Origin of the sequence: Arachnia propionica (genome assembly GCF_037055325.1) — a bacterium.
GTDB lineage: Bacteria > Actinomycetota > Actinomycetes > Propionibacteriales > Propionibacteriaceae > Arachnia.
Map to the genome: position 1 here is coordinate 461372 of NZ_CP146373.1, position 115343 is coordinate 576714.

105 protein-coding genes, 7 tRNA genes and 1 other RNA gene (2 of these 113 running past the window's edge) are annotated in these 115343 nt (G+C 61.5%); 38 read left to right on the plus strand and 75 right to left on the minus strand.

Annotated elements, in window-relative coordinates:
- The 18 genes from V7R84_RS02065 to V7R84_RS02150 form a co-directional block, all read right to left on the minus strand.
- On the minus strand, positions 1–105 hold the start of the coding sequence (locus V7R84_RS02065) for a YihY/virulence factor BrkB family protein (RefSeq protein WP_338571547.1). The gene continues 933 nt to the left of window position 1, outside the view; 105 of the gene's 1038 nt are visible here — the first part of the coding sequence; it begins with the start codon at positions 103–105; its stop codon lies beyond the left edge, outside the window.
- Positions 102–662, minus strand: a complete 561-nt coding sequence (locus V7R84_RS02070) for a MerR family transcriptional regulator (protein WP_338571549.1) — start codon at positions 660–662, stop codon at positions 102–104. The genes V7R84_RS02065 and V7R84_RS02070 overlap by 4 nt, the downstream gene beginning before the upstream one ends.
- 171 nt (positions 663–833) lie before the next feature.
- Positions 834–1286: a bifunctional nuclease family protein gene (locus V7R84_RS02075; protein ID WP_338571550.1), complete on the minus strand. Its 453-nt coding sequence runs from the start codon at positions 1284–1286 to the stop codon at positions 834–836.
- Between the two features lie 21 nt (positions 1287–1307).
- A complete protein-coding gene (locus V7R84_RS02080; protein ID WP_338571554.1) occupies positions 1308–2000 on the minus strand; it encodes a MerR family transcriptional regulator in 693 nt (230 codons plus the stop codon).
- Positions 2000–2413: an FHA domain-containing protein gene (locus V7R84_RS02085; protein ID WP_412728075.1), complete on the minus strand. Its 414-nt coding sequence runs from the start codon at positions 2411–2413 to the stop codon at positions 2000–2002. Before V7R84_RS02085 ends, V7R84_RS02080 begins: the two co-directional genes overlap by 1 nt.
- 117 nt (positions 2414–2530) lie before the next feature.
- Entirely contained in the window at positions 2531–3292 is a 762-nt protein-coding gene (locus V7R84_RS02090; protein WP_338571556.1) for a DUF881 domain-containing protein, read from the minus strand.
- Positions 3285–3617 (minus strand): small basic family protein, encoded by a 333-nt coding sequence (locus V7R84_RS02095; protein WP_338571559.1) that lies wholly within the window; start codon positions 3615–3617, stop codon positions 3285–3287. Before V7R84_RS02095 ends, V7R84_RS02090 begins: the two co-directional genes overlap by 8 nt.
- A 19-nt stretch (positions 3618–3636) precedes the next feature.
- Positions 3637–4221 carry a DUF881 domain-containing protein gene (locus V7R84_RS02100; RefSeq protein ID WP_338571561.1) on the minus strand — a complete coding sequence of 195 codons (585 nt, stop codon included), beginning with the start codon at positions 4219–4221 and terminating at the stop codon, positions 3637–3639.
- 166 nt (positions 4222–4387) lie between these two features.
- Positions 4388–4990, minus strand: a complete 603-nt coding sequence (locus tag V7R84_RS02105) for a CDP-alcohol phosphatidyltransferase family protein (RefSeq protein WP_338571564.1) — start codon at positions 4988–4990, stop codon at positions 4388–4390.
- Between the two features lie 10 nt (positions 4991–5000).
- Positions 5001–5534, minus strand: a complete 534-nt coding sequence (locus tag V7R84_RS02110) for an HIT domain-containing protein (protein WP_338571567.1) — start codon at positions 5532–5534, stop codon at positions 5001–5003.
- Positions 5531–7543 (minus strand): threonine--tRNA ligase, encoded by a 2013-nt coding sequence (gene thrS, locus V7R84_RS02115; protein WP_338571569.1) that lies wholly within the window; start codon positions 7541–7543, stop codon positions 5531–5533. The genes V7R84_RS02110 and thrS overlap by 4 nt, the downstream gene beginning before the upstream one ends.
- A 37-nt stretch (positions 7544–7580) precedes the next feature.
- Positions 7581–7757: a hypothetical protein gene (locus V7R84_RS02120; protein WP_338571571.1), complete on the minus strand. Its 177-nt coding sequence runs from the start codon at positions 7755–7757 to the stop codon at positions 7581–7583.
- 35 nt (positions 7758–7792) lie between these two features.
- The gene (locus tag V7R84_RS02125; protein WP_338571573.1) at positions 7793–7954 is read right to left on the minus strand and encodes a hypothetical protein; all 162 of its coding nucleotides are present in this window, start codon (positions 7952–7954) and stop codon (positions 7793–7795) included.
- A gap of 84 nt (positions 7955–8038) precedes the next feature.
- A complete protein-coding gene (locus V7R84_RS02130) occupies positions 8039–8323 on the minus strand; it encodes a GNAT family N-acetyltransferase (RefSeq protein ID WP_338571575.1) in 285 nt (94 codons plus the stop codon).
- A gap of 55 nt (positions 8324–8378) precedes the next feature.
- Positions 8379–8453: transfer RNA gene (locus V7R84_RS02135), tRNA-Val, on the minus strand.
- A 1-nt stretch (position 8454) separates the two neighbouring features.
- Positions 8455–8525 (minus strand) — tRNA-Cys (locus V7R84_RS02140).
- 18 nt (positions 8526–8543) lie between these two features.
- A tRNA-Gly gene (locus V7R84_RS02145) sits at positions 8544–8616 on the minus strand.
- A 141-nt stretch (positions 8617–8757) separates the two neighbouring features.
- A complete protein-coding gene (locus V7R84_RS02150) occupies positions 8758–10236 on the minus strand; it encodes an NAD-dependent succinate-semialdehyde dehydrogenase (RefSeq protein WP_338571577.1) in 1479 nt (492 codons plus the stop codon).
- 198 nt (positions 10237–10434) lie between these two features.
- Here V7R84_RS02150 and V7R84_RS02155 point away from each other — a divergent pair.
- The 5 genes from V7R84_RS02155 (at position 10435) to V7R84_RS02175 (ending at position 13546) form a co-directional block, all read left to right on the plus strand.
- A tRNA-Val gene (locus tag V7R84_RS02155) sits at positions 10435–10506 on the plus strand.
- A 44-nt stretch (positions 10507–10550) separates the two neighbouring features.
- Positions 10551–11315 carry a sirohydrochlorin chelatase gene (locus V7R84_RS02160; protein WP_338571579.1) on the plus strand — a complete coding sequence of 255 codons (765 nt, stop codon included), beginning with the start codon at positions 10551–10553 and terminating at the stop codon, positions 11313–11315.
- Positions 11312–11752, plus strand: coding sequence for a peptide-methionine (R)-S-oxide reductase MsrB (gene msrB / locus V7R84_RS02165; RefSeq protein WP_338571582.1), 441 nt, complete (start codon positions 11312–11314; stop codon positions 11750–11752). The genes V7R84_RS02160 and msrB overlap by 4 nt, the downstream gene beginning before the upstream one ends.
- Positions 11753–11762: 10 nt before the next feature.
- Positions 11763–12335, plus strand: coding sequence for a DUF3000 domain-containing protein (locus tag V7R84_RS02170; protein WP_338571585.1), 573 nt, complete (start codon positions 11763–11765; stop codon positions 12333–12335).
- A complete protein-coding gene (locus V7R84_RS02175) occupies positions 12332–13546 on the plus strand; it encodes an HRDC domain-containing protein (RefSeq protein ID WP_338571588.1) in 1215 nt (404 codons plus the stop codon). Before V7R84_RS02170 ends, V7R84_RS02175 begins: the two co-directional genes overlap by 4 nt.
- Positions 13547–13585: 39 nt before the next feature.
- Here V7R84_RS02175 and dxs read toward each other — a convergent pair whose 3' ends face one another.
- From dxs to V7R84_RS02205, 6 genes are all read right to left on the minus strand, one after another.
- Positions 13586–15487, minus strand: coding sequence for a 1-deoxy-D-xylulose-5-phosphate synthase (gene dxs, locus V7R84_RS02180; protein WP_338571590.1), 1902 nt, complete (start codon positions 15485–15487; stop codon positions 13586–13588).
- Positions 15488–15800: 313 nt separating this feature from the next.
- Complete coding sequence (locus tag V7R84_RS02185) at positions 15801–17219, minus strand: amino acid permease (RefSeq protein ID WP_338571592.1); 1419 nt, start codon at positions 17217–17219, stop codon at positions 15801–15803.
- Entirely contained in the window at positions 17209–18333 is a 1125-nt protein-coding gene (gene ald / locus V7R84_RS02190) for an alanine dehydrogenase (protein WP_338571593.1), read from the minus strand. The genes V7R84_RS02185 and ald overlap by 11 nt, the downstream gene beginning before the upstream one ends.
- A gap of 205 nt (positions 18334–18538) precedes the next feature.
- Positions 18539–21214, minus strand: a complete 2676-nt coding sequence (gene acnA / locus V7R84_RS02195; RefSeq protein WP_338571595.1) for an aconitate hydratase AcnA — start codon at positions 21212–21214, stop codon at positions 18539–18541.
- Between the two features lie 87 nt (positions 21215–21301).
- Positions 21302–22435, minus strand: a complete 1134-nt coding sequence (locus tag V7R84_RS02200; protein WP_338571598.1) for a class I SAM-dependent RNA methyltransferase — start codon at positions 22433–22435, stop codon at positions 21302–21304.
- Positions 22432–24405 (minus strand): APC family permease, encoded by a 1974-nt coding sequence (locus V7R84_RS02205; RefSeq protein WP_338571601.1) that lies wholly within the window; start codon positions 24403–24405, stop codon positions 22432–22434. Before V7R84_RS02205 ends, V7R84_RS02200 begins: the two co-directional genes overlap by 4 nt.
- Positions 24406–24492: 87 nt before the next feature.
- Here V7R84_RS02205 and V7R84_RS02210 point away from each other — a divergent pair, with 87 nt between their 5' ends.
- Complete coding sequence (locus V7R84_RS02210) at positions 24493–25155, plus strand: TrkA family potassium uptake protein (RefSeq protein WP_338571604.1); 663 nt, start codon at positions 24493–24495, stop codon at positions 25153–25155.
- An 18-nt stretch (positions 25156–25173) separates the two neighbouring features.
- A complete protein-coding gene (locus V7R84_RS02215; protein WP_338571606.1) occupies positions 25174–25836 on the plus strand; it encodes a TrkA family potassium uptake protein in 663 nt (220 codons plus the stop codon).
- A gap of 19 nt (positions 25837–25855) precedes the next feature.
- Here the strand turns inward: V7R84_RS02215 and V7R84_RS02220 are convergent, their stop codons facing one another.
- Genes V7R84_RS02220 through dut form a run of 3 tightly spaced genes read right to left on the minus strand, consistent with a single transcriptional unit; the run spans position 25856 to position 27329 of the window.
- Complete coding sequence (locus V7R84_RS02220; protein ID WP_338571609.1) at positions 25856–26215, minus strand: OB-fold nucleic acid binding domain-containing protein; 360 nt, start codon at positions 26213–26215, stop codon at positions 25856–25858.
- Complete coding sequence (locus tag V7R84_RS02225) at positions 26212–26877, minus strand: DUF3710 domain-containing protein (RefSeq protein WP_338571612.1); 666 nt, start codon at positions 26875–26877, stop codon at positions 26212–26214. Before V7R84_RS02225 ends, V7R84_RS02220 begins: the two co-directional genes overlap by 4 nt.
- 17 nt (positions 26878–26894) lie before the next feature.
- Positions 26895–27329, minus strand: coding sequence for a dUTP diphosphatase (dut, locus tag V7R84_RS02230; protein WP_338571615.1), 435 nt, complete (start codon positions 27327–27329; stop codon positions 26895–26897).
- An 81-nt stretch (positions 27330–27410) separates the two neighbouring features.
- On the opposite strand from dut, the gene V7R84_RS02235 reads away from it, so the two are divergent.
- Positions 27411–27704, plus strand: a complete 294-nt coding sequence (locus V7R84_RS02235) for a DUF4235 domain-containing protein (protein WP_338571617.1) — start codon at positions 27411–27413, stop codon at positions 27702–27704.
- Positions 27705–27710: 6 nt separating this feature from the next.
- On the opposite strand, the gene V7R84_RS02240 is transcribed toward V7R84_RS02235, so the two are convergent.
- Positions 27711–28007, minus strand: coding sequence for a DUF4193 domain-containing protein (locus tag V7R84_RS02240; protein ID WP_338571620.1), 297 nt, complete (start codon positions 28005–28007; stop codon positions 27711–27713).
- Positions 28008–28106: 99 nt separating this feature from the next.
- Here V7R84_RS02240 and sepH point away from each other — a divergent pair, with 99 nt between their 5' ends.
- Entirely contained in the window at positions 28107–29051 is a 945-nt protein-coding gene (sepH, locus tag V7R84_RS02245) for a septation protein SepH (RefSeq protein ID WP_338571621.1), read from the plus strand.
- A gap of 123 nt (positions 29052–29174) precedes the next feature.
- Here sepH and V7R84_RS02250 read toward each other — a convergent pair whose 3' ends face one another.
- Genes V7R84_RS02250 through V7R84_RS02265 form a run of 4 tightly spaced genes read right to left on the minus strand, consistent with a single transcriptional unit; the run spans position 29175 to position 32722 of the window.
- A complete protein-coding gene (locus tag V7R84_RS02250) occupies positions 29175–29813 on the minus strand; it encodes a thymidine kinase (RefSeq protein ID WP_338571623.1) in 639 nt (212 codons plus the stop codon).
- Positions 29806–31038: a glycosyltransferase gene (locus V7R84_RS02255; RefSeq protein ID WP_338571625.1), complete on the minus strand. Its 1233-nt coding sequence runs from the start codon at positions 31036–31038 to the stop codon at positions 29806–29808. The genes V7R84_RS02250 and V7R84_RS02255 overlap by 8 nt, the downstream gene beginning before the upstream one ends.
- On the minus strand, positions 31035–32147 hold the full coding sequence (locus tag V7R84_RS02260; protein ID WP_338571626.1) for an alkaline phosphatase family protein: 1113 nt from the start codon (positions 32145–32147) through the stop codon (positions 31035–31037). Before V7R84_RS02260 ends, V7R84_RS02255 begins: the two co-directional genes overlap by 4 nt.
- Complete coding sequence (locus tag V7R84_RS02265) at positions 32144–32722, minus strand: DUF5998 family protein (protein ID WP_338571627.1); 579 nt, start codon at positions 32720–32722, stop codon at positions 32144–32146. Before V7R84_RS02265 ends, V7R84_RS02260 begins: the two co-directional genes overlap by 4 nt.
- Positions 32723–32752: 30 nt before the next feature.
- Here V7R84_RS02265 and V7R84_RS02270 point away from each other — a divergent pair, with 30 nt between their 5' ends.
- From V7R84_RS02270 to V7R84_RS15385, 4 genes are read left to right on the plus strand one after another with little or no spacing between them, the layout of a single operon-like run.
- A complete protein-coding gene (locus tag V7R84_RS02270; RefSeq protein ID WP_338571629.1) occupies positions 32753–33793 on the plus strand; it encodes an App1 family protein in 1041 nt (346 codons plus the stop codon).
- Positions 33794–33801: 8 nt separating this feature from the next.
- Positions 33802–36237: a DNA topoisomerase IV subunit A gene (locus V7R84_RS02275; RefSeq protein ID WP_338571632.1), complete on the plus strand. Its 2436-nt coding sequence runs from the start codon at positions 33802–33804 to the stop codon at positions 36235–36237.
- Positions 36234–36722: a carbonic anhydrase gene (locus tag V7R84_RS02280; RefSeq protein WP_338571635.1), complete on the plus strand. Its 489-nt coding sequence runs from the start codon at positions 36234–36236 to the stop codon at positions 36720–36722. Before V7R84_RS02275 ends, V7R84_RS02280 begins: the two co-directional genes overlap by 4 nt.
- A gap of 51 nt (positions 36723–36773) precedes the next feature.
- Positions 36774–37082, plus strand: coding sequence for a ClbS/DfsB family four-helix bundle protein (locus V7R84_RS15385; protein WP_412728076.1), 309 nt, complete (start codon positions 36774–36776; stop codon positions 37080–37082).
- Here V7R84_RS15385 and V7R84_RS02285 read toward each other — a convergent pair.
- Positions 37079–38242: an ISAs1 family transposase gene (locus tag V7R84_RS02285; protein ID WP_338571637.1), complete on the minus strand. Its 1164-nt coding sequence runs from the start codon at positions 38240–38242 to the stop codon at positions 37079–37081. The genes V7R84_RS15385 and V7R84_RS02285 overlap by 4 nt on opposite strands.
- Positions 38243–38268: 26 nt before the next feature.
- Here V7R84_RS02285 and V7R84_RS02290 point away from each other — a divergent pair, with 26 nt between their 5' ends.
- Positions 38269–38763: a ClbS/DfsB family four-helix bundle protein gene (locus tag V7R84_RS02290; RefSeq protein ID WP_338571640.1), complete on the plus strand. Its 495-nt coding sequence runs from the start codon at positions 38269–38271 to the stop codon at positions 38761–38763.
- Here V7R84_RS02290 and V7R84_RS02295 read toward each other — a convergent pair.
- The gene (locus V7R84_RS02295; protein ID WP_338571642.1) at positions 38714–40789 is read right to left on the minus strand and encodes a DNA topoisomerase IV subunit B; all 2076 of its coding nucleotides are present in this window, start codon (positions 40787–40789) and stop codon (positions 38714–38716) included. The genes V7R84_RS02290 and V7R84_RS02295 overlap by 50 nt on opposite strands.
- A 135-nt stretch (positions 40790–40924) precedes the next feature.
- On the opposite strand from V7R84_RS02295, the gene V7R84_RS02300 reads away from it, so the two are divergent.
- Positions 40925–41131: a hypothetical protein gene (locus tag V7R84_RS02300; RefSeq protein ID WP_338571643.1), complete on the plus strand. Its 207-nt coding sequence runs from the start codon at positions 40925–40927 to the stop codon at positions 41129–41131.
- Here the strand turns inward: V7R84_RS02300 and V7R84_RS02305 are convergent.
- Entirely contained in the window at positions 41121–44252 is a 3132-nt protein-coding gene (locus tag V7R84_RS02305; RefSeq protein ID WP_338571644.1) for an ATP-dependent DNA helicase, read from the minus strand. The genes V7R84_RS02300 and V7R84_RS02305 overlap by 11 nt on opposite strands.
- The gene (locus V7R84_RS02310) at positions 44249–47308 is read right to left on the minus strand and encodes an ATP-dependent DNA helicase (RefSeq protein WP_338571645.1); all 3060 of its coding nucleotides are present in this window, start codon (positions 47306–47308) and stop codon (positions 44249–44251) included. The genes V7R84_RS02305 and V7R84_RS02310 overlap by 4 nt, the downstream gene beginning before the upstream one ends.
- A 97-nt stretch (positions 47309–47405) precedes the next feature.
- Between V7R84_RS02310 and V7R84_RS02315 the strand changes: the two genes are divergently transcribed.
- The 4 genes from V7R84_RS02315 to V7R84_RS02330 all read left to right on the plus strand — a co-directional run bounded on the left by V7R84_RS02315 (position 47406) and on the right by V7R84_RS02330 (position 50220).
- Positions 47406–47612 (plus strand): cold-shock protein, encoded by a 207-nt coding sequence (locus tag V7R84_RS02315; RefSeq protein WP_338571648.1) that lies wholly within the window; start codon positions 47406–47408, stop codon positions 47610–47612.
- 68 nt (positions 47613–47680) lie between these two features.
- Complete coding sequence (locus V7R84_RS02320) at positions 47681–48484, plus strand: PP2C family serine/threonine-protein phosphatase (RefSeq protein ID WP_338573786.1); 804 nt, start codon at positions 47681–47683, stop codon at positions 48482–48484.
- A gap of 20 nt (positions 48485–48504) precedes the next feature.
- Positions 48505–48729 carry a DUF3107 domain-containing protein gene (locus V7R84_RS02325; protein WP_338571649.1) on the plus strand — a complete coding sequence of 75 codons (225 nt, stop codon included), beginning with the start codon at positions 48505–48507 and terminating at the stop codon, positions 48727–48729.
- 51 nt (positions 48730–48780) lie between these two features.
- Complete coding sequence (locus tag V7R84_RS02330; protein ID WP_338573788.1) at positions 48781–50220, plus strand: DEAD/DEAH box helicase; 1440 nt, start codon at positions 48781–48783, stop codon at positions 50218–50220.
- Positions 50221–50315: 95 nt separating this feature from the next.
- Here the strand turns inward: V7R84_RS02330 and trpS are convergent, their stop codons facing one another.
- On the minus strand, positions 50316–51401 hold the full coding sequence (trpS, locus tag V7R84_RS02335; protein ID WP_338571651.1) for a tryptophan--tRNA ligase: 1086 nt from the start codon (positions 51399–51401) through the stop codon (positions 50316–50318).
- Between the two features lie 33 nt (positions 51402–51434).
- A complete protein-coding gene (locus V7R84_RS02340; protein WP_338571652.1) occupies positions 51435–52286 on the minus strand; it encodes a PHP domain-containing protein in 852 nt (283 codons plus the stop codon).
- A gap of 71 nt (positions 52287–52357) precedes the next feature.
- Here V7R84_RS02340 and V7R84_RS02345 point away from each other — a divergent pair, with 71 nt between their 5' ends.
- On the plus strand, positions 52358–52834 hold the full coding sequence (locus tag V7R84_RS02345; protein WP_338571653.1) for a DUF2505 domain-containing protein: 477 nt from the start codon (positions 52358–52360) through the stop codon (positions 52832–52834).
- A 10-nt stretch (positions 52835–52844) separates the two neighbouring features.
- Here V7R84_RS02345 and V7R84_RS02350 read toward each other — a convergent pair whose 3' ends face one another.
- The gene (locus V7R84_RS02350; protein ID WP_338571655.1) at positions 52845–53318 is read right to left on the minus strand and encodes a DUF6912 family protein; all 474 of its coding nucleotides are present in this window, start codon (positions 53316–53318) and stop codon (positions 52845–52847) included.
- A gap of 175 nt (positions 53319–53493) precedes the next feature.
- Between V7R84_RS02350 and V7R84_RS15390 the strand changes: the two genes are divergently transcribed.
- Positions 53494–53802: an Rv3235 family protein gene (locus tag V7R84_RS15390; protein ID WP_412728077.1), complete on the plus strand. Its 309-nt coding sequence runs from the start codon at positions 53494–53496 to the stop codon at positions 53800–53802.
- A gap of 5 nt (positions 53803–53807) precedes the next feature.
- Here the strand turns inward: V7R84_RS15390 and secA are convergent, their stop codons facing one another.
- The 7 genes from secA to V7R84_RS02385 all read right to left on the minus strand — a co-directional run bounded on the left by secA (position 53808) and on the right by V7R84_RS02385 (position 62848).
- Positions 53808–56567, minus strand: a complete 2760-nt coding sequence (gene secA, locus V7R84_RS02355) for a preprotein translocase subunit SecA (RefSeq protein ID WP_338573791.1) — start codon at positions 56565–56567, stop codon at positions 53808–53810.
- Positions 56568–56840: 273 nt separating this feature from the next.
- A complete protein-coding gene (gene hpf, locus V7R84_RS02360; RefSeq protein WP_338571656.1) occupies positions 56841–57455 on the minus strand; it encodes a ribosome hibernation-promoting factor, HPF/YfiA family in 615 nt (204 codons plus the stop codon).
- Between the two features lie 116 nt (positions 57456–57571).
- Positions 57572–57856 (minus strand): ComF family protein, encoded by a 285-nt coding sequence (locus V7R84_RS02365; RefSeq protein ID WP_338571658.1) that lies wholly within the window; start codon positions 57854–57856, stop codon positions 57572–57574.
- A gap of 406 nt (positions 57857–58262) precedes the next feature.
- Positions 58263–59963: a GerMN domain-containing protein gene (locus tag V7R84_RS02370; protein ID WP_338571660.1), complete on the minus strand. Its 1701-nt coding sequence runs from the start codon at positions 59961–59963 to the stop codon at positions 58263–58265.
- A complete protein-coding gene (mtrB, locus tag V7R84_RS02375) occupies positions 59963–61522 on the minus strand; it encodes an MtrAB system histidine kinase MtrB (RefSeq protein WP_338571662.1) in 1560 nt (519 codons plus the stop codon). The genes V7R84_RS02370 and mtrB overlap by 1 nt, the downstream gene beginning before the upstream one ends.
- Positions 61503–62210 (minus strand): MtrAB system response regulator MtrA, encoded by a 708-nt coding sequence (gene mtrA / locus V7R84_RS02380; protein ID WP_338571663.1) that lies wholly within the window; start codon positions 62208–62210, stop codon positions 61503–61505. Before mtrA ends, mtrB begins: the two co-directional genes overlap by 20 nt.
- A gap of 77 nt (positions 62211–62287) precedes the next feature.
- A complete protein-coding gene (locus tag V7R84_RS02385; RefSeq protein WP_338571665.1) occupies positions 62288–62848 on the minus strand; it encodes a YqgE/AlgH family protein in 561 nt (186 codons plus the stop codon).
- Between the two features lie 34 nt (positions 62849–62882).
- Between V7R84_RS02385 and V7R84_RS02390 the strand changes: the two genes are divergently transcribed.
- Positions 62883–64121: an alpha-amylase family protein gene (locus tag V7R84_RS02390; protein WP_338571666.1), complete on the plus strand. Its 1239-nt coding sequence runs from the start codon at positions 62883–62885 to the stop codon at positions 64119–64121.
- Positions 64122–64175: 54 nt separating this feature from the next.
- Here V7R84_RS02390 and ssrA read toward each other — a convergent pair.
- The 7 genes from ssrA to prfB all read right to left on the minus strand — a co-directional run bounded on the left by ssrA (position 64176) and on the right by prfB (position 70089).
- Positions 64176–64544, minus strand: a transfer-messenger RNA (tmRNA) gene (gene ssrA / locus V7R84_RS02395).
- Positions 64545–64584: 40 nt separating this feature from the next.
- On the minus strand, positions 64585–65154 hold the full coding sequence (locus V7R84_RS02400) for a DUF1707 domain-containing protein (protein WP_338571668.1): 570 nt from the start codon (positions 65152–65154) through the stop codon (positions 64585–64587).
- A gap of 76 nt (positions 65155–65230) precedes the next feature.
- Positions 65231–65716 (minus strand): SsrA-binding protein SmpB, encoded by a 486-nt coding sequence (gene smpB, locus V7R84_RS02405; RefSeq protein WP_338571671.1) that lies wholly within the window; start codon positions 65714–65716, stop codon positions 65231–65233.
- Positions 65717–65740: 24 nt separating this feature from the next.
- Positions 65741–67093: a M23 family metallopeptidase gene (locus tag V7R84_RS02410; protein ID WP_338571673.1), complete on the minus strand. Its 1353-nt coding sequence runs from the start codon at positions 67091–67093 to the stop codon at positions 65741–65743.
- A 14-nt stretch (positions 67094–67107) separates the two neighbouring features.
- Entirely contained in the window at positions 67108–68010 is a 903-nt protein-coding gene (gene ftsX / locus V7R84_RS02415) for a permease-like cell division protein FtsX (RefSeq protein WP_338571674.1), read from the minus strand.
- 17 nt (positions 68011–68027) lie between these two features.
- Positions 68028–68714, minus strand: a complete 687-nt coding sequence (gene ftsE / locus V7R84_RS02420) for a cell division ATP-binding protein FtsE (protein WP_338571677.1) — start codon at positions 68712–68714, stop codon at positions 68028–68030.
- Positions 68715–68973: 259 nt separating this feature from the next.
- A complete protein-coding gene (gene prfB, locus V7R84_RS02425) occupies positions 68974–70089 on the minus strand; it encodes a peptide chain release factor 2 (RefSeq protein WP_412728078.1) in 1116 nt (371 codons plus the stop codon).
- Positions 70090–70162: 73 nt separating this feature from the next.
- Here prfB and V7R84_RS02430 point away from each other — a divergent pair, with 73 nt between their 5' ends.
- From V7R84_RS02430 to V7R84_RS02440, 3 genes are all read left to right on the plus strand, one after another.
- Entirely contained in the window at positions 70163–70630 is a 468-nt protein-coding gene (locus tag V7R84_RS02430; protein WP_338571678.1) for a GatB/YqeY domain-containing protein, read from the plus strand.
- A gap of 41 nt (positions 70631–70671) precedes the next feature.
- Positions 70672–70745, plus strand: a tRNA-Val gene (locus tag V7R84_RS02435).
- A 547-nt stretch (positions 70746–71292) separates the two neighbouring features.
- A complete protein-coding gene (locus tag V7R84_RS02440; RefSeq protein ID WP_338571680.1) occupies positions 71293–72105 on the plus strand; it encodes a hypothetical protein in 813 nt (270 codons plus the stop codon).
- Between the two features lie 15 nt (positions 72106–72120).
- On the opposite strand, the gene V7R84_RS02445 is transcribed toward V7R84_RS02440, so the two are convergent.
- The 3 genes from V7R84_RS02445 to aceE all read right to left on the minus strand — a co-directional run bounded on the left by V7R84_RS02445 (position 72121) and on the right by aceE (position 77631).
- Positions 72121–74337, minus strand: a complete 2217-nt coding sequence (locus V7R84_RS02445; protein ID WP_338571682.1) for a 6-phosphofructokinase — start codon at positions 74335–74337, stop codon at positions 72121–72123.
- Positions 74338–74362: 25 nt separating this feature from the next.
- Positions 74363–74770, minus strand: coding sequence for a DUF3052 domain-containing protein (locus V7R84_RS02450; protein WP_338571684.1), 408 nt, complete (start codon positions 74768–74770; stop codon positions 74363–74365).
- 98 nt (positions 74771–74868) lie between these two features.
- Positions 74869–77631, minus strand: a complete 2763-nt coding sequence (aceE, locus tag V7R84_RS02455; RefSeq protein ID WP_338571686.1) for a pyruvate dehydrogenase (acetyl-transferring), homodimeric type — start codon at positions 77629–77631, stop codon at positions 74869–74871.
- A 171-nt stretch (positions 77632–77802) separates the two neighbouring features.
- Between aceE and V7R84_RS02460 the strand changes: the two genes are divergently transcribed.
- The 6 genes from V7R84_RS02460 (at position 77803) to V7R84_RS02485 (ending at position 84116) form a co-directional block, all read left to right on the plus strand.
- Entirely contained in the window at positions 77803–79176 is a 1374-nt protein-coding gene (locus tag V7R84_RS02460) for an ABC transporter substrate-binding protein (RefSeq protein ID WP_338571687.1), read from the plus strand.
- Between the two features lie 46 nt (positions 79177–79222).
- On the plus strand, positions 79223–80413 hold the full coding sequence (locus V7R84_RS02465; protein WP_412728079.1) for a PucR family transcriptional regulator: 1191 nt from the start codon (positions 79223–79225) through the stop codon (positions 80411–80413).
- A gap of 116 nt (positions 80414–80529) precedes the next feature.
- Positions 80530–81456: an ACP S-malonyltransferase gene (locus V7R84_RS02470; protein ID WP_338571689.1), complete on the plus strand. Its 927-nt coding sequence runs from the start codon at positions 80530–80532 to the stop codon at positions 81454–81456.
- Between the two features lie 45 nt (positions 81457–81501).
- The gene (locus V7R84_RS02475) at positions 81502–82497 is read left to right on the plus strand and encodes a beta-ketoacyl-ACP synthase III (RefSeq protein WP_338571691.1); all 996 of its coding nucleotides are present in this window, start codon (positions 81502–81504) and stop codon (positions 82495–82497) included.
- 35 nt (positions 82498–82532) lie between these two features.
- The gene (locus V7R84_RS02480; protein ID WP_124841575.1) at positions 82533–82778 is read left to right on the plus strand and encodes an acyl carrier protein; all 246 of its coding nucleotides are present in this window, start codon (positions 82533–82535) and stop codon (positions 82776–82778) included.
- Positions 82779–82859: 81 nt separating this feature from the next.
- Positions 82860–84116: a beta-ketoacyl-[acyl-carrier-protein] synthase family protein gene (locus tag V7R84_RS02485; protein ID WP_338571695.1), complete on the plus strand. Its 1257-nt coding sequence runs from the start codon at positions 82860–82862 to the stop codon at positions 84114–84116.
- 45 nt (positions 84117–84161) lie between these two features.
- Here the strand turns inward: V7R84_RS02485 and V7R84_RS02490 are convergent, their stop codons facing one another.
- Positions 84162–84686, minus strand: coding sequence for a DUF3145 domain-containing protein (locus tag V7R84_RS02490; RefSeq protein WP_338571698.1), 525 nt, complete (start codon positions 84684–84686; stop codon positions 84162–84164).
- A 138-nt stretch (positions 84687–84824) separates the two neighbouring features.
- Here V7R84_RS02490 and V7R84_RS02495 point away from each other — a divergent pair, with 138 nt between their 5' ends.
- On the plus strand, positions 84825–86660 hold the full coding sequence (locus V7R84_RS02495; RefSeq protein ID WP_338571699.1) for an alpha/beta hydrolase family protein: 1836 nt from the start codon (positions 84825–84827) through the stop codon (positions 86658–86660).
- A 12-nt stretch (positions 86661–86672) separates the two neighbouring features.
- Here the strand turns inward: V7R84_RS02495 and V7R84_RS02500 are convergent, their stop codons facing one another.
- From V7R84_RS02500 to V7R84_RS02515, 4 genes are read right to left on the minus strand one after another with little or no spacing between them, the layout of a single operon-like run.
- The gene (locus V7R84_RS02500) at positions 86673–87635 is read right to left on the minus strand and encodes a VWA domain-containing protein (protein WP_338571701.1); all 963 of its coding nucleotides are present in this window, start codon (positions 87633–87635) and stop codon (positions 86673–86675) included.
- A complete protein-coding gene (locus V7R84_RS02505; RefSeq protein ID WP_338573795.1) occupies positions 87632–88594 on the minus strand; it encodes a VWA domain-containing protein in 963 nt (320 codons plus the stop codon). Before V7R84_RS02505 ends, V7R84_RS02500 begins: the two co-directional genes overlap by 4 nt.
- Positions 88594–89664 (minus strand): DUF58 domain-containing protein, encoded by a 1071-nt coding sequence (locus tag V7R84_RS02510; protein WP_338571702.1) that lies wholly within the window; start codon positions 89662–89664, stop codon positions 88594–88596. The genes V7R84_RS02505 and V7R84_RS02510 overlap by 1 nt, the downstream gene beginning before the upstream one ends.
- Positions 89657–90718 carry an AAA family ATPase gene (locus V7R84_RS02515; protein ID WP_412728080.1) on the minus strand — a complete coding sequence of 354 codons (1062 nt, stop codon included), beginning with the start codon at positions 90716–90718 and terminating at the stop codon, positions 89657–89659. Before V7R84_RS02515 ends, V7R84_RS02510 begins: the two co-directional genes overlap by 8 nt.
- 113 nt (positions 90719–90831) lie before the next feature.
- On the opposite strand from V7R84_RS02515, the gene V7R84_RS02520 reads away from it, so the two are divergent.
- The 4 genes from V7R84_RS02520 to V7R84_RS02535 all read left to right on the plus strand — a co-directional run bounded on the left by V7R84_RS02520 (position 90832) and on the right by V7R84_RS02535 (position 94115).
- Positions 90832–91668: a hypothetical protein gene (locus V7R84_RS02520; RefSeq protein ID WP_338571703.1), complete on the plus strand. Its 837-nt coding sequence runs from the start codon at positions 90832–90834 to the stop codon at positions 91666–91668.
- Between the two features lie 117 nt (positions 91669–91785).
- Positions 91786–92358, plus strand: a complete 573-nt coding sequence (locus V7R84_RS02525) for a DUF4956 domain-containing protein (RefSeq protein WP_338571705.1) — start codon at positions 91786–91788, stop codon at positions 92356–92358.
- Positions 92355–93092: a polyphosphate polymerase domain-containing protein gene (locus V7R84_RS02530; RefSeq protein WP_338571707.1), complete on the plus strand. Its 738-nt coding sequence runs from the start codon at positions 92355–92357 to the stop codon at positions 93090–93092. The genes V7R84_RS02525 and V7R84_RS02530 overlap by 4 nt, the downstream gene beginning before the upstream one ends.
- Positions 93093–93320: 228 nt before the next feature.
- The gene (locus V7R84_RS02535) at positions 93321–94115 is read left to right on the plus strand and encodes an HAD family hydrolase (protein ID WP_338571709.1); all 795 of its coding nucleotides are present in this window, start codon (positions 93321–93323) and stop codon (positions 94113–94115) included.
- A 77-nt stretch (positions 94116–94192) separates the two neighbouring features.
- Here V7R84_RS02535 and V7R84_RS02540 read toward each other — a convergent pair whose 3' ends face one another.
- The 4 genes from V7R84_RS02540 to V7R84_RS02555 are packed head-to-tail and all read right to left on the minus strand — an operon-like array spanning position 94193 to position 100928.
- The gene (locus V7R84_RS02540; protein ID WP_338573797.1) at positions 94193–97231 is read right to left on the minus strand and encodes a glycine--tRNA ligase; all 3039 of its coding nucleotides are present in this window, start codon (positions 97229–97231) and stop codon (positions 94193–94195) included.
- A gap of 18 nt (positions 97232–97249) precedes the next feature.
- A complete protein-coding gene (locus V7R84_RS02545; RefSeq protein WP_338571711.1) occupies positions 97250–98902 on the minus strand; it encodes a DUF885 domain-containing protein in 1653 nt (550 codons plus the stop codon).
- Positions 98903–98911: 9 nt separating this feature from the next.
- Positions 98912–99952, minus strand: coding sequence for a bifunctional glycosyltransferase family 2/GtrA family protein (locus V7R84_RS02550; protein ID WP_338571714.1), 1041 nt, complete (start codon positions 99950–99952; stop codon positions 98912–98914).
- A 4-nt stretch (positions 99953–99956) separates the two neighbouring features.
- Positions 99957–100928: a phosphodiester glycosidase family protein gene (locus V7R84_RS02555; protein WP_338571716.1), complete on the minus strand. Its 972-nt coding sequence runs from the start codon at positions 100926–100928 to the stop codon at positions 99957–99959.
- A 93-nt stretch (positions 100929–101021) separates the two neighbouring features.
- On the opposite strand from V7R84_RS02555, the gene V7R84_RS02560 reads away from it, so the two are divergent.
- A tRNA-Ile gene (locus V7R84_RS02560) sits at positions 101022–101095 on the plus strand.
- Between the two features lie 57 nt (positions 101096–101152).
- On the opposite strand, the gene V7R84_RS02565 is transcribed toward V7R84_RS02560, so the two are convergent.
- The 8 genes from V7R84_RS02565 to V7R84_RS02600 form a co-directional block, all read right to left on the minus strand.
- Entirely contained in the window at positions 101153–106039 is a 4887-nt protein-coding gene (locus tag V7R84_RS02565) for an SdrD B-like domain-containing protein (RefSeq protein ID WP_338571719.1), read from the minus strand.
- Between the two features lie 612 nt (positions 106040–106651).
- The gene (locus tag V7R84_RS02570; RefSeq protein ID WP_338571721.1) at positions 106652–107893 is read right to left on the minus strand and encodes a sn-glycerol-3-phosphate ABC transporter ATP-binding protein UgpC; all 1242 of its coding nucleotides are present in this window, start codon (positions 107891–107893) and stop codon (positions 106652–106654) included.
- Positions 107894–107915: 22 nt separating this feature from the next.
- Entirely contained in the window at positions 107916–108758 is an 843-nt protein-coding gene (locus V7R84_RS02575; RefSeq protein WP_338571724.1) for a carbohydrate ABC transporter permease, read from the minus strand.
- Between the two features lie 6 nt (positions 108759–108764).
- On the minus strand, positions 108765–109691 hold the full coding sequence (locus V7R84_RS02580; protein WP_338571726.1) for a sugar ABC transporter permease: 927 nt from the start codon (positions 109689–109691) through the stop codon (positions 108765–108767).
- Positions 109688–110989 (minus strand): extracellular solute-binding protein, encoded by a 1302-nt coding sequence (locus tag V7R84_RS02585; protein ID WP_338571727.1) that lies wholly within the window; start codon positions 110987–110989, stop codon positions 109688–109690. Before V7R84_RS02585 ends, V7R84_RS02580 begins: the two co-directional genes overlap by 4 nt.
- Before the next feature lie 197 nt (positions 110990–111186).
- Positions 111187–111259: transfer RNA gene (locus V7R84_RS02590), tRNA-Asn, on the minus strand.
- Between the two features lie 59 nt (positions 111260–111318).
- Positions 111319–112044, minus strand: coding sequence for a histidine phosphatase family protein (locus V7R84_RS02595; protein WP_338571728.1), 726 nt, complete (start codon positions 112042–112044; stop codon positions 111319–111321).
- A gap of 17 nt (positions 112045–112061) precedes the next feature.
- Positions 112062–112550, minus strand: a complete 489-nt coding sequence (locus V7R84_RS02600) for a hypothetical protein (protein ID WP_338571729.1) — start codon at positions 112548–112550, stop codon at positions 112062–112064.
- Between the two features lie 130 nt (positions 112551–112680).
- Here V7R84_RS02600 and V7R84_RS02605 point away from each other — a divergent pair, with 130 nt between their 5' ends.
- Positions 112681–113484, plus strand: a complete 804-nt coding sequence (locus V7R84_RS02605) for a sigma factor (protein WP_338571731.1) — start codon at positions 112681–112683, stop codon at positions 113482–113484.
- Here the strand turns inward: V7R84_RS02605 and dnaG are convergent.
- Entirely contained in the window at positions 113393–115228 is a 1836-nt protein-coding gene (gene dnaG, locus V7R84_RS02610) for a DNA primase (RefSeq protein WP_338571732.1), read from the minus strand. The two genes, V7R84_RS02605 and dnaG, sit on opposite strands and share 92 nt — an antisense overlap.
- 21 nt (positions 115229–115249) lie before the next feature.
- Positions 115250–115343: the 3' end of a response regulator transcription factor gene (locus V7R84_RS02615; protein ID WP_338571734.1), read on the minus strand. It continues 512 nt past the right edge of the window; 94 of the gene's 606 nt are visible here — the last part of the coding sequence; its start codon lies off the right edge, out of view — the gene reads right to left on this strand; it ends in the stop codon at positions 115250–115252.

A 115343-nucleotide genomic window follows, 5' to 3' on the forward strand; every position in this document is an offset into this window, starting at 1 on the left:
AAAGTAGGTGATTGAAGCAGCATGCTGCGGGCCATGCTGCTGGTTGTAGCGCTCATGGATGGTGGCAAATTGTTTAACTACAGGGTTTTTGAGAAACTTTTTCACCCGGTCTTGGCCCTCCTGCGAGATTCGAGCTCGTTCTCAGTGCACATGCTCTGCTGCGCAATTCGTTCGCTTGGGAGGTCGCCGAGTGTTCCTTCGATCTCCTGCCAGACGCTAGAGACCGAGATCAGGAACATGCCCTGCCCTCCCTTAGTGAGATCGAATAGTTCATTCGCGGTTGTGCATTCGTAGACGCTGAACCCGTCGCTGACCAGCGTCAGCTCCGTCAGGTCCTCGACCCCACGGGCTCGGAGATGTTCGATTGCGATGCGGATTTGCTGCAGTGAGATCCCAACATCGAGAAACCGTTTCACGACGCGAAGAAGCAGGATATCCCGGAAAGAATACAGACGTTGTGTTCCCGATCCCGATGCTCCTCGAATCTCCGGCACCACAAGACCAGTTCGGGCCCAATAGTCGAGTTGCCTGTAGGTGATACCCGCCACTCGATGAGCAACAGGGCCACGGAAACCCAGGTCCTTGGGGACAGAGGCGAAATCACCGTCGAACAGTGTGTCCTGCAACGGTGTCTCGTCGCTATGTCTGATGCCATCAGCCACTGGTTCAGCCCCTACTTTTCTCACCGACCACCGGTTCTACGTCACAACTGACGCTAACCGCCAGGTGCCTTGGCAGCGTACGACACGCCCACCGGCACTGCTGTAGATTCTAAACCCTCCAGCAAAGCTCAAGGTTGACGCAGTCCTTCTCCTGAAGTCCAGGATCCGTACTTAGAAATCCTCCGGCTGGACCTGTTCTAGGAACTCTCGGAACCTCTCGACCTCGTCCACATGGACGATTTCTTCGGAGATGCCGACTTTGTCCAACAGCTCGGCCGTGCAGTGCACGGGCCAGCCCCGTCTGATCGCAACGGCCACGACATCGCTAGGTCGCGCATCGAAGGTCAGGTCCCCAGCAAGTATCTCCGCATGAAACACACCGTCCTGCATGGAATTGATCATCAGCTGCGGTTGGGAACCGCCTGCAAGTTGCGCAAGAACCTCTGCTAGCAGGTCCTGAGTGAGCGGCCTGGCGAATTGTTCCTCCTCCAGGGCAACGGCAATGGCGGCAGCGTCGACGGCGGAGATCCAGATCGGTAGCAAGCGTTCTCCATCATTCTCACGTAGCAGGAGGACAGGGCCGTCATCGCCTGCTTGGATCCCAACCACACACAACTCGACCATGTTCACAGCTTACGAGACCGGTCAACCGAACAGTTGCGAGAACATCATGCCGCTGTGCGCATTCACCACCAGTCGGTAGACCTCACGGAGAACCTCCTTTGGTACTCCTTGACGGCCTTGGTATTGGCTGATGGCCTGCTCCACCAGGGCTGCTTCCAGTGATGCGGATTGCTGAAGCACCCTCAGCTGTCGGGGCTCGACTCCATAGTCACCGAGACGCTTCGCGGCCACGGCTAAGGCGAGCATCTCCCTCCCGTATCGTTGAGTACCTTTCCGGTGCGAGATCACCTTCAAGCGCTCCAGTTCGATCAGAGCGGCCTCTCCCAGCCCTGATTCTGAAAGGAGTTCCCTGCGCGTGAAGAGCTGTCGTTGAGTACCTGCCTGTCGGGTCGGTCTACGAGGTGATTCCGAGGTCTGAGGTGCTGTCGCGACAACCGAATCCGTGGTGTCAGGAAGCGCTTCTCCTCTGTCCATGGCGGCGAGTTCCTCACGAATCACCTTGAGAGGAAGATATCTGTCACGTTGAGCACGCAGCACAAAGAGCAGCCGCTCGACATCAGCCGGGTAGAAGCGCCGGTATCCGGAGGGATGGTCCCGCTCCGGTGAGATCAACCCTTCGTTCTCCAGATATCTGACCTTTGAGACCGAGATGTCGGGGAACTCTCCCCGGATCGATTCCAGAACTTGACCGATCGTGCGCGGCGCGGCCGGCATCAGCTCCGCCCGGCCTCGCTCAACAGGATCGTTGCCCGGTACTTGCCGATCTGAATCTCGTCGCCGTGCCGCAGCTGGGCACGACCGTCGATCAGAACCCTGTTGACGTATGTGCCGTTGAGACTTCCCAGATCCTCCAACATCAGCTGACCAGCCGTTCGCACCAGCTTTGCATGATGCCTGGAAACCGTGACGTCGTCCAAGAAGATGTCGGATTCAGGGTGCCGGCCCAGAGTGGTCACATCGGAGTCGATCAGAAACTGCGACTCCTTCACACCACCTCGGGTGACTATCATCAGCGCGTTGCCGGGAGCCAAATCCGCCGCGTTCGCCGATAGACTCCCCCCGATGGCGGACAGATGTTCGTCCGTGAGCGCTGCGAGAACGCTAGTGGTGTCGTTCTTCGAATCCATGAGATCCCCCTGGCGGTGGTTCCTGACCCCCGTCATCGGCGGCCCCCTTTCCGTACTGATCGCCATCCAAGCTGCCCCCAGCCTATCGAGGGACAACGGTTTGACAAGCCTGCCATGCTAATTCGGCTTGGCGAATTCCGGCGCGCGTGGGGAGACGACGGAGTCAACAGAAATCTCTGTCATCTGCTTGATCTCTACCTGCCCCTGCACTCTGCTGCCCTCCACCTCGCTGACCAGACCTCCCCTGAACCGTGCCCCAGCTTCAAGCGTTGCAGGGTCGCCTATGGCCTCGATGACGATTGGCGTGGTCAGCGGAATCCCATCCACAACAATACGCCCCTCCGGGTCACGATCGATCCAGGTGCTCGCCACCACGCGTATCGCATCATTGAACTCGATCACCTCAGAACCTGCATCACGCAGTTCCTCCAACGCGTCCAGTAGCAGCTCCGGAGACATGGCGCCTTGAGGATCTTGAATCGTTATCCGGATCCCCGGTCCGGTCGCCGGAACCGTTCCTGCCACGATCTGCATCTGCTCAATCCGGTGCCTAGTTTCGTCATCGGCCGCCTTGACCCCCGCTGCTCCTGAGACGAGTCCTTCGCGAGTTGTCGTTAGCTCGCGCACCTCGGACTCCAGGCGACGCGTTTCGGCTGAGAGGTTGTCCAACAGCTGAATCAAGTCCGTGCGACGCAGATTGGAGTAATCAGGCTGTGATGCCTGGGAACGCAGTGTCCACACAATGAGAAGGGCGGCCAAGCAGAGCACTGCGCCTACGACCAGCTGACCGCGACCCGGTTTCAGAAAGGCGCGCCACAACGTGTCAGGTTCTGGCGTTTCGAGCTGTTCGGCCGCACGCCGCGGAGTCTTCTCAGGCATGAAGCACCGCCCTACGGATGGCAGCTGCATTGTTGAAGATACGTATCCCGAGCACCACCACGACCCCGGTTGACAGCTGAGATCCGACTCCGATCTGATCGCCTACGAAAACGATCAGCCCGGCGATGAGAACGTTGGACAGAAAGGAGACCGCGAACACCCGATCCGAGAAAGTTCTTTCCAGCCAGGCTCGGGTTCCTCCGAGTATGGCATCCAGCGCCGCCACGATGGCGATGGGTAGATACGGCTGGAGGAACACCGGTAGGACAGGTTCGACCAGCAGCCCGATGATGATTCCAGCTGCAAGTCCGAGCAAAGCCAACATTCTCTCCTCCTCTCCTCCTTCAGCTCTTGGTGTAACGAAGTGTCATCGCGGGGTCGGCCGGTAGATTCAGGTCACTGTTTACCGTTTGCAGTTCGTAGGTAATTCCATAGTTGTCATGCAGATACTGCCACCACGTCGCGGCAGGGGTGCGCGCGAAACGCGCCTGCAGCGTAGCAGGGTCCCCTATTGCCTCCAACACGTAGGGCGGGCTCAACGAGACATAATCCACAGTTATGGCAGACCCAGCAGAGCGGATGGGAGTGAGAGTTGTGATGCGATAGCCGTTTATGGCAACTGCCTCAGCCCCTGCCTGCCACATCCCGTTCACCAAGCGCGTTAGATCAGAATCATAAATCACTCGGTTGCCATCTGGAGTTTTTTCTGCATCATTCACCCGGGCCCGAATACCAGGTCCTGAGACGGAAATTGCCCCAGCGGCCAGCTCAGCTTCCTGTAAATCGGTCCGAACTTTCGGATCTGCCACGGCTTCCTGACGTAGTTGTCTGTTTTCTGTATCCAGTTCACCCGCTTTGGCCGTGAGGTCGTCACGGCGCTGTTGTTCCGCCGCGATTCTCGACAGAAGGTCCTCTTTTTCATCTGCCATTTCGCTACGAGATCGGGTGGTGGATACAGCCGCGAGAGCAAGCAGAGCGGCCACCACGAGGAGTGCAAAGGACATCGCCAAGCGGCTGCGCCGTGGAGATCTCGTGGTCAAGTACTCCGGCTCCATGGCTTCCGAAGCGAGATCACTCAGGAGACTCATACTGGCATCAGGGCGCATCTCTCTCACCTCTCTCACGCGCAAGTTTCATGGTTCCCCGCAGATAGAGGACTCCGGCAGCCCAGTAGGCGACTGCTCCGGAGAGCGCCAGCATCCATCCCACCCATCCCGCTACAACAAGACCGAGTGCGGCGGAGGAGCCGATAAGCATGAGCGGGAAAGCTAGCAACAGAAGCATCGTTCCTGCTTTACCGACAAGATTCACAGGAAGTGCCATTCGTCCACTTCGCCGCAGTGAGGGGAGCAAGCACAACAGCAGCAGGTCACGGGCAGCGAGAACAGCTAGCAGCCACCAGGGCACGATTCCCCTGATGGTCATCACCACGACTGCTGTGAGGATGTAGAGCCGATCGGCAACCGGATCGAGGCGTGCCCCCAGCAGCGAGGTCTGGTGAAGCGTGCGCGCCAAGAAACCGTCAAGCCAGTCTGTTGCTCCTGAAACTGCCAGCAGGATCACCGCTGCTAAGTCATGCCCTGCCAAGATGAGCCAACCAAATACCGGCACTGCCAGCAACCGCAGGAATGAAAGAGCATTCGGTATCGTCAACAGTCGATCGGTGTCCCAGGCCGGGGTTGGTTCGACTGCGTTCACAGCAACCAGCCTAGGCCATGTCCATCCACGCCCTAGCGAGTCGTTCGCGGGCGTCACCGAGTAGCTGGGGAAGGGCACGGGTATGTCCGATGATTGGCATGAAGTTCGTGTCTCCCTCCCAGCGGGGAACGACATGCTGATGCAGGTGGGCGGCTATCCCCGCGCCGGCGGTAGTTCCCTGGTTCATGCCGATGTTGAATCCAGCGGGCTGCGAGACCTTTGTCAGGACCGTGATGGCCCGCTGGGTGAGTTCCGCCATCTCACGGGTCTCCTCTGGCGTGGCGTCGACATATCCGCTGACATGACGGTAGGGGCACACCAGTAGGTGTCCTGGCGAGTAGGGGAAAAGGTTCATCACTACGAAGGCCTGTCCGCCGCGGGCGACGATCAGCCCGTCTTCGTCACGTTTCGTGGGAGAAAGGCAGAACGGGCAGCCAGCCTCATCTTTCGGCTTTTCTCCCTCGATGTAGACCATCCTGTGGGGGGTCCACAATCTCTGGAAGGAGTCGGGGACCCCGCACAGCTCGGAGGATGGCTCTGTCATTGCGCACCTGGATCCGTGTTGCTACGGGATGCAATGTGGGAACGGATCCTCTCCACTGCCCGCTCGACGGGTACCCCGTTCAGCTGGGTGCCGTCCCGGAAACGGAAGCTCACAGCCCCCGCATCGCGGTCTTCTCCACCGGCGATGAGAATGAATGGCGCTTTCGACCTGGATGCGTTTCGGATCTTCTTGCCGAAACGATCATCCGAGAAGTCAAGTTCAACCCGAATTCCGTAGGACCTCAACCGGGCTGCGATATCCGCGAGATGATCGTTGAACTCGTCGGCCACGGGGACGCCGAGCACCTGTACCGGGGCGAGCCAGGCTGGGAAGGCCCCTGCGTAGTGTTCGGTCAGCACCCCGAAGAACCGTTCGATTGAGCCGAACAGGGCGCGGTGAATCATCACCGGACGCTGACGTGTTCCGTCGGCCGCTTGGTATTCCAATCCGAAACGTTCTGGCAGGTTGAAGTCAAGTTGGATCGTGGACATCTGCCAGGTGCGTCCGATGGCATCTTTGGCCTGCACCGAGATCTTCGGTCCGTAGAAGGCTGCGCCCCCCGGATCAGGAACGAGTTCCAGGCCGGAGGCCGTCGCCACTTCGGCTAGGACCTCGGTGGCCTCCTTCCAAGTTTCGTCGTCACCCACAAATTTCTCGGGATTCCTGGTGGACAGCTCCAGATAGAAGTCGTCCAAGCCATAGTCCTTGAGGAGATTGAGCACAAAGGTCAGGAGGCGGGCCAGCTCATCGCGCATCTGTTCGCGGGTGCAGTAGATGTGGGCGTCATCCTGAGTGAATCCCCTGGCTCTGGTCAGGCCGTGCACCACACCAGATTTCTCATTGCGATAGACGGTTCCGAACTCGAACAGCCGCAGCGGTAGTTCCCGGTAGGAGCGCCCCCGCGAACGGAAGATCAGGTTGTGCATGGGGCAGTTCATGGGTTTCAGGTAGTAGTCCTGCCCCTGTCTGCGGATGTTGCCCTGCGCATCGTGTTCCTCGTCCATGTGCATGGGCGGATACATGCCATCGGCGTACCAGTCGAGATGCCCGGAAGTCTGGAACAGGGAGGCCTTCGTCAGGTGCGGAGTGTAGGCGAACTGGTAGCCCTCCTCGACGTGACGGCGTCGGGAATAGTCCTCCATCTCCATGCGCACCACGGCCCCGTTCGGATGGAACACGGCCAGTCCCGACCCGATTTCGTCGGGGAAGGAGAACAGGTCCAATTCGGTACCGAGTTTGCGGTGATCACGTCTGGCGGCTTCAGCCATGCGAGTCTGGTAGTCCTTCAGGTCCTCCCGGGTGGCCCACGCGGTGCCGTAGACGCGTTGCAATCCGGCGTTGCGTTGGTCGCCCCGCCAGTAAGCGGCGCTCGATTTGGTCAGTGCGAACGCCTGGAGGTAGCCGGTGTGGGGTACGTGGGGGCCGCGACACAGGTCGCGCCATGCGACGGAGCCATCACGACGAACGTTGTCGTAGATGGTGAGCTGCCCCTCCCCCACCTCGACGGATGAGCCGTCGGCGGCGGAGGCACCGCCCTTGTCCGCTATCAGCTCCAGCTTGAAGGGTTCTGCGGCCAGCTCCTCGCGGGCTTCCTCGTCGCTGACTTCTCGCCGTACGAAGCGCTGTTTCTCGCGGACTATCTGACCCATTCGTTTCTCAATCGCTTTCAGATCATCCGGGGTCAGCGGTGAAATGGCGAAATCGTAGTAGAAACCATCGGTGATGGGAGGACCGATGCCGAGCTTCGCATCGACGAACAGATGCTGCAGGGCCTGGGCGGTCACGTGCGCCGCGGAGTGGCGGATGATGGCGAGGCCCTCGTCGCTGTTGGCTAGGACAGGTTCCACCTCATCGCCGTCGGTCAGTTCACGCTGGAGGTCCTGAAGATGCCCGTTCACCTTCATCGCAACGATCCCGCGGTCGTTGCCGAACAGGTCCAGCCCCGTGGCGGTCGTCGTCAGCTCCACGCTCTCACGCGATTCAGGATGGATGACGACGATTGTAGACACAGGTCTTCCTTTCGGTAGGGACTGGCCCATTCTGCCATCACCCCGCGAGGAAAGCCCGCTTCTCCACCCCCACTGCCTCAGCAGGGCGGGCGAAGCATCGTCGCTCCGGGAAGAACCGCCATCCGTTGTCGGAGGAGAGCTCCGGCCACTCGTGCCGGACCACACCGTCGAGATCGAAGGCGATACTGTTCTTCGTTGCATCCGTGGCGACCACCAGCCCGAAGGACCCGTCGAAGGCCAGGTCCCCCCTTAAACTTCGCCGTACTGTGGGTCGCGAGACAGAAAATCCGGGCTGAGGAAACGCTCGACGACGAGATAGCTGTCCTCATCCGGTTCCTTCAGGTTCAGCAGCGCGAAAGGCTGACAGGGATCGACGTTGTCGGCACAGTAGGCCTGAGCCTCCCGCGACAAAGGAGGTTCCATCAGGAAGGACCCGGCTGAGCCGGGTGCTCTCGGCAACCAACTAGCCGGGTCCTGATGTGTCGGGGGCAAGGGTCACGGCACGACCCGACCTTCGAAGTCCGTACGGCCTGCAATCCGACCAGCCACGAAGGGGCAGCTTGGACGCACCTGGTTCCCGGTCGGCAGGATGTCGGCCAAGGCGAAATCCACGACTTTCCCGGCCAGACCCTGCCCTTGGAACTCGGGGATCGTTTCGGTGTGGTTGAGGTCGATGACATCACCCTCGATGGCGTAGTCCACGAAGGCTGCCACTTGGCCGCCCTGCTTGAGTTCGTAGCGGAACGCGGTGTCGTTCTTAATCAGTTCGATGTCACTCATGGGTGTCATTTAACCGGATAAGACCGGGCCTTCCGGCCCGGGGCTTCAGGTGTTTTGGTGGGCGATGCCAGGTTTGAACTGGCGACCTCTTCCGTGTCAAGGAAGCGCGCTACCACTGCGCCAACCGCCCGAGGTGGAGACGGGATTCGAACCCGTGTACACGGATTTGCAGTCCGTTGCCTCGCCTCTCGGCCACTCCACCGAGTGGAATATGTCTCCGAGCGGACGACGAGATTCGAACTCGCGACCCTCACCTTGGCAAGGTGATGCTCTACCAACTGAGCCACGTCCGCACGCGCCTTCCCCTGACCTCCCCTTCGGGCTGCCTCGTTCGGCGCGTAGAGAACACTAGCGCAGGGCTTCGAGCGGATGCAAATTGCACCCACCAATCGGTGTTTCAGCCCTACCTGCCAGGGCTGAAACACCCACAGGCGTCACACGGGGATTCCGACGTAGATGGTTTCCAGATATTCGGCGATACCCTCGGAGCCGCCCTCACGACCCAACCCCGAGTGCTTGACCCCACCGAACGGGGCGGCCGGGTTAGAGATCGCGGCGGAGTTGATCCCGGTCATACCGACCTCGAGTCGTTCCGACATCCGCAACGCGCGGTCGATGTCTCTCGTGTGGACATAGGCAGCCAACCCGACCGGCGAGGAGTTCGCCCAGGTAAGCACCTGCTCCTCGGAATCAAAAGGAATCACCGGGGCCACGGGCGCAAACAGTTCTTCGCAGACCACGGGATCCCCGGGATCTGCGACTGTCAGCACAGTCGGGCGATAAAAGTATCCCGGCCCCGCAACGTCCTCACCTCCCGTGAGCACCCGGGCACCGCGTTCACGGGCTCCCTCCACGAGTTTCCGGATACGCTGCCGCTGCTCGGACGTAATAATGGGGCCAATGTCAGTCGCAGGGTCAAGCCCATTGCCCACGATCAGACCCTCGAACCCGGCGGCGAGACGCGCGGCGAACTCATCGGTCAGTTCCCGGGAGACGTAGAACCGGTTCGCGGCATTGCAGGCCTCCCCCATGTTCCGCAGTTTCACGGATTTCGCGGCTGCCACCGCACGGTCCAGGTCCGCGTCCCTGAAGACGATAAACGGGGCACAGCCCCCGAGTTCCATCGAGGTCCGCAATACGTTGTCAGCGGCCTCGCGAAGTAGCCCCTTGCCCACATCGGTGGATCCCGTAAAAGAGAGCTTCCGCAGCCTCGGATCACGAAGCAGAGGCCTGGTCAGGGCTGCCGAGGACGAGGTGGGGACCACGTTGACCACGCCGTCTGGAACGCCTGCCAGTCGACAAGCCTCGGCAAAGGCGAGGGCGGTCAGTGGAGTCAGCTTCGACGGCTTCAGGATGCCGGTGCAACCAGCTGCCAACGCAGGACCGAGCTTGCGGGTGGCCATCGCCAGGGGAAAGTTCCACGGGGTGATAGCCAGGACCGGACCGACGGGCCGGGGCATGGTGATCACCCTCAGGTTGCCCTCCGGGGTCGTGGAGTAGCGACCATTCAGGCGTACCGCTTCCTCGGAGAACCAGCGCAGGAATTCGGCCCCGTATGCCACTTCGCCGTGCGCCTCAGCCACGGGTTTCCCCATCTCAATGGTCATCAGGACCGCGAACTCCTCCGCGCGTTCCACGATGACCTCGAACAGGTTCCGAAGCAGCTCCGCGCGAGCCCGTGGCGCCGTTCGGGCCCAGCTCTCCTGGGCAACAGCCGCAGACTCCAGTGCAGCTAGGCCATCTTCGGCATCCGCATCAGCGACCTGAGCGATCACATTCCCTGTCGCCGGATTGACGACATCAAACCGTCCACCACCTCGAGGTTCGCGCCAGGTGCCGTTGATGAAGACCTCGGTCGGGGCGATGGTGAGCGCCCTGGCCACCACAGAGTTTTCTACGGAAACAGCCTCCATGGCCACACCTCCAAACGTTTCGGTGAACAAATCCACCTTAGAGGTTCCAGGAACGTGCTCTGCCACATATGCCCGGTGGAGGAACACCGAACCGCCTCTGCTTTCCTGACCCCGGCTGCTTTGCCTTGATGCGATGAAGCCGGGGAGTCCTCATTGTTGGCGCCTCCTGGGAAGGTGCGCTAAAGTGGCAGACCGCACGGGCGATTGGCGCAGTGGTAGCGCGCTTCGTTCACACCGAAGAGGTCGGCGGTTCGAAACCGCCATCGCCCACCGATGCTCCTCACTAAAGCCAGTTAGCCGCAAGGAGGAGAGGTATGTCGGCACCAGCCATCGTGCTCGTGGCACGAGGCGACGATGATCCTGCTGTTCGAGCCTCTCTGAACGTTGTGATTGATCACCTTCATCGCCTGCGCCCCGATCTTCACGTTACCCTCGGACTTCTGAACAGCAGCACCCCAACGGTGCACGAGGCAGTTGCTGCCTTGGCTGCCACTGGGGTGGAGGAAATCGCGATGGTCCCGATGGATCTAGTGTCTGCGACCGAACACTCCCCCGTCTTGTCCCATGCCCGCGATGAGGTTGGCGCTGCCAACCCAGATCTGGGCATCGTGATTGCACGCCCCATCGGCCCAGATATCGATCTGCTGAACGTTCTGGACGCCAAACTACGCGGAGCCCTTCACCGCGCAAACGCCGTTGAAGTCGATGCCCTGGTTCTGGCCTGCCCCGACGGCGGGGATCACAGGGGCGCCTCACTGCTAGCCCGACGAGCCAGGCAGTGGGGTGCGCATCACAAACTTCCGGTGCAACTCGCCCAGAATGACATCACTGGTCGCGCAACCGGCCTCGCCATAGGCGCACTACGTGGTCAAGGACGTCGACACATAGCTGTCGGCTCCTTGTTCCTGACGTCCGGCCCCGTTTTTCGCGCCCATCAGCAAGCGGCGATCAGGGCGGGGGCTTTGGCCGTCACCCCTCCAATAACCGAGGATCCACGAGTGACCGAACTGATCCTGGCCCGCTACGCCTTTGCCGCCATGCGACTGCTCGACATCGACCCTCATGAGGATGGAACATGACCGACCGCTTTCCTCTCGACCTCCCCGACCAGGAATGGCGAACCCGTCTCAGCGACCTTGAGTATCACGTGCTGCGAGAATCAGGTACAGAAGCCCCCTTCACGGGTGAATACACGGATACCAGCACCGAGGGAGTGTATGAATGCCGGGCTTGCGGAACCGAACTGTTCCGCAGTGAGGCAAAATTTTCCTCCCACTGCGGTTGGCCGAGCTTCTTCGAACCCCTGGCAGAGGATCGGGTCATCTACGTGGAGGACCGCTCCCTTCCTGGGCCACTCCGTATCGAAGTCCGCTGCTCGGCCTGCAATTCTCACCTGGGGCATGTCTTCCGAGGCGAGGGATACCCCACCCCCACCGATGAGAGATATTGCATAAACTCCATCTGCTTGCGGCTTACTCCGGCGCGCCATCAAACCAGCTCGGGAGAAGCCACATAGGCTCGCTTCCGTGACCCTAGCTCCGCCCACCATGGCCGATCCCGAGTTCCAGCATGCCCTGGAAGAATTTGCCAGCATGCAGTGGCGTTCAGGGATCAGGGCTGAAGAGATCGGGTCCCCCCAACGAATTGCCCCTTTCTCCATCGCCATGGCGCTGGACTTCATGGAGGATGGCGAGGAACTGGGCACCGGACGATTGATACTGCTGCACGATCCCGCCGGCAACGAGAACTGGGAGGGACGCTTCCGCCTGGTCTCCTATGTGCGGGCTGAGGTGGACCAGGAAATGGTCACCGATCCTTTACTGCCTGAGGCAGCATGGTCCTGGTTGTCTGAAGCGCTCTCCAAACACGGGGCTGCTCACCGAGCACTGGCCGGAACAGTGACCGCTTCTTACGGTCGCGGTTTCGGGGAACTCACGACTCACCAGGCCGAGGTAGAGGTCCGCGCTTCCTGGACACCAGTCCTGGACAACCATCACAAGATGACCGTTCATCTCAAAGCGTGGCAAGATCTTCTCGGACACATCTCAGGGCGTCCCCCTCTACCCCGTGGAGTGGTGCAATTCCCGGGGCGCTCATGAGCCAATTCGTCGAGCATCCACGAGAGCCACTGCGCCCCTTAGTTGACACCCCCGAGGCGTTCGATCTCTGTCTCGACTCTCTGACTTCCGGCAACGGTCCTGTTGCGTTCGACGCGGAACGTGCCCATGGTCACCGATACTGGCCTAAAGCTTATCTTTTCCAGATTCGACGTGAAGGATCCGGTACCTGGCTGATAGACCCCATAGCCCTCGAGCAGGACGGGAACACAAACCTCAGCAGGCTCACAGAAGCCTGTGGTGCGGACGCTCCATGGATCATTCACGCAGCCTCGCAGGACCTTCCCTGCATGATGGATGTCGGCATCCGTCCCCCTGCGTTATTCGATACTGAGCTGGCAGGACGCCTTCTCGGAGCTCCGGCGGTTGGCCTCGCCGCTCTCCTCGATGCAAAACTGGGCATCAGACTGCGTAAAGCGCATTCCGCAGACAACTGGGCAATTCGCCCGCTACCGACGTCATGGTTGATCTACGCAGCACTAGATGTCGATTACCTGATCGAACTTGCTGGTCTCCTGCGCGCTGAGCTCGTCGCCAAGAATCGCATGACGTGGGCACAGGAAGAGTTCGTTCACATTCTGCAGAACTTCTCTACGCCGCCCACACCGAGAAAGGAACCATGGCGCCGACTGTCGGGCATTCAGGGCCTGAAACACCCGAAACAGCTGGCCGTGGCACGAGCGCTCTGGCAGGAGCGGGATTACGTGGCACGCAACCGAGACCGCCCTCCTTCCCGGATCCTCACCGACGCGGCGATCATCGAATTCGCATCTGGAATCACCCCCGAATCCCCGATCCCGGATGTTCCCTCACTTTCCAGAATCCCCGGGTTCAACAGTCACAGTGCCGGGCGTTACCGAGCCAACTGGGCCCGTGCACTTCAATCAGTGCTGCAACTGTCCCCCGCCGATTACCCATCACGCCGCCCGGAGCCAAGTGGTATACCACAGCCACGTTCCTGGGAGCGCAACAATCCAGAACGTTGGGAGCTTTGGAGAAAACTCCGAGCAGATGTCGACGCCCTGGCCGGCGAATTCGGTATTCAGCCCAGTCTCATAGCACCTTCTGCCACTCTTCAGGGCTTCATTCACTCATGGGAGGAAGGCAGAGATCCCCGAGTTGTTCTCCAACAAGTTGGTTCCCGAAACTGGCAGGTCGATCTACTTCTTCCGCTCCTCACCACGTACCTTTGACTTTCTCCAGAGGATTGTTTCCCATACGAATACGACCCCTTAGACAGATTGGGTGATTTCTACCTGTCTCTGAAGCATCGCTTCCAGCACATTGCGAGCAATATCCCGCGCAGTCAATCCAAGGTCTTCCAGGACCTCCTCCCGGGTCCCCTGCGCAAGGAACCCGTACCTGACGCCGAAAATGAGGACCTGTGGCCCAGCCCCGGCAAGCCGACCGAGCAATTTTTCCCCCAGCCCTCCGGAAACCAGATTGTCCTCAATACTCACGACCATCTCGTGTTCTTGGGCCAACCGGATCAGCTCGGGGCTGAGTGGAATGCACCAGGTAGGATCCGCCACTGTGCACGGCACCCCCGCTGCGGCAAGTTTCTCTGCCACCCCAAGCCCAATTCCTGCGAACTGCCCATACCCCACGATCAGGATGTTGGCGTCGGTGTCCACACGAAGCAGATCGACCTGATCACGCCCCTCGCCCCGACACGCGACTGCAGGTATGTCACTGGGTAGACGTTCCTTCGAGTATCGCAACACGGTCGGAACATCTTGGACTGTAACTGCCCGTTCCAGCGCTGCGACGAGCCGAGGCTGGTCCCTCGGAGCAGCAATCTCCATCGTTGGTATGAGACCCAGCATCGAGAGATCCCACACGCCATTGTGGCTTGGGCCATCGGTTCCGGTCACCCCGGCCCGGTCGAGCGCAAAAGTGACGCCGGCACCGTGAAGGGCCACATCCATCAGAATCTGGTCGAAGGCCCGATTCAGGAAGGTGGCGTACACAGCAACGACGGGATGCACTCCTGCTCTGGCAAGCCCAGCGGCAGAGACGACGGCGTGTTGCTCAGCGATGCCGACGTCGAAGACCCGATCCGGGAAAGCCGCAGCAAACCTGTTGAGGCCTGTTGGATGCAGCATGGCGGCTGTAATGGCCACCACATCCGTTCTACGCTCCCCGATCCGAAGCATGGCATCCCCAAAGGCATCGGTCCACGTGGCCTGAACGGCGTCGCTGAGCGGCTGCCCGGTGACTTCATCGATCCTTCCGACGGCGTGGAACTGATCTTTCTCGTGTTCCTCGGCAGCCTTGAAACCCTTGCCCTTGCGGGTGATGGCATGGACCAGGACGGGACCCTCGAACTGTCGTGCCTGCTCAAGATGCCCGATGACCGCGCGGATGTCGTGTCCATCTATGGGACCTGTGTATTTCAGACCCAGGTCGGAGAACATTCCTTGTGGTGCAAGAACGTCCTTGACTCCGGTTTTGAAGCCGTGCAGCAGGTCGTAGGCGGGACGCCCCAGCACCGGGGTCCGATGGAGCCAGTTCTTGATAAGACTCAGCGTCCGCTCATACCGTCGATCGGTACGCAAGCCAGCCAGGTGTTTGGCAAGCCCCCCGACCGTCGGGGTGTAGGAGCGACCGTTGTCGTTGACGACGATAACGATTCTCAGGTCAGGTTGAGTCGCTATGTTGTTCAACGCTTCCCAGGCCATTCCACCCGTCAATGCCCCGTCACCGACCACCACGACCACGGTGCGTTTCTCACCACGCAGGCGAAACCCCTTGGCGAGTCCTTCGGCCCAGGACAGGGCTGTTGACGCATGGGAGTTCTCGACCCAGTCGTGCTCGGATTCGGAGCGGGCCGGATAGCCGGACAAGCCTCCCCGCTGCCGGAGATGCTCGAAACCTTCCACCCGACCGGTCAGGATCTTGTGGACATAAGACTGGTGGCCGGTGTCGAAGATGATCGGATCGTGAGGAGAGTTGAAGACTCGGTGAATGCCCAGGGTGAGTTCGACGACACCAAGATTCGGCCCCAGGTGCCCACCGGTGCGACTGACCCGGTTGATGAGGAAGCCGCGGATCTCGGACGCGAGGCTTGTCAGCTGGCGGCGCGAGAGCGTTCGCAGGTCACGCGGGCCACCGATCTTGGTGAGCATGGACATGGCGGACAGTCTAGAGGCTCTCTCAAGGAACGGACACCTTGTAGCGTTACCGCGCCAGACCGTGTTGCGACTTCATCGAGACCACGCTTTGTCCGTGCTCGACTTCAGCGATGAGCATCCCAGATACTGGAGACTTCGTCACTGGCTACCCATCCGGGCCGTCCAAGCGAAGAACTGAGCCAGAGCGCTCACAGGTCCGGGGAAGATATCACGCTGATGTGCAGATCAGCAAGTCAAACCATCAAGCGAGAGTTGGTGGTGCGCAGGTCACCCTGTGCACCACCAACCAGTTTCTTCTCCGGATTAGACACTCTTACCGAGAAATGCCTCCGTGGACTTTCTTCCTGACGAACCATGAAATCGTCAATCCCACGAACCACAGAAGCGTCAGCCCCAAGGCTATTCGGGTGTCGTCATAACGCAACAGCACATAGACCACGAACCCGAAGAAGAGCAGCACTACCCATGGCATGAAGGAGGCGCCCGGCATGCGGAATGCTGCATTCTTGTGGGCCTCGGGATACAACTTCCGATAGCGGATGTAGCACACCAGGACCAGTGACCACATGAACAGCACCAATCCCACCGATACCGAGGAGACCATGGTGAACGCCTCCATCACCGATCCGCCGATGACCAGGATCGGGAAGGCGACACACGTCAGTGCTACTGACAGTATCAGCGCCTTGGCTGGAACCTGGTGCTTCGACAGATGGCCGAAGGACTCGGGTGCCTGCTTCGACTGTGACAACCCGTACAGCATGCGGGAGGTCGAGAAGATCCCCGAGTTTGCGCTGGAGGAGGCAGAGGTCAGGACCACAAAGTTCATGGCCCCGGCCGCAGCCACGAACCCAACCATGCTGAACAGGTTCACAAACGGCGACATGGTCGGATCGATCTTGTCCCACGGAGTGACCGACATGATGACCGCCAAGGCCAGCACGTAGAAGATCACGATCCGAACCGGTATGGCATTGATGGCTTTCGGCAGCGTTTTGTGCGGATCGGAGGTCTCGGCCGCAGCCGTTCCGATCAACTCGATACCGATGAACGCGAACACCGCGATCTGGAAAGCCGCCAAGAAATTATCACCGTCTGCGGGGAAGATCCCCAACGGACCATAGGCACTCCACAGGTGAGTGATCGATGCGGTTGTCGAGCCGTCAGCAGACTGGAAGTTCACGAGGATCATCCCTATGCCGACGACAATCAGGAGCAGGATGGCGATGATCTTGATCAGGGCGAACCAGAACTCGATCTCACCAAACAACTTGACCGTCAACAGGTTACAGCCGAGCAAAGCCATCAGGAGAATGAACGTACAGATCATCGACCAGGTCATGTCCTTGATCCAGAAATCAAAGTAACCGGCGATGACGACAACTTCTGCGCTGGCCGTGACGACCCACAGAATCCAGTACGTCCAGCCCGCGAAATATCCCGCCCATGGCCCGAGCATGTCTCGCGCGAAATCCTGGAAGGACTTGTACTCGAGGTTGTGAAGCAGGAGCTCACCCATCGCCCTCATCACGAAGAAAAGCATCGTTCCGATGAGCAGATAGATCAGCAGCAATGACGGCCCTGCCAAGTGAACAGTCTTGCCTGAGCCCATGAACAGGCCCGTGCCAATGGCGCCGCCGATGGCAATGAGCTGGATGTGGCGGTTCTTCAGATTTCGCTGCAGATGCTCTTGGCCATCAGCGGCCTGCGTTGAGGCAGGTTCATACGACATGATCAAGCGCTTCCGCCAAGGGCATCAGTGGCAGGTCGAACGCCTCGGCCACACCCGCAAAGGTCAGGTTACCCTTAACCGTGTTGAGGCCCTTGGCCAACGCGGGGTTGTCCTTCAGCGCCTGGGCTGCACCCTTGTCGGCGAGCTGAACCGCATAGGGAAGGGTGGCATTGGTGAGCGCCCAGGTGGAGGTGTTCGGCACCGCGCCCGGCATGTTCGCCACGCAGTAGAACTGCGAGTTGTGGACGGGGAAGGTCGGATCGTCATGGGTGGTCGGGTGGGAATCCTCGAAGCAGCCGCCCTGGTCGATGGCGACATCCACCAGCACCGATCCGGGCTTCATCTCGGCAACCATGTCGTTGGTGACGAGTTTCGGGGCCTTCGCGCCGGGGATGAGCACCGTGCCGACCACCAGATCGGCCTGGAGGACGTGCTCACGCACAGTGAGGGCAGAACTCGCAACCCCGTGCACCTGGTTGTGGAACCTCCAGAAGGTGTTGCGCAGCTTGTCGAGGTCGGTGTCGAGCACAGTGACATCCGCACCGAGACCCATGGCGATATTGGCCGCGTTCTGGCCTGCAACACCGCCACCGAGGACTACAACCTTGGCGCTGGGAACGCCACCGATGCAGCCCATAAGGACGCCGCGTCCGCCCTGGGCCTTCATGAGGGCATGGGCACCGACCTGGGGAGCCAAGGAGCCTGCGATCTCGGACATGGGGTAGAGCAGCGGCAACGCACCGGAGGGCAACTGGACTGTCTCGTAGGCGATCGACGTGGTGCCCGCCTTGAGCAGAGCATCGGTCTGGGGACGATCAGCCGCGAGGTGAAGGTAGGTGAACAGGGTCAGGTCCTCACGCAGGTACTGGTACTCGCTGGAGATCGGCTCTTTCACCTTGATCACCATCTCGCCAACCTCCCACGTGTCGGCGGCGTTGCTAACGATCTTCGCACCCTGCGCGACATATTCCTCATCCGAGATCGAGGAACCGACGCCTGCGCCCTTCTGGATGTAAACCTCGTGACCCCTCCTGACGAGCTCGTGGACACCAACGGGGGTGATGGCGACCCGGAACTCGTTGTTCTTGACCTCGGTCGGGACTGCGATACGCATGCGTTACTCCTTCGTAATTGTTTGGCTGCCCCACCTCGGGCATCCATGCGTTTGCCTGAGACCGACAGTAGTACGGCTCAGATCAGCGCGCGCAAGCACCCCCCTGTTTTTCGCTTCGACAAGGCCTTGAACCACTGCGGCCGGGAGCGACAGGACCCCTGCGAGGCCCTTCGGTGAGGGCTCGCAGGGGTCCTTGGACCCGTCGTCAGGCTTTCGCCAGGTTACGCAGTACGTAGGGCATGATGCCGCCGTTGAGATAGTAGGCACGTTCCCCTGGGGTATCGATCCGCACGATGGCGTCGAATCCTGTCGTCACCCCGTCAGACCGGGTGGCGGTGATCCCGACCGTACGAGGGGTGATGCTGGAGTTCAGGGTGGTGATGCCGGAAATGGCGAGGGTCTCCTCTCCCGTCAGGCCGAGGGAGTCGGCCGAGACCCCTTCGGGAAACTGGAGCGGGAGGACTCCCATCCCGATCAAGTTGGAGCGGTGGATCCGTTCGTAACTCTCCGCGATCACGGCCTTCACCCCAAGCAGTGCCGTGCCCTTGGCCGCCCAGTCTCGAGATGATCCAGACCCATACTCCTTACCCGCCAAGACCACCAGCGGAACACCTGCGGTCGCATAGTTCTGGGCTGCGTCATACACGGTTCTCACCGGACCCCCGGGAAGGGTGAAGTCGCGTGTGAAGCCGCCTTCGGTTCCGGGGGCCACCTGGTTTCGAAGTCGGATGTTGGCGAAGGTTCCCCGGATCATGATCTCGTGATTCCCACGCCGGGAACCATACGAGTTGAAATCGCGCTGGCTCACTCCACGGGAAGCAAGATACTCACCTGCCGGGGAATCGGCTTTGATGCTTCCCGCCGGGGAGATGTGATCAGTGGTGACGGAATCCCCCAGCTTCAGCAGTACCCGCGCACCTTCGATGTCCTTGACCGCGATGGGCTTGTCGGGCATTCCATCGAAATAAGGGGCTCTACGAACATAGGTGGATTCCTCGTTCCATGTGAAGACCACCCCGCCCGGGGTGGGCAGCGAACGCCAGCGTTCGTCTCCAGCAAACACATCCGCATAGCGGGATGAGAACATCTCGGAACTGATGGACGAGTTGATCACGTCCTCAATCTCGGCCTGGGTGGGCCACAGGTCCCGCATGAACACGTCGTCCCCATTACGGTCCTGACCGATGGGGTCATTGAACAAGTCGATGTCCATGGTTCCTGCCAAGGCGTAAATGATGACCAGCATCGGACTGGCAAGGTAGTTCATCTTCACATCCGGGCTGATCCGACCTTCGAAGTTCCGGTTACCAGAAAGCACCGCCGCAACGGCTAGGTCGTGCTCATTAACGGCAGCGGAAACCTCGGGAATCAGAGGACCGGTGTTACCGATGCAGGTTACACAACCGTAACCGACAAGGTTGAACCCGATAGCGTCGAGATACTGTCCAAGTCCCGACTTCGCATAGTAGTCGGTGACCACTTGAGACCCAGGCGCCAGCGATGTCTTGACCCAGGGTTTACGGGTCATTCCCCGCTCTACGGCTTTCTTCGCCACCAGGGCCGCCCCAAGCATCACGGACGGGTTGGAGGTATTGGTGCAGGACGTGATGGAGGCAACGGTGACGGCGCCGTTCCTCAGCTCGAAGGACGTGCCGTCCGCTAGTGTCACGGGTACCGCGAGCTCAGGGGTGTTTGTGTAGGCGGGGAGCACATCGCGGAAGCTGTCACGGGCTCGGGCGAGCAGAATGCGATCCTGGGGACGTTTCGGCCCGGCAATGGACGGCGCTACGGTACCGAGGTCAAGTTCGATGTATTCGGAGTAGACAGGTTCGCGGTCATCCTCGTGCCACAGTCCCTGGGCTCTGGCATACGCCTCCACGAGCGCGATCTGGGCTTCGTCTCGCCCGGTCAGGCGCAGGTAGTCGATAGTTTTCCCATCGATCGGGAACACCGCGATCGTGGAACCATACTCGGGGCTCATATTCCCAATGGTGGCGCGATTGGCGAGCGGCACCTGGGACACCCCCTCGCCATAGAATTCAACGAATTTCCCCACCACTTGATGCTGACGCAGCATCTCGGTGATGGTCAGGACCAGATCGGTGGATGTGGTTCCTTCGGGGAGCTTGCCTGTCAACTTGAACCCGACCACCCGTGGGATAAGCATGGAGACGGGCTGCCCCAGCATGGCTGCCTCGGCTTCAATACCGCCGACGCCCCAGCCGACTACGCCCAAGCCGTTGACCATGGTGGTATGGGAGTCAGTGCCTACACACGTGTCGGGATAGGCCTGGAGAACGCCGTCGACAACTCGCGGGAAGACGACCCGGGCTAGATGTTCGATGTTGACCTGATGAACAATTCCGGTTCCCGGGGGAACCACCTTGAAATCATCGAAGGCTGTCTGACCCCAGCGCAGGAACTGATAGCGTTCATGGTTGCGTTGGTACTCTATCTCGGTGTTCCGAGCGAAGGCGTCCGGGGTCCCAAATGCCTCTGCTATGACGGAATGGTCAATGACCATTTCCGCCGGAGCCAGCGGATTCACCTTTGCGGGATTCCCGCCGAGATTCGCAACGGCCTCCCGCATAGTCGCAAGGTCCACCACGCAGGGCACGCCCGTGAAATCCTGCATGACGACACGAGCGGGAGTGAACTGAATCTCGTGATTCGGTTCGGCACCTGCATCCCAGCTGCCGAGCGCACGGATGTCGTCGGCGGTGATGTTCGCCCCGTCCTCCGTGCGCAGCAGGTTCTCGAGCAGGATCTTCAGGCTATAGGGCAGCCTGTCGTGTCCTGTAACCGCATCGATTCGGAAGATCTCATAGGTGGTGCCATCCACGTCGAGGGATGACCTGGCCCCGAAACTGTTGACACTCATCGCTCTCCTTGCGTCACATCACGCCGCTTATCTCGACGTCAAGATATCACGGCGACGCCCTGTACCCAAAAAGCTTTCGTGAACACATTAAGATCTCGTAGAGGGCCGCAGGATGGCGACACACTCCACATGGTGAGTCATAGGAAACAGGTCGAAGGCGCGAATCTGACATGCTTCATAGCCCCGGGCAGCGAAATCCGCTAAATCCCTCGCCAGACTGGCCGGATCGCAGGCCACGTGGGCGATGGCGCGTGGCGCGAGATCCGCTACCCTCGCCACCACGGCGGCCCCGGCACCCCGGCGAGGCGGATCGAGGACGACCAGGTCAACCTCGGGCGGAAGCCGGCGCAGTGCCTTCGCCAGTGGCAACGCCAAGAACCGCCCTCGAGGCACATTGATACGAGCATTTGCAACGGCCTCCCGGTCCACGTCCACCCCAAAAACCTCAGCCCCAGCGTGGTCCAGTCCAGCGGCAAACAATCCGGAACCGCAATAGAGATCGAGCGCCAGATCACCCGATCTCGGCCTGAGTCCTGCCAAGACTGCGTCAAGCAGGGTCTCGGCCGCTTTGGGATGCACCTGCCAGAAACCGGAGACCGTCACATTGAAGGAAAACTTTCCTACTTTCTCGCGGATCTGAGATCGACCGACAAGGACTTTCCCATCGGCAAGCACGCTGACCCCGCTCGCCGAACGAACCACGCTGAGCGACTCGGTGCCTTCCGTGAGTTCGTTCAACTGTGCTGGGAGAGGGCCGGGAGCAGCCGCGAGGCATCCCGTCTCGGGGAGTGGCACCACCTCGTGGGATCGTCGCCCACGTAGCCCAACCCGACCTTTGCTGACCGCGTACCTCATCCGGGTACGCCAGTTGACCATCGGTTGAACAGCCTCCACCCGCCCGGTCCACGTGATCCCCGCCATTCGAGACAGCTGCTCCGCGACGACAGCCGTTTTGAGGTCAAGTTGAAGCTCAGGACTGGCATGCTGCCAATCACAGCCACCGCACTCCCCCGCGACCGGGCACGGAGGCTCAACCCTTCCAGAGGATGCCTCAAGAACTTGAACCACATGTCCTCGATCGAACCGCCTGCCCCTCTCAGTGATCTCGACTATCACTCTTTCTCCTGGCAGTCCGCCCGTGACGAAAATCACCTTGTCGTCGATCCGCCCGATGACAACTCCACCATGGGCGACTCGTCCAAGTTGAACCTCAGCTTTCATCTCGCACTCTGCCTGACCTCACGCTGCCGCGAACTCCTGAGCTGGTAGGGTACGGATATCACCATCACGCCACTCATGTAGTGCAACCTGGTGCGGATCAACAAGGTGGTCTGGTTGTGGAGCAGCCGTTCCCGCCAGTTTCCCACCACGTAGTCGGGAATGTAGACGGCCACGACATCCCGGGGATTCTCGGTACGAAGATCCGCCACATACCGGATGAAAGGTTGAGTGATCTCCCGGTAGGGGGATGCGATCACACGCAGCGGAATCCCAAAATCCTCCTTCCGCCACGCTTTCATGAGCTCGCGCGCCTCCTCGTCGTCAACGGAGATCGTCACTCCCATCAAAGAAGTCGCACGAGATGCCTTTGCGTAGGCGATGGCTTTCGCGGTGGGCAGGTTAACCTGCTGCACCAAAACCACCGCACGGACCCGGCTCGGCAATGCTCGGTCAGATTCAGGCCGGAGTGCCAGCTCATCCCTGACCTGGTCGTAGTGCCTTCGAATCAGAACCATCAGCAGGTACATCACTCCCATGGCAACCAGGGCGAGATAAGCGCCGTGGGCGAACTTGGAGATGAGCACGACAACGAGCACCACAGCAGTCATTCCCGCACCGAGGAGGTTGATCACGCGAGAACGTTTCATACGTCTCCGCTCACCCCGGTCCTTCTCGGCACGAAGCGCACGGTTCCAGTGCAATACCATTCCGATCTGCCCAACCGTGAAGGAAATGAAGACACCGACTACGTAGAGCTGGATCAGGGCAGTCACCGAAGCGTTGAAAACCCACACGAGAAGAATGGCTACCACTGCCAGCAGCACGATCCCGTTGGAATAGGCCAAACGGTCCCCTCGCGTGTGGAGCTGCCGAGGTAGGTAGCCATCCTTAGCAAGGATTGATGCCAGGCTCGGGAAACCATTGAAAGCAGTGTTCGCCGCCAAGAACAGGATCAACAAGGTGGCGATGATGACCACGTAGAACCCAGGAAGGAACCAATCGCCGAAGACTGCACGGGCAAGTTGCCCTGTCACGGTTACTGCAGCGGTATGGATGGTCGAACCATCGGGGGCCAGGTAGTGGGTTCCGGTCAGCTCGTCGATCAGGTGCACGTGGAGCAGGTTGGCCAATAGAACGATCCCGACGAGCATGGTCACCGCGATCAACCCGAGCATCCCGAGTACTGATGCGGCATTGCGGCTCTTGGGAGGGCGAAACGACGGCACACCGTTGGCGACTGCTTCCACACCAGTCAATGCTGCGCAGCCCGAAGAGAAGGCTCGGGTGATGATCGCGACCAGCACCCACCCAAAGGTGTGGTCAGTTCCTTGGGTGCCGATCACAGTCAGATCCGAGGTTTCGCTTCTCAACGGTTGCCCCAGGATCAGGACCCGGAAGAACCCTACAGCGAGCATCACGAGCATAGAGAACATGAAGACATAGGTTGGCCAGGCCAGGATTCCTCCGGAGTCCCTGACTCCCCGCAGATTCATCAGGGTCAGAACAACGATCACCCCGACTGCGATGGGCACCTCATAACCTCGTATCCCGGGAAGCATCGCCTTGGCGTTGAGCACACCGGCGGAAATCGAGACGGCGACCGTCAACACGTAGTCGACCAGCAAAGCCGAAGCAACGGTCAGTCCGGCGTACCTTCCCAGGTTGGCGGCGGCGACCTCGTAGTCTCCCCCACCGGTCGGATAGGCCTGAACGGTCTGCCGGTAGGACATCACAACCACAACGATCACGGCCCCGACCGCGAGCCCGATCTGCCACGAGAAGAGATATCCGGTCATGCCTGCCAAGGACAAGGTGATCAGGATCTCGTCGGGTGCATAGGCAACCGAGCTCAGGGCGTCGGAAGCAAACACGGGCAGCGCAAGACGCTTCGGGAGCAATGTCTCTCCCAGCTGGGCGCTCGCCAGGCGGCGACCGACGAACAAGCGCTTCAACGCCTGATAGATGTTCACGAGGCCCTACGGTAGACCTATCGCAGAGTGATTGCGATACCGTCGGATCGATTATCCGGGAGTCCCTGGAGCGGGAGGTAAACGCAGATGCACATTGTGATCATGGGTTGCGGTCGTGTTGGTTCCATGCTTGCGCGGGGCCTCGAGAAGCGAGGGCATTCGGTTGCGGTGATCGACGTCAACGTGGATTCGTTCCGGCGGCTTGGTTTTGATTTCCAAGGAATTACGGTCAGCGGTATCGGGTTCGACAGGGAGGTCCTGGAAGCTGCCGACATCCGTCATGCCGATGGTTTCGCCGCCGTTTCCAGTGGTGACAACTCGAACATCCTTGCAGCCAGGGTGGTTCGTGAACAGTATGGGGTGGACAATGTGGTGGCCCGCATCTACGACCAAGGCAGGGCCGCCGTCTATGAAAGATTGGGCATCCCCACCGTTGCCACCGTTCGCTGGACCGTGGGTCAAGTGATGCGCAGGTTGCTGCCAGAGGGCAGCGAGCCCGTGTGGCGCGACCCGTCGGGGACGGTTCGCCTGCTTCAGATCTACGTCCATTCGGGCTGGGTGGGTAGGCGTATCAGGGATATGTCTGCAGCGGCTCAGGCACCCATCCCGTTCGTCTCCCGTACGGGGCGCGGCATCGTCCCGGACTCCCAAACAGTATTCCAGGATGGGGATCTGATTTTCGTCGCCTGCGAGACCGAACGAACCGATGCTGTGGAGTCCTTGTTCGCCGCTCCCCCGACCCGCTCCTGAGATCTGTGAGGAATTACCATGCGAGTAGCCATCGCCGGAGCCGGCAACGTCGGCCGATCCATCGCACGTGAGCTGATCAGCAACGGTCATCAGGTTCTCCTGATCGAAAAAGATCCAGCAGCTATAAACCCCGACTCCGTGCCCGGGGCGGAGTGGTTCCAGGCGGACGCCTGTGAGCTCCAGAGTCTGGAGGAGGCGGAGCTGGAGAACTGTGATGTCGCGATCGCCGCCAGCGGTGACGACAAGGTGAATTTGGTACATTCCCTGCTCGCCAAGACAGAGTTCGGGGTGCCTCGGACGGTCGCACGAATCAATCATCCGGGCAACGAGTGGCTCTTCGACGAGGCCTGGGGAGTTGATGTCGCGGTTTCCACTCCGCGCATCATGTCTGCCTTGGTGGAGGAAGCAGTCGCAACCGGTGATTTGGTGAGGCTGTTCACCTTCACCAAGTCCACCACGAACCTTTCTGAGATCCGGTTGCCGCGACACAGTCCTTTCGTCGGTCGCCGAATCCGTGATCTGGAGCTACCCCGCGAGGTAGTCCTGGTGGCCATCATTCGCGACGGTATCCCACTGGTACCCGAACGTGACGGCGCCCTTGAGGCCATGGACGAGATGCTGTTCGTGGCCAGTCAGGACGCAGAGAGCGAACTCAGCTCGCTGTTCGCCCCACTCAACTGATCGGTGGTTTACCGTAGGGTCAGCTGAGGACCTCGAATTCAGGGTTATACATGACGCGCCCATTTTCACCGGGGGAGATCCGGCCCTGCACGACAAGGTTGCACCCGGGAGTGATGCAATCCAGACGACGGCGACCGGTCCAGTTCAATTCGATACTGCCCGTACCATCTGTCAGCAGAGCTTCCACACCGCCCATGTCGAGGCTGGTGACCCACCGGATGGTGCCCCGTATCTTCACCCTTGCGCGGTCACAACATTCGGCCAGTGGGCTGGCGCCACAGTCACGTGAACGCGCTTTGAGGTCCGCTGCCTCCAGCTCCTCAGCCGGGGAGAGGATCCGCCGCAGCCGACCCATGAGGCCGTGCCGCTCACTGGTCATTTCTGCTCCAGGTCCGGGATCGTCAAAGGAATGAGGCTGCCCGGAGCGGCTGGGGAAGTTCCCCTGCAGACCACGAGATTGCCGAAACACTCCAGAAGGGCGATGCTCACGTCCTCATCCTCCGGCTCGAGGGCAGCGCGTCCGAAGACGATCCCGCGGAGCACCCACCCGGGCCCCCCGACCAGCCACGTGCGGGAAACGTGCGTGCCACGCCTGCCTTGGGCATCGGTGACGGGTTGGCGACGGCGCAATTCGACACCGAACGGCCCTTCCAGGAGGGTGACCTCCCCACCCTCCTTCTCTGTGGCCGCCGTGATCTCCTCACGAATTTCCGCGAGCATCGAGGTCCGTCTCGGGCCAGCGAACAGTGCAACCTCCATGGCTGAAACCCCATCTCCTACCAGGAAGGACTGGACCTGTTGCCGAGGTTCATCCACCTGCAGCTGCAGCTGCATCTCCTCGAAGGGGGTGACAATGAGGGCCCCCAGATCTATCCGCTGGACGTCATCGCCCTCCAAATCCACTTCATCGATGTCGAAAGGCCCCTCGTCGCGGTCGAACTTTTCGTCGATCTCGGCCCACTTCTCCTCATCGGTCTTTTCCTCGACGATTTCCTCGTCGTCCTCGATCTCCTCGACCGTCTCCTCGTCAGCGGATCTCATACTGCTCCCTTGTGATTTCACTGTTGTCCGGTTGAACCATAACCGCCTTGACCGCGCTCCGTCGCGTCGAGTTCAGCGACCGGAGTGAACTGGGCGGAGATGAAAGGCACGATGACCAGCTGGGCAACTCGCTCTCCCGCTTGAAGTTCCACGGCCTTCGTCGTGTCAAGGTTGATCAGGCAGATACGGATCTCGCCACGATAACCGGAATCGATGATGCCGGGACTGTTCACGATCCCGAGACCTTGGCGCGCCGCGTGCCCGGAACGGGGCGTCACCATTCCCACTGTGCCCGAAGGAAGGGCGAGGCGCACCCCGGTGCCGACAAGTACTCGTTCTCCCGGCTGTAGAGTGACGGTCTCGGTGATGCGCAGGTCGGCGCCCGCGTCTCCGGCTCTGGCATAACGGGGCAGGAACTCAGCAGCAGCCCCAACCACAGGAATTTCGCACACCCGGCCAATCTAGCGCGGCTGCAGCCCAACCGGGAGCCGCGAGATAATGGGAGCCCTTGGAAACACCGAAAGGACCCTGCCATGGCAGTTGAGGAAAAGATTTTGTGGAAGATCTACGCAGGCGCACTCGGAGCGGCCACGACTCTTCTCACCCAGAAACTGATAACGAAAGCATGGGAAACTGCCACCGGCGACGTCCCTCCGGATCCGAACGACCCCGACACGCCACTGACCCAAGCACTCATCTGGGCCCTGTGCAGCGGGCTGGGAGTGGGCATGGCCCAACTCACGATGAATCGCTACATGCACCGCCGCTGGTTCTCGAACACTGGCCGCAAGAGCCCCGGCCAGCTGCGTAACAAGATGGATCTGTGAACTCGCTCAGACGCAGTCGACGCAATACTTGAGCTCACCCTTAGTCTCCGCCAGCTGGCTCTGAGACTTGACCAAGAAGCACGAAGCACAGGTAAATTCATTCGACTGCCGGGGCAGTACGCGTACCGTGAGCTCTTCATGAGAGAGATCGGCGCCCGGTAGTTCGAATGATTCCGCTGCCTCGACCTCGTCCTCGTCGACCTTGCCGGAATTCTTGTCATTGCGGCGCGTCTTGAGCTCCTCGAGTGAATCCTCACTCATCTCCTCGTCGCTCTTACGCGGTGCGTCGTAGTCGGTGGCCATGTCCGTGATCCCTCCTAGTCTCGCCGTCGGTTCGTCCCGAAATTGATCGGGGCTATGTGTACCACATCCTGAGCGTGGCGCAAGTCCCAGGTTCCGGCGGTGTCGGCTGGTAGGTTGTTCAACCAGACACACAGGGGAGTTTGCATGGACAGCGCACTGAGCCCGCGGGAGATCCAGTCCCGCATCCGTGGAGGGGCCACGCTCACTGAGGTGGCCACGGAAGCCGGAGTGGAACCGGAGCGGATCGAAGGGTTTGCCCTTCCCGTGCTGGCGGAACGCGAGCACATGACGAACACTGCCTTGGAGTGTGCGGTCAGACGCCGCGGAGATGGATCAGGCCATCGACGCCTTCAAGAACTGATCTCAACTCGTCTCCAGGCCCGAGGTATCGATTCGGAAGGCATCTCCTGGGATTCATGGCGGGAGCCCGACCGCAAGTGGAGACTGGTGGGCGTGCTGGCGAGCCACGAGCGCAGAGCAGAGTTCATCTTTGATCCCCGGGGTCGTTTCACCATTGCCGACAACCCGGATGCTCGATGGATGATCGGTGAGGAGATACCAGGCAGCAAGGATCCCGACAACGAGAACACCGTCGACTTCGACGACGAGTTCGCTCTGGTTCGTGCAACCACACAACCCATCTTGCCTCCGGCCCTCCCGGGAGATGATGTTCCCACCGACAGCTTCGATGAGGGACCCGCAACGTCCGAACTCGACGACCTCTATGACATGTTGAGCGGTGTGAGCGAGGACTCAGTACGGATCTACGTCGGTCTCGACGAAGATCCAGCGGAGGAAGCAGCTCAGGAAGGCGCAGAACATACCTCGCTCGAAGAAGACTTCGAGGAGACGGAGGTCATCGATGATTTCGCAGGAATACCTGAGGTAGACATCACCGAAACTGTCGAAACTTCCCTCATCGGGTCACCACAGGACTCACTGATCGATACCGAGGACACCTCTCCGCAACCCAGGTCACGGCATCGACGCAGAGCTCGTGTCCCGAGCTGGGACGAAATTATGTTCGGTGGCCCAGCCCACTGAATTCTTCCTGAGGTCGGGGATCCGTGTGCACTGTCACCAGCCGATCACTCCACTCTCCTAGCCGAAGGGGCCTGCATTGTCTGTCGTCCGCTACGCTTCTCGGCCACGTCGTCAAGGCCCTTTTCAATCCCCAAAAGGAAGAGGATCCTCCCCCAAGGTGGCACGAGCTCTGGTCGCTGTCATGCCTCGCCGGTGATGGGCCCTGCACAACACTTCATAGCGAATCTCTCCCGATCCGGTGTCACCCACCACCACCTGAGAGCCCTCCGTGACCATCAGACCATCAACGGTTCGGGCGTTGTGAGTTCCCTTTTCTCCACACCAGCACAGCGGTCCCATTGGAAGGGTTTCCACGCGGTCGGCCAGTTCTACCAACCGTTGTGATCCGGGAAACAACCTGGTTCTAAAGTCCGCGAGGATCCCGAAGGTATAGACATCGATCTGTAGTTCATCCACGATCCGGGCAAGCTGCTCCACCTGCTCTCCTGTGTAGAACTGCGCTTCGTCGCAGACGAGATAATCCACTCGTTTGCCTGCCACCAGCTGGGATATGACATGGGTCCAGAAGTCGAATCCCTCGTCAACCTCAGTGGCTGGCGCTTCGAGCCCCAGCCGGGAGGAGACACGCGCCGCGCCCGAACGGTCCTGGGACGTGAAGATCCGTCCCTGTCTGCCGTGCGTGGACTGGGTGTGGTCGAACTGCAGGGCAAGGGTCGATTTTCCGCAGTACATAGGGCCAGTGTGAAAAACAAGTTCAGGCACTCATGGCTCCGATCAGTTCCTCGTAAATGGAAACATATGCCTCGGCGGTATGCCGCGGGGTGAGTTCTTCGAGCAGGCCCCGGGAAGCGGAACGCATCGCGGCGCGCCGCCCGGGATCGGCGAGTCTCCTCATCCCGGCTGCCAACGATGTGATGTCCGGTTCGGTCAGGAGCGCAGATTCTGGTGAGGTTGCCACGGTCAGGCGGTCGTCACAGTAGAGGATCGGAAGTCCCGCTGCCACAGCCTCGGAGAGCACTAGCGCCTGGGAGTCGAACCGATGACTCGTCAACACGAACACATCAGAGTTCACCAGTTCGTAGGCAATCGCATCGAGGGAACGCAGATGGCCCCGGAAATCAATGTTTCCGGCGCCCGCAGCCAACATCCTGAGTAGCGGACGCTGGTCACCGTCCCCGACGATCACCAGTTCTGAGTCCGGTATGTCGGCATGCCGGAAGGCCCGGACCAGAACGTCCAAGCGTTTCTCCTTCGCCAGCCGCCCAACGGTCGTGAACCGCACCGTCTCATCAGAGCGTTCCCTGCGGGCGTGGGAGATGGCTTCCAACATGCCACGGCCAACGCCGGTGGGGACCACGTATCCGGGAATCTGGTGGGTGGCGGCGGTCTCGACCAGCTCCTTCATGAAGGGGCTGGGGACGGTCCAAGCATCAACCTTGCCTGCGATATCAGCAAAGGATGCCCAATCCATTCGGGCGGCCAGCCCACCTGGTTCCTGGGCTCGGGACACCAGTCGGGAGCGGCTGGAAGCCCGTCCTGCTGCCCTGGTCAACAACGGGTTGATGAGGAACTGGTAGAGCCAGGTACCAAAGATCGCTGCCTTGACGGTCTGGTGCGTGCCTGCGACGTTGGCATGGAAGGTGTGGAGATGCGGGATGCCCTGGAGCCTCGCGATCCTGGCTCCCAAGATCAAAGCCCCTCGTTCGGTTTGCGTGTGCACCACGTCAAAGCGTGCGCACTTCGTAATCAGCCGGGCGCGGCGTTCCGAGTTGTGCAGGATGCTCAGGTGTGCGGGAAGCCCCTCGACATAGATGGTCGGGCACTCGATAACTCGACAGTTCCGAGGTTTCTCCAGGTGTCGGTCAGGGGCTATGAGGCTCACCCGGTGCCCCAGGTCCGTGAGTTCCTGGATCTGAGTCTCGACAGAACGACCGATCCCGCCGGAAGAGGGAAAAAAATCGTCTATCAGCAGCGCTATGTGCATCATTTCGGTCCGAATGCGAAAAGCGGTACATACATCTCGGCGGCAGTAAGGGAACCATGCTGGCCCCGGAGCCCGAACTCCTTCGGAAGGTTCCGGGTATGAATGGCCCAGTCGTCATGCATGACGACCAGCACATCACCGATTCGAGAACGAACCCGGTCGGTCACATCACCGAGCCAGCCCGCATCGATCGCGTCATCGCGCAGCCACACCTCGGCTCGTTCCCCCAGCTCCGAGGCCCAGATACTGGCAAGCTGCTCGGGTTGCCGGTTGTAGAGCTGTCGGAGCCTAGGTTCACCTCCCACCCGCCAGACCCCCATCAAATCCGGGTGATTCTCGATCGTGATCCGGTGTTGCTCAGGAACGTCAACCATGCCGTGGTCACCCGTGACTAGCAGGCACGTGTCATCCGGGAGGTTTTCCAACAGGCCCGTGACGAGCTCCTCCGCCCGGGCCAGGGAATCCAGCCACTGCCAGCTTCCCACCCCGTGTGCGTGCCCGCTGTGGTCGAGGCCGCGTTCGTAGGCGTAGACCACCTCGTGGTCGCGCAGGGCCCCTATGACCAGCCCGATGAATGCCCGATGGTCGCCTTCCACATCCACCCCGATGTGTTCAGTTCCACCGAAAGCCAACCTCTGGAGTCCGCTGCCCTTGAACCGGGCGAGACTGACGCAGCCACTGGTGAACCCCCAGGAACGCATCCGTTGGTAGAGAGTTGGCGTGCAGACAAAATTCTCGATGTCGACGGGGCCGCCCGCCCACGTCAGGGCGTTCACCACACAGCTGCGATCGGGATCGAGAAAGGAGTAGCCAACCACCCCATGGCTGCCGGGAGCAGAACCGCACCCGAGACTGGTCAGGGATGTTGCGGTGGTCGAGGGCACCGCGCATGTCAGGCGTGTGGCTTCTCCCAATCTCGGGGCGAACAAGCCACTGTCGTGGCTGTGCTCGGCTATGGGGTACCAACCGAGGCCGTCGACCAGCAGAATGACGTATCGCGCTGCCCTCGGCACGTCGAGCAGCGGGGTCTCCCCCAGTAACCGGGACGCGACGCTGGGCAGCAGATTACTCAGGCAGGCCCCCCCGTAGTCGGGCAGCACGAACTCGTTCATCCGACGTGCTCCTGCAGCAGGGAGCCAAATGCCATGAGCTTGTCGACGCTCTGCCATCCGTCACCCGCAGGGCTCATTCGGACGGTCAGATCGTTCGGAACCGACATTCCGGTCCATCCATGGTCGGCCTCACACTGCGGGTCTTCACATGTTGCGGGACCGATGTCAAGGCGAGAAGCAGCTCCCCACGCCAGGGTGAGCCAGGCTTCGACGAGCTGCGATCCGTTGGAAGGGTATTTCTCCGGGTGATGCACGGAGCGGGTCACCACGACAGAGTGGATGGCTCTAAGAGCCACCGCCTCAGCGCTGGTTATGGCGCGATCCGGATAGCCGGCATCCTGTTCATCGGTGTGGCTGATAATCAGCCGCCTGTCCGTGAGCACAAGCGCCGTGAGGTGCCGCTGTAAGTCACCCGTCGCGAAGCTGGCCTCGTGGTGAACGAGATAACCGAGCATGCTCTGCTGTCCCAATGCCCCGGAGATGCTCGCCCAGACAAGTTCGGGGAAGAACCGGCAGTCCTCCACCTCTTTCTTGAGTGCAGCGGCTATGGAGGCCTCGGGGGACAGCTGAATCACCCGGCCATTCTTCCACTAAATTGAGACACCATGAAGTCTCGGCCCTTCTTCGCTGCCCGCATCGAGGATCACCTGAACCGAGTGCTGAATAGTTTCCTGCTACGCCGCGGCTGGCAGGAATGCATCACCTCGTACACCGGTTTCGGCACCACCAAGCAGGTTCGTGTCCTCGCGCGGGTCGTGCTGCGTCCTCCGAAGGATGCAGGGATCGTGCAGGCAGCGACAGACCTGCTGCACCGTCGCGGATGGCGTAATTTCATCGCCGCCGCGAAGGTGACTTCCAGGGCCGAGGTCATCATCGGGGATCTCAGAGTCCCGGTTCAGGCCGACCGGGGTGGCTATATCGACGTCCGGATCCGCGACCACGGTCTACCTGTCGGATGGCATCAGGTACTCATCGAGGGTGCCGGTGGTGCCTCCAACTGGGCCCCAGTCCATGTGATCGACGAGGACCAGACCTTTGGGATCGTCTCGGACATTGACGACACTATCTTGTCCACGTGGCTTCCCCGCCCCATGGTCGCGGCCTGGAATTCCCTGGTGCTGACCGAGCAAGCCAGACAGGCGGTCCCGGGCATGTCGCGTCTGTTCCAACAGCTGATCGCCGCCCACCCGGGGGCGCCGCTCATCTTCGTTTCGACGGGAGCTTGGAACACCTATCCCATGGTCACACGTTTCCTCAAGCGCCACGGTTTCCCACGTGGCGCGCTGCTACTGACCGACTGGGGACCGACCAACACCGGGTGGTTCCGCAGCGGGGCTCATCACAAACGCACCTGTCTGCGGGAACTGGCCCGGGACCTCCCCAACATCCGCTGGCTTCTGGTCGGCGACGACGGTCAGCACGACCCCGACCTGTACGCCGAGTTCGCAAGTCTCCAACCGGACCATGTCGCGGCCCGCGCGATCCGTCAGCTCACCCCCGGAGAACACGCCTTGGCTCACGGAACCCTGACCGAGACCCCCGACATTTGGGAGTGGACCCCGGATCTAGCCCCGGAGGTCCGTGCCTCTGACGGGGATGGACTTGCCGATAAGCTACGCCCGTTGATCCGGCTCGAGGAGATCTGAAGCAGCCCATGACCGATACCACAGAGGAGTTCGAGGAACACATCCTGGACGTCGATGTCACCGAGGAGATGGAGTCCAGTTTCCTCGAGTACGCCTATTCCGTCATCTATGCCCGTGCTTTGCCGGATGCCCGCGATGGCCTGAAACCTGTCCAGCGACGCATCTTGTTCTCGATGGATGAGATGGGTGTCAAACCTGAGAAGGGGCACGTGAAGTGCGCCCGCGTGGTTGGTCAGGTGATGGGCGTGCTGCATCCGCACGGTGACAGTGCCATCTATGACGCTCTGGTGCGCATGGCACAGCCGTGGGCAATGCGACTTCCTCTGGTCGATGGTCACGGAAACTTCGGCTCACTCGATGCAGGACCGGCCGCGATGCGCTACACCGAATGCCGGATGGCCCATCCCGCGGTGGCGATGACTGCGGGCTTGGACGAGGACGTCGTCGATTTCAGGCCGAACTACGATGGCAAGGACACCGAGCCCGATGTGCTGCCTGCCGCTCTGCCGAACCTCCTGGTCAACGGCGCCTCGGGGATCGCGGTGGGAATGGCCACCAACATCGCCCCACACAACCTCCGGGAAGTGGTTTCCGCATTGAAGGCGTTGCTGGGGGACCGGGATATCTCCTTGGAGGAGTTGATGCGGCACCTGCCCGGCCCCGACTTTCCCAGCGGGGGAAGGATAATCGGTCTCGACGGCATCCGTGACGCCTATGCCACCGGGCGTGGCTCCTTCAAGGTTCGCGCCAGGGCCAGCATCGAGCGGGTTTCGGCGCGCCGACGAGGGATCGTCATCACCGAACTGCCCTACCTGGTTGGTCCGGAAAGGATCATCGAGCAGATCAAGAAGGGCATCGATTCGCGAAAGCTGGTCGGCATCGCCGGGGTGAAGGACCTGACTGACCTGGCCAACGGCACCAGGCTGGTGGTGGAGGTCAAGAACGGCATCAATCCCGAGGCCTTGTTGGAGCAGCTCTACCGGGTGACGAAGCTGGAGGACACCTTCGCGATCAACGCGGTGGCGCTGGTGGAGGGCCAGCCACGGACCCTCACCTTGAAGCAAATGTTGGAGGTCTACCTGGAGCACCGGCTCCACGTGACGATCCGCCGCACCCAGCACCGCCTCGGCAAGGCTCAGGAACGGCTGCACCTGGTCGCAGGGTTGCTGCTGGCCATCGTCGACATCGACGAGGTCATAGCAATCGTTCGCTCCAGTGAGAACGCTACCGAAGCCCGCACTCGGTTGATGGGTGCATTCGACCTGGACGAGGTGCAGGCAAACCACATCCTGGATATGCAGCTGCGCCGTCTGACGAAGTACTCCACGCTGGAGTTGAAAGCTGAGGCCGACGAACTGGCTGCCCGCATCGAGGAGTTGCAGCGCATCCTCGACGATGACACAGTCTTGAACACCTTGGTGGCATCGGAGCTGGACGAGATGGCTGAGCGGTTCGGAACCCCCCGCAGGACGGTGTTGCTGGCTTCCGACGGCGTGGTCAGGTCGGCGGCTCCCCTGGAGGTTGCCGACGAGCCATGCTGGGTGCTGTTGTCGACGACGGGACGCGCGGCCCGCACCGACTCTGCCGCTCCCTTGCCCGTGACGGGTCCCAGGGCCGCCCACGACGTGATCGCTGCCGCGATCAAGGTCACCTCTCGCGCCGAGTTCGGGGTGCTTACCAACACGGGACGCCTGCTGCGAGCCAAGGCCATCGAGCTTCCTACCGTGCCGCTGACCGCCACTGCCCCGAACCTGCAAGGCGGTTCCGCCGCGCGGGAGTTGTGGCCTCTGGAGCAGGGGGAACGGGTGGTCGGTCTGACCTCCCTCGACCCCGGGGGGCCTGGACTGGCTCTGGGGACGCTCCGAGGCGTGGTCAAACGGGTCAACCCCGAGGTGATCGGGAAGGATTCGTGGGACGTGATCCGCCTCGAGGACGGCGATGAAGTCGTAGGGGCGGTGGAACTGGCCTCCCCGAACTTGGCGTTCATCACCTCGGATGCGCAGCTGCTGCACTTCTCCGCTGACTTGGTGCGTCCGCAGGGGCGTCTGGGCGGAGGTGTCGCCGGAGTGAAGCTTTCAGCAGAGGCGAAGGTGTTGTTCTTCGGTGGGGTCGATCCCGCAACGGATCTCGTGGTCACAATCGCGGGGGCGCCGGATTCGTTGTTCGGACATACCGCAGGCGGCGCCAAGGTCACCCCGCTGGCCGAGTATCCGACAAAGGGCCGGGCCACCGGTGGAGTCAGGTGCCAACGTTTCCTGAAGGGGGAAACAGCCCTCATCGCCGCTGCCATCGGCGGGTTTGTGACCGCTGCTACCGCAGATGGAACGCCGGTTGCCCTACCGGAGCCCACACCGAAACGTGACGGCTCTGGTGTTCCCTTGAAGGGGGTTGTCGAGATGCTCGGGGCCCGGTGCCTCCCAGAAGTGGTTGAGTTGATCCCATGAGTTTCGACGACCTGCTCTCCGCCAACCGCAGCTACGCAGAGAATTTCTCCCGGCAGGGAGCCGACGGCATCGCCCACGCGGGAGTGGCAATCGTCACCTGCATGGATTCACGCATCGATCCGTTGCCCATGGTCGGTCTCGGTCCTGGTGACGCCAAGATCCTCCGCTCCCCCGGCGGCTGGGTGGCGCCCTGGACCATGACGGGTCTGGTGCTGGCGGTCCAGCTGCTCCACGTCGACCGGATCATGCTCATCCCCCACACCCGCTGCGCCATGGCGGGAACTGACGAGGCGCTGCACCAGTCGATCGCGGAACGCAACGGCATGGACGCCACCTGGTTGAGTTTCGGTGCCAGCCCGGACCAGATGAACCGTTTGAAACAGGACGTCTCCGCCGTGCTGGCTCATCCCCTGATAAAGAACCAGGCCAAGGTCGGGGGATTCATGTACGACGTGGACACTGGTCTGCTGGAGCAGATCCTCTGAAAGCCTCACCGCCCGTTGCGTTGTGACAACCCGAGAAGGGATGTGGGGGCCATGTCGAGACCGACGTCCACAAATGAACTGATTCGCCTCGCTGCCACACGATTCGAAAAACTGTGCACTCTATGCGATTCGATGAGCACACACGAGCGCGCCATTTCGTTCGATTTCAGCAACGAGGCCAACAGGAAAGAGGCTCATTGGCAGCGTGACAAGAACGTTCGAGACGTCCTAGCGCACCTGTACGAATGGCACCAGCTCCTGTTGACCTGGGTGAAAGACAACAGGAGCGGACTGTCACGGCCATTCCTGCCCTCACCTCACACCTGGAGGACGTACAGGGGGTCGGCAAAGTCGGTTTAGGTGGTTGTTTGGGTGAGTAGCTTGATGGCGCGTTTTGGTTGTCGTGATAGGGACCTGGTGGTTGAGGCGATGGCGGCTTGGACGCCGTAGGCCAGTCGGATGAGGCTGATGGCCAGGTTGCGCAGGGCGGCCATGATCTCGGGGCCGTTAGCGGTGCGCAGCTGGTGGTGGTCCTCGTCGAAGACCATGTCTCTGACCCAGTGGAGCCGGTTCTCGATTCCCCAGTGCCCTTGGATCCAGGCGGTGACGGTCTCGGGCTGGGCATCAGTCATGGGTAGAGAGCAGACCAGGTAGACCACCTCCACAGTCGTCGTCTTGGCGCTACCGCTGCTGTTCTTGCCTGTGTTCCTGCGATTCTTGGTGGTTCGGGTGCGCCGGACCTGGATCACCTGAGCCGCCCCGGGGAAGTCCACCCAGGCGGGAGCCTCGACCGCTTTGACGGTACGCCGCACCCGCCGCCCACGCGAAGTGTCAACGCTTGAGATTGACGGAACGTTCTTCCAGGGCAGCTTCTTGAGCGTCCTACGTACACCGGGCTGGTTGTTCTTGACAGTGAGAAGATAGTGACCACCCTGATCGTGGATCCAGTGAGCGGTGTCTACCTGGGTGTGCATGGCGTCGGCGGTGACCACCGCCCCGTCCAGGTCCAACGGTTCGAGAAGCTCCCTGAGCGCCGGGATCTCGTTGGTCTTGTCCGCCACCCGCGCCTGGGTCAGGACCGTGCCGGTGGCGTGATCCAGGGCTGAGAGGAGATGAGGCGCCGGGTCCTTGCTGGTACGGGCCCCACGCATGGTCTTGCCGTCCACCGCGATCACCCTTCGACCGGCGACGGTGCCGGTACGTGTACAGAACCAGGACCTCAAATGGGTGTTGAGGTCTGCGGGGTCCAGGTCCTGGAGCACCCTGCGGATGGTGGACTCCGACGGCAGGGCCTGGCCCGCCTCCAGGCCCAGGGCCTCCAGGTCGGTGGCGGTCAGATCGGTGGTGTGCTCCCATATCGCCGTCAGGCTGCGACACCCGGCCATCACTCCGGTCACGGCCAGTGACAGCACCGTGAACAGGCTGTGGCGTACTCCCCGCCGATCACGCGGGTCGTCCACGTTCTTAAGAACCTCGACCAGGGGCTGGCGTGACAGAACGGTCGTGGTGGAAGATGACATCAGCGCGGGCTCCCAGGACGAAAGGGATGACTAGACACCACTCATCGTCCCTACGGGGCCCGCGCCCCACCTCAACGACACGCCACCCCTGTCAACGCTCAGCCGCCCTCACCCACCCACTTTGCCGACCCCCTGGGAGGACGTACGGCAAGTTGAACGATCAGTTCTGGCGTCAGCACCAGTCAACTGCTCCAGGGGAGGCTGAACGACTCGTGCGTTCCTCCCACGAACAGGTGATGGCCTTGATCAAATCCTTCAGTGATGCCGAACTGTTCGAGAAAGGCCGGTTCGACTGGACGGGAAAGACGACCCTGGGTTCCTACTGCACATCCGCGACATTACGAGTGGGCCATGAAGAAGATCCGCGCGCATCTCAAAAAAATACGCTCCGCGCCTCGACCTTAGGTGTGGCATTGTCCCAGGTGCCATTGAAGCTCGTTTATGGCCGCCTAAGCCCGCGAACAAGCCTTCTCAGACATCTATGCGGTCGGATTCCAGCGCGTAGGCGCCCGCGACGATGAACTCCTTGCGCGGCGCCACGTCGTTTCCCATCAGCATCTCGAAGACAGCTTCTGCGCGTTCTGCGTCATCCACCGTCAGGCGTCTCAGGGTGCGGCGCCTGGGGTCCATGGTGGTCTCCGCCAGCTGGTGGGCATCCATTTCACCCAGCCCTTTGTAGCGCTGCGGTTCCTTGAACCGCACCCCTTTCTTCGTCAGCTCCGCAGCCTTTCGCTGGTATTCCCCGTCGGTGTAGGTGTAGATGTATTTCTCCATTCCCCGCTTCGGGTTGATCAGTTCGAATCGGTGCAGGGGAGGAACCGCTGAGTAGACCCGTCCCGCTTCCACGAGGGGACGCATGTAGCGGAAGAACAGTGTGGCAAGCAGGCAACGGATGTGGGCCCCGTCAGAATCAGCGTCCGCCATGAAGATGATCTTGCCGTAGCGCGCCGCATCCACTTCGAAGGTGCGTCCCGAACCGGCACCGACCACCTGGATGATGGCCGCGCACTCGGCATTCTTGAGCATGTCGCCGACGGATGCCTTCTGCACGTTCAGGATCTTGCCGCGAATCGGCAGCAACGCCTGGAACTCGGAGTTGCGTGCCGTGTTTGCAGTGCCTAGCGCAGAATCGCCCTCGACGATGAACAGCTCGCTTAGCTCGCCGTCGGCGCTGCGGCAGTCCTTCAGTTTCGGCGGCAGCGAGGACGACTCGAGAGCGTTTTTCCGGCGCTGATTCTCGCGGTGTGCCCGGGCCTGGACGCGAGCACGGGAGGCGTTCACCACCTTTTCCATGAGCGTTCGCGCTACCTGCTTGGTCGCGGCCTTGGAGCTGGTCAGGAATTCCGTGAGCTCGCTCTCGACGATGCGCACTACAAGACGCTGCACGGGAGGGGTACCCAGCACCTCCTTGGTCTGTCCCTCGAACTGTGGTTCTGCGAGCCGAACGGTGACCACCGCAGTCAGTCCCTCGAGGCAGTCGTCCTTAACAATCTCATCCCCGTTCTTCAGCAGCCGGGTCCCGTCGAGGGACCTCGTGAACGCCCTGACCACACCCCGTTCAAAGCCGGAGACATGGGTACCGCCCTTGGGAGTAGCGATGATATTGACGAAGGAGCGCACCTGAGTGTCGTACCCGGTACCCCATCGCACCGCGATGTCCACCTCGAGGCTGCGATCCACATCGGTCGCAGTCATCGCTCCAGCCTCGTCGAGCATCGGCACGGTCTCGGTGAACGAGTCGCTGCCAGTCAGACGCAGTACCTCCGTCAAGGGGGCATCCTTGGCCAGGAAATCCACGAACTCCGTGATGCCTCCTTCGTGGAGGAACACCTCTGTTGCGGGTTCTCCCCCACGGATATCGGTCACCTCCAGGCACAGACCCGGGACGAGGAACGAGGTCTGGCGTGCCCGGTCGTGCAGCTGGGGCAGGGAGAGGCCGGCGTCGGCAAGGAAGATCTGTTCGTCGCTCCAGTAGCGAACCCGGGTTCCTGTGCGATTCTTTGGCACCCGCCCGAGTTTCCGCAGGCCCGAGGCCGGAGTGAAGGGGGCTTCCGGTCCTTCTCCATCGAAGATTCCAGGAACTCCGCGTCGGAAACTCATGGCCCACGTAGTCCCCTCACGGTCTACCTCAACATCCAGGCGGGAGCTGAGCGCATTCACCACGGAAGCGCCGACCCCATGGAGCCCACCGGTCGCATTGTAGGAGGAGTTCCCGAACTTCCCACCAGCATGGAGCCGGGTGTAGACCACCTCGACGCCACTGAGGCCTGTGCGTGGTTCCTTGTCGACGGGAATGCCCCGGGCGTGATCCACGACCTCGACGGATCCGTCCTCGTGAAGGGTAACCGCGATGCGGTCGCCAAAACCCGAAAGCGCCTCGTCGACGGCGTTGTCGATAATCTCCCACAGACAGTGCATCAGGCCGCGGGTGTCCGTGGACCCGATGTACATGGCCGGGCGTTTGCGCACCGCCTCGAGACCCTCCAGGACCAGCAGGTTCTTGGCCCCGTAGTCGCGGGGGGTGTGGGTATTGGGGTTCGAGCGCACCGGGACAGGTTACCGGGAAGCGAGCAGCCACGTCAGCAAGAGGTTGGGTGGCTACTGACCCCCGGGAAGGGGAATATTGGAAAAGCGCGCTACGTTAGAAACGGCACAGAGGTAATTCGGGAAGGAAGGGCGAGCATGAATAACACCGCCACTGAACGGGCCACCGGCGGCCTCACCGCCATGGACCGGTGCGACCGCTGCGGCGCCCAGGCTTATCTCCGCGTGGAGTTGAGCAGCGGCGGCGAGTTGCTGTTCTGCGCCCATCACGCGAGCATGCATCGTGAAAAGCTCGCCCAAGTGGCTGCGCGAATCCACGACGAGACGGCACGTCTCAAGGAGTGATTGTCGCCGTGGCTGCCCGGATCAGCTCTGGGCTCGCCACCACTGGTTCCAAACGGTTGGCCAGAACGTGGTAGAAGGCAGTGGCCACCCGTTCCGGTTCCAGACCGCGGGCCTCAGCCCAGGCCTGTCGGTAGATGGCCAGTTGCAACGGGTCCGCGTCCGCGTCACCAATCTTCCAGTCGATCACGAGCGCATCAAAAGCTGGATCATCGCTGGGAAAGACCGCATCGATCCGCCCGCGCAACACCAGCGATTCCCAGCAGAGCAGAAACGGAACCTCGATTCCAAGCGGCGTCCGGTTCGCGAACTGGCTGGCTTCAAAGGCTCGTTTGAGACGTTCAAGCCCAGGTTCCTCGGCATGGACCCGAAAATCGAGTTCATCAAAACCGGGGCTGAGCGAGAACCGCGCCATCACCCATTCGTGAAATCGCTCCCCCAGTCGCGCACTGCGTTTCGGTTCCCGAGGCATTCGGCGCGCCAGGCGCTCAGCGAAACCCGCTGGGTTCTTTCGCAGTTCCATGAGAGCGGTGGCTGTCAAGCCTGCCGGTAAGGTCAGGTTCCGGCTCGTCCTCCGGGTCAGTTGCTCAGCCAGAAAGGCAGCATCCCGGTCCCACGCCGCAATCCTCTCCTGTTCCGCTGCTGAGGCGACGCCAGAGCCCCAGACCCAGCCGGTCTCGTCTTCCCCGGATACGATCACCTCCCGTGCCTGACGGACCAGGGCCGCAGCGTGGGCTGTGGCAGCTGCCCGGTCCGTGATAGGAATGGGCCAGGCCGCGGTCCGGGCTGCAGTGGGCCGAGGATTCTCCTCCGGAGGAGATAGCTTGGGGGATCCCTCGTGGAGTGCCGCCGCATCCTCGAAGTAGCGGGACCGGCCGCGTATCCGTTTCAACCCAGGAGCCCAGGCGTGGGCCGAGACGACGAGCAGTCGTTTCGCCCTGGTGGCGGCAACATAGGCCAGCCGATCTTCTGAGAGCCGGTGTTCCTGTTTCAACTCCTCCCGGTAGGCATCGATGCCCCGTTTGGAGTAGTCGGCCAGCTGGGGGATCGAATCCGCATCTCCTCTGAGCGGCGCGGGCAGCAGACGAGAGTTCGTGCTCCAGTTCCCCGTCCGGTCGGTCCCGGGAAACACCCCCTCCGACAGCGCCGGCAGGTAGACCGTATGCCATTCCAGTCCCTTGGCCCGATGAACGGTGAGCAGTTTCACCGAATCAACCGCGGTCGGTGTGGCGCGTTCCAACGCGTCCCCGTGCTCCTCCTCGGCATCCAGCCATGCCAGTAACCCGGCCAGGCTCCCATCACCATCGATGTCGGGGTAGGTGGAGCAGGCCGCAATGAATCGCGCAAGCTGGGAGGTGTCCCCGCGCACCAGTTGTTCGGCCTCCAGGCCGAGCCGGGAGATCACACGGCGCACCAGCTCAGGGACGGGCTCATCCAGGTGCCTGCGTAGATCGGCGAGTTCCGAGGCAAACCGTTCCAGCCGCGCTCTTCCTTCATCGCTGATGGCGGCTCCCCCAGGATCGTTCACGGCGTCCAGCAGCGAGATCTCACGTGCCGGATCGGTACGTGAGACGAGTTCGGTCAATTCCTCGGGCAACGAAAGCGGCTCCTTCGTGTTCTTCCCCGGCACCAGTTCCCGGGCGCGACGCGCCAACGCGGCGAGGTCAGCCAGGCCGAGCCGCCAGCGTTCCCCGGTGAGCAACCCGGCCACCTCAGCGTTTGCCAAGGGGTCGGCGAGTACCTTCAAAGTAGCCACCACGGGAGCGATCTCCGGTAGGCGCAAGAGGCCCCCGATCCCGACGATCTCCACGGGAACATCGTGTTCCCGGAGATGTTCCCACACCGAAGTCAGGACATCGTTGCGGCGGGTCAGGACGGCGATGTCCCGCCATGCCGTGCCCTCGGCGTGCTGGGCCGTGACGTCGGTCGCCAGCCAGTCGAGTTCCTCCGCGAGGGTGTCGAAGCACAGGACACGGACCTCGCCATCGGGGGTTCCCTCCCCGGGGCGCAGTTCCACCCCCCCGCCCCTGTTGCGCGTGAGCGGCTCGGCCAGGGCGTTGCCTACCTCCAGGATCCGGCTGCCGCTGCGGCGGTTGATGGTGAGCGTAAATTCCTTGGCGGGTTCCCCCGTTGCCCCGGGGAAGTGGGTGGGAAACCCGAGGATGTTCGAGGCCGCTGCTCCGCGCCACCCGTAGATCGCCTGATTCGGATCCCCGACGGCGGTCACTGGAAACCCGCGGCCCGACGCAGTATCGGCGCCGCTGAACAGTGCGCGCAGCAGGATTGCCTGCGCCGACGAGGTGTCCTGGTACTCATCGAGCAGGACCACCCGGAACCGTTTTCTGAGCGTGGCGCCGACCACGGGGAAGGACCGCGCCAGTTTCACTGCTTGGGCCTGCTGGTCGGCAAATTCCACCAGGCCGAGTTTCTCCTTGAGTGCCCGGTAGGTCTCGACGAATTCTAGCAGTTCCAGGCGTTCGTCGATGGCCGCTTGAGCCTCAAGAACTGCTTTCGTCGGTGATCCCCGCCACAGCGGTGCTTTCTCGAATCGGGCCCGGGCCCGCAGGGAGAACTCCCTGACCTGCGTGGGCGTGACCAGGTGCGATCCCAGGGCAGCGTCCAGGGCCAGTATCCGTTCTGGGAGTTGGCGAGGAGATAGTCGGGACACGTGTTCGAGGGGACTGGAATGTTGTGCAACCGCCCGTGCGGCAACCCTGAATCTAGAAGCCCCGGACAGTAGCCTCGCATCAGCCTCAAGGCCCAGTCTTAGGCCGTGTTCTCGGACGAGTCTCGCGGCGAAAGCATCGTAGGTGAGCACCATCTCGCCGCCCTCCGTCTCGTCCCGGGAGGTCAGGTCGGCCCGTTCCAGGGCGTGACAGATGCGCCCTCCCAACTCCGCGGCGGCCTTCCGGGTGAAGGTCAACCCGAGGACCTGCTCGGCCCGCACCTGCCCGGTGCCCACCAGCCACACGACCCGGGCGGCCATGACCGTGGTTTTCCCCGTACCCGCGCCGGCGACGATCACCTGTGGTTCGAGTGGTGCGCAGATGGAGTTCAGCTGTTCTGGGCTGAACGGGATTCCGAGTGCCTCGCACAGGTCGCCGGGGTCGTTCAGTGGTTTCATTCCAAGCCTCCGGGGTTGATCGCCGGGCAGGAGAACCCGAACGCGCACCAGGCGCACTGCGGTCCCTCCCGGGCCTCGAAGATCCCCCTCTGGAGGATCTCGACCGCCTGTTCCAGTTTCTCGGTGAGCCAGGAGGGGCCCTCCGGCAGGACCGGTTGGAATTGCCGTTCCGGTAGTGCTCCGCCGTGCCGGAGCTGGAGCAGCGACGGCTCTGCCACCTCCCTGATTCCGGGCGCCCAGGAGTCGAACGCCCCGAGCCTGGCGGCCAGTTGATACACCCCGAGCTGGGTGTGTTCGGCCACTTCGGCCCTGGTCGGGGGGCGGCGACCGGTCTTGAGGTCCACCACGGATAGTTTCCCGTCCTTCAGTTCCAGCCGATCCACGGTGCCGCGCAGCAGGACCGGCACGTCCTTGATAACGATTGGGGCCTCGAAGTTCACCTCGACCCCGAGAAGCTCGTCGGGGTTTGTCTCGTTCCAGGCGTGAAACCGGGTTAGTGCCCGGCGCATCTGTTCCTTCTCGGCTGCCTCCATCCAGCGGGCCTCGAAACGGAGCCGGGGCCAAACTTCATCCAGGTCTCGGAGTATCTCCTCGAGTTCCATGGTCCCCCAGGCGGCTTGCTGGGCCAGCCGATGGACCACATCACCTACACTCGCTTGGGGGCCTCGGAGCCGGTCGGCGCCTCCCCTTCGCGAGAGGAACCACTGCCGTGGACAGGCCAGGAGCGCCTGCAGAGTGGAGCCGGTGATGACCAGTGGCCACGATGTCTTCCAGTCCGGGCAGGAGGGTTCCTTCACCCCCCACCAGTTCTCGGGGCGGGCCTCACGAAACGCGGGGAGAAAGCGCTGGTCGGTGATCTCACCAAGGTGAGCCAAGCGCAGCGCAGCCGCTCGCCGCATGGCCGGGGACTCAACAGGGTCGGCCGCTACCTGCCGCAGCTCAGCGATCAGGGATGCCGCCGTCTGCCGTTGCCCGGGCAGTCCCGCAACACGCACGGGGGGCACACCCAGCTCTCGGCAGAACCGCGATGGTTCCGCCGGTTCGGCCTCACTGGCTGCCGGAGCGCTGATGTGCAGTTGCTCCACCGCCCGGGAGCAGGCGACATAAAAGGATCGCCTCTCGGATGCGATCTGACCAGCGGTACTGGCCGCATCCAAGTGATCGGGGGCGAGACGGTCCGGGTCCAGCAGCAGGCCCCGCCAGCCAGTCTGCGGCCATGTTCCTTCACTGACCCCGATCACATACACCCTCCGCCAGGAACTACTGCGAGAGCGATGGGCTGTGAGAAGCCGTACACCACGTCCTTGGATAGAGAGTTCACGCCCGGTGTCAGCGGGGATCTCCTCGCGCATCACAGCTGCGCAGAAAGCGTCGGCACCGTGATGCCCGGCGAGTTCTTGCCGGCGTCCTGCGAGTTCGAAAAGCTCAACGATGGCGTCCAGGTCCTGGTTGGCGCCACGCGACCCCGCCAAGGCGGCCTCCCGCAGCCTTTCGGGCCATCCCGTTCCATTCCAGATCGTCCACAACACCTCGGCCACCGGGCAGCCCCGGGTAAGTTGCCTGGCGGCCCTGCCGAGCAGGGAACCAAGCATCCGGACGCGTTCAGCCTCGGGACCAGGGAGGACTTCCAGCAGTTCCGGCTGGCCAAGACACTTCCCAAGCAGGTCGTGGGAGTCCAAGTCACCAAACCCGGTAGCCAATAGAGATCGGATCAGCGCACGCTGTCCCACCGCATCCAGTTCGCAGAGGGGACTGGCCAGCAGTCGGGTGACCGCCTCGCTCCCTAGATGTTCAAGGTTCGCTGCCCCCGTCAGCCCGGCCAAGAGGGTTTCCACTGCACGCTGGGAACCGAGAGCCAGTTCGTCACCGGCCACTTCGACAGGAATCCCACAGGCCGTCAGTTCGCGAGCCAGCGGGGCCAGTTGGCTGCGCCCGGATCGCACGATCACCGCGAGCTCGTGCCAGGCGCAGCCATCCATCAGCACCGCGTCACGCAGCGCGGCAGCCAGATGGGCGGTTTCCGCTGCTGAATCGTCGTAGATGCTAGCCGTCACAAGCGACTCTTCACCTGGTGCAGGACTGACGGCGGGTGGGGCATCACCCGCGTCAAGCCGTTCCCGGATCCTGGCGAGCGCCTTCGCCACGGCTGGGCGGTTCCGGTGGCCGGTGACGAGTCCAAGGGTCTCGGCGCCAGGCAGCCTGCGCAGCAGGGTGATGCTGGCGGCGGAAGCACCGCGGAAAGAACCGAGCCTTTGCTGGGGGTCGCCGAAGACCAGCAGCGGAAGTCCGATTCGGGCCAGGTCCGCCAACAGATTCGCCGCCACCTGGTCGAGTTCTTGGGCATCGTCGACCAGCACCGCATCAAACCGCGAACGGCAGGCTTCTGCGACGGCAGTGTCAGCCAGAAGCAGGCGTGCCCGATGAACCAGTTCAGTGTAGTCAAGGGCACCGTCGAAATCGGCAATCGTCAAATAGGTCTCAAAGAAACGCCCGATCGCCTCGAAGGTCGGCTCCCCCTCGGCCAGTTGGATGACGCGCTCCGGATCGAGGCCGAGCTGGCGAGCTCGAGCCAGCACCTCACGCACTTGCCGGGCGAAAGCATGCGTCCGGGCGGCAGCGCGGACCTCTTCCGGCCAATACTGCTCCCCCACGCCCTCGAGCAGGTCCCGGAGCCTCTGTTCCTGTTCCGGCGCTCGGAGCAACCTGAGGTCCTGTTCAGAATCTCCCAGTTCTCGTAGCAGACCCAGGGCGAATCCATGGACGGTCGTCACGCGGGCTCCAACCTCGGCTCCCCCACGTCGCCAGATGATATCCCTCCTCAGTTCCTGGGCTGCCTGCCGGGACGCCGTCAAGATCACGAGTCTTTCTAGGGTGGCGCACTCCTCCAGACGACTGACCGCTGCGGCCGCCAAAGTTATGGTTTTCCCGGTTCCCGGCCCCCCAAGCACCACCCGGACTCCTTGATGCGACCCGGCAGCCATCTCCTGCTCGGCGTCCAGCACTGGCCTGCCAGGCAGGGCACCGGGCAGGAGGCGCCAGGCTCCGATGTCGTTCATGAGTCAATGGAAGCATGCCTGACCCCCAATCTGTGGAAGAGTGATCCCCTGGGGCCACCGCAAGGTGCGGTGGAGCAGTTTTTGCAGGAGAACAACTATGGCTCTGGGAACCGTCAAATGGTTCAACCCCGACAAGGGTTTCGGTTTCATCGCTGTTGACGACAGCACTGGCGAGGATGTCTTCGTACACTACAAATCCATCGACATCCCAGGTTTCAGGACGTTGAATGAGAATCAGCGCGTGGAGTTTGACATCATCCAAGGCCCGAAGGGCATGCAAGCGGACAACGTCCATCCACTCTGAAGCTGCCCGTCAGGGCGGCTCCGGGATAGGATGAGCCACACGACCAGCGAAGGCGAGGCCCAGTGACCATGCACCCGGAGGGAGCCCAGTTCCAAGGACGGAACCACTACACAGTGGTTCCGGCACCGTGGGTGGCTGGTTGCAGCGACATCGGGACCCGGCATCGCACCAACCAGGATGCATTGTGTGTAGCCGCCAGTTCACGTCCCACGAAACGGGCCGTTCTGGTTGTCTCTGATGGTGTGAGCACCGCGCTTGGGGCCGAGCACGCGTCCTTGGTGGCGGTCGAGGAGGCCTGCTCCGTCCTGATTCAGGCGGTGTCAGCTGATGGTGCGGCTGAGGCGGAATCCTTCAACTCCGCCTTCATGCAAGCTCACGAAGCGGTCTTGGCGGCAGGTGCCGATGATGAACCAGCGGCCTGCACCCTGGTGGCCGCCACTGTCGTCGACGGCTTGATTCGGGTCGGCAGCATCGGGGATTCCCGAGCCTACTGGTTCGGCGAAGACGGAGTGAGCTGGCAGCTAACCAAGGACGACTCCATGGCTCAGGCACGCATGATGCTCGGCGTGCCACGCGAGGAGGCAGAACGTTCTCTTCAAGCACACTCCATAACACGCTGGCTGGGTCGCAACGCCACGGATGTCAACCCCGCTTTGGTGGAGTTGCGTCCCGATTCCCCAGGCTGGGTGGTGGTATGTAGCGATGGTCTGTGGAACTATGCCAGTTCTCCAGAAGACTTGGCGGTAGTGTTCGAGGAGGCCAAAAAGGTCAGCGGAAACCCGGTGGAACTGACAGAGTCGTTGGTGGCGTGGGCAAATTCCTGCGGTGGCCGGGACAACATAACAGTCGCGTTGGCGTACTGCGGAGGTTGAACGCGGCTAAGGTAGGCACCATGGACGTCAGGATTGGAATCAGCGACATCTCCCGCGAACTTCAGGTGCGCACCACAAGCAGTGCCGAGGAAGTCGCCGCGGCCCTAGATGAAGCGCTCACCAACAATTCGACCTTTGAATTGGCCGACGACAAGGGCCGCAGAGTCATCGTGCCCGTGGCGAAACTTGCCTACCTCGATCTGGGGCCCGCCGAGGGACGCCCCGTCGGTTTCGGCGCCCTCTGACATCTCCGGCCCTGACCCAAACAGGGGCCGTCCAACAGTTAGGTATTCACCCTGAACGAGACAACCACATCCGAGACGTTTGCCGATCTCGGTATCCGCGAAGAAATTACCGCCTCGCTCGCCGATGCGGGAATAGTTACCCCGTTCCCGATCCAGGCGCTTGCCATTCCTTTGGCTCTCAGCGGTACCGACCTGATTGGCCAGGCACGCACCGGCACCGGGAAAACACTGGCATTCGGAAGTTCCTTGCTGCATCGGCTCCAGACCAGCGCCGATGAATCGGAGGAGCCCATCGCCCACGGCTGTCCCCGGGCATTGGTCATCACCCCCACCCGGGAGCTCGCCCTCCAGGTGGCGCAGGATCTCGAACTGGCCGGCTCCAGGCTTCATACCCGGGTGCTGACCATCTACGGCGGTACCGGGTACGATGAACAGCTGACCGCCCTCAAGAAGGGGGTCGATGTGGCGGTTGGGACCCCTGGACGACTTCTGGATCTTGTCAATCGCCGCGCATTGGACCTGAGTCACATCGAGGTACTGGTGCTGGACGAGGCCGACGAAATGCTTGACCTCGGTTTCCTGCCCGACATCGAGAAACTGCTCGCAAAAACACCCCCTTCACGTCAGAGCCTCCTGTTCTCGGCGACGATGCCAGCTCCCATTCTCGCCCTGGCCCGGGCCACCCTGAACCGGCCGGTGAACATTCGCGCCGAAGGCGCGGATGCCCAGGCGACCGTGCCAGACATCACCCAGTTTGTGTACCAGGCCCATGACTTGGACAAACCCGAGATTGTTGCCCGCATCGCCCAGGCTCGAGACGCCGACAAGGTGATGGTCTTCTGCCGCACAAAACGGGCCGCTCAGCGCTTGGCTGATGAACTACAGGAACGCGGTTTCCCGGCTGCAGCCATCCACGGCGACTTGAACCAGATCGCCAGAGAACGTTCCCTGAAAAAATTCAGGGCCGGAACCGTGCGTATCCTGGTGGCAACCGACGTCGCTGCCCGGGGAATTGACGTCACGGGCATCAGCCATGTCATCAACTACGAATGCCCCGACACCGATTCCACCTACGTCCACCGCATCGGCCGAACGGGCCGGGCGGGGCATACCGGTGTCGCGGTCACTTTGGTCGACTGGTCGGATGTGACTCGCTGGAAAGTCATAAACAAAACTCTCAACTTGGATTTCGACATCCCCGTCGAAACCTATTCTTCCTCCCCGCACCTGTACACGGACCTGAACGTTCCGGAAGGGACCAAAGGCCGTCTTCCCCGTTCCGCCCGGCCACAGCGCGAGAACCGTTCCCCCAGAGAAACGACTTCCGAGGGCGGCACCCGGCGTCGCAGGCGTCGCCACTCCCCCACCGCTTCCCAAGGAGATCGTCCGCCCTCCGGCGGCGGTTCGGAGGAGAAAACCGCTTCCCGTCGCAGGCGACGGCGCCGCCGCGCCGGGATAGACGTGACCGAGTCCCGTAGGAACAAGGAGTAATCACTCGCCCGGGGCCGCGAGGTTGGAAAGAATCGGCTTTACCTCCCGGCCCTCGAACGGTCACACATACGGTCAGGCGGTCCAGGATTCGCGGCTCAGTAATCCATGCTCATGGTCTGCCGGACCTCTGCCAGGGTGGCTTCAGCGACGGCGTTGGCCCGTTCATTGCCGGCCCTGAGTACATCACGCAACATCCCGGGGTCGGCCATCAGCTCGGATCGGCGTGTCCGGTGAGCGGCAAAATGGTCGTTCACGGCGGCCGTGGCGAGTTTCTTCAGACCGCCACCGCCACCATCACCGATCTCCTCGGCAATGTCCTCCGGGGTGCGGTCCAGGCACATCGCAGTAATGTTGACCAGGTTCGAGACTTCGGGTCGGTTCACGGGATCGTAGGTGATGTGGCGGTCCGAGTCAGTTACCGCGCGTTTGAGAAGTTTCGCGGTTTCGTCAGCGGTCATACCCAGCTCGATGGTGTTGCCACGCGATTTGCTCATCTTGTTCCCGTCCAGACCAAGGATGGTGCCGCTACGGCTGAGCAAGGACTCGGGCTCCGGGAAAACAGGACGATCAGGATCGACACGCCCATAACGCTCGTCGAAACGCCTGGCGATCACCCTGGTCTGTTCGATGTGCGGCAGCTGGTCCTTGCCAACGGGAACCAGATTTGCCTTGCAGAACAGGATGTCGGCGGCCTGGTGCACCGGGAAAGTCAGCATCAGCCCGGACATGGGCCTATTGGATGCTGCCAATTCGTCCTTGACGGTCGGATTGCGGCGCAGTTCCGCGTCAGTAACCAACGCAAGGAAAGGCAGCAGTAGCTGGTTCAAGGCGGTCACCGCCGAGTGGGTGAAGATGACTGTCCGTTCGGGATCAATCCCGGCGGCCACGTAGTCGGCCACCATGTTGTAGACGTTGTCCTTCAGCTCGCCGACACCGTCGCGGTCATAGATCACCTGATAGTCAGCCACGATCAGGAAAGTCTCAATACCAGCTTCCTGCAACCGGACTCGGTTTTGGAGCGACCCAAAGTAATGCCCGATGTGCAGGCGCCCGGTGGGGCGGTCCCCCGTCAGCAGCCTGAACCTAGTCGGATTCGAGGCGATCTCAGCCTCAATCTCGTGACTGCGCTTCTCCGAGCGTTGTAGGGACTTCTCTGCTTCTGTGGTGGACTCGGACTCCATGCGCGCGATTTTATCGCTCAGAGATCAGGATGGTCACGCTGAACCGCCTCGCGCCCGGATCCGGGAGAGTATTTCGAGATAGGCCGATTTTCGAGTGGTGAAACAGCCCAGCTGGCGTTCGGGGCGGGCGGTTCCATGGTAGTCACTGGATCCTGTACGAAGCAGCCCCAGACGCGCACCCATCTCGAACAACAAAAGCCGCGTCTCACGATCGTGATCCTTGTGATCGGTTTCGATCCCGTCAAGTTCATGTTCCCTGACAAGTTGCTCGATGAACGGCGCACTGAGGGCCTCTCGGGTCATGGGAGCCCACGGATGAGCCAATACGGCCACTCCCCTCGCCATGTGCACCAAGTCGATCGCCCGCCCCACGTCAATGGAGTAGCGAGGGACGTATGCCGACCTCCCGGGAGCCAGGAAGGAGTCGAAGGCCTCCTGCCGGTTCGCCACCATCCCCTTGGCCACCAGCGCGTCTGCGACATGAGGACGTCCCACCGATGGAGCTCCTTTGGCCGTAGCCATGACCTCGTCGATACTCACGGGATACCCGAGCTCCGTCAGCCTTCGACACATCTCGGGAAGCCGTTGGGTCCTGCCAACCCTGACCCGGGCGAGCTCCTCGTTCAACAAGCGGTTCCACACATCGCAGCCGTAGCCGAGAAGATGTACCGCCCGACCGTCGTGCTGACAGGAGATTTCGATACCAGGGAGCACCTTGACCCCGATTCGTTTTCCTGCCTCCGCGGCCTCGGCGACCCCGTCGAAGGTGTCGTGGTCCGTCAGCGCGATCACATCCAGACCAGCCTGGAGCGCCTTCATCACGAGCATCGTGGGAGTGTCTGTACCATCACTGACTCGTGAATGGGTGTGCAGGTCGATCCTCATGCCCTCATGTTATCGGTCCATCCTCGGAACCCCTTGGTTACAGGCTCGACGTCACCGCTACATTGGTCCCCATGCAGCTCAACTACAAGCATGAATTCAACGGCAGCCCGGACCAGGTGGCGGCGCTGTTCCGCAACGAGGCGTTCATCGATGATGTCGCCAAACACGCCAACGCGATCGAGCACACGGTCACCATCGCGGATGACGCCACCCACCTGGACCTGACCCTTCCTGCTCCCGAATCGATCTCGAAGTTCTTTGGCAAGGGCATTCGCATCAAACAATCATTCGCCTGGGGTGACCCCGACGATGCAGGTGTGCGAAAAGGGAATTTCAAGGTTGACATCGCTGGAGCGCCCGTCAACGTTGAGGCCGATGCCACCCTCACCCCCACAGGCCCCAGCTCCTCAGAGGCCATCTATGCGGGTGAACTGACCGTGAAAATCCCCTTGGTCGGCAAGAAGGTCGAGGCCCAGGTCGAACCCATGATCGCCCGCGCCTTCGCAGGTATCGAACGTCGCGCCCAGGACTGGCTGAATCGCGGCTGACGAACATTCCTCAGCACAGCCCCCGGCGGTACTCCTCCACGTCATTCCACAGCAGATCAGATTCACGCAACAGATCCTGGACCTCGTCGAAACCCCAGGCGGTGTCGATGTCTAGGCCGCGCGAAGCAACTGCAGCGGTAGAGGCATCCACGCCGGGGGCTTCGCTGAACCAGCAGCTCATGGCCTCCGGGACGACCCGGGTGAGGATGCAAGCGCCATTCTCGAGGTCATCACCGTTCATGATCAACGAATCATCAACCTCAGCCACCAGCACCAATCTCTCCCCAAATCTTGTCAGGGCGGCTACGGATGCGATCACGAGGGCTGCATATTCTGCTTCTTCCTCCTGCCCAACCCTGTAGCCCAGGGCGACCAGTAACTCTGGTGTCACGTGGTGCGCCGCCCGGTCGGTCAGCTGCACCGAACCATCAATCGCCGCCAATTCGTCGCGGGCGATGGGTATGAACACCAATTCCCTGCTCACGCAACTACCTTAGATCCCATCCGATGGCTTACGGCTGGGCCACGCCCACAGATGTTGCCAATGTCCCGGAAGGTGTTGTCAGGGATCCTGGGCGTGTTGTCAATGTACTCGAAGGTGTTGTGAATGCCTGCTCAGGTCCTTACCAACGCAACACGGGGAGGCATAGCTTGTCGGGATGAACCAAGTACCTGCCCCTGCCCTCGCCCAAGCAGTGCTGGACGCCATTCAAGGAACGCGGGCCCTGCACCAGATTCGCCCACATCTATCCCCTCGCGCCTTCCAACAGCTCGTGTCCTACTCGGATGCAGTGAGCTTCCGGGTAGGCCAGGTAGGACCACTCCGCGTCCAGCGACCTGCTCCAAACAGCCTGGAAGCGAGCAGCACAGTCAGAGTCCAAGACAGGTGGCTTGCCTGCACCATTCGCTTGGATCGACAAACTGACTGGTTGTGTTCCGACCTCCGGGTGGTGGGCTTCCCTGCGTGATGCACTCAGCGCTTGCGTTTGGCCTTCTTGCGTCGCGCGGCACGATTTCCACCGCCGTTGCCTGCCGATACCTTGTGCGTGGGTTTTTTCGCCCCGTCGCGACTCGTGGTGGCGTCTCCTGACTCGTCGGGGGCCGAGTAGGTGAGATTTTCCTCGCGTTTTCCGCCCAGGCCTTTCGCCAAAGGAGCCGCTGCACGCTTGGGTTTAGCGCCCTCGTCTTCGGAGAGGGCGTCTACTTTTGCCAGCACGTCTTCCGGGTTTCCCTCAGCGTCCGTGACCACACCAACACTGACCGGCTCCGGCTGCTCGACCTGCAGGTTGAACAACATCCCGATGATCTGCTCGAACGAGGCCTCCCGCATCGCGATGAACATGTCGCCGCCCTCCCGCTGGTACTCAACCAGCGGGTCACGCTGTGCCATTGCGCGTAGCCCGATGCCTTCGCGCAGGTAATCCATCTCGTAGAGATGTTCCCGCCAGTTGCGGTCCACCACTGAGAGAAGCACCTGACGTTCCAGTTCCCGCATGATCTCGGGGCCGAGGGCCTCCTCCCGCTCGTTGTAGGCTCTGCACACGTCGTCGCTGAACATCTCGACGAGCTTTTCCTGTGTAGGAATCTCCTCCTCGATCTCCTCCTGGTCGAGGCCGACGGGATAGAGCGTTTTCAGTTCGTTGAAGAGCATCTCGAAGTCCCAGTCCTCCGGAATGCCGACGGTGTGCTGCCTAACGACCGCTGCAACCACCTCGGCCGCCCGGTCGCGCAGCTGCTCGGACAGGTCGGCCCCGTCGAGAACGCGACGCCGGTCGCGGTAGATGACGTGCCGCTGCCGGTTCAGCACATCGTCATATTTCAGCACGTTCTTGCGCATCTCGAAGTTCTGGCTCTCGACCTGCTTCTGGGCCGACTCGATGGCGTTGCTGACCGACTTGGAGTCGATCGGCACGTCGTCCGGAACCTTGAGCATGATCAGTGCGCGCTCCAGCACCTCGGGGCGGAACAGGCGCATCAGGTCGTCGGAGAGGGAGAGGTAGAAACGAGACTCGCCCGGGTCTCCCTGACGTCCGGAACGCCCGCGCAGCTGGTTGTCGATGCGTCGGGACTCGTGGCGTTCGGAACCGATCACATACAACCCACCGGCTTCCACCACCTCGTCGTGTTCGGCCTCCACCTGCTCCTCGAGGGCCTTCAGCGTGTCTGGCCATTGGGCCTCGTACTCCTCGGGGGTTTCCACGGGGTCGAGTCCTTGCTTGCGCAGCTGCAGGTCGGCCAGGAACTCGGGGTTGCCTCCGAGCATGATGTCGGTGCCGCGACCCGCCATGTTGGTGGACACGGTCACCGCCCCCTTGCGACCCGCCTGCGCGACCACGGCGGCTTCCCGTTCGTGTTGTTTCGCGTTGAGGACCTCATGCGGGATGCCCTCCTTCTTCAGCATCCCTGACAGCAGCTCGGACTTTGCCACCGAGGCGGTGCCGATGAGCACAGGTTGCCCGTCCTCGTGGCGGAGTACAACGTCCTCGATGATTGCCTTGTACTTGGCCTCCTCCGTTCGGTAGATCCGATCCCGCTGGTCGATTCGAATCATCGGCATATTTGTCGGGATGGGAATGACCCCGAGACCGTAGATCTTCTGGAACTCGGATTCCTCGGTCTTCGCGGTACCCGTCATCCCAGCAAGTTTGTCGTACATGCGGAAGTAGTTCTGCAGGGTGACGGTGGCGAGAGTCTGGTACTCGTCCTTGATCTTCACCCCTTCCTTGGCCTCAAGGGCTTGGTGCAACCCTTCGTTGTAGCGACGCCCTGCCAGAGTGCGACCGGTGTGCTCATCAACGATGAGGATCTCGTCGCCCAGCACCACGTAATCCTTGTCCCGCTTGAACAGTTCCTTGGCCTTGATGGCGTTGTTCAAATAGCTGATGAGCGGGGTGTTCGCGGATTCGTAGAGGTTGTCGATGCCGAGTCGGTCCTCCACCACCTCAATGCCAGCACCAGAGATAGCGACCGTTCGTTTCTTCTCGTCCACCTCGTAGTGCTGGTCACGTTTCATGGAACGCACCATCCGTGCGAACACCGGATACCACTCGTGGGTGTCCTGGGCCGGACCTGAAATGATCAGTGGGGTGCGGGCCTCATCAATCAGGATCGAATCCACCTCGTCGACGATGGCGAAGTGGTGACCGCGCTGCACAAGGTCCTCACTGCTGAGTGCCATATTGTCTCGCAGGTAGTCAAAACCGAACTCGTTGTTGGTGCCGTATGTGATGTCGGCCTGGTAGGCGAGGCGACGTTCGGCGGGTGACATCGAGGCCAGGATGACGCCAACCTCCAGACCGAGGAAATGATGGATCCGTCCCATCTGCTCAGACTGGTATTTGGCCAGGTAGTCGTTGGTGGTGACGATGTGCACACCATCACCTGACAGTGCGTTCAGGTAGGAAGGAAGGGTACCAACGAGGGTTTTTCCCTCACCGGTTTTCATCTCCGCAATGTTGCCCCAGTGGAGTGCTGCGCCGCCCATGATCTGAACATCGAAGTGGCGCTTGTTAAGCACACGGACGGAAGCCTCACGCACGGTGGCGAAGGCCTCCGGCAGCAACTTGTCCAGGTCCTCCCCGTCCTCAAGGCGTTCCTTGAAAGTATCGGTTTGCTCCCTCAGCTCGGCGTCGGACATCTCCTGGAAGTCCTCCTCGATCAGGTTGACCTGATCGGCAACCTTCCGCAGCTTCCTAAGCTGAGAACCCGAGCCGAGGTTGCTCAGGAAATCCATGAATCCCACGTCGACGATCCTTCAGAGTTTGACTTCGGTGGCTGTGGCGCACCGCTTGCCATCCTAGCCAGCCCCGCGGCCCTACAAAACTGCGACGGGCCAAGCACTCGTACTCAGCCCGTCGCATCAACAACACCTACTGGCATAGGTTCCACGGACGAACGGTGGCGTGCCGGAAACCACGATGATTCCCCGAGAACCCATGCGTTTCCAGGTAGCAGTCATGTCTGTGAGCAAACCCAACCACCATCCCGCCATGGGCTCTTCAGGGCCTCATGCATTCACGTTCAAGTGAATGACCCCGTAGTTGTAGGCCTTTCGCCGATAGACCACGGATGGTTTCCCCGTTGCGGAATCCTGATAAAGGAAGAAGTCGTGCCCCACCAACTCCATCTCGTCCAAGGCCTGGGCCAGACTGAGCGGAACAGTCTCGAACTCCTTCTCACGCACCACGAGGGGCCCGTCACCATTGACCACCAGACCCGCGACCTCGTAGGTGTTGTCGTCTTCCGGTTCCACCTCGGTTTTCTTCGGTTCCGGAGCGGAAGCGACTTCCTCAGTGAAGATGGCCGCGCGCAATCCTCTGTGGGTCTTGCGACGATCCGCCGCCTTCCGGAGTTGCGCCTTCAACCGGTCGAAGGCCTGTTCGAACGCAAGCGTCTTGTCATTGGCCTTCGCCTCAGCACGCACGACAGGCCCCTTGCTGCGAAGCGTGATCTGAACCTCGACGGCATCGGAGGGATTCTTGGTGCCATCCGCGGCGGAGAACTCCACTTCCACACGGATCACCCGGTCCCGCAGCCGCTCGACAGTGATGATCCTGTCGCGGACCAGCTCCTTGAGCTCGGGGCTGATGGTGCAGTGCCGACCGGTGACGACGACGTCCATGTCTCCTCCTGGCTAGAAAGCTACGACGCCAGAAGCTCCCTGCTTCTCAGCCCGGGACCTGCTGGCGTCTTCCATTCCTCTACGTTACTCCCATCCAGCGGCTGGCAAGGCAATTTTCAGTATTTTCCGATCAGATTTGCATCGCCGATGACGGCGGCAGCGATGACCATGGCTCCACCGTGACGCATCGCCTCGCACGAGACCGTCAACGAGGTTCCTGTCGTCACAACGTCATCGATGATGATCACAGGTGATCGACATGCCGTCCCCAGGAATCGGGATTCCGAGAGCCTCTCTCGTCCAGCACGTCCCTGAAACCGTTGAGCATCTCCGCCGTTCAGCCTTCTCAACAATCTGGCCGTCTCGATCCCCAGTGCGCGGGAGACCTGTCGCGCCAGCATCCACGTATGGTCGATTCCTCTGCGACGCACGGCTGCTGGTTGGGACGGCACCGGAACCAGAACTGTTCCCACTGGAGGGCGGCAAGCCACGACCGCCATAGCCAACCGGCATGAGAGCAGCTTTACCAAAGACCAGGCACCATCATCCTTGAAGGCCGGAATGAGCCGTGCAAGCTCTGGGCGATACGGATTCGCTGCCCAGGTGGGCACCGGAAGCCCGCAACGTCGCACTCGATGCGGTTCCTTGCAGATGATTCGTTCCCGACAAGCCGGGCAACAGGCCACAGCACAGGCACCACACACCAGACAGCGAGTACCGAGTAGCAGGGAAGCAAAATCCTGAAACGGGAAAGCACACACTGTCACTCTGGGCGCAAATCAAGCTTCACAAGATTCTTTCCACAGATCATCCTGGATAACTGATCCATGCCATTGCAGTCTTGGCCTGTTGCCATGCGCCGTGCTGTTCATACAACAGCACGGTCCCATCGATCGCGCGCAGGGCAACGGCATCCCCACCAGGCCTGGGCAGTGCAGTCACCTGGACTGGAGACACACTGACCGGTCCGAGATCAATGACCTCCGAGCCATCTACTGCGACCACGAATACGGACCTGCCAGAGCCCGCGCTCGCAACCACGGCGACGTTGACCTCCCCGGTCCAGTCGAGTGCAACCGCGTCAGAGAGTTCCCTGCCCTGGGAAGCGGTCAAGGGAACCTCATGCCAGTCAGTCACACGGTTGCCCTCGCTCAACGACACCACTCCGAAGCGGGCTGCTTCCCCGACCCCGAGAAGAACTGCTGCCCGCGTCCCGGATGCATCGAGGGAGAAATCCACCAGTTCACCGGGCAACGCAGTAAGGTCGATAGTGGTGACCTCCCCCTGCGGAGACACGCTGAGCAGCTGCTGTTCCCCGGAGGAGCCATGCCCACGCAGCCACAGTCTGCCCTGCGCAAAATGCACGGACCCGGTTTGGGTCAGACCAGTGTCCACCTGGACGGCGGCACCACCGCTGGGGCCGATCCGGACTGTTGCCGGGGATCCGGCCACGGTCGCGGTGAAGGCCCCGTCCAAAGAGATGGCGGTCATCTCCGCCGGCGTTCCGTCACCACTGAGAGGGATGAAACTGGTGTCGGCGCTCAGTTTCCCTGCCCGACCTTCGTGCACACCGTACAGATCAGCCGACCCTGCCTTTGAGAGCGGCTGGTAGTCCTGTTGAGAGGATAATTCCAGGACCTGTTTGTCGTTCTGTCCCGGCAGTGAGTAGGTTTTTCCGTCAACTGTCAGGTGCAGCCCTGAGATCTTGGGAATAGATGAGAGCGACCACAGAAGCTGTGCACCGAGTTCTCGTCGCTCCAGTTCGCTAAGGCTCTGAGGCACTCCTTCAAGTGCAACCGTCACGACGCCCGAGGAATCCACGACCGTACCTGCTGTACCAAGCTTGGTGCCTTCCGGGATCGCATTGCGCACACTGGATGAAAGGAAGGGGCCTGGCCCGGCCAATTGCGCCTCCACGATGCGGCCCGGGGTGATCTCAGAGATCGGCAGGTGCAGTGGCTCAGGCACTACCCTCTGCCCGGAGCGGGCGATGAAATAGGACCTCACAGAGCTGTAGGAACGGGCAAAAATATAGCTGGAGAGCAACACCCCGTCAGGAGGACTGGAAATCCTCCACTCGCCTGCTTCACTGATCAGTCCGAAATCATGGGTGAGCGACTCCTTGGAGACCGTGAAACGCCCTACCGCATCCAGGGTTCCCCGGGTGGTTCCACGCAGTTCCATGCCTTCCCCGACTGCTTCCACCCAGCCGTCATAGATGATCGTTCCCTGCCGTGGGACCCACTGTCCACGCGCGGTTGCCGACAGATACTGGCGAGCAATCTCGTAATCCTCGGTGGGATCCGCCATCGCTTGGAGATAGCCCTCGACGACCCTGGAAGCACTCATACCCTTCTGAGGAGGTTCCGGGGCGATCTGCACACCTTGTCCGCTGGCGGAGATCGTGACCTCGGTAACCGGACCTGAGGTTGGAATGCTGGCGCAAGACCCGATGGTCAGCGCCACGACGATGATCATCAACCGGTTCACGGAATTCTGGAAACTCATCACAGGTCCTTCCGAGAGTCCAGATCGACCGGGATAATCGGCAATGGTGAGCTGTTGAGGGTCACATCGGGGTTACGGGGAAGAGTAAGACGAAACTGAGCGCCTAGGCCTGGCCGTCCCCAGGCAGAGAGCCAGCCACGGTGCAGTCTGGCGTCTTCCCGGGAAATCGCGAGTCCCAACCCACTACCACCCGCAGCTCGAGCTCGCGATGGATCAGCACGCCAGAAGCGGTCGAACACACGACTGGAGAGCTCAGCCTGGAATCCGATTCCGTGGTCACGAACCGTGATTGCAACAGCTTCTTCATCGGAGGCCACCGTCACGTCAATGGGGCGCCCTTCTCCGTGGTCTATGGCATTAGTCAGCAAATTTCGGACGATGCGGCGAATACGACGGGAATCCAGCTGTGCGGAAGCTATCCCCTTCATATGCAATCGCAGCTCACTCCCCTGAGAATGAGCAAAGGTTTCCTGAGCCTGCACCTCGGATGCAACCAGCGTCCCCAAATCAACCTCGTCCAGTTCCAGGGCAGCCACCCCGGCATCAAAACGCGATATCTCCAGCAGGTCCGCCAGCATCGAGCTGAACCGCTCGATCTCCGTATTCATCAGCTCCACGGTTCTTCGCACTTTCGGAGAAAGTTCTCCTCGCTCCTCGTAGAGCAGATCGGAAGCCATTTTGATAGTGGTCATGGGGGTACGAAGCTCATGGCTGACATCGCTGACGAAGCTTCGTTGCACCGTTGAGAGTGTCTCCAGTTCCCGGATCCTTTGTTGCAAGTCCGAGGCCATCTCATTCATCGAGATAGCCAGCGAGGCAAGGTCGTCAGTTCCTCTGACAGGCATGCGTTCATCCAGCTGGCCTGAAGCCAGACGCCGAGCCGTGCGCCCGGCCTTGCGGACAGGTCTGACCACCTGTGAGGTCACAAGGTAGGCAATGGCCGTCAGGCCGAGCAGAAGGACTGCGCCAGTGCTGTAGACCGCACGTTGGATGTCTCGAAGCGTTGTCACTTCACTCGTCATGGGAAACACGTAGTAAACGGGAAACCGTTCACCAGCAGATGTGATCAAGGTAGTACCCACAACGATCCCTGGCTGCCCCGCTTCCTCTCCAGAAATGACGACTTGTGTCGCCACGATGTACATTCCGTCCCGATTATTCACCTGTTGGCGTAACTCTTGGGGCACAGAATCCAGCCCAATTTCCGATGATGACGACAACACCGATGCAGGCCCTTCGACAATCACCAGGTATTGGGCGGCCTGCGCTCCTGCAAGCTCTACCAGCCGGCTGAGCTGCTCGTAGGTCGCTGTCCCCAACCTCTCAGGATTCTGCAGCTGCCCCTGCATGAAATGATGCATCCCGACCGCCTCACGGATGGATGCTGTTCGTTTCGTAGCGACGATCCCCGCTGTCGCCTGCTGCACCAACAAGACTCCCGCCAAAACCAGCACCGCACAGGACGCGGTGAAGGTGGTCAACAGTATTCGTAGGGGTAGCGAACTCCACCAGAGCCCCGCCAGCTTGCGATGGCTTCTATCACCAAGGCTGTGACTCACCGGCCCGGTATCCGATCCCTCGCACGGTCACTATGATCTCCGGATGCTCGGGATCTTTCTCCACCTTGGAGCGCAGCCGTTGCACATGCACGTTCACCAACCGCGTATCTGCGGCATTGCGGTACCCCCACACCTCATCGAGCAACGCCTCCCGGCTGAAAACTTGGGAGGGCCTTTTGGCGAGAGCGAGCAGTAGATCGAACTCAAGTGGCGTCAACGAAAGCGTCACAGGGCCGCGTTTGACGGTGTGCGCGGTAGTGGAAATCACAAGATCGCCGATGGTCAGCTGATCGGCTCCAGGATCCGCGCTGACACGACGCAATCGAGTGTGAATTCGGGCCAGGAGCTCTTTGGCTTTAAAAGGCTTAGCAACATAATCATCCGCCCCGGCCTGTAGCCCCGCAACTACGTCATCGGTCTCGGACTTGGCAGTGAGCATCACAATTGGCACCCCTGATTCGGCCCGCATGTCCCGACAGACGCTGACCCCATCACGTCCCGGAAGCATTAGGTCAAGCAGCACCAGATCTGGTCGACATTCCCGCATCGCCGGGAGCGCTCCCGTTCCCGTAGCGCAGTGGACTGTGTCAAACCCTTCCTGTCGTAGCACGATCTGAAGCATCTCGGACAAAGCAGGATCATCATCCACGATCAGGATCAGGGCACGATTCCGGTTTTCGCCCAACACCTGTCTCCTTTCCCGAACTGGTCTCCATGGTACGTGGAACGGACGACCACTTCAGAAAACTGTACTGGTGAAGCCACTCAGTTCCATTCGGGATGCCCAGTCCAGGTCGACCAGAGCCCCGGCCCACCACCGATCCGGCGAAGCACTCGACGCCACAGCTCTTCTGGGGTCCCGAAGACCTCTTCAGCCACGGCTTGGCTCCTGAACCAGGAACCTCGCAGAAGTTCACCTACGAGCTGCCCCGCACTCCAACCTGCCAGCCCCACATATATGCGGATGTGGATGTACGTGTCCCGCACCAGCTCAATCGGGGTTTCCAGGTCCAACACCCCCACGTCCCCGAACAAGCGTCGCCATCCAGGTGGTTCCTCCCATGGACTGCGGACCTGGGCCAAGCCGAGCGCTGTTTGCTTGGAAACGGGCCCGCCCTCGAAGAGTTTCGCAGGCGGTGTGAGCAAATCACTGAAATGTTCCAGGGAGTCAACCATGGGAATTCTCCCCATCCTGTGGAGACAAACCCCGAGGCTGCCTTCTTCGTTGTGTTCCAACAACAGCACGACGCTGCGATCGAAGTAGCCTCCTCGGCCCGGCTCAGTTGAGATCAGGAGTTGTCCTGCCGCTGGTTCACCCAGTTCCATATCCCCATTCTCGCAGGCTCGTTACGATCTACACATGAGCTGGGTTGAACACGCGATCTGGTGGCACATTTATCCGCTCGGGCTGTGCGGGGCTCCGATTCGGGAGCCCGACACCGCGCCGGGCCCACGACTGGGACGTCTGCTGGGCTGGCTCGATTACGCTGTCGAGCTGGGATGCTCCGGTCTACTGCTCGGCCCCATCTTCACATCACAGTCCCACGGTTACGATTCACTCGACCTGTTCCACATCGATCCCCGCTTGGGGGACGAAGCGGACTTTGCCGAGCTCGTCTCACAATGCCGGAAGCGGGGACTTCGCATTCTCTTGGATGGTGTTTTCAGTCATGTCGGCGCAGAGCACCCTGACGTGCACCACGCCCTTGCTCAGGGGCCCGGCTCAGCGACCGGAAAGCTGTTCGACATCGATTGGCAGCATCCCGACGCTCCGACGCCCCGGGTCTTCGAAGAGCATTCCTCCCTCGTACGCCTGAACCATTCCGGCCAGGAAGCCGTGGATCTGGTGGTCCGGGTGATGAGCCACTGGTTGGAGCGCGGCATCGACGGGTGGCGTCTCGACGCGGCCTACTCCGTCCCCCCCGAGTTCTGGTCCAAGGTGGTGGAGAAAGTGCGACCCCGCCATCCCGATGCTTGGTTGCTCGGGGAGGTGCTGCACGGTGACTACAGCGCGTTCGTTGCCGAGTCCGGCATCGACTCCGTAACCCAGTACGAATTGTGGAAGGCCATCTGGTCCAGTATCAACGACTGCAACTTGTTCGAACTGGACCATGCCCTGAGCCGCCACAACCAGTTTCTCGGTTCCTTCATCCCGAACACTTTCGTCGGCAACCACGATGTCACCCGTATCGCCAGCAGAGTGGGAACCGACGGGACAGTCACCGCGCTGGCGGTCCTCATGACCGTCGCGGGAATACCGTCCATCTATTACGGCGACGAACAGGCCTTCGTCGGCATCAAGGAGGATCGTGTCGGCGGGGACGACGCAATCCGCCCTGCTCTCCCCGACTCTCCTGCCGAACTCGCTCCCTGGGGCCGTCCGGCGTTGCGAGCTCACCAAGAGCTGATAGGACTGCGTCGCCGGCATCCATGGTTGGTCAATGCCAGGACCGAGACCCTTCACCTGGAGAACCAGCGGATCGTCTATCGCAGTTCCGCCGCGAACGGCTCCACTTTCCTGGACATGGAGATTGATCTGTCGTGTTCCCCGAACGCGACCATTCGCGACGCGACGGGACGGGAATTGTGGCATCAGTAGAGGAGCGAACAAGGTGCCCCCAACCTTCTTTGGGGGCACCTTGTTGACACGATCCGGTGGAGATGGCGGGAATTGAACCCGCGTCCTTGAAAGGCGAACCAGGGATTCTCCGGGCGCAGCTGACAAAGCGGTCTGCTCGGCCCCTGCACTCATGTCAGCAAGTTGCAGCCAGGCCCAGTCCCAGTTGAGTCCCGAATCGCCCCTGGGACACAGGCGATTCAGCAAGCCTTCTGAAATGAGGCCAGGCACCGGGAGGAAGGCACTCCCGAGCGTGACCCTTCGATCGCTGATCAGGCAGCGAGAGCGAAGTCAGTGCGGTTGTTGTTGGCACTTATTGGTTTCCGTGCAGCGTTAACGAGATAAGCACGGTTCCTCGGCCCGCTTCTCCTCGAACTACCATCCAAGTCGAAACCAGTCATCCCCTCTTGAGTTGTATCGGCTCTCAGTCTAACCCATCCCGGCATCACCCACGATCCTCGGGTGGTCGCATCAACATCAGTCGTTCGACGACAGCCGTCGATTTCTCACCCGTGACTGATCGGATGGCCAGCCAGAGCGTCATCAGGCCCCAGGCGATGAAACCCAGCAACAGAAGCACAGGAGGCGCCCACCGCGACGCGACGAGGATGCTCGCAATCACCCCGTAGATCAGGGCACTGAACTGGAAACACATGGCACGCGAGGCCTCCATGGCAATGCGGCTTCTCGGCGGCGCCAGGGCTCGCCCGAGAGCAGGAGCCAGGAACATGGTCGGAAGGGTTGCAAGGTGCAGGAAAGCAGCCACCAAGTTCTGTGCGCCATCATGAACGGGATGTCGAACTACTGGGGCGCTCGGGAACACACCAGCCACCCGAGCCAGACCCTGCAATGATGCATTCAGGTCTGCCCGGGTCCGAGCGGTCAGGGCCATCCCTAGCCTCTGCTCGAACAGCTCGTCACTCAGGCCACCTGTTGCGTACACCTGTTGCAGGTATTCCACTGCACGGTCACGTTGCACGTCCGTGACCGCGGTGGCAAGACTCGGATCAGTCATGCCCTCTATGTTGCCCCATGACCCGCCACATTCCACCGGGGTTAGCCCTGAACTCTCCCCGGTACTCACGAGGCGGTCAGCGTCGCCCACCGCCCAACCGATTGCGAGCCCGCAATGCGCGCTGTGCCTCACGGTTCGCGTCACGTTCCGCGATGCTCTGTCGCTTATCCCAATCCCTCTTGCCCGTGGCAACAGCGATCTCAACCTTGGCGTAGCCGTCCTTGAAATAAATCGACAGCGGAACGATCGTCTTTCCCGTAGCCTCCGTTTCTTTGGCCAGGCGGACGATCTCCTTGCGATTGAGCAGCAGCTTGCGAGAGCGCTTAGCAGCGTGGTTGCGCCACGTCCCGAACTCATACTCGGGGATGTTGACGTTCCGCAGCCAGACCTCGCCATCATCTACCGTGGCGAAAGCCTCGGACAAGGAGACGCGTCCCATCCTCAAGGTTTTGACCTCGGTTCCAGTGAGCACGAGCCCAGCTTCATAGGTCTCGCCGATCTGATAGTCGTGGCGAGCCTTCTTGTTCTGAGCGACTAGCTTGCGTCCGGTTTCCCTGGGCATCCCGTAATGATGCCACGTCGGGATTCAGCTGAACCAGCGGGACATCGGATTGGTTACAGAGCCGTTCTCCCAGACCATGAGGTGTAGGTGACAGCCAGTCGAATAACCAGTCGTTCCCACATACCCGATGACCTGTCCCTGACTCACGTGATCCCCGACCGAAACCACATAGCTGGTGGCATGATTGTATCCGGTGGTCACATAGGTGCCGCCCTTGCTTCCATGATCTATCATGAGGCGGTTTCCGTACCCGGCATTGAAGTACCGTTCGGACACCACACCGTCACCGGCAGCACGAATCGGCGCCCCACAGCCGGCCGCAAAATCGGTGCCATCGTGCAGTTTGCTGTAGCCCAGAACGGGATGGACACGCATACCGTAGGGAGAGCTGATGGCGCCGTCCACCGGGCGGATGAAACCGCTGCTGGACGAAGAGCCCTTGTTCGAACCGGACGAAGAGCTGGAAGAGGAACCGCTCTGCTGTGAGGAACGCTCCCGAGCCCGTCGTTCTTCCTCTTCACGTTTCTGCTGAGCGATACGCTCCTGAATACGGCGGTCGACGTCATTGGACTCACTCTCCAACTCGCTCTGACGACCCTTCTCCGCTGTCAGTTGAGAGTCAGCCTTCTCCTTGGCGGCATCACGCTGAGAGACTTTCTCTGCCACCTCGGCGCGCTTCGCCTTCGCGGCTTCTTCAGCTGCCTTGGAGGTTTCAAGTTGTTCAGCAGCCGCTTTGCGCGCTTCCGCAGCTGATGCCTCAGCTGCGTCGGCCTCTTTCTTGGCCGCATCCAGCTGGAATCGGCGCGAGGTCAGTTCATCCAGTTCGAGTGCGCTGGAACTGAACAAGGTGTCAGCCAACTGGGCCCGTTGATTCATGTTGCCTGTGCCGATATCGGTGAAAAGAACTGAAAGCTCCGCCAGCCCGCCGTTCTGCTGGGTGATCACCGTGATCTCCTCGGATGTGCGAGCATCCACAGAATCATAGGCTGCCTGGGCGGCGGCTACGTCGGCCTTCGCCTTCTTGGCCTTGGTCTCCGCAGCCTGCAATTCCGAGGCACGTTGGGTGTCCAATTCCTTGGCAGCCGTGAGATTGTTTTCTGCATCAGCCAGCGCGGTCTCGGCGGCGGCCAGTTCTGTTTTGGCAGCATCGAGAGCGCTCACCGCATCTGTGAGTTCCTTGGATGCCCCCTCCACCACTGACTTCTGGGCCTCGATTTGCGAGTCCAGTTGTTCTCGCCTGTCGTCCAGGTCGTCCGCACCTGCTCGGGTCGCAAGCACACCAAGCATCGTGACACTCAGCAGCGAAGCAACCAGAACATGGGCGATCCGGTTGAGGATTGGGTTTTCGGGTAGATGGGGAAGAGCCCGATTCACCATGATCTCCTTACGCGTCAGATTCTTAGATACCTTCTGGTCGCCAGCAGCGTCGGAATGATCGACAGAGCAACACCAACCGCTGCTATGTAGATGATGGCATTAAACACATGCTCACGGCCAATCCAAGCTATAGCAGGGAGTGAGTTTTTAGCAGCATTCTCGATCAATAGATAATAGGTAATTGCAATTGAGCCAGATGAAATGAGAACGCCAATCAGGGCAGCGATGAGGCTTTCCAGCAGGAACGGCAGCAGGATGTAGAAGTTGGAGGCCCCAACCAGACGCATGATCCCGATCTCACGTCGCCGCGTGAAGGCCGCCATCCGAATGGTGGTCGAGATCTGCAGGGCAGCCGCAAGCAGCAGCAGGACGCTCATGCCGATTGTCGCCCACTGGAGTCCTCCCAGAATTTTGAACACAGGGTCAAGGACGCTTTTCAGGTCCCGCACGTTTTGGACTCCTTGAAGCCCTTGCGCCTCGCTCACCACGCCTTTGTAGTTCTCAGGATTGTTTAGTTTGACGCGAAAGGAGTCCTGCATCTGCTCGACAGTGCGAGAGGCAAGGACCGGCGAGTCCTTGAACACCCTCTGAAACTCCTTGAAGGCCTCCTCCTGGGTTTCATAGAAGACCTCCTTGACCTCAGGGTTGGACTTCAGCGCAGATTCAATCGCTTGACGCTGGGCATCCGTGGTGGCCTTCCCTGGCTCGCAGGTACCTCCTGTGCTGCGTTCGACACACAGAAAAACAGAAATCTCAACTTTGCCGTACCAACGGTCCTTGACCAGATCCACCTCCATGGAAGTGAGCATGCCAACCCCGAAGAGGGAGAGAGAAACCGACATGGTGACTATGACCGCTATGGTCATCGCCATGTTGCGCTTCAAACCGGACCAGGTTTCCCGAAACGTGTGCCGCATGTGATTCTCCCAGTTTCTCAGTTGACGCCGTAGACGCCCTTGGCTTGGTCGCGCACGAGTTCGCCCGTGCGCAGCTCCAGAACGCGACGTCGCATCTGATCCACGATCGAGGAATCGTGGGTGGCCATGATCACTGTGGTCTTAGTTCGATTGATTCGGTCAAGCAACTTCATGATGCCGACGCTGGTCTCCGGATCGAGGTTCCCTGTCGGCTCATCCGCAATGAGAATTTTTGGGCGGTTCACGAATGCCCGCGCGATGGCGACCCGTTGCTGCTCTCCCCCAGACAGTTCCTCATTCAGCCGATTCTCTTTCCCCTCCAAGCCAACGAGTTGGAGGGTCGCCGGAACCACTTCACGGATGACACGGGATGGCTTACCGATCACCTGCAGCGCAAAGGCCACATTCTCGTAGACCGTCTTACCCGGAAGCAGACGGAAATCTTGAAAAACCGTACCGATCTGGCGACGCAACGCAGGCACCTTCCACTGGTTGAGGGTGGAGAGGTTCTTACCCGCGACGTACAAGGTCCCCTTCGTTGGCCGGTATTCACGCAGAATGAGCCGGAGGAAGGTTGATTTTCCAGAGCCCGACTGGCCCACAAGGAAGACGAACTCACCCTTAGCTATCTCAAGGTTGATGTTGCGAAGTGCCGGGCGATCCTGCCCGGGGTAGAACTTCGTGACGTCCTCGAAAGTGATCACTGTGCTGCTCCGACCGACTAGGGGAAGTTTCCTGAGAGGATCTCAGGACACGGCCTGTAGCAGTTAACCACGCCCCACCTGCCCTACCCAACCAACACGCCGCGCCCAATTGATCCCGGTTGAGGGTCTCACAGGAAGATCTCCTGAGGTACGACCAACCTCCGATGCACGGCTGACCAGGGGTTCGCACGTGCCACACCACGGATGAAGCGGCGCGTCAACTCGACGAGGCCGCTGCCCCCAGACGGTTACCACCCGTCTACTCGGTCTCAGCCCCTCTCTTCTTACGCCACCGGATGCCCGCGTCGATGAAGCCGTCAAGGTCACCATCGAAAACCGCATCCGGATTTCCCACCTCATACTCGGTGCGAAGGTCCTTGACCATCTGATAGGGATTCATCACGTAGGAACGCATCTGCGCTCCCCAGGAATTGCCTCCGTCGCCCTTGAGTGCGTTCATCTCCTTTTCGCGTTCCTGCCGGGCCAGTTCCAGAAGCCTCGACTGGAGCACGCGCAAAGCCGCCGCCTTGTTCTGCAACTGAGACTTCTCGTTCTGACAGCTGACGACTACACCGGTGGGCAGATGCGTGATACGCACGGCCGAATCAGTGGTGTTGACGGACTGTCCACCGGGACCCGACGAACGGAAAACATCGACCCTGATGTCGGTTTCCGGGATGTCGATATGGTCGGTTTCCTCCGTAACAGGAAGCACTTCGACACCAGCGAAGGAGGTCTGCCGACGTCCCTGGTTATCGAACGGAGAGATCCGAACGAGACGATGAGTACCCTGCTCCACCGAGAGCGTGCCGTAGGCGAAAGGTGCCTTGACGGCGAAGGTGGCAGACTTCAGACCTGCCTCTTCCGCATAGGACGTGTCGTACACCTCGACGGTGTAACCGTGACGTTCCGCCCACCGCAGGTACATACGCATCAGTTTTTCCGCGAAATCCGCGGCATCAACCCCTCCAGCCTCGGCTCGAATGGTGATCAGTGCGTCACGGGAGTCATATTCGCCGGACAGCAAGGTCCGCACCTCGAGCGTTTCGATTTCCTTGGCGAGCCGGTGAAGTTCACGCTCGACATCAGTTTTCACTTCAGCGTCGTTTTCCTCGGCTGCCAGCTCGAGCATGACGGCGGCATCGTCGAGACGACCGCGCAGCGCCTCAAGGCGCTCCACCTCGGCCTGTTTCGCGGAAAGGGTCGAGGTAACCCGCTGGGCGTTTTCCTGGTCATCCCAGAGATCGGGGGCGGCCACTTCCTCCGCGAGCCGTGCTATCTCGGCGCGCAACCTTGGCATGTCGGCCACCGCCTCGATGGATTCCAAGGACCTGCCGAGCTGGTCAATCTGGGTCATGAGGTCTGCATCAGCCACAACCAAGCAGTCTACCGCCTTGCGCCTGTATCGATGACTGGTTGAATTGGTGTCCCCGGAGAAAGGAAGCACGATGGCCGCGACGAAAACTCGACTCAAGGCTGAGCTGGCGAAAGCTTTGAGAGCAAAAGACGAGTTCAGCAAGTCCACGATCCGCATGATGCTGGCTGCCATCACCGTTGAGGAGGTCGCCGGCAAAGTGGCGCGCGAGTTGAGCGACGCCGAGGAGCTGGCTGTCATCACCAAGGAACGCCGTAAACGTCTCGACTCAGCCGCGACGTATACCGAGGCCGGTCGCCCGGAACTCGCCGAGAAGGAGTACGCCGAGGCCGACTTCATAGCCGGCTACCTGCCAGCCCCGCTGACCGATGAGGAGCTGGATGCCCTTGTCGAGGCAGAGGTTGCGAAAGTGAAAGCCGATGGCCAAACGCCCTCCATGAAGCACATGGGAACCGTCGTGAAGGCCGTGAATGCAGCCGCGGCAGGCCGCGCTCAGGGAGCTGAAGTGGCAGCCCGCGTCAAGGCAATGCTGCTGGGCTGACTTGGCCCGGCCTCGTCCCTTTGCCACAATAGGCGGACCCGGGGCGCATAGCTCAGCTGGTCAGAGCACCTGCCTTACAAGCAGGGGGTCGGGGGTTCAAGTCCCTCTGCGCCCACCGGGGAGACGTGGAGTTCTATAGAGGGCTTCACAGACCTGGGGTCGCTGTACCCCTGTCCGGGGGGACAGAGCCACAGCGGATCATGCTCTGGAAATAGCCAATTCAGACGTACGGCACATGACGCGGACTCGCTGGAGATCTAGACTGTCTTCTTTGAAGAGGCTGACGGGAAGGGATGTGGATGACGGACGATTCGTCGTGGCCCGCCGCTCCCCGAAGGTCAGCTGATTACGGGGCATCCGCCCGGCACGCCGAGGCGATCGATCCGGCTCCACCTCGAGGACGACATTCGTTTCAGGAGTCTGATTTTCCTCCGGAACCGATACGCAGGGGCGCCCGCAGGTTCGCAGAGCCCGAACCCGGATATTCGTACGAATCAAGGCCAGATCCGTACGACAACCTGAAACCGCTGCACATCGAAAGCCGCGAAGACAGGGGCAGCTCCTACCCATCATGGCGGGATGCCACCGTCAAGCCCAGACCCGAGCCGGTCTCCGATTTCTGGAAAGTTGCTGAAGCTCGGAGTCGGGCCTCAGCAGTGGATATGAAAATCGATCCACCGGAACACACCCACGAATCCGAACCAAGCCCCTCGCCTCCATCTTCCCCGAATGCCATCGACGAGGAAGATCAGCAAGCCGTCCCGACCAGGGCCGTCAAACTCGACCTCTCGGGCCACGTGAAACGAATCGGTTTGACGGTCTTGACCGGGATCCTGGTCATTGCGCTTGGCATCACGATCTGGTCCTGGAGCACTCGCGGCACCTGGGAGTTTGCTTCTTTCTGGCCATTCGGGGTCAGCACGTCGCCAGAGCCACAGGAATCTCCAGATCCCGAGAACACCAAGGATGCGAAACCGGCTGGCACAGAACAGGTCCTCGACGACACCAAGTTTTCCGTCCCCAGTGGATGGAGTGAGTACGCCAATGATCAACCACTGCCAGAACCGGGTCGTCTGGTGACGAGACTCCTCCACAACGACACCGGGGTCCTCCTGCAGGTGACTTCGGTGACCCCACAGAGCGGTCTCGGCGACCTCGCCGAAGCCTGTAACATAGTGTCGGCCGAAACGCAGAAACAGTTCAAGGACATCACTGCCACAGAGGCCATCGCGGTCGGTATCAACCAAACGCAGGGAGCAGGGTTCACGTGCGGCTTCCACGGAACCCGGCTCAGGGACGACGTGCCCTACACGGTCACATTCATCTTCCTGCTGCGAACCAGCGACAGCCACGTCCTGACTCTGCGCAGCATGATTCCGGATTCTGTCAGTGGAGGATCTATCGCACGTCAGGAACTGGCTGCTATGAACTGCACCGCCAGCCTCAACTTCGGGGTCATCCTTCCCCTCTGCTGACGATCACCTGGCCAATCATTTTTGGCCGGGGCGTCGGCTCAGGACGCCGAAGGGATGCCGAAGCGAGTCATACCACCACTGAGTGTCGGGACGCATGTTCTCCCAGTCCATATCATCGGTCACGTCGCGGAACGGGGCGAACAGGCCCTCGGTCTCGGCATGTGCGGCCGCGTACCCGGTTTTGCCGTCACGCAACTGGCTGTCCAGATATCTGATGGCATTCCAGGCCAACCGGGTGGCATTGATGCGGTCGAACGGCGAGGGCGTACCCCCCTGCTGCAGGTGTCCAACCACAGACTCCCGCACGGAGAACCGCCCCTTCCCCTCCGCCTCGTAGAGTTTTCTCAACACATCTGTGGTGTAGTGCTCGCTGGTTTCCTCCCCCACCACGGCCAAGTAGAAGTTTCGCCCGGACTCAAAGGCATCAACAAGGGCTTTAATGTCGGTCTCGAGCTCGGCGAGGGTGATTCCGGTCTCCGGCAGGTATACCTTTTCGGCGCCCCCGGCCAGTCCCCCAACCAGCGGCAGGAAGCCGCAACCGCGGCCCATGGTCTCCACGATGAACGCCCGTTTGCTGGCCGAGGCGCTCATCCGCAGCATGTCGATCGCGTCCACCACCGTGTTGAGGGCTGTGTCTGCTCCGACCGCCATCATCCAGCCCGGGAGATTGTTGTCAATGCTCGCCGGAACCACCGCGACCGGGATGTTGAAAGCGGGATAGCGTCGACGTTCCCGTTCCATCAGGTCGACCGACGCGTAGGCGTGGTATCCCCCCATCACCAGGAGAGCATCCACCTGGTGGTCCTCCAACTGACGCGCTATCGAGTAGAGTTCGGCTTCCGAGGGGATGTAGCGGCGGGTCCCGAAATCTGCTCCTCCGGTATGCGCCATGCCCTCCACATCGGCCCAGCTGACATCGTCGAAGCTGCCCTCGCGCAGACCCGGCATCCCACCGCGCACCGCCAGCATCTGGTACCCGAGGTCAATGCCGGAACGCACTGCGACCCGCGCTAGCTGGTTCATGCCCGGGGCCAACGCCCCGGCGTGCATGATCGCGATCCTCTTACCCGCGGGATCCACCACCGATGGCCGCGCCTCAGTGATGGCTCGGTAGATGTCGATCATCATTTGGAACCCGGGACCACGCGACGAAATGGCGGCCTCATAGTCGCCCTCAACGATGTAGTCAGCGATCCTGCGGGTCGCCTCCACGGAGGCCAGCAGGGGCTGGGTTCCAACTTGGTCATCGTGCACACCGACGAGAACCGGCTCAGTCTCGGCGCCTGCCTCGAGCACCTCGGAAACCGCCTTGACGCCGCAGGCGGTTGCCATCCAGCGGTCGTACGCTGAGGGTTTCCCGCCGCGCTGGACGTGCCCCAGTATCGTGATCCGGGCGTCCTCTCCGCTTTTTTCCTTCAGGATGTCGCGAATACGGTGTGCCGTGATCGGCTCACTCTGCCGGTCCGCGGCACCCTCGGCGACCACGAGGATCGAGTCGCGTCTCCCGGCTCGCCTGCCCCGGTCGAGGACATCGACCATGCGGTCCTCCCAACCGTCCCGGGGCGGGGATTCCGGCAGGAAGGTGTAGTCCGCGCCACCTGCTATGGCGCTCATCAACGCCAGGTAACCGCAGTTGCGTCCCATCACCTCGATGATGAAGGTTCTCTGGTGTGACTCCGCGGTGGCAGAGATGGCGTCTATCGCCTCCGTTATGCGGTGTAGCGCGGAATCGGTCCCAATGGTCATGTCGGTGCCGACCATGTCGTTGTCGATCGAGCCAGCGATCCCAACGATTTGGAGGGCAGGGTGGCGTTTAGCCAGTTCCGCCCCCACTTCCCCGTTGCTCACCAGTTCCGCCAGCAGCTCACCCCATTCCAGGCGCAGCTGACGAGTGCCGGTGAGGGAACCATCACCACCTATCACTATCAACCGATCGATGCCGGAGACTACGAGGTTCTTCACCGCGGTCCTGCGCCCCTCACGGTCCCGGAACTCGGGGCAGCGCGCCGTCCCGATAACAGTACCGCCTTTGTTCAGGATCCCGGAGACGTCGTTCCACATCATCTGTTTGATGTGATCGCCACCTGTTACGGCTCCCTGCCACCCCTCCTGGATGGCGAAAACCTCTGCACCCTCCTGGATCGCTCCCCGCACGATCGCGCGTACTGCGGCATTCATTCCTTGGGCGTCTCCACCTGAGGTGAGCACACCGATTCTGGTCCTGGCGATCATTTCCACACTCCTTCCGAGGTGGGTGTCAACGACGAGCGGCCCCCCGGGGACGAACCACCTTGTGCGCCTGCCAGTCTGGCGATACGTTCGCAGAACTGGTCAAGGACAACCCTGCGGTAGCGGTTCCCTCGGCCAAATCACTCGGAGCGACATACCCGGGCCTGCCGACCTTCGGAGTCAGCAGCCAGATGAAGCCCGTGTCCGCCAGATCCTTCATCGCATCCACCAAGCCGTCAACCACATCACCGTCGTCTTCCCGCCACCAGAGAACGACCACGTCCACCGCTTCTATGGCGTCCTCGATCATGTCTGCGTCAATGGCATCCATGATCTCGTCACGCAGCTCAGAATCGGTGTCCTCGTCCCACCCCAGCTCCTGAACCACCATGTTGGCTTCCAAGCCGAGCAATTCTGCTCCCCGAGCGGCGGTCACGACACTTCCCCTTGAATTATGTGTCCCACGGGACCTAGCCTGCCAGATCCCCCGGGCCCTGTGCACCCGGGGGATCAGATCGTTTCAGATCCTAGGCCTCATTCGGCATCTCCGGTCTTCCCGGAGGTACCAGCGGTGACGTCATCGAGACGGTATCGCTGAGCGGCTTCCAGGGGCCATTCATGGGACACCTCACCCTTCAAGGCCAGTTGCTGCAACACTGTAACGGCGATGGAGGGACCGTCGATGTTGTAGTGACGGCGGGCAGCCGCCCGGGTATCGGAGAAACCGAAACCATCCGCGCCCAAGGTCGTGTACTCGCGCGGCACCCAAGGCCGGATCAGGTCCGGTACGGCATGCATGTAGTCACTCACAGCGACAATGGGGCCCTGCGTTCCAGCCAACTTCGACTCGACCCATGTGGGAGCGTGTTCCCCGAATGGATCGTTGAACTTTGCCTTATCGTGGGCGAGACCTTCACGACGCAGTTCGCCCCAGGAAGTCACGGACCAGACATCCGCGATCACTCCGTAGTCATCCTTGAGTAGTTGCTGGGCTTCAAGCGCCCACGGCACACCGACGCCAGAGGCAAGAATCTGAGCGCGACGGGCATCCTGACCAACCCCTTCGAAAGAACCGGGACGCAGCAGGTACATGCCTTTCAGAATGCCCTCGACGTCCACGTTCTCCGGCTCAGCGGGCTGCACGTAGGGCTCGTTGTAGACGGTGAGGTAGTACATGACGTTCTCGGGTTTCTCTCCGTACATCCGACGCAGGCCGTCGCGGACGATATGCGCCAGCTCGTAGCCGTAGGCGGGATCATAGGCCGCGAAGGCGGTGTTCGTGGAGGCCAGGATCGGCGAGTGACCATCCATGTGCTGGGTACCCTCGCCAGTCAGGGTAGTGCGACCGGCGGTAGCCCCGATCACGAAACCTCGCGCAAGCTGGTCCCCGGCTGCCCACATGGCATCGCCGGTGCGCTGGAAACCGAACATCGAGTAAAACACGTAGATCGGAACCATGGGCTCGCCGTGAGTGGCGTAGGAGGTCCCGGCGGCGGTGAAGGCCGCCATCGAACCTGCTTCATTGATGCCGGTGTGGAGGATCTGTCCGTTGGTCGCCTCCCGATAGCTGAGGAACAGGTCTGCATCAACGGGCGTGTACTTCTGACCACCAGGGTTGTAGATCTTGATAGTCGGGAAGAAAGCGTCAATGCCAAAGGTGCGAGCCTCGTCGGGGATGATGGGCACCACACGCGGCGCGAATGCCTTGTCACGCATCAGGTCCTTGAGAAGACGTACGAAGGCCATGGTGGTGGCCACTTCCTGCTTGCCAGAGCCCTTGCGGACGGAATCGTATGCCTTGTCCCCCGGCAGCGAGATGAACTTGCGGTCCCCACGACGCTCCGGCACGTAGCCGCCGAGCGCGCGGCGACGTTCCTGCAGGTACTGCATCCTCGGGTCCTCCGCCCCAGGCCTCACATACGGCGGGCGGTAGGGATCAGCCTCGAGCACGGCGTCAGAAACCGGCACATGCACACGGTCGCGGAACGCCTTGAGATCGTCAAGGGCCATCTTCTTCATCTGGTGCGTGGCGTTGCGACCTGCGAAGTGTTGCCCCAAGAAATAGCCCTTGATCGTGTGGGCGAGGATGACCGTGGGCGCACCAGTGAACTCGATCGCTGCCTTGTACGCGGCGTAGACCTTGTGGAAGTCGTGGCCACCACGGGTCAGTGCCCAGATCTGGTCATCGGTCCAGTCCTTCACCATCGCAGCTGTGCGGGCATCGCGCCCGAAGAAATGTTCACGCACGTAGGCGCCGTTATTGGCTTTGAAAGTCTGGTAGTCGCCGTCCGTGATGGCATTCATCAGGGAGACCAGAGCGCCTTCGCTGTCTGCGGCAAGCAGCGGATCCCATCCACGACCCCAGATTAGCTTGATGACGTTCCATCCCGCACCTCGGAAGAAAGCCTCGAGTTCCTGAACAATCTTGCCGTTGCCGCGCACCGGCCCGTCGAGACGCTGCAAATTGCAGTTGATCACAAAGGTCAAATTGTCGAGTTCCTCGTTGGCCGCCAGCTGCAGCAGGCCACGGGACTCGGGTTCGTCCATCTCACCGTCACCCAGGAAAGCCCAGACACGCTGCTGGGAGGTGTCTTTGATGCCACGATTCTGCAGATAGCGGTTGAACTGCGCCTGATAGATAGCGTTCATGGGGCCAATTCCCATGGAAACCGTCGGGAACTCCCAGAAGTTCTGCATCTGGTGGGGGTGCGGATAACTGGGCAGGGCCCGCACCTTTCCATCAACGATGTGGCTGTGTTCCTGACGGAACCCGTCCAGGTCCTCCTCCTCGAGACGCCCTTCCAGGAAGGCCCGGGCGTACATGCCAGGAGAAGCGTGCCCTTGGAAGAACACCTGGTCGCCCCCGCCGGGGTGGTCCTTGCCTCGGAAGAAGTGGTTCATTCCCACCTCGTAGAGGGTCGCAGCGGAAGCATAGGTGGAGATATGCCCTCCGACACCGATGCCTGGACGCTGGGCGCGGTGCACGGTGACGGCTGCATTCCAGCGCAGCAACCGCCGGATCTGGCGTTCTAGTTCCTCGTCCCCCGGGTAGGCCGGTTCCTTGTCAGCCGGGATGGTATTCACGTAGTCGGTACTGGTCAGCGAAGGAACACCGACATGGAGCTCACGCGCCCGTTCCAACAGCTTCAGCATGACATAGCGGGCACGGTTGCGGCCACCGTGCTCGATCACCCCGTCGAGCGACTCCAGCCACTCGGCGGTCTCCCCCGGATCTGTGTCCGGAAGGTTCGTCGGCAGGCCATTGAGGATTGGCCCGACCTGGTCCTGGATGCTCACGTGGGTCCTCTCGTCGCGATGATGTGCACGGTTGGAGTAAAGATACCGCGCGATAGCCAGTCCGTGAATTACTGCCGCCCAACATCCGCCTCGTCAGGCTTGCAAACCTGCTCACACGATGTCAGGGTGGCCGAGTGGAGCCAAGTTTCGCCCCGACGGAAAGGATCAGGGATGTTCCGATTGAAGGAACGGGCTGTTGTCGTCATCGTGACCATCGTCTCCCTGTTCGCCTTAGTCGCCTGCAGCGACGGTTCCCCGGTGGAAGAGCCCACGAACAAGCCCAGCCAGGTTCCGAGTGAGTGTGCCGCCTTCGCGCAGTACGGAAATCTCCGGGGCAGGTCGATCAACGTCTACGCCCCCATCGTTTCACCGGAAGATCAGTCCCACATCGATTCCTTCGCTCCCTTTGAGGAATGCACAGGAGTCAAGATCAACTACGAAGGATCCCGGGAATTCGAGACCCAGCTCCCAACCAAAATTGATGCCGACGCACCACCAGACATCGCCTATTTCCCACAACCCGGACTGCTGAAAAGTCTCATCGCCCGTTTCCCCGGCAAGATCAAGGAAGTACAGGGGCAGGCTCTAGCAAATCTTGACGCCAATTACCGGAGCAACTGGAAAGAGTACGGGTCCGTTGACGGCAAGGTCTACGCGGTTCCAGTTGGAGCAAGTGTAAAATCTTTCGTCTGGTATTCTCCTCGCGCTTTCATGGAGAACGGTTACCAAATTCCTCGGACATGGGAGGAACTGATCACATTGACTCAGAGGATCGCCGAGGGCCATCCGGGCGCAAAACCTTGGTGCGCTGGCATCCAGGCCAGCAACGGAACAGGATGGCCAGCCACCGACTGGCTCGAGGACATGATGCTGCACACCGCCGGCTCGGAAGAATATGACATGTGGGTGTCACACCAGATTCCATTCAACGATCCCCATGTAGTCACCGCTCTGGATCAGGCGGGAGAGGTTCTCAAGAATGAAACCTTCGTGAACGGCGGACTGGGAAGCGTAAAGTCCATCGCCACCACATCTTTCACAGCTGCCGGCTTGCCGATACTGGACAACACATGCTTTCTGCACCGTCAAGCTTCCTTTTATCAGGTAAACTGGCCCGCTGAAACAAAAATCGCAGAAGATGGCGACGTCTTTGCTTTTCTTTTGCCTGGAAAAACCGACTCGAAACAACCAGTTCTCGTTGGCGGAGAGTTCGCAGCAGCCTTTAACGCCCGTGAAGAGGTTCTCGCTTTTCAAGCATATTTGACCTCCCCAGAATTCAGCAACACGAAGGCACGGGTTACGGGACATGGATGGATCTCCGCAAACAAAAATCTCGATCCTTCTGTCTTCTCTTCGCCCATCGACAGACTCTCCTATGAGCTACTCACCGACGACAGCACCGTTGTCCACTTCGATGCGTCGGATCAGATGCCGGACACTGTCGGCACCGGAACTTTTTGGACCGGCATGACGGATTGGATCTCCCTGGACAAGTCCTCCCTCGACGTACTGACCGAGATCGAAAACTCCTGGCCGAAGAGCTGACCAACCACAGGCCAGCCCTCTCCCGGTCGGTAGGCTAGCGAGAACCATGACCGCTCAGCCCGCACGTCCAGGGACCCTTCCCGCCACAGTATCGTCAGCTCGCTCCCGGGCTGCCATCCTGAAACGACTACGTGCCGCCACGGCGACTATGAACACCGCCACCTTGACGGCTCTCGAGGACCGTCATACATGGTTCGCAGAACTTGATGCCGAGTCCCGTTCCTGGATCAACGTACTGGCCCGGGAGGGAATCGACGGTTTCGTGAGCTGGGTCAGCGGCTCTATCTTCTCCTTCGAATCGGTCTTCGACTCCGCGCCCCGCGCTCTTGCGGGCCGCATTTCCCTGAGACAGACAGTCGACCTGGTGCGCACCACCACCGATGTCGTGGAGGAACAGATCCAACTCCTGTTGCCGCGCGCGGACCAGCAGCCGCTGCAACTGGGGATAGTGCACTATTCCCGCGAAATCGCGTTCGTCGCGGCCGCGGTCTATGCCCGCGCCGCTGAGGCGCGAGGGGCATGGGACTCGCGCATGGAGGCGACGATCGTCGATGCGGTGGTTCGCGCCGAGGCCGATGAATCCGTCACATCCAGGGCCTCGACCCTCGGTTGGAATTCTGAAGCCCCGACGGTAGTGGTCATAGCAGGCGCCCCGAAAAACCTACGAATCGACGAGCTACGCAGAGCATCCTCACGGCTCTGCTTGGACATGCTTGCTGCTCCACAGGGAGAGCGTCTTGTGTGCATCTTCGCCGGTGAGGCTCTGACTGACCCTACCCAGGCTTGTGAGCTGGTAACCAAGCTCGAACCCCATTTCGCACCAGGTCCCGTGGTGATAGGCCCACTTGCCGAGGGGCTCCGCGGAGCCCCCGCATCCGCCAGGTCTGCGGCCTCCGGCTACCGGGCCGCCCGGGCCTGGCCAGAAGGACCCAGGACTTTGTTGTCGAACGACTTGCTTCCAGAACGGGCACTCGCAGGTGACGGACATGCCCGACGAACCCTGGCCCGCGATCTCTTCGGCCTCCTCAGGGGCTCCAAAGAGCTCTTGGAGACTTGCGTCGGTTTCCTCGACGCAGGGTCCTCGATGGAGGCCACCGCCCGGGCCATGTTCATCCATCCCAACACCGTCCGCTACCGCCTGCGACGCATCCAGGAAGTGACGGGGTACAACCCCACAGATGCACGCGAAGCCTACGTGTTGAGGCTGGCGATCACCTTGGGGCGCCTCCAGGAGTGACCCTATTCATCGCCACTCCGGAAGCAATTTTTGTTGGATTCCTACAATCTCTCCTGAGTCATTTTCGTCACCTTCGTAGCCGCACAGATCGTCGGCGGACGGGCAGAGTTGAGAACGTGCTAGCTATCGTCGCGCCAGGTCAGGGCGCCCAGACCCCCGGATTTCTCACTGCTTGGTTGGATGAACCCACCTTCAGGACTCGCCTCGAATGGCTGAGTGCCGTCGCCGACATCGACCTCGTAGCCCATGGCACCACGTCGGATGAGGAGACCATTCGGGACACGGCGGTGGCACAGCCCCTGCTGGTCGCATCAGCGCTTGCCAGCGCCGAGCAGCTGAGCCCCACCACCACTGGACTCGCCGGCGTGGTCGCCGGGCATTCCGTGGGTGAACTTGCCGCCGCGGCTATGACAGGTGTGGTCTCTGTCGAATCCGCCATGGTGCTGGTCCGGGAACGTGGCCGCAGCATGGCCGAGGCCTCGGCAATCACACCTACGTCCATGACCGCCGTAATCGGCGGGGACCGGGAAGAGGTACTGGCAGCCATCGAGGCCGTGGGCCTGACCCCCGCCAACAACAATGGTTCTGGACAAATCGTTGCTGCCGGCACCATGGAACAGCTGGCCGCGCTGGCTGACGAAGCTCCTCACCGCGCACGCCTGAGGCCGCTCAGCGTCGCCGGCGCCTTCCACACCCATCACATGACTCCCGCCGTGGCCCGCTTGAAGGCACTTGCCGGCGCCGTGCCCACCGAGGACCCCCACACCAACCTTCTCAGCAATGCCGATGGAGAGGTCGTACCTTCGGGGCGCGAGTACTTGGAGCGCTTGGTCAAGCAGGTGGCAAGTCCGGTTCGCTGGGACCTGTGCATGGAGACCATGTCGACTCTCGGCGTCACCGGAATCCTCGAGCTCACTCCCGCGGGAACCCTGACGGGAATCGCAAAACGCAACCTCAAGGGAGTCGAGCGGTTCAACCTCAACACACCGGACCAGCTAGACGAGGCTCGCGTCTTCTGCGCAACCCACTCAGCCAAAGACTGAGCCCCACATCACCCTGCTTCACTGAAACGCCCGAAAGGCCGCGACATGACACTGATCCCCTCCACCGGCAGCCGCCACGCCCGCATTCTGAGTGTCGGCGGCTACCGTGGTTCGCGAGTCGTCGACAACGAGGAGATGTGCACCATCATCGATTCCACCCCTGAGTGGATCGAGCAACGCACCGGCATCCAGGAGCGTCGCTGGGCGACTGATGAGGAAACTCCCCTGTTCATGGCGGTGGCCGCAGCGCGCAAGGCCATGGATCGCGCCGGGCTGGACCCGTCCCGAATCGACGGGATCATCTGTTCCACCGTCTCCCATTTCCAACAGTCCCCCTCACTGGCCGTCTATGTTTCCCACGAACTCGGCCTGAGCGCCGGTCCAGTTGCCTTTGACATCTCGGCGGCGTGCGCCGGTTTCTGCCATGGAATCAGCATCGCCGAATCGCTCGTCCGATCCGGGGCAGCAACCCACGTTCTGGTGATCGGCGTCGAGACCCTGAGTCACATGGTCAACATGGAGGACCGCACCACCGCGTTCCTGTTCTCCGACGGAGCTGGGGCAGCTATCATCGGCCCGAGCGACGAACCCGCCATCGGGCCCGTCGTCTGGGGTTCCGACGGTTCCCAGGCCCTCACCATCCAGATCCAAGACTGGACCGATGTGACCAATCCGGAGCAACGGATGCCCCTGATCAGCATGGATGGGCGCACTGTGTTTCGTTGGGCCACCACGTACATCACCGACAAAGCTCTGGAAGCAGTCAAACGCGCTGGGATTACTCCCAGTGAATTGGACGTCTTCATTCCTCATCAGGCCAACAATCGAATCACTGATTCAATGTTGCGCTACCTGAAACTGCCCGAGAACGTGGTGGTGTCCCGCGACATCAGACAAATGGGCAACTCGTCAGCGGCATCTATTCCGCTGGCGATGGAAGCCCTGCTCGAATCGGGCGAGGCATCCTCCGGGCAGAACGCCCTGATCATCGGTTTCGGCGCCGGGCTCGTTTTCGCGGGCCAGGTCGTCGTCCTTCCATGATCCACGCAACCATATCAACCAACAAGGAGACAGCAATGGCAAGTACTGAAGAGATCCGCACCGACCTCGCCGAAATCGTCAACGATGTGGCGGGGGTGGCCGCGGAGGATGTCCAGCTGGACAAGTCCTTCGTTGATGATCTGGGCGTCGACTCCCTTTCCATGGTGGAAATCATCTATGCGTGTGAGGACAAGTTCGGCGTTTCAATTCCCGACGAGGATTCCAAGAACCTGAAGACCGTGGGTGATGCGGTGGCCTACATCGAACGCGCCCAGGCCTGAGGCCGAACAGGTGGGGGGTGGCGGCTGCCGTCCCCCACCATCTTCCATACCTGAGAAATCCTTCAGCCCCAGGAGTTCAACATGACCGAGGTAGTAATCACCGGTTTTGGCGCATTCACCCCACTCGGAGTAGATGCGCCCAGTACCTGGGAGGCCATGCTCGCCGGCCGCTCTGGTGTGCACACTCTTCCCTACGACTGGGCGAAACCGCTGCCTGTGACCTTCGCCGCAGAGGCGGCTGGTGACCCGACCGAAAGGCTGGATCGCCTCGCTGCCCGCCGCCTCGACCGGAGTTCACAGCTCGCTATGGTCGCCGGCCAGGAAGCCTGGAAAGATGCAGGTCTGGGGCTCGGTGAAGATAATTCCACGGATCCGGATCGGCTCGCCGTGTGTGTGGGTACCGGTATCGGAGGCCTGCATTCTTTGCTCGGCAACTGGGATGTTCAGAAGGAGAAAGGACTGCGCCGGGTCTCCCCCTTCACCATTCCCATGCTTATGGCCAACGCACCTGCAGCAAACCTGGGACTGGAGTTCGGTGCAGCAGCCGGTGTCCACGCGCCCGTTAGCGCCTGCGCATCGTCAAATGAGGCCATTTCGCTGGGACTCGACCAAATCCGGCTGGGACGCTGCGACATCGCAGTCGTGGGGGGCTCGGAAGGTGTCATCCATCCGTTGCCTATCAATGCTTTCGCCCAGATGCAGGCCCTGAGCCGCCGCAATGACGACCCAGAACACGCCTCGCGCCCGTGGGACACCGGTCGCGACGGATTCGTCCTGGGGGAGGGAGCCGTGATCATAGTCATCGAAACTCTCGAGCACGCCTGCGCACGAGGGGCACGCATTTACGGCACTCTCGCCGGAGCCGGGATCAGCAACGACAACCACGACATGGTCCAGCCCGAGCCAACGGGGCGAGGTCAGTCAACTGCCATGCTCAAGGCCCTGCAGGCTTCGGATCTTCAGCCCAGCGACATCAAGCACGTCAATGCCCACGGCACTTCGACCCCACAGGGCGATGTCACTGAGGCAAACTCCATCGCAACCGCCCTCGGTTCTGCCGTGGACGAGTGCATCGTGACCTCCACGAAGTCGATGAGCGGCCACTTGCTCGGCAGTGCTGGCGCCTTGGAGACTTTTGCGACCGTGATGGCTCTCAAGACCCGAACCGCGCCGCCCACCATCAACATCGAGAACCTGGAGCCCGGTCTCCCCATCGACATCGCAGTGAACGAACCGCGCCGGCTCCCCGATGGGGATCTCGCGGCCCTGAACAACTCTTTCGGCTTCGGAGGTTCCAATGTCGCGGTGACCGTAACCAACGCTAACATCACCAACTGACGCACCTGGTCAGGAGCGCGTCAACCATTTCCCGGTCAACGGTCGTCACACAACTTGGTGGAGCCAGCGGATCGGTGCATCCTCCGAGCCGTACCGGAACTGTTCGAGTTCTTCATCCCATTCAGTTCCGAGAAGACGTTCCATGGCTTGGTGAACGCTCATCCCCTTGGCTGATGCGGTGTCAAGGGCATGACGGATGCGATCTTCGGGAACCAGGATGTCGCCGTGCACTCCAACAGTGGCGGCAAATGGGCCCAGCGAAGGGGTGTAACAGTAACGGGTTCCCTCAGCTCCAAGCTTGGCTTCCTCAGTCACCTCGAAGCGAATGCGGGCGAACTCGGCGAGGCGGGATGCGAGTCTCGCCCCCGAGCCAGTTGGCCCGGACCACGACAACTCTGCCCGCTGGGAACCGGGCTCAGCGTTCTGCTCGGTCCATTGCCAACTGAGTCCTGCACCAAGCACCGAGGCGATCGCCCATTCTAGATGAGGGCACAGCGCAGCGGGGGTGGAGTGGATGAAGATCATCCCCCGCGCCCCGGGCAGGCTCTCGGTGGCCGTGCAAGCGTTCATGTTGTTCTCCTGGGTCTCGGTCGGATTGCCTTCCCCTGCGATCCATCCCGATTCCAGGCGAGATCAATTGTGCTACAGCTATGAGAAAGGCACAACAAGCGGCAACAGCGCCGGTCATAAACTGTGACCATGCAGCGCATGTCCATTGATCAAGCCCTCGTGGGCACCGACAGCATCCGTCAGGTCCGGGCCAGTGAGAACGGGGTTTTCTGGCTGGCAGGAATCGCCTCCGAGGATGGTCGAGTGACTATCCGGCGCTGGCGGGAGGGCGAAATTACCGAGATCACTCCCGGGTTCAACGTGCGTTCCCGGGTGATGGAATACGGCGGGGGTGCCTATGCTGTGGCGGGCGGTCTGGTGGCCTGGTGTGACGATTTCACCAAACAAATATGGCTCCGGGACGGGGAAAGCACCCGCCCCCTGACACCCGAGAGCGCCCGGTTCCGCTACGGCGGGTTGAGCCTGGACCCACAACACCGACTACTTCTCGCAGTACGTGAGGATCACGAGGTAACCCCCGAAGAACGCAGTGAGATCGTTGCGCTGAACCTGGATTCTGATAATGCCGATGGGGGCCGCGTGCTGGTGAGCGGCGCCGACTTCTATGCGGCTCCAGTGGTGCACGACGGGCGGCTCGCCTGGTTCCAGTGGATGCACCCAAGCATGAGCTGGGACGAGGCATCGGTGTGGGTAACGAACCTCAACGATCCCGGGAACATCGACAGGATCCACGGGAAATCCGGAGTCAGCACGCAACACCCGATCTGGCTCGGGAACGGTTCTCTGGCCTGCGTCACGGATGAATCCGGTCACTGGAACTGGGTCGTGCACCACTCCGACACAACGTCAACTTGGCGTACCCCTCACGACTGCTCGATTCCCGTATGGGTATTGGACACCCCACCGGCCTGCGCTGTCGGGGATGACCTGCTGGCGACGGTTGAGATCGATGACGGTCGCGGTGCGCTCGCGCTGTGGCATCCGCACAAAGGTGAGGTCACCTACCCGTTGCCTGGGACGGCCATGATCGAATCCCTGGCCTCCCACGGACAGGACTTGTTCGTGATAGCGGAGTGGGATGACCGTCCCGCATCCCTGGTACGCATCTCCCCTACTGGAGAGCACACCGAACTCGTGACTTCCGAGCCACAGACAGACCTGAGTCGCCCCATGTGCCACTGGTCCGAGGGGCCCGCAGGGCCGGTGCACTCCTGGTTCTACCCTGTACCCGACGCCGCAACAGCACCCCCCATGCTCGTTCTCACCCATGGCGGCCCGACCTCCGTGCACTACCCGAGCTTCGACAGGCTGATCCAGTTCTGGGTTTCCCGCGGGATCTGTGTCCTGGACGTGAACTACTCAGGTTCCACCGGTTTCGGTCGCGCCTACCGGAACCGGTTGAAGGGGCAATGGGGCGTCCTCGATGTCGCCGACGTGGTGGCTGCAGCTCGCGAGGTATGCCGGGCTGGATTGGCAGATCCCGAGCGTGTAGCCATTGCTGGCGGTAGTGCGGGCGGCTACACCACTCTTCAGGCCCTGGTCACCAGCGACTTCTTCGCAGCCGGCATCAGCTCATACGGTATTGGGGATCTGCGAGCCCTCGTTGAGGAAACCCACAAGGCGGAGTCCCACTACACTTTCACGCTAGTCGCTCCGTGGCCGGAGGGCGAACAGGTCTACCGGGAGCGTTCCCCGATCACCCAACTTGACCGACTCGACACCCCCATGCTGATTCTGCAGGGATTGGAAGATCGAGTGGTACCACCCAGGCAGGCCTTCGACATGGCGGAAGCAGTGCGCGCCAAAGGTCTTCCCCTGGCGCTGGTCACATTCGAACACGAAGGCCACGGTTTCCGTTCACTCGCAGCCCGCAGACAATCACTGGAGTCTCAGCTCTCCTTTCTTGAGCAAGTACTCGGGATGCCCCTCAGCGATGACATCCCCGTCCTGTCGATCGAGAACCTTGTGCCCTGAATCAGAGCGCGATCACGGCCAACGGGCCCCGAGGGAGATCACACCCATGGCGGCGAGAACCGCGAAAATGATAGCCAGTCCCGCGTATTGATCCGTGATCTCCATGGGAACCAGTTCATATCCCAGATCGGATGAGATCGCCTGGTAGATCTCGCTCAGCTCGCCCGCCGACTCAGCGGAGAACTTCTTACCCCCAGAGTTCTCCGCAACGACGTAGAGCTCATGATGATCCACGGCCACACGTTCCCGTCTGCCATTGGACTCGACGTACCCATCCTGTGTGCCATAAGCGATGGTGTAGATGGGGACTCCCAATTGTTTCGATTGCTCGGCTGCTGTGGCCGAATTCCGGCCCAGGTTGGAAGCTCCATCCGAGAGCAGCACTATTGCTGCAGGTACTGCCTCATCAGGATGATCGGGGTCCGATGGCGCCAGTTTCAGGGCATCGAGGCTTGTGTAGATCGCTTCCCCGATCGCAGTGGAGGGGGCCAGTTGGAGACCGTCAATGGCGCGATTCAGCAAACCTCTGTCCACGGTTGGGGGAACACTGACATTCGCGGTGCCTGCGAAGGTGACCAGCGCAACATTGAAGCGTTCCGGGAGGCTCGCAATGAATTTCTTTGCCGATTCCTTCGCGGCCTCAAGCCGGTTGGGTGTCACGTCCTCAGCTTCCATGGACCAGGACACGTCGATCGTGACGACGATGGTGGCACGATCCCTCGGTTGGCGGCCATAGTCTTTCGGCATCGCCCATGCGATCACCAGCGAGGCAAGGCTGAGCAACGCCAGCAGCACGGCGCCATGCCGTTTCCAGGCCGCGTCCTTGGGGATGACGAGCCGCAGGCGTGAATTCTGTACTCGCGATGGCGGACGCCGGTTCGCCAGGTACCAGTACACCCCAGCGATGACCGGGATCAGAGCCAGAGCCCACAGACGGTTGGGCTGCATGAACTCGAGAACCAACGTCGTCGTCATCGGGGCCACCTCGCGGCCATCATCACGGCACCCAGCGCAGCCACGACAGCGAAACCGAGAGCCCCGAACGCATACTGTGCGGTCACTGGTTTCCTCACCTCTTCCGTACCCACCGATGAGCCGATCTTCTTGTAGGCATCCTTGAGGCTGTCCGCACTGTCAGCGGAAACTGATTCCCCGCCTGTGGTCGCAGAGATGGAGCGGAGGGTCTCGTTGTCTGGCGCGACATTGTGCCGCTTCCCGTCCAGGTCGACATAGCCATTCTCAGTTCCGTAAGCAATGGTGAATACTGGCACGCCAGCCTGGTGCACACGGGTTGCACTTTCCGCTGGGTCCGTTCCTGTGGTGTTTCCACCATCACTCAGCATTACGATCATGGCCGGCGCGGCTTCGGAACCATCGTCGGGGGCAGGCACCTCACTGACTGCCTTGAGTGACTGGTCCAGCGCATCCCCGATAGCGGTTCCCTCCTTAAGCTCGAGAGTGCTGATGGCTCTGGTGAGAGCCCCCCGGTCTGTTGAGGGGGGCATGATCATGGAGGGAGAACCATTCAGGGAGATCAGAGCGACGTTGTAGGAGTCAGGCAGCGCGTCAACGAATTGCTGTGCAGCTGCCTTGGCCGCGTCCAGACGGTTCGGTTCCACGTCAGTGGCCTGCATGGATAGTGACGTGTCGACCACCAGGACAACGGTGGCCCGTTCCCGCGGCACCTTCTCCGTTCCCAGCGGCTGGGCCCACGCCAAGGCGAGCGCCACCAGGGAGCACAACGACATGAAAACAGCAAGATGTCGCGTCCAGCGGCGCTGGGAACCAATCACCCGGCCCAGCACCCCGGTGTTGGTGAAACGCAGTGCGGTCCGCCCTTTGAGACGCATCAACACCAGGTAGGCGATGACAAGTGCCGGCAGGACCAGAAGCACCCACAGACGTTCAGGGGTTTTGAAAGCCAACCAGTCCATCACCGGCTCACCCCTTGGGGCGGTGCATGAAGAGCGCTGGCAACCCGTCTGTATCCAAGGACGAAACGCGCGATGTCGGCGACCCAGTCACGATCCGTGCGCAATTGGATGTGCCCCGCCCCTGAACGTCTGAGTGCCACCTTGATGCGTTCACGCTGAGCACGGGAAGCATCATCCATTCGTTGACGCGCGACGGGATCGGACGTGTTGATGTAGCGCAAGAAAGAGGTCTCCGGGTCCCGGATCAGCATATCCCCGACATCGGGAAATTCCAGCTCATGGCGGTCCACCACCTCAACGCACAGCACCTGGTTGCGAACTGCCAGCCTCCTGATTGCCCTTTCCCACGAGGGTGGCCGGTCAGGATCAAGCTCGGCCTCACCTGCGGTTAGGAAATCCGAGACCACCACACGCATGCCCCGACGGCGCTGGGAACGCGCCATCTGCTCGATACCGTCGACCAGTTCCAGGTCGCCGGGGGCGTTGTCCGGCACGATAGGTTCGGTGAGCATCTGCCGCAACATCCCGTACAGAGCAGTTCGGCCCGAACGGGCAGGCAGTCTCTTGACGCGGTCGGGAAGCATCATCAGCCCACCGAACCGGTCCCCCATTCGCTGGCTGAGGAATCCGATCGTGGCGATGGCAGCGATACCCAGGTCACGTTTGGTGATGCCCTCTGTACCCCAGTTCATCGACGGCGTCACGTCGAGCAAGCCCCACACCTCGAGTTCTCGATCGGCTATGGTGTCACGAACGTGGGGAACCGTGGTGCGCGCGGTCACGGCCCAGTCCATCATCCTGACGTCGTCCTGACCCGGTTGATAAGGGCGGGCATCGTTGGTGTCGGATCCCGGCCCGGGAAGAAGCCCCAGATGATCACCATGGAGAAAGCCCTCCAGGCGTCGGACGACGGCGAGTTCCAGGCGCCGCAGGGCGGCTTCCGGAGCCAGCTTGGTCAAAGGAATGGTGGGGCCACTCGGTGTGTGCAGAACGGATGTGGCAGCCCCGGGATCGCGGGGCCCCTGGGTCACGGGCACGAAGGATGGGGAGGTCAAGGTGTCCTCAGGCATGACCGGGCTGGTAGCCGTGTTGCTGGTGACGCTGCTGGCGCGACTGGTCGTTCCACACCGGGGTGGGCGCCGGGACCATGGCCAGTATGCGGTCCACCACGTCGGTGGTGAGAACGTTGTCAGCCACTGCGTCAAACCCAAGCACGATGCGATGGGACATGACGTCACGCGCCACTGCCTGGACATCAGTAGGCAGCACGTAGTCACGACCATTGATCAGTGCAAGAGAACGCGAAGCAGCTACCAAGCCGAGCGTGGCACGTGGGGAGCAACCGATCTGAATCACGGGCTCAAGGTCGGGCATTCCAAAATCGGCGGGATCACGGGTGGCCAGCACGAGGCGCACGATGTACTCACTGACAAGGTTGTGGACGAAAACCTTGGACGCCATGTCCTGCAGATGACGTACCAGTCCGGGGTTGAGGATCTTCTCCGCTTCTGGCGGCTTGACGCTCATGCGCCTGAGGATCTCGAACTCCTCATTTCCCTTCGGATAGGGCACGTCCACCTTTACGAGGAAACGGTCCCGCTGGGCCTCGGGAAGCGGGTAAACGCCCTCCGACTCAACCGGGTTCTGGGTTGCAATCACAATGAACGGTTCGGGTGCAGGGTAGGTCCTACCACCGATAGAGACCTGTTTCTCGGCCATCAGCTCGAGCATCGCGGACTGCACCTTCGCGGGTGCCCTGTTGATCTCGTCAGCCAGCACGAAGTTCACGAACACCGGCCCGAGCTCGATCTCGAAGGACTCGGAACTGGCGGAGTAAATGCGGGTTCCGACAATGTCGGAGGGAACCAGGTCCGGAGTGAACTGCACCCTGGCGAATTCCCCTCCAACCACTGTCGCGAAGGACCGTACCGCCAAGGTCTTCGCCACACCCGGCACTCCTTCGAGAAGGCAGTGGCCCTTCGCCAGGAGAGCCACCATCAATTGCTGGACCATGTGTTCCTGCCCGACGATGACCCGTTGCACTTGACTGATTGCCACGCCCAAGAGGCGAGCTGCGTCGGCGGTGGTGGTGGGCAGAGCTGGCTGCGCGCTGGGGGTAGTCAACTTGGAGTCTCCTTGAAACGATCGCGCACCACGATACCGCGCTTCCAGGAGCAGAACCGAGACGTGGTACCCGAGGAGCGGAAAGACACTTCGATGTGATGTCATAGTCCTTGATGACTCAGCCACCAGATCCCACATCCGAATACGCGGAGCATTTCCCTCTCCTCCCGGAAGATCCGGTGCGTGTGGGTGATTTCTGGATTGATTCGCGTCTCGCGGAGAGCCCCGCAGGCGTCATCTACTCTGCACACGCAGATGGGTCGGATCCGGTAATGCTCATCCACCTGCGCGACGGTGCGGCATCAGACCCCGCTGCACGGGCACGTTTTTCAGGCGAGATCAACGCCATGCACATAGACACCGTCGTGGCCCGCGGCGGTCAGGGCCAAGACGAAGGTCGCATGGCAGTGCGTTTCCGAGATGAGGATGATGACCCGATCGTCGCTTCTCACCGCCCCCTCGCCCCGTGGGTGGCCCTGGCCTTCTCCGGTTCCCCTGCTGCTGTGGCCGAAGCACAGCGAGTGCTGGCCGCCGTCGATCTCGTGCACACTCCCCAGCTCGGTTCCCCTGCAGGACCGGATTTCCAGATGCACTGGTGGCAGAACATCCGCCCGGGAACGTGGCGGATGTGGCCACTTCCCTGGCCTGGCCGCAAGGACCGAGCCGGTTGGCTCACCCTCCTGGCATCTTTCTTGCTGATGCTGCTGCTTGCCGCCATAGCCGTCTTGTTGGCAATCCTGGTGTTCCAGAACCAACAGAAAGTGTCCCCTCCCGCCCCTGTACCAAGTTCTGCGTCCGCTTCTGGCGGCGGCTCCACCAGCTCTACCTCCGGGGAACCATCCTCGGGAGAACCCTCTGAACTGGAGAGCCGCAGCGACACCCCCTCGATGGAACAGCCTTCGGGCGATTCTTCAGGGCCGGGCAGCCCGAGCCCCGAGCGCAAGTTGTAACCGGCTTTCTTCACATCTATCGCATCCGAGGAACACAGGAAACGTACACGTTGCTCCGGCTGAATGGTGATCGCCCAGAGGTAGCACCTCTCAATCTCGACCACCAAGGCAACAATCATGCAATTCCTGCCCTATCTGGCCAACATCATCGCGATCTGCATCCTCGTCTTCGCCATCTACCTGCCACGACATCACCGTCGTGACCTGGCGGTCGCCTATCTGGGCGTCAACGTCGGCGTCATGGCGGTCTCCATAGGACTTCTCAACAGCTCTGTGGCAGCTGGACTCGGCCTGGGACTGTTCGGGGTGCTGTCAATCATCCGGCTTCGGTCCGATGAACTAGCCCAGCACGAGGTGGCCTACTACTTCAGCTCACTTGCGCTCGGCCTGCTCGGCGGGCTTGGCGGCTCCACCACCACTTACGCCACCATGACTCTCATCGTGGTGGTCCTGGCAGCGGCAGACTCCTCCTGGTTTCGGCGGGGTACCAAACGTGAGATCGTCAACCTGGAACGGGCAATCACCGATCCCGAAGAACTCCGCTACGAACTGGCCGCCCGTCTCGGTGGCCGAGTACTCGGTGTGAACGTCCAGCGCCTCGATTTCGTCGCCGACACCACCCTCGTCGAGGTCCGCTACGCCCCGGGAATCGGTCTCCCGGTCACCGAGAAGGTGGAGGTGCTGCGATGAGCCTGAGCGATCTTGCACCGGTTTACCTCGATGAGCTCAACGCGACCGCGGAGCTCATGAGCCGGGTGGACCGCAAATATCCACTGCACGAGCGCACAGCCGAGGCGATACTCGATTCCCTACCAACCGGCACCAGGGTCCTTGATATCGAGGGAAGAACAGAGTTCAGCTACACATCCATCTATTTCGACACCACAGCCCGCGACTCCTACCTGATGGCAGCACGGGGCCGCCCGCACCGGTTCAAGGTGAGGGTCCGCAACTACCAGGACTCGGGGGAGGCTTTCCTGGAGGTCAAGACCCGGCGCGGCAGAAACACCGTCAAGGAACGCGTTCCTCACGACCCTTCAGCGCTGTTCGAGATCGCGCCCGAGCAGTACAGCTTCGTCAACGACCGCCTTGCCGCCGGAGGAATTCGTGGCATCCAGCCGCAGCAGTTGAGACCGAGCCTGGAAACCAGCTACCTGCGCGCCACGCTGCTCACAGCCGACGGTCGAGCCAGACTCACCCTGGACCGAGAACTCGTCTGGACAGAGAACGGTCGCAGCCTACGGATCCCCCGGCTGGCGATCATCGAGACCAAATCCGGCTCAGCACCCAGTTCTGCAGATCGCACCCTCTGGCGCTGTGGCTACCGCCCACAACGGATTTCAAAGTACGCCACCGGCCTCGCCGCCCTGCATCCCGAACTACCCGCGAACCGCTGGCGCCGCGTCTTGAACCGACACTTCTGATAACAAGACCACCGATGGACCGAACATGAAAATGCGAAGGCCCACACCTGGACACGCCTTGCTCTCGACCGTCGCTGTTCTCACCGGCACCTTCCATCACCGGAGTCGAGCTACGGACAATCGGGACCTCCGGCATGGCCGATTCCCCCTCCAAGAGCTCCACTCAGGCATTCGTGTTCACAGACCTGAACGGCAGGTGATCCCGGTGAACGCCGGTAGCCTGATGGTATGAAACCGGCCCTGATCGCCACGGACCTGGATGGCACCTTCCTCGGTGCGAACGCAGTCCTCCTCCAGTCGAACCTGGCAGCGGCACGACGAGCCATCGAAGAGGGTGTCGTCTTCGTGATCGCTACGGGCAGACCCAGGCGCTGGCTCGACGCTCTGGCGAAGCTGCGTGACCTGGATCCCCTGGTGATCTCCAGCAACGGAGCGGCTGTTAGCCGGCTGGCGAGTCCTAGCCCGGCTCTCCTCCACCCGATCGAAACGGAACGGGCCCTGGCGTTCGCTGCGGCGCTGCCACCAGAACTCGAGGTTTCATTCGCAGTGGAGTACGAGTACGGATGGGGTCGCGAACCCGGCTACCCAGTGGGCCACTTTTCCGAGGCAGACCATGTGGCCAGCCTCACGGAGCTGCTGATGGTCGGCCCAATCATCAAGGTTCTCGCGCGCACCTGCCACGCCGACACCCATGCCTTCTCCCCCGTGGCCATCGCCGCAGCGGATGAGATCCTTCAGGCCACCTTCTCCTGGCACGATGTGTGCGGCACCGTCGAACTATCGGCGCCGGGCGTCACCAAGGGCACTGCCCTGGCAGAGCTGCTGGAAAAGATCAACGTCGACCCGGCCAACGCGGTCGCTTTCGGGGACATGCACAACGACCTGGGGATGCTGGAGCTGGTGGGCCGGGGCTACATCATGGAGGATGCCGATCCGTGCCTGCTCGATCGTGGTTTCACCCGGATCGGCTCCCATGACGAGGGAGCCGTCGGCGAACAGATCCTGCGCCTGCTGGATGCGTGACCCACATCGCCCAGCACCCGCAGGATGAGTGGTCATGACGCCGGGGACCATCCGATCCTGCAGCCGTCCTCAGTGTTCTACTTCGTGACCGCGTCGATGGCGGTCCACTCCAGGCCCTCCGGGGCGAGGGCCGCGACACTTGCGAGCAGACCCAGCCGAGCCGCTCTGAGTTCAGGTTCCTTCGCCATCACCAGAGTGTCGTCGAAGAACTGGGCGATGGGATCGACCAACTCTTTCGCCGAGGCTGCGAAATCGGACACGGAATCACAGGGTTTCCTGTCCGCGAGGGCCTGGGAGAGGGCCCTCTCCGCGCCATCGACCAGGACCGCCGGATCGAACTCCGGGACCGTGCCAGCAGGAAGGATTCGGTGGATCCGCACCACGGCCTCCACGGCGGCCCGCCAACTAGGTTCTCCGAGGAGGGCTTCCAGATCGTTGGCCTTCGCCTCCGCGTCCGCAGGGTGGCTGGCCGACGGCAGGACCGCGGCAACCATGTCGGCAGAGCGCCCCTCGTCACGCATCAGTTGGGCATAGCGACCGATGACGAATTCCTCGGCCGCTGCGATCGCATCCTGCGACACCTCAATCCCCTGGGTCGTCAACGCCTCTGCCGCTGCCACCAGACCATCACGCACACCAATGCCGGTCAGCCCGGGAACCTCACGCAGCACGCGCACCACGCCCAGCGCGGCCCGCCGCAGCCCATAGGGGTCGGAGGAACCGGAGGGTTTCGCGCCGAGGGCGAACATCGCCATCAGCAGGTCGAAGCGGTCCCCAAGGGCCAGCAGGGCGCCCGGAAGCGAGGCCGGGACCGCGTCGGCGGAGGTGTGGGGCTGTTCCATCTCGTGGAGGGCCTCGGCGACCGCGGGGGTCTCGCCCTTGCGGAGCGCGTACTCGCGGGCTACGAAACCGGCGAGGCTGGTCATGTCCGTGACGAGGTTCGTCGCCAGGTCGTACTTCGCCAGCTGCCCGGCGCGTGCCAGGGTTGCGGCCTGCTCCGGGGCGAGGCCCAGCCCCTCCCCCACACTGGTGGCCACCGCGGCGATGCGGCGGGCGCGCTGCCCCACCGAACCGAGCCGGTTCTCGAAGGTCAGCTTCTCGAGGCCCGGCACGAAGACGTCGACCGATTCGACCTCGAGGTCCTGGTTCCAGAAGAACAAGGCGTCCTCGTAGCGGGCCCGCAGCACCGACTCGTTGCCCGCCGCCACCACGGTCTCGTCGCAGGCACCGTTTGCCATGGTCACGAAATACGGCAACAGACGCCCCTCGGCGTCGCGGATCGGCAGGTAGCGCTGATGCTTGGCCATGACAGAGACCAGAATCCGGTCCGGGAGCTCCAGGTAGCGCTCGTCGAAACCGCCCAGCACCCCGAAGGGTTCCTCCACCAGGTTGGTGATCTCGTCAACCAGCGCGGCATTGTCCTTGACATCGATGAAGCCGCCCACACCGGCCGCCAGTTTCTCCGCCTGATCCACGACCGCCTCCCGGCGCTCCGCGAAACCGAGCGCGATCCGCCCCTCGGCGAGCAGGCCCGGCAGGTCATCGGCGGAGGCGACCTCGTGGAATCCGACAAGAACACCGTCGAAGCGTCTCCCGCTCTCGGCGGATGCCGCGGTGGTGCGTTGCAGATAGGTGCTGCGTCCCGCAACCACCTCGGAGACGCGGGCGGGGACGACCTGCTCCCCCCAGAGCGCCACCAGCCAGCGCACGGCCCGGGAGAAGGACAGCTTCGGGTCGCGCCAGCGCATGTTCTTCTCGGCGCGCAGCCCGGAAACGCAGTCCTCGACGAGGCCCTTCAGCACCTCCAGGGCGTTGCGGCCCGGTGATTCGACGGCGACGCAGGCGTGTTCGGCGCCGTTCACCTCAGCCTTTACGACCTGCTCCAGGGTGACTCCTTGGCCGCGCATGAAACCCTGCAACGGTTTGGTGGGGTTGCCGTCGGCATCGAAGGAAACCGCCCATTTCGGGCCTTTCCGCAGGTTCGTGGCGTCCGGTTCCCGGGCCGCAACCCCGTCGACGATTGCCACGATGCGCCTGGGGGTGCCGTCGACGCGGATCTCGCCGTGCGCCAGGCGTGAGGCCGCAAGCCCGTTCGTGAGGGTCTTGTTCACCGCCTCGACGGTGGGGCCGACGACGTGCGGGGGAAGCTCCTCCAGGCCGATCTCCAGGGCGAAGGTCCGGGGCCGGTCCGTGGCGGGTTCCTCAATGGCCTCCTCTGGTGTCCCGGTTTTCCTCTCGGTTTCCTTGAGGAGCGGGAACCCGAGTTCGCCTCGCCGTTCCACCCACAGCGCTGCGGTGTCGCGCATCAGGCGGCGCATGGTGCTGAACGCCTGGGCGCGTTCCGTGGTGGAAATCGCGCCGCGGGCGTCGAGCACGTTGAAGGCGTGACTGGATTTGAGGATGTAGGAGTGGGCGGGAACCGGCAGCCGTGCCTCCACCATGCGGGTGGCCTCCGAAACGTAGGCCTCGTAGAGCCGCCGGTTCGTCTCGATGTCGGCGTCGTCCAGGTAGTAGCGGCTCATCTCGTACTCCTGCTGGCCGAACGCCTCACCGTAGGTGACGATACTGCCGTCGGCCTTGCGGGCGTAGGCGATGTCCTTGAAGTGCGTGACGCCCTGCTGCGCCATCAGGATGCGTTCGATCCCGTAGGTCAGTTCCACGGGAATCGGGTCGAGGTCCTGCCCGCCGACCTGCTGGAAGTAGGTGAACTGGGTGATCTCCATCCCGTCCAGCCACACTTCCCAGCCGAGTCCCCACGCGCCGATCGCCGGCTGCTGCCAGTTGTCCTCGACGAAACGCACGTCGTGGGCGTCGAGGTCGATCCCGAGGGCCTCCAGCGACCCGAGGTAGAGCTCCTGCGGGTCGCCGGGTTCGGGTTTCAGGATCACCTGAAACTGGGTAAACGTCTGAATACGCATCGGGTTCTCGCCGTAACGGGAGTCGTCGGGACGCACGGAAGGTTCGACGTAGGCGACGTCCCACGGTTCCGGTCCAAGGACCCGCAGCACGGTGGCGGGGTTCATGGTGCCAGCCCCCACCTCCGAGTTGTAGGGCTGCCAGGTCAGGCAGCCGCGCGAAGTCCAGTAGTCGGACAGGATCCGGAGGGCGTCTTGCATCGTCAGCACCGGGCCAGACTACCCGGCCAGCACCTCGCGCAGCACGTCAAGCGGCAGTGACCCGACGGCTAGGGCACGGTCGTGGAAGTCGCGCAGGTCGAATTCCTGCCCAGCCCGGCGGGCCGCGTCGTCGCGGATCTGCTCCCAGATCCGCTGGCCGATGAGATAGCTAGGTGCCTGCCCCGCCCACCCCAGGTAGCGGTGCAGCTCGAAACGCAGCTGGTTTTCTTCCATGGCGACGTTGTCGCGCAGCAGCTGCCAGCACTTGTCGTGATCCCAGGTCCCGCCACCGTACCGGTCGAAGGCGGGTTTACCGAGGTGGATTCCCAGGTCGAGAACAACCCGGGTGGCGCGCAACCGTTGGCCGTCAAGCATCCCGAGACGCTCTCCCGGGTTCAGGAAACCGAACTCATCCATGAGACGCTCCGCGTACAGCGCCCAGCCCTCACCGTGCCCAGAGACCCAGCAGACCAGCGACCGCCAGCGGTTCAGATTCTCCGCCTGGGCGACGGCCTGCCCGATCTGCAGGTGATGGCCGGGAACGCCTTCATGATGGACGGTGGTTTTCTCCTGCCAGGTGGTGAACTCAGTGACCCCCGCGGGAACGGACCACCACATACGGCCAGGGCGGGAGAAATCAGCGGATGGTCCGGTGTAGTAGATACCGCCAGTCGCTGAGGGGGCGATCATGCCCTCGATGGAGCGTACCCTCGGATCCAGGGTGAAGTACTTCCCGTCGAGGGCCGCGATGGCCTCATCAGCGGTGCGTTGCATCCATTCCCGCAGCGCCTCGGTGCCGTTCAGCTGGTTTGCCGGATCGGCGTTCAGCACAGCGATCGCCTCAGAGATGGTAGCCCCGGAGCCCACAATCTCACCTGCGATGGCCTCCTGTTCGGCGGTGATCCGAGCCAGCGCCTCTACCCCCCACTCATAGGTTTCGTCGAGATCGATCCGAGCTCCCAGGAACTCCCGGGAAGCCCGCTGGTAGCGTTCGCGCCCTACCGCGTCCGTTTCCCGAGCGACGGGGGCCAGGTCCTGGGTGAGGAACCGGACCAGGTCCCCGAAGGCGCTGCGGGCGAGTTCCGCTGCTCGTTGCAGCTCGGCGCCGAGTGTTCCCTCCCGCCCGGCTTCGGACACCAGCTGGCGGAATCGCGATTTCTCCCCGGCCAGGTCGGTGGCTTGGGCCGCCACGTCGGTTACTGCACGGCGGGCCGGGACAATTCCCCGTGTAATGCCTTCACGCAGGGTCTCGATGTAGCCGCTGACAGCGCGGGGCATGCCCGCCATCCGGGATGCGATGTTGCTCCAGTCATCATCGCTCCTCGTGGGCATCAGGTCGAAGACATCCCGCAACCACTGGACAGGCGAGTCGATATTGTTGACTGCGGCGAAATGGTCACCTGCCTCAATGCTCTCCAATTCAAGACCGAGCCGTTCCCTCATGGCCGCTGCTGTGACTTCATCGACCGCATCCGTTCTCGGCGTCTCCTCGATCAATCGGAGCGTGCGTCGCAGCTCATCAGCCCAGTGACCGATACCCTCCGGGGAGTAATCGGGCAGCTCGTGGTCGTGACCCGGCAGACCGATTCCCGTTGCCGCGAGAGGGTCGTTGGCTGCCAGGGCATCGACGTGGGCCTCGGCGACGGCATCGAGTGGAGTAGATGTGCGCATAAACCCAACCTATCGGGTGACCAGATGCCCCTTGCGGGTGCTCAGCTCCTTGTGGGTGAACACCAGGGCGCGTTGGGCGGCGAAACTGATCGCGAAGAGTGCGAACTCGGTTAGCAGCTTTGCTGCTACCAGTGGCATGACGATCGACAGGGCCCGCAGCAACACGTAGTTGGCGACAAGGATTCCACATACGAGGAGTGCGTATCTCACTGGTGTGCTGCGGTCGCCGTCGCGGAACACCGCATGCCGGTTGAGCAAGTAGTTGACAGTGGCAGACAGCAGCCGCGCAGTAATCACGCTGAACAACAGGTTGCGGGTTACGGCCATCAGGAGCAGCAGGGCCAGGAGGTCGATGGCAAACCCAGCCAGCGATGACCCGGCGAAGGTTAGCAGCGGTCGATAGACCCGCCACGAGTCCCGGATGGGACGAAAGTGGGAGCTCTTGTTGCCGTGCAGGTAGACGGTTTCGATCTCGATCTCCCGGATGCTGATCCCCGCTTTCCTGGCCTGGAGCAGCAAAGACAGTTCGTACTCGAAACGTTCCCCCCGGATGGTTCCGAGCCACTCGAGCATGCTCGGCGGGTAGGCGCGCAACCCTGTCTGGGTGTCGCCCACCCTGATCGCGGTCAGGGTCTTGAACAACCAACTGGTCACCTTGTTCCCGAAGGCACTGCGCAGCGGTACCCGCCCGGTGAACCGACGCCCCCCGAGCACCATCTCGCGGGAATCGACGTCGACCTCACGGACCACTCGCATGATGTCGGGCACCTTGTGCTGGCCATCGGAGTCGGCGCAGACGACCACCTCACCCGGGTGGTATCGCCTGGCGATGGCAAACCCGGTTTTGAGGGCATGTCCCTTTCCACGGTTCTCCTGGTATCGATGCACGGTGGCACCATGGATGCGGACTAGGGCAAAGATCTCGTCATGGTCGGGGCCGGAACCATCGTCCACCACAAGAACGTTGGGGGCAGCGGGGTGGGCTCGCAGTTCGCGGACCAGGGCGATGAGCGAGTCACCGGGTTCGTAGGCAGGGATGAGAACGAGCATGACGTCACCTTCCGATCCACAAGATGTCGCTGGTACCGCGTTCCTTGGTTTTCCCGAGAGGATTGTTGACGAGGGAGCCGTTGAAGACCATCTGTGAGGAACCGCCACCATCGAGGTTGTAGGCAACCTGTGCCCCCAGATCCACGAAGAGCTGCGCGAAGTCGGTCATGGTGATGCCGTTGCTGTATCCGGAGGAACGACCATCGACCACGACGAAGACGAAATGGTTGGCGGCGATCATTCCCAGTCCTGTCCTGGGCTGGGTGCCCTGGATGGAGTGGTTGCCGAAGTTGGTGTCGATCTCGAGTGTGTCGATGCCTTCGATGACGGCACCACCGTTGACGAGCGTGGGGCCGAAGGAGAGGGTATGCCAGGCGCCGTCCGAGATCAGTTTCGCAGCATTCGTACTGGTCTCGTCATAGCTGACCATGGTGCCATCCCGCATAATCGCCAAGCCTTGGCGGGCCGGCTCGTCACGAAAAGCGATGCCGTCACGGACGATGATCCCGGTGTCGCGGAAACCGTAGTAGTCGCCGTTGATGGCAAACAGGGCCCCGACGCTTTCCGCGATCGTTGTCGGGTACTCGATGATGTTGGTTCCGAAGCTGTTCTTCGCAAAGGCGTTGCGCAGGGCGGTGACGTCATTCAGTTTCACATCGGCCACATACCAGGCCTTGGCAGAATTCCCGGAACCAGAAGTGTGTTGGGTGATGGTGATCTGCCGATCACTGGAAGTGTAGGTCGTGCCGTCGATCACCCCGTCCCCCGCCGATGTGGCAGTGGCAGTGGTGGTGCCGCTGATTTGGGTTCCGGGCAACCCTTGGTAGTCGGATGCCGAGGTGACGTTGGTGTGTTCTATCAGGTAGCGGTCGATGGCCCAGGCCGTACCGCCTGCTGCGGCGAGCCCAGCTGCCCCGGCGGCCCCGGTAATGATGGCTCGGCGGGACAGGCGCCGGGTGGATCGTGAGTTCGTCATGTCGAACACCTTCGTGAACCGCCCTGTGCAAGACCTGTGGCGACGCTTCGTGCGCGGCATGAGCGTCATCCCGCTAGACTGTGCCATCGAGTCGGGGCGTTAGCTCAGCCGGTCAGAGCAAGGGACTCATAATCCCTGGGTCGCGGGTTCGAGCCCCGCACGCCCCACGAAGAGACGGGGCCCGCAGGAACTGAGATTCCTGCGGGCCCCGTCTTCAGTGTTTCTCAGCCACCGGTCTTCGGCAATCCAGGCCTGATGAGCACCGGAGGTGATGAGGGCACCGGCGTCGGGGACTCCGACGGCGAAGGACTCGGCGACGGCGAAGGACTCGGCGACGGCGAAGGACTCGGCGACGGCGAAGGACTCGGCGACGGCGACTCCACTGGGGGTGGAGGAGACACCGGGGTGCAGGCCTGCGCCGAGGACTGCTCCCCGCTGAATGTGAGGGTGGCCCGGTTCAACAGTCCCGTCCCGTTCTCTCCCGCATCCAGCGTGCAATCAGTAGCTGCATCCGCGATTCCTGTGGATACCTTTGCCCGAACCTCGACGACAAAGACGTGCGAGGCTCCTCCCGCGATAGTTTGGTTGCTCACAAGGACCTTGTCCTTGACACCATCAAAACCGGCATTGGCTGCTGGGCCGCCCTCCGTCGACACCAACGTCACCTTCTCGACAGAAATCCCCTTCCCCGGGGCAGGGGCGTCGCTGAGGTCATAGGAACCCGTCTGGGTTCCGGTGTTCGTCACCGTGATCTTGTACGTGGTGGTCGCCTCTGCACCTTCTTCATGAGTCTCCTGGACTTCCTTGGTCACCTTCACATCCGGAGGGTTGAGGAAGGTGTTGACAGCCGTGATGCCAATCTCGGAGATCGTATTCGGGTCGTTGGTTTCAACCGGGATGGCATTGGCCCAGTCACCCGGGGTCACCTCGTGGCTGGTGGCTCCACCAGTATCTGTTTCCTCACCGAAGCAGCGTGCTCCCAGGGGCAGTTTGACCTCCGCCCCGGTGGCATCGGTGGCTGTGACGCTCTGTCCACCCTTGAGCTTGACGGGCCCGCTGAACACGGTCGTACCGGCTGCCCCGTTGTCATCAGGCACCTGACAGGTGACAGCGACGGTGAACTCTTTCTCCTTGGCGGCCTCCACGGCTGCTTCGTCCCCATTCAGTTCCTTGGTGACCTTGACCTTCCCAGCCGAGTAGTAGTTGGTGAGTGAGGCCTTGACGCTCTGGCCCACCGCTTTGTCCGCATCCCAGCCGATGGTCACGGTACTGGAGGGAGGTTGTGCTTGTGGATCGGCATCTGCAGCGTCCGTCTCCGTGACCACGCAGGTGCTGCCAACCGGGATCCCGGTGATCGCATCGCTATCCGCCGAGGTGGCGGCGTCCGCCACTTTCACCTTGACATCGGCTCTGTTCAGTACTTCCTTGCCATCCAAGGTGCAGACCACGGAGAAGGTGAACTCGTCCCCTCCCGCGAACGGAACCACGCCCTGTCCTTCGAGTTGTTTGCTCACGGTGAGAGCGCCACTTGCCACATAGCCCGCATCGACGGTCGGATCGTCTGTGTTCTCCGGCAGCACCACGGGAGTGGTCTGGCCGGTGGTGGCATCGGCATTCGAGTCGAGAGCGGGATCAGACCCGGCTGCCTGCTGGGTGAAACCATCCGCAGCTTTCCCGAAGGTAACGGTGTATCCGGTCGCGTCGGAAGCCCGCAGATTCGGGAATCCGTAGGCACCCTGGGCGTCTGTCTTCGTGCTGAGCGAGACCGCATTGCCCAGGTCGTCGGTGCCCTTCAGACTGACCTCCACCCCGGCCACGGGCGGCTCATTCGATCCGTCGAACTGGTCCTGGATCCCGTTACGGTTGATGTCCAGCCAGGTGCGGTCACCGATGCTGCTGCTCACCACCCGTTCCGTGCGGGCAATCGGCCCGACAGGGAACTGGAAACCCACTGCCCGGGCGAACGCCTTGTTGGTGTAGACGTCCCCCTCAGCGTTTCCGACCCCGGCCATGGTGATGTCGAACTCGAGGACTTCACCCGAGCCGAAGGCACCCGGCTGGATAACTCGAAGGGCAGTGACCTCGGAGGCTGCGGTCGGGCAGGTACCCGTGCCGTACACCACAGTGCCTCCCGCAGGGGAGTCGCACCACGCGGTGCTTCCCGCTGCGGAATTGCTGGCGTCATCAGGATCCTGATTAACCTCACCGGCCGAGGTGTAGAGAATCCTTGCGGCCGCTGTTCCCTTGGTGATGGCAGCCGACTGAAACTCGAAGGTTCCGGAGAACTTCGTCTCGGCGACATTCGTCAAACCGCTCGTGACATCGTTGCGGGGAAGAACATCAATGACGTCAGGATTTTTCACGGAGTCAGCCTCGGGACTGGGTAGCGTGTTGGTCAGGCGCACCCGCCACTTGTTCGGCTCGTTGGTGGTCTGGCCCGGCAGGTTCACCTGAGTTACGGGAGTGAGAGCTGTTTTCTGCAGCTTGATCCCGGCCAGGTTCGCGGTGACGATCTCCGCCTGATCGGTACGTTGTGCCAAGGTGGAGGCGTCGTCCTCGGCCCAGACCACGACGTCGTTGACATACGTACCGTTGACCGCGGCCGGGGAGATCTCGGTGGTGACAACGATGGGCTCCAAGGCCTTGTTCACCTCATGGCCGGGGAACACCCACCTCAGGTAGGTCTCCCCCTCGTCGCAGGCCGGACGTTTGGCATCAGCCGGGGTGGAACCCTCGGAGACCACGGCCGGGCTGATCGAGGCGGAGGTGAAGGCAGCGGCTGTAGGAAGGCAGTCCTCCACCCACACGTCCTTCAGAATGCCGGGCACCTGGGCCGGTGAGGTCAGGGAAGCAGTGAGCTGAAACTGGGCGGTGTCGCCTCCTGTCACCTGCGGAGGAACCGAGCTGAACTCGCCAGAGGTCCCCTTGCGAACCTGCTTGTCCACCCGGACCTGAGCGGCTGCCAGGATGAGACGGTCCCCGTACTGACCGGAGTGGTTCGCCGGGTCATAGCTGGAACGCCCCCAGGCGGAGCTATTGTCCAGGAGTTCTTGTCGGGTCAGTTCCGACATGTTGGCCCGTTTCACGCTGGCCCAGTTCGGCAGGATGTCGCCAGTGGGGCGGCCAGAGTCAACCACCTCGTGGCTGATGGCCACAACCATCCGGACCCCGACACCGACCGTCTCATTGTTGGCGACAGGTTCAGGCAGCACCGTGTAGATGCGCACCCGGGAAACCGCGGAATAGACTCCCCGGGCCAGCAGATCCGGATCATTGCCTGGAACAGCGGCCGGATCGTCGTACCAAGGGCCTTGGGCCTCGCCACACTCCGATGCTTCACCGTTGCCTCCGGGCGCCGCGGAGTACTGAACCTGGATGCTGGGCACCTGGGAGGAATCTGTCGCATAGGCGGCTTTGCCGTCCACCAAAGCATTGTTGTAGCCGGAAACCCATACAGGCGAACCGGCGGAAGCAACCTTTTGGAAATGGGCGTTGGGATCGGTGCTGGACGGGACGTTTCTGGCCTCAAGGCGCAGGCGTGAGCTGTCCCAGGAATCACACATCAGTGCGCTGATCTTTCCGGGAAACCCGGGATTGCTACCGACTATCTCGAGCTGGGACTGGATGTCCTGGGTGGGAGCCACCGTAATGCCCCCGGACATTCGGGTGGCACCTCCTGCCGGGCCTTCGCCCTGGGCTGAATCCGACGGACTGAATTTTTGTGCGCTCATGTTCCCTGGGCTTCCAGGAACGCCTTCGAAAGATTTGGAGAAACCCGTCCCCACGCTGACCTGGGGAGTGGTGCTCCGGTGATTGTTCCAGTCCTTCTCGTCTTTCGAGTCGTCACCGGGAGCTGCGCTGGTCTGGACATCCGCGGCGGTCAGCCCGGTTATGTTCAGGTTGGTGTAGGAGTTCTTGGTGGCAAGAGTCCAGGTGTTGTCCGCCTCCACACCGAAATCCTTGATGGTTGCCACAGGCGTGTAGACGATGAACGATGTGGAGATCGCGTAGGCCGTGTCCGCTGGGATGGCATTCCCGGCTGGCCTGAGTGTCTGTTTCGGATAGGTCCACAGGGTCATGTCAGCATTCTTGACCGTGAACTTGGCGGGCTGTCCCGGGCCGGCCTGGCTGATTTCAACCGTTCCCGAGTCCCGCACCGAATTCAGCGAAGTTCCACCGCTCACGCCGATCTTCGGGCCGGGTGCGCTGTAGAAGTAGTCGTACGGGTAGACACGGCTGCCGTACTTCTCCAGGTCCGCCTTGATGGCTGCGATCTTTCCTGCATCAAGCCCGGGATACATCGCCTCGGGAGTCACGTCGTCGGTCCACGTGACGTCCCCTGTCGCGGGCATGGCTCCTTTCCCACCGGTGGGAGCACCGATGAGCGCGGTGTAGGCGGTCATCTTGCAGGTCGCGGCCTTGTCCCATGGGCAGGAGGTGTTGGTGGGGCCATACACGTAACCTTGGTTCGGCGAGGATGAAATGCTGTTCTTGGAGATGTCCCACTTCAACCGGGAGGACGCGGTGACGGTGGCCGCCGTGGGACTGGAGACATTGGTTGCGCCATCCGCGCTGAGCTCGGCAGAGGCCAGCGGTAGGGCGGTGCCGTTGCGCACGAGATTGCTGACCTTGGCCGTGAAATCGAAGAAATCAGAGCTGGCAGCAGGTTTGTTCCCGAGATTGCAGACGAGGCTCTGTGCAGGCATGGAATCCAGCGAGTTCGCCGTCAACGGAAGCTGTGGTGTAGGCAGTTTCTCCGGAGTCAGGGCCGATCCCGCCCCTGTGCAGAATCCGGGCAGCTCCTCCATGTAGATTCCCTTAGGGAAATCGATCTTGACGGTGGTGTTGTCCCCAGCATCCTGGTTCACCCCGTACTGGACCCTGTAGGTGATGCTGTCGTTGACCCGGACAATTCCGTTGGTTGCACTGGAATCGTTTCCCGCCGAGTCGTCGGCATCGAATGACGGAGTGCCGTCGCTCTTGACCGTGACATCAATGCTCAGTTGCGGGGCGGCGTTCGCGACCATGGGGAGCATCCCCCCGGTCAAGGCACCGATCCCCAGAATGGTCAGGGCACGTGTTCTCCACCTGCCAATGGTCTTCAAAACCATTTCTTCCCCCCCTGGCTACATCAAGTAGATACCTTTCGCCGGGAACCGGCGAAAATCAAGCAGCTGAATCATAACTGCAAATGTCGCTCGATGCTAACCAGAGATAGGAAACCAAGCTCCATCCGGTGAATCGCGTTCAGGGACGCTCCCCAGGATCGATTAGCCGGAGAACAAGAACCGCTCCCGCGAGGTCACTCCCGGAAGTAGAATGCTTCTCGGGTGCAGGCGGCGCCATCGGCATCTTCGAGGGTTCTACCACTGGCTTCAGCCATTTCGAGAGCGTCTTGGAGAGTCAACGCGGCATTTCTCCTAACAACCGTTCTCCGCATCGAATCGTGGAGCAGAGCGAAGTGGATGGTTCCGGTTAGTTTCTCGAAGGTCAGGATGGACCGTGTAAGTACGTCCAGAAATCCCCCTACTACAACAGATCACGCCCGACATCGAATGCCCATGTCTCTGAGCAAGGGCATGGCCAGCAGGGCCATCCCCGATGATGATGCAGCTGTCCATCCCGGCGATTCTTTCGGTGACGATCATTGCCCGGCGAGAAGATCGCCTGTTCGCGGGATTCTCGAGAACCCCACGAACAGGCGCCACATACCGTTTCTGCGGCTAGCTGTCTTGACCCTTGGCCCGCTCCAGTGCCCGTTTCCTGGCCGTTTCGGAACGCTCAGCGATGCGCTGGGCGTTCTGCTCATCCCGGGTCAAGTTGCGACCAGATTCGGGATCGAAGACCATCATGTTCTCCGGCATGAAGTAGAGCCGAGCCTCTTCACCCTCCAGGATCTGGGATCTGGGATCGAGGTTGACGACGAACTGGGTGCGCATACCCTCGCCATCGAGGTCCCGATCAAGTTCCTCCAGAGTGCTCTGCACTGAGGGATCGGACTGGAACGGGATGTAGGCGTACTGCTCGTTGCCGAGCCATTCGGTGACGTCGGCGACCGAGTTGAAGACCACTGCTCCGGCGGGAGGTGTAGCCACATCTGCGTCCTTGATGTGTTCGGGGCGCAACCCGACGATGACGACCTTCTTGCCGGCCAGGTCCTCACGGGCACCGTCGGGAATAGGAACGGTGGCCATGGGAAGTTCCAGATGATCCTCCTGGACTGTGGCAGGAAGGAAGTTCATCGGGGGCGACCCGATGAAACCCGCGACAAACAGGTTCGCCGGCTCCTCGTACAGTTCCCGAGGGGAGGCGCACTGCTGCAACACCCCTCGTTTCATCACCGCGACCCTGTCTCCCAGCGTCATGGCCTCAGTCTGATCGTGGGTGACGTAGATGGTGGTGATGCCCAGCCTGCGTTGCAGCCGGGAGATCTCCGTGCGCATCTGGCCACGCAGCTTGGCATCGAGGTTGCTCAACGGCTCATCAAAGAGGAACGCATCAGCCTCACGGACGATCGCACGTCCCATGGCGACACGCTGACGCTGTCCACCCGACAAGTTGGCGGGTTTGCGTTCCAGGTGCTCCGTCAGCTCCAGCATCTCGGCCGCCTGATCCACACGGCGACGGATCTCCTGTTCCGGGATCTTGTTTCGGTTGAGGCGCAACGGGAATGCGATGTTCTCCCGAACTGTCAGGTGCGGGTACAGAGCGTAGTTCTGGAAGACCATGGCAAGGTTGCGGTCCTTGGGAGCCAGATCGTTCACGGTTTTCCCGTCAATCAGCAGCTCCCCGGAGGTGATGTCCTCCAGCCCGACAACCATGCGCAGGGTCGTCGACTTACCGCACCCGGACGGACCGACGAAGATCATGAACTCGCCGTCAGCGATGTCCAGATTGATGTCTTTGACAGCCTTAAAACCGTCTCCGTACTCCTTGACGATGTTCTTGAGGGTGATTTGGGCCATAACTTTCTGCTCCTTGTCGGGGTCAGCCCTTGACTGCGCCAGAGGTGAGGCCGGAGACAATCCGGCGCTGGAAGATGAGGACAAGCACGACCACGGGAACCGTCACGACGACACCCGCAGCACAGATAGCACCGGTGGGCGACTCGAACTGGCTGGCGCCAGTGAAGAAGGCCAGCGCCGCCGGAACGGTGCGTGCCTTGTCGCTGGTGAGCGAGATCGCGAAGACGAAATCGTTCCATGCCGTGAAGAACACGATGATCGCGGTGGTAAAAACTCCGGGCGCAGCCAAGGGCACGATCACCTTGCGGAACGCCTCCCAACTGGTCGCGCCATCAACTTGGGCTGCTTGTTCCATCTCCCAGGGAATCTGCTGGAAGAAGGCGGACAGGGTCCAGATCGACAGCGGCAATGTCAGCACCAGGTAGGGCAGGATCAATCCTGGGATGGTGTCGAACAGGTGGATCTGGCGCCACAGATCGAACAGCGGAGTGACCAGCGAGATCACAGGGAAGAACGAAACCGTGAGCGCGGTACCGAGGATGAGCCGCTTGCCAGGGAAATCGAGCCTGGCGATGGCGTAGGCGCAGAAGGTTGCGAGAATTACTGCGATAAGCGTCGCGACAAGCGTCACCAGAATCGAATTGAGCAAGGCGGGAAGGAACAGGTCCTTCGCTCCCCCGGTGAAGATCAGCTCGTAGTTCTCGAGGGTGGGGTGCACGGCCCAGAAATTGCCGTCGGCACGGTCTGCACTCGGTTTGAGCGACAGGTTGACGATCCAGATCAGCGGGATGATCGTGTAGACGATGATCGCCACGGTTGCGACGATCTGCCAGAACTTCTGGCCAGCGGTGAGTTCACGAGTCATGTCCGCTCACCTCCTTCCCCGGGCGAGGTCCACACGGAAGCCCTTGACGAAGATCACTGCGATGATGACCACGCACAGGAACAGCAGCACCGATACGGCAGAGCCGAGACCCACCTCCGTGCGCGAGATGGTCTGGTTGTAGGCGACCAATGACAACGAGGCCGTATCGTGGCTGCCCGCGGTCATGATGAAGATGTTGTCAAAAATGCGGAAGGCGTCAAGGGTGCGGAACAACAGCGCGACCATGATTGCCGACTTCATATTGGGCAACACGACACGCCGCATCCGCTCACCCCACGTGGCCCCATCAACGATCGCGGCCTCCTCCATGGCCGAATCGATCTGGGTGAGACCCGCCAGCAGCAGCAGGGACATGAAGGGGGTGGTCTTCCAGATCTCGGAGACACAGATCGGGACCATGGAGGTCCAGAACCCACCAAACCAGTTGAAATCCTTGGGGAATGCCCCAAAGCTCAGGCTGTGCAGCAGGGGATCGACGAATCCAGTGTCAGTGGCAAAGGCGTAGAACCAGGAGAACGCCGAGACCACGGTGATGATCGAGTACGGGATCAGCACCACGGTGCGAAGCAACCCACGACCCAGGATGATCTTGGCCATCGCCAAGGCGATCAGGAAACCGAGGACGAGCTCCACCACCACCGTGACGATAGTGATGAACGCAGTGGTACCGAAGGCCTGCCACCAGAGCGGGTCGCGCAGGATGATCAGGTAGTTCTCCAGGAACACGAACCTCTGCCCACCGGGATCGGTGAGACGATGTTTGAACAGGGAACTGTAGACGGCCTGGAGGATCGGGTAGAAGGTCACCAGCACCATGATCACGAAGGCAGGGCCTGCAAGTTTCCAACCGAGCCTGCGTTCCTCCTTGGCGCGATCCGATACGTGCGACCCGCCGGAACTGGACTTGCTCACAGCAATGCCTCCCCCTTGAGAACCTTCATGATCAGATCAGTGGACTGCTTTGGTGTGGTCGCTGGATCCACTGATTCAGGCGGCGACCACGTTCGCTGGACCGCCGTCGACAGATCCCCGTAGTAGGCGGTGCGGGGACGCTGGACCGCGGCTTCAAGCGATTCTCTAATGGCATCGGCCATCGGGAACTGTTCACGGATCTTGGCATCCCCGAAGACCGCGGCCCTGGAGGCCGGGTTACCAGTGCCCAGCATGTAGTCCTTCTGGTGCTCCTCGCTGGTGATGCACTTGATCGCCTTCCAGGCCATGTCCTGCTTCTGAGAGGCCGAGTTCACCCCGAGCTCGATCCCACCGAACGGCGGCGCGGACTCCTTGTCCGCATCCACCCGGGGATAGGTGGTCCAGGCGACGTCATCGATGAAGGAGACACCGTTCGCCTTCATCGCCGCGTAGACGTAGGGCCAGTTCAGCATGAATCCCGAGCTGTCCTCGGCCTGGAACATGTTGAGCGACATGGTCTCATCCATCGATGACATCGCGGGTCCGACAACTCCGGAATGGGAGAGCTTCGAAATAACAGTTGCTGCCCGCTGACCAGCTGGGGTATCGAACCCCAGCTTGGTGTCCTCAGCAGCGGCTCCCTCGTTCTCGACGATCTTCCCTCCAGCTCCTGCGACCAGCGCATTGACCAGAACGGTGTATCCCTCGTAACGCTTTCCCTGCACCGCGATGTCCTTGCCGGTCGCCTTGGCAGCCTCCATCAGTTGCTCGAAGGTGACGGGCTGTGTCATGTCGAGACCGGCCTGCTGCGCCACAGATTTCCGATACCACAGCAGCTGAGTGTTGGCCCAGAATGGCGCAGCGACCAGCTTGCCTTTCCAGTTGGATGCGTCCAATGAGCCCTTCACCCGGTCTGCGGTGAAGTCTTGTGCGTACTGCTCCGGGACATCCACCAGATAGTTGGCCTCAGCGAATTCCGGTACAACCACTGGATCCAGGCTCATGATGTCGACCCCGGTATCACGGGCCGCCAGTCGCCGGATGAGCTGTTGCCGCTGGTCCGATGCGTCGTTGGGTAGTTGTTCCACCCTGATGGTGTACTCGCCGCCGGAGGCCGCGCTGCACTCGGCAGCTAGCTGCGCCTGCCCACCCCCGGTAGCGGAGGATCCACCGCCATCGGGGTTAATGAACCAAGTCAGCGTCGTCCCTCCCCCCGATCCTGACGAGCACGCCGCCAAGCCCGGTGCAATCAGAGCAGCGGTCGCCAGAAAAGCGACTGCCCTAGTTTTGAACCTCATCGTTCTCCTCACGAACTGCAAAGTTCTCTCTGCCTTGAAACTGCGTGTTCTCGCCACCCTAGAGGAAATCCAGGTCATGTGGGGGAAAATCCAAGTTTTGGCACGTCCGCTCGTGCTCGGCTTCTGGATCACACGCGACACTCGAAACGACGAACGCCCCGCCTGGTGATGTCCCACCCAGACGAGGCGCAGAAAAGCTCCCCGGACTGGACTCGAACCAGTAACCCTTCGATTAACAGTCGAATGCTCTGCCAATTGAGCTACCAGGGATCGTCGCGGCCTACTGGCCACGCGGAGAGACTCTAGCAGTCTCTCTCCGGGAACGCCAATCAGCTCGGTTGAAGCATGATGGAGCTCTCCACTCCCGCCAGAACAAGGTGATCGACGCGGTTGAAACAGCGCAGCTCTGTGTCATCACCGGGAAACAAGCGAAACCACGAAACCGAGGTGTTGTCGAGAGCGAACCAGCTCGAGGTCTCCCCCATGATCTGGCCGGATCGCCGAGACAGCTCGGAGGGACAGAACAGGGCGGTGGCGAGCAAGGAACCGATGGCACCGTGGCTGACGAGCGCCACACAATCGTCAGGACCGAAGTCCTTGCGCAACCACGTCGCCAGCCGCATGGCACGTTCGATCGCCTGATCACGGGTCTCGAACGGCCCTTTCCACCAGCCCTCCTCCGTCACGTCGTCCGGAAGCAGGATCCGGGGTGAGACTTTCTGGAGCACCGATCGGGGCGACCCCGGATGGTGGCGGTGATCCATGATCAGGCCGGTGAACGGTCCGCTGCGCTCCATCAGGTCTGCTCTGACCATCACGTCCACGCCGAGGCTCTCCGCCACAGGGGCCGCGGTTTCCAAGGCCCGCATGAAAGGCGAGGAGAACACGTGAGTCGGGCGCGGAGTGAATCCCGGAAACCAGTCGGCCAGGGCCCTGGCCTGAGTTCGTCCGAGTTCAGTCAAGCCAGGGTCGGGAACTCTGAGCGTCTCGTCGCGTTTTTCGGCCCAGGTCTTGTTGTTGGTGGATTCGGCGTGCCTGATAAAGATGATGTCCACGGGGAAGAACTTATCGTTCAGAGCCCGTATTCGGATCGCAGCCGGTCGGTCTCGGCCACCACAAAGGCCGCCGTCCTGGGGTCCTCCAGGCTGGCCTCACCGCTGGCGCTGGCCAGCCAGGTCACGCCCCCGTCCAGAAGGTTACGACGGGCGATGATCTGCACAGCCCCGCGCGGCAGGTCGTGATTGACGGTCATCACCGTCGATGCGAGCACCCGCTCCCGGAAGATTGACAACAGCTCGCCCGGAGAGTCGAGCACACATTCGTGGCGTTCCCCACCAGCTTCCCAGAACAGCACGGAGTCCTCTTCCTGCCACCCCCCGTGCAGCACCTCATCCCATCCCCAGCCACGCCACCGGCCCTCGAGTCGCGCAACAAACATGCCCGTGGTGGCCACCACCACTCCCCCCGGCCCTTCAGCCCATCCGAGCTGGCGGCCTCGGGAGCCAGTCACCGCCTCCACCTCTGAGCGATGCGGCATGTGACGACGCATTCGGTTCGGCATGCACCAATTGTGCCCACAAACAGGCGGAGTGTTTTCCCACGCGTCCCAGGTGTTGTCACTTTTTTCCTCGGTGTTGGCGATCTGCCTGAGACACTGGACCCGCCCCTGACGCGATGGCAGCGTTCCGCACATGAACACCACAAAACTGGTTTTCTCGAGCCCATTGCTCAACGCTGAGGAAGAGAGGGAACTTGCCCGGAAAATCGAGGCAGGTGTCTACGCAACACATCTGGTCGTAACCGACGATCGACGCCACCCCCGCAGCGCACTGAAGCGCATCATCGAGAACGGTTCCCACGCCCGGGAAACTCTCTTCCGAGCAAATCTCCGGCTCGTCATGAAACTCACAGGCAAAGCCGTGAAACGCACGGGCCTCCCCCTCGACGACCTGTTCCAGGAAGGATGCCTGGCGCTGGGAGAAGCCATTCAGCACTTCGACCACACACGTGGCACGCGTTTCAGTACGCTCGCTCACGAGTACGTATCACGGGCTCTGGCGCGCTCCGCGTACACCCGATGCGGAAGCCTCGACCTAGTGAGACCCGTCAACGACGGTCGTCGCCCGATACTGTTCACGGACCTGGATCAAGCGCCATCTCACCTGCTCTCCTGCGAAGGTGGATTTGACGCGGTGGAGCTCTCCTCCATGGATTTCCTAGACCTGCTGGGAGTGGGTGGAACGGTGCTGAAGTTACGTTTCGGAATCGGAACCGCCTGCCGGACACGAAGCCAGACCGGAGCCGTGCTCGGGATGTCGGCGACGAGCGTCAAACGGCTTGAGGAACGCGCCCTAGCTGAGGCGCGTCAACTGTTGAACGCGGACCACTGCCGGATCGAGGTCATCAGGAGAAACTCTGTTCCAAGAGGTGTTTGCGGCGCAGCTCGAGCCCGGTCAGTTCCTCGAACATCGCCTCGTGCGATTCCGGTTCCTTGAGAGGGTCAGTTCTCTGAAGCCTTGATTTCAACCCGGTTATCCGTCGGGAAAGATCCGCCAGCTGGAGCCGGTTCGTGTGAGCCAGGGAATATTTCTCGTCCGCCTGCCGCATGAGGGGTTCGACGAGCAGCATCACGAGCAGTTGGAGCACCAGTTCGTTGGGGCAGTATCGTCGCAGCTCCTCCGTCCACCCGTCCCCCGGTTCGGTTGCGGAGATCACCCGGAACACCGCGGCATAGCCGGGGTGGGTGAACTGCTCGGGCTGAACCGAGTTCCAAGCCTGGTCGAAGGTGAACGGGTACTGGAGCATCAGCTTCAGGGTGTCGCGTTCCAGTTGCAGCGCCGGGTCGTTCGGATCAGGCCAGTCAGCATCGGTCCTGCCAGAACGCAGATTGGTGTGCTGGCCGGAGCTGCTCCCCGGAGCCTGGCGGGACCGGTTCGCAACCTCCCTGCGTACATCCTCCAGGTCCATGCCAAGCATCTGGGCCAGATCCCGCAGGTACTGGTTCACCAAGGAACGGTCACGGATCGCGCCCAGCAGACCAGCAGCCTCACGGAGTGCTCCTAGGCGACCGTCAGCGCGTTCAAGGTCGTAGCCCTTCAGGACGTTGGACATCACAAATCGGTACAGCGGTATCCGCCTGCCGACGAGTTCCCGGACCGCTGCATCCCCGTCGCGCTGCCAGAGGTCACAGGGATCGAGGCCCGATGGCTCGACCGCAACATAGGTCTGAACCATGAAGTTATGGTCTCCTTGGAACACCTTCAACGCGGCCTTCTGTCCTGCCGCATCGCCGTCGAAGGTAAAGACCACCTCACCGTGCAGCCCATCATGGGTACCAAGGAGCCGCTGGAGCATGCGGGCGTGGTCATCGCCGAAGGCAGTGCCACAACTGGCCACTGCGGTGTCGACCCCGGACAGGTGGGCAGCCATCACGTCGGTGTACCCCTCGACCACCACGGCCTGCGCGCGTTTCCCGATGGCCCTGCGGGCAAGATCCAGGCCGTAGAGCACGTGGGATTTCTTGTAGACGGGGGTTTCGGGGGTGTTGATGTACTTGGCAGGCAGCCGGTCGTCGTCGAAGATCCGACGACCACCGAAACCCAGCACGGAGCTGGCCGAGTCGCGGATCGGCCACAGCAGCCTTCCGGCAAAGAAATCGCGGCCACCGTCACGCACGAGTCCCGCGGCCCTCAGCGTGGCCTCGTCGAAACCCCGCGAGATGAGCGCCTGCCTGAGCGCGTGTCCGCCACGGGGAGCGTAGCCGAGCACGAACTGCTCCGCGACGGTCCGGTCGAACCCCCGCTGGTCGAGGAACTGACGCGCCGTCACAGCCTCCGGAGAGGCCAACTGGGCGGCGAAGAACTCCTGGGCGGCGGCGTTCGCCTCAAGGATTCGTTTGCGCTGTCCCGGTGGCTGACCTGGCCCTTGGCCGTCATCAGTGATCCTCAGGGTGATTCCGGCACGATCCGCGAGGGTCTGCACTGCCTCGGTGAAACTGAGGTTCTGCTGGCGTTGCAGGAAGGTGATGACGTCACCGCCCTCACCACACCCGAAGCAGTAGAAGAAGCCACGCGACGGGGTGACGGTGAAGCTCGGGGTCTTTTCGTCGTGGAACGGGCACAGCCCTTTCCACGACCCGCCGCCCGCGGAGCGCAGGGCAACGTAGTCGCGGACCACGTCATCTATCCGGCAGCGCTCCCGAACCAGCGCGATGTCCTCGTCGTTTATCCGCCCTGCCATGGCGGGAAGTGTAGTGCTGGTTCACAACCAGCCGCGTTCGGTGGCAATCCGTGCCGCTTCCACCCGGTTGGCTGCACCTGTCTTGCCGATTGCACTGGACAGGTGGTTGCGCACC

Bases quoted from the DNA above. Each gene is read 5' to 3' on its own strand.
- V7R84_RS02160 (WP_338571579.1), top strand. From the start codon at position 10,551: ATGTCGGCACCAGCCATCGTGCTCGTGGCACGAGGCGACGATGATCCT.
- V7R84_RS02410 (WP_338571673.1), bottom strand. From the start codon at position 67,093: ATGGTGAATCGGGCTCTTCCCCATCTACCCGAAAACCCAATCCTCAAC.
- V7R84_RS02550 (WP_338571714.1), bottom strand. From the start codon at position 99,952: ATGCTCGTTCTCATCCCTGCCTACGAACCCGGTGACTCGCTCATCGCC.
- V7R84_RS02570 (WP_338571721.1), bottom strand. From the start codon at position 107,893: ATGGCCCAAATCACCCTCAAGAACATCGTCAAGGAGTACGGAGACGGT.
- V7R84_RS02545 (WP_338571711.1), bottom strand. From the start codon at position 98,902: ATGCGCACATCTACTCCACTCGATGCCGTCGCCGAGGCCCACGTCGAT.
- V7R84_RS02565 (WP_338571719.1), bottom strand. From the start codon at position 106,039: ATGGTTTTGAAGACCATTGGCAGGTGGAGAACACGTGCCCTGACCATT.
- V7R84_RS02370 (WP_338571660.1), bottom strand. From the start codon at position 59,963: ATGAGTTTCCAGAATTCCGTGAACCGGTTGATGATCATCGTCGTGGCG.
- V7R84_RS02100 (WP_338571561.1), bottom strand. From the start codon at position 4,221: ATGGCAGATGAAAAAGAGGACCTTCTGTCGAGAATCGCGGCGGAACAA.
- V7R84_RS02430 (WP_338571678.1), top strand. From the start codon at position 70,163: ATGGCCGCGACGAAAACTCGACTCAAGGCTGAGCTGGCGAAAGCTTTG.
- V7R84_RS02290 (WP_338571640.1), top strand. From the start codon at position 38,269: ATGACTAGACACCACTCATCGTCCCTACGGGGCCCGCGCCCCACCTCA.
- V7R84_RS02495 (WP_338571699.1), top strand. From the start codon at position 84,825: ATGTCCATTGATCAAGCCCTCGTGGGCACCGACAGCATCCGTCAGGTC.
- V7R84_RS02365 (WP_338571658.1), bottom strand. From the start codon at position 57,856: ATGCTGGCGCGACAGGTCTCCCGCGCACTGGGGATCGAGACGGCCAGA.
- V7R84_RS02585 (WP_338571727.1), bottom strand. From the start codon at position 110,989: ATGAGGTTCAAAACTAGGGCAGTCGCTTTTCTGGCGACCGCTGCTCTG.
- V7R84_RS02095 (WP_338571559.1), bottom strand. From the start codon at position 3,617: ATGTTGGCTTTGCTCGGACTTGCAGCTGGAATCATCATCGGGCTGCTG.
- V7R84_RS02520 (WP_338571703.1), top strand. From the start codon at position 90,832: ATGACTCAGCCACCAGATCCCACATCCGAATACGCGGAGCATTTCCCT.
- smpB (WP_338571671.1), bottom strand. From the start codon at position 65,716: ATGCCCAGGGAAACCGGACGCAAGCTAGTCGCTCAGAACAAGAAGGCT.
- V7R84_RS02540 (WP_338573797.1), bottom strand. From the start codon at position 97,231: ATGCAAGACGCCCTCCGGATCCTGTCCGACTACTGGACTTCGCGCGGC.
- V7R84_RS02440 (WP_338571680.1), top strand. From the start codon at position 71,293: ATGAAAATCGATCCACCGGAACACACCCACGAATCCGAACCAAGCCCC.
- V7R84_RS02460 (WP_338571687.1), top strand. From the start codon at position 77,803: ATGTTCCGATTGAAGGAACGGGCTGTTGTCGTCATCGTGACCATCGTC.
- V7R84_RS02270 (WP_338571629.1), top strand. From the start codon at position 32,753: ATGAAGTCTCGGCCCTTCTTCGCTGCCCGCATCGAGGATCACCTGAAC.
- V7R84_RS02600 (WP_338571729.1), bottom strand. From the start codon at position 112,550: ATGCCGAACCGAATGCGTCGTCACATGCCGCATCGCTCAGAGGTGGAG.
- V7R84_RS02260 (WP_338571626.1), bottom strand. From the start codon at position 32,147: ATGAACGAGTTCGTGCTGCCCGACTACGGGGGGGCCTGCCTGAGTAAT.
- V7R84_RS15385 (WP_412728076.1), top strand. From the start codon at position 36,774: ATGTCGAGACCGACGTCCACAAATGAACTGATTCGCCTCGCTGCCACA.
- V7R84_RS02200 (WP_338571598.1), bottom strand. From the start codon at position 22,435: ATGAAAGCTGAGGTTCAACTTGGACGAGTCGCCCATGGTGGAGTTGTC.
- V7R84_RS02340 (WP_338571652.1), bottom strand. From the start codon at position 52,286: ATGAGGATCGACCTGCACACCCATTCACGAGTCAGTGATGGTACAGAC.
- V7R84_RS02275 (WP_338571632.1), top strand. From the start codon at position 33,802: ATGACCGATACCACAGAGGAGTTCGAGGAACACATCCTGGACGTCGAT.
- V7R84_RS02280 (WP_338571635.1), top strand. From the start codon at position 36,234: ATGAGTTTCGACGACCTGCTCTCCGCCAACCGCAGCTACGCAGAGAAT.
- V7R84_RS02240 (WP_338571620.1), bottom strand. From the start codon at position 28,007: ATGGCCACCGACTACGACGCACCGCGTAAGAGCGACGAGGAGATGAGT.
- V7R84_RS02505 (WP_338573795.1), bottom strand. From the start codon at position 88,594: ATGGACTGGTTGGCTTTCAAAACCCCTGAACGTCTGTGGGTGCTTCTG.
- V7R84_RS02085 (WP_412728075.1), bottom strand. From the start codon at position 2,413: ATGGATTCGAAGAACGACACCACTAGCGTTCTCGCAGCGCTCACGGAC.
- V7R84_RS02110 (WP_338571567.1), bottom strand. From the start codon at position 5,534: ATGACAGAGCCATCCTCCGAGCTGTGCGGGGTCCCCGACTCCTTCCAG.
- V7R84_RS02390 (WP_338571666.1), top strand. From the start codon at position 62,883: ATGAGCTGGGTTGAACACGCGATCTGGTGGCACATTTATCCGCTCGGG.
- trpS (WP_338571651.1), bottom strand. From the start codon at position 51,401: ATGGAGTCCGAGTCCACCACAGAAGCAGAGAAGTCCCTACAACGCTCG.
- V7R84_RS02475 (WP_338571691.1), top strand. From the start codon at position 81,502: ATGACACTGATCCCCTCCACCGGCAGCCGCCACGCCCGCATTCTGAGT.
- V7R84_RS02150 (WP_338571577.1), bottom strand. From the start codon at position 10,236: ATGGAGGCTGTTTCCGTAGAAAACTCTGTGGTGGCCAGGGCGCTCACC.
- V7R84_RS02445 (WP_338571682.1), bottom strand. From the start codon at position 74,337: ATGATCGCCAGGACCAGAATCGGTGTGCTCACCTCAGGTGGAGACGCC.
- V7R84_RS02185 (WP_338571592.1), bottom strand. From the start codon at position 17,219: ATGTCGTATGAACCTGCCTCAACGCAGGCCGCTGATGGCCAAGAGCAT.
- V7R84_RS02345 (WP_338571653.1), top strand. From the start codon at position 52,358: ATGCAGCTCAACTACAAGCATGAATTCAACGGCAGCCCGGACCAGGTG.
- V7R84_RS02465 (WP_412728079.1), top strand. From the start codon at position 79,223: ATGACCGCTCAGCCCGCACGTCCAGGGACCCTTCCCGCCACAGTATCG.
- hpf (WP_338571656.1), bottom strand. From the start codon at position 57,455: ATGGACGTCGTCGTCACCGGTCGGCACTGCACCATCAGCCCCGAGCTC.
- V7R84_RS02315 (WP_338571648.1), top strand. From the start codon at position 47,406: ATGGCTCTGGGAACCGTCAAATGGTTCAACCCCGACAAGGGTTTCGGT.
- dxs (WP_338571590.1), bottom strand. From the start codon at position 15,487: ATGTCCATGCTCACCAAGATCGGTGGCCCGCGTGACCTGCGAACGCTC.
- V7R84_RS02225 (WP_338571612.1), bottom strand. From the start codon at position 26,877: ATGAGATCCGCTGACGAGGAGACGGTCGAGGAGATCGAGGACGACGAG.
- ftsX (WP_338571674.1), bottom strand. From the start codon at position 68,010: ATGCGGCACACGTTTCGGGAAACCTGGTCCGGTTTGAAGCGCAACATG.
- V7R84_RS02300 (WP_338571643.1), top strand. From the start codon at position 40,925: ATGAATAACACCGCCACTGAACGGGCCACCGGCGGCCTCACCGCCATG.
- V7R84_RS02090 (WP_338571556.1), bottom strand. From the start codon at position 3,292: ATGCCTGAGAAGACTCCGCGGCGTGCGGCCGAACAGCTCGAAACGCCA.
- V7R84_RS02210 (WP_338571604.1), top strand. From the start codon at position 24,493: ATGCACATTGTGATCATGGGTTGCGGTCGTGTTGGTTCCATGCTTGCG.
- V7R84_RS02500 (WP_338571701.1), bottom strand. From the start codon at position 87,635: ATGACGACGACGTTGGTTCTCGAGTTCATGCAGCCCAACCGTCTGTGG.
- V7R84_RS02480 (WP_124841575.1), top strand. From the start codon at position 82,533: ATGGCAAGTACTGAAGAGATCCGCACCGACCTCGCCGAAATCGTCAAC.
- V7R84_RS02510 (WP_338571702.1), bottom strand. From the start codon at position 89,664: ATGCCTGAGGACACCTTGACCTCCCCATCCTTCGTGCCCGTGACCCAG.
- V7R84_RS02605 (WP_338571731.1), top strand. From the start codon at position 112,681: ATGAACACCACAAAACTGGTTTTCTCGAGCCCATTGCTCAACGCTGAG.
- V7R84_RS02320 (WP_338573786.1), top strand. From the start codon at position 47,681: ATGCACCCGGAGGGAGCCCAGTTCCAAGGACGGAACCACTACACAGTG.
- V7R84_RS02400 (WP_338571668.1), bottom strand. From the start codon at position 65,154: ATGACTGATCCGAGTCTTGCCACCGCGGTCACGGACGTGCAACGTGAC.
- V7R84_RS02215 (WP_338571606.1), top strand. From the start codon at position 25,174: ATGCGAGTAGCCATCGCCGGAGCCGGCAACGTCGGCCGATCCATCGCA.
- V7R84_RS02080 (WP_338571554.1), bottom strand. From the start codon at position 2,000: ATGCCGGCCGCGCCGCGCACGATCGGTCAAGTTCTGGAATCGATCCGG.
- V7R84_RS02535 (WP_338571709.1), top strand. From the start codon at position 93,321: ATGAAACCGGCCCTGATCGCCACGGACCTGGATGGCACCTTCCTCGGT.
- V7R84_RS02530 (WP_338571707.1), top strand. From the start codon at position 92,355: ATGAGCCTGAGCGATCTTGCACCGGTTTACCTCGATGAGCTCAACGCG.
- V7R84_RS02075 (WP_338571550.1), bottom strand. From the start codon at position 1,286: ATGGTCGAGTTGTGTGTGGTTGGGATCCAAGCAGGCGATGACGGCCCT.
- V7R84_RS15390 (WP_412728077.1), top strand. From the start codon at position 53,494: ATGAACCAAGTACCTGCCCCTGCCCTCGCCCAAGCAGTGCTGGACGCC.
- V7R84_RS02525 (WP_338571705.1), top strand. From the start codon at position 91,786: ATGCAATTCCTGCCCTATCTGGCCAACATCATCGCGATCTGCATCCTC.
- V7R84_RS02555 (WP_338571716.1), bottom strand. From the start codon at position 100,928: ATGACGAACTCACGATCCACCCGGCGCCTGTCCCGCCGAGCCATCATT.
- V7R84_RS02310 (WP_338571645.1), bottom strand. From the start codon at position 47,308: ATGAACGACATCGGAGCCTGGCGCCTCCTGCCCGGTGCCCTGCCTGGC.
- V7R84_RS02305 (WP_338571644.1), bottom strand. From the start codon at position 44,252: ATGAAACCACTGAACGACCCCGGCGACCTGTGCGAGGCACTCGGAATC.
- ald (WP_338571593.1), bottom strand. From the start codon at position 18,333: ATGCGTATCGCAGTCCCGACCGAGGTCAAGAACAACGAGTTCCGGGTC.
- V7R84_RS02575 (WP_338571724.1), bottom strand. From the start codon at position 108,758: ATGACTCGTGAACTCACCGCTGGCCAGAAGTTCTGGCAGATCGTCGCA.
- V7R84_RS02385 (WP_338571665.1), bottom strand. From the start codon at position 62,848: ATGGAACTGGGTGAACCAGCGGCAGGACAACTCCTGATCTCAACTGAG.
- V7R84_RS02235 (WP_338571617.1), top strand. From the start codon at position 27,411: ATGGCAGTTGAGGAAAAGATTTTGTGGAAGATCTACGCAGGCGCACTC.
- V7R84_RS02175 (WP_338571588.1), top strand. From the start codon at position 12,332: ATGAGCCAATTCGTCGAGCATCCACGAGAGCCACTGCGCCCCTTAGTT.
- V7R84_RS02485 (WP_338571695.1), top strand. From the start codon at position 82,860: ATGACCGAGGTAGTAATCACCGGTTTTGGCGCATTCACCCCACTCGGA.
- V7R84_RS02130 (WP_338571575.1), bottom strand. From the start codon at position 8,323: ATGAGTGACATCGAACTGATTAAGAACGACACCGCGTTCCGCTACGAA.
- V7R84_RS02285 (WP_338571637.1), bottom strand. From the start codon at position 38,242: ATGTCATCTTCCACCACGACCGTTCTGTCACGCCAGCCCCTGGTCGAG.
- dnaG (WP_338571732.1), bottom strand. From the start codon at position 115,228: ATGGCAGGGCGGATAAACGACGAGGACATCGCGCTGGTTCGGGAGCGC.
- V7R84_RS02255 (WP_338571625.1), bottom strand. From the start codon at position 31,038: ATGATGCACATAGCGCTGCTGATAGACGATTTTTTTCCCTCTTCCGGC.
- acnA (WP_338571595.1), bottom strand. From the start codon at position 21,214: ATGAGTGTCAACAGTTTCGGGGCCAGGTCATCCCTCGACGTGGATGGC.
- V7R84_RS02325 (WP_338571649.1), top strand. From the start codon at position 48,505: ATGGACGTCAGGATTGGAATCAGCGACATCTCCCGCGAACTTCAGGTG.
- V7R84_RS02490 (WP_338571698.1), bottom strand. From the start codon at position 84,686: ATGAACGCTTGCACGGCCACCGAGAGCCTGCCCGGGGCGCGGGGGATG.
- V7R84_RS02220 (WP_338571609.1), bottom strand. From the start codon at position 26,215: ATGACCAGTGAGCGGCACGGCCTCATGGGTCGGCTGCGGCGGATCCTC.
- secA (WP_338573791.1), bottom strand. From the start codon at position 56,567: ATGGATTTCCTGAGCAACCTCGGCTCGGGTTCTCAGCTTAGGAAGCTG.
- msrB (WP_338571582.1), top strand. From the start codon at position 11,312: ATGACCGACCGCTTTCCTCTCGACCTCCCCGACCAGGAATGGCGAACC.